This is a genomic window from Streptomyces sp. NPDC051207, assembly GCF_040682395.1.
Lineage (GTDB): Bacteria > Actinomycetota > Actinomycetes > Streptomycetales > Streptomycetaceae > Streptomyces.
Window position 1 is genome coordinate 114,466 of the sequence record NZ_JBFBAX010000006.1, and the last position, 114,586, is coordinate 229,051.

General features: G+C 73.1%; 94 protein-coding genes, 2 tRNA genes and 5 pseudogenes (2 of these 101 running past the window's edge). 43 read left to right on the top strand and 58 right to left on the bottom strand.

Translation table 11 applies throughout. The features are described 5' to 3' along the window. Positions 1-115: the beginning of a response regulator transcription factor gene (locus AB0M97_RS08690; protein ID WP_365960015.1), read on the bottom strand. 653 nt of this gene lie to the left of the window's left edge; only the first 115 of its 768 coding nucleotides appear in the window; it begins with the start codon at positions 113-115; the stop codon falls past the left edge of the window. A 291-nt stretch (positions 116-406) separates the two neighbouring features. On the opposite strand from AB0M97_RS08690, the gene AB0M97_RS08695 reads away from it, so the two are divergent. Next, entirely contained in the window at positions 407-862 is a 456-nt protein-coding gene (locus AB0M97_RS08695; protein WP_365960016.1) for a GNAT family N-acetyltransferase, read from the top strand. A 12-nt stretch (positions 863-874) separates the two neighbouring features. Here the strand turns inward: AB0M97_RS08695 and galK are convergent, their stop codons facing one another. The 3 genes from galK to galT are packed head-to-tail and all read right to left on the bottom strand — an operon-like array spanning position 875 to position 4,085. After that, positions 875-2,038, bottom strand: a complete 1,164-nt coding sequence (galK, locus tag AB0M97_RS08700; protein WP_365960017.1) for a galactokinase — start codon at positions 2,036-2,038, stop codon at positions 875-877. Next, on the bottom strand, positions 2,035-3,027 hold the full coding sequence (gene galE, locus AB0M97_RS08705; protein ID WP_365960018.1) for a UDP-glucose 4-epimerase GalE: 993 nt from the start codon (positions 3,025-3,027) through the stop codon (positions 2,035-2,037). The genes galK and galE overlap by 4 nt, the downstream gene beginning before the upstream one ends. Then, positions 3,024-4,085, bottom strand: a complete 1,062-nt coding sequence (gene galT, locus AB0M97_RS08710; protein ID WP_365960019.1) for a galactose-1-phosphate uridylyltransferase — start codon at positions 4,083-4,085, stop codon at positions 3,024-3,026. The genes galE and galT overlap by 4 nt, the downstream gene beginning before the upstream one ends. Before the next feature lie 191 nt (positions 4,086-4,276). Here galT and AB0M97_RS08715 point away from each other — a divergent pair, with 191 nt between their 5' ends. Together AB0M97_RS08715 and AB0M97_RS08720 are read left to right on the top strand one after the other, a co-directional pair. Further along, positions 4,277-5,956, top strand: coding sequence for a sodium:solute symporter family protein (locus AB0M97_RS08715; RefSeq protein WP_365960020.1), 1,680 nt, complete (start codon positions 4,277-4,279; stop codon positions 5,954-5,956). A gap of 21 nt (positions 5,957-5,977) precedes the next feature. After that, the gene (locus AB0M97_RS08720) at positions 5,978-6,319 is read left to right on the top strand and encodes a hypothetical protein (protein WP_365960021.1); all 342 of its coding nucleotides are present in this window, start codon (positions 5,978-5,980) and stop codon (positions 6,317-6,319) included. Between the two features lie 162 nt (positions 6,320-6,481). Here AB0M97_RS08720 and AB0M97_RS08725 read toward each other — a convergent pair whose 3' ends face one another. From AB0M97_RS08725 to rsmI, 9 genes are all read right to left on the bottom strand, one after another. Further along, positions 6,482-7,165 carry a response regulator transcription factor gene (locus AB0M97_RS08725; protein ID WP_365960022.1) on the bottom strand — a complete coding sequence of 228 codons (684 nt, stop codon included), beginning with the start codon at positions 7,163-7,165 and terminating at the stop codon, positions 6,482-6,484. A 210-nt stretch (positions 7,166-7,375) separates the two neighbouring features. Next, positions 7,376-9,160 (bottom strand): PQQ-binding-like beta-propeller repeat protein, encoded by a 1,785-nt coding sequence (locus tag AB0M97_RS08730; RefSeq protein WP_365960023.1) that lies wholly within the window; start codon positions 9,158-9,160, stop codon positions 7,376-7,378. Between the two features lie 54 nt (positions 9,161-9,214). Continuing rightward, positions 9,215-10,945: a PQQ-binding-like beta-propeller repeat protein gene (locus AB0M97_RS08735; protein ID WP_365960024.1), complete on the bottom strand. Its 1,731-nt coding sequence runs from the start codon at positions 10,943-10,945 to the stop codon at positions 9,215-9,217. A gap of 213 nt (positions 10,946-11,158) precedes the next feature. Beyond that, positions 11,159-12,973, bottom strand: a complete 1,815-nt coding sequence (locus AB0M97_RS08740; protein WP_365960025.1) for an ABC-F family ATP-binding cassette domain-containing protein — start codon at positions 12,971-12,973, stop codon at positions 11,159-11,161. 128 nt (positions 12,974-13,101) lie between these two features. Next, entirely contained in the window at positions 13,102-13,995 is an 894-nt protein-coding gene (locus AB0M97_RS08745; protein ID WP_365960026.1) for a 4-(cytidine 5'-diphospho)-2-C-methyl-D-erythritol kinase, read from the bottom strand. Next, positions 13,992-14,882, bottom strand: a complete 891-nt coding sequence (rsmA, locus tag AB0M97_RS08750; RefSeq protein ID WP_365960027.1) for a 16S rRNA (adenine(1518)-N(6)/adenine(1519)-N(6))-dimethyltransferase RsmA — start codon at positions 14,880-14,882, stop codon at positions 13,992-13,994. Before rsmA ends, AB0M97_RS08745 begins: the two co-directional genes overlap by 4 nt. Positions 14,883-14,937: 55 nt before the next feature. Further along, positions 14,938-16,224, bottom strand: coding sequence for a ubiquitin-like domain-containing protein (locus AB0M97_RS08755; RefSeq protein WP_365960144.1), 1,287 nt, complete (start codon positions 16,222-16,224; stop codon positions 14,938-14,940). Continuing rightward, positions 16,221-17,141 carry a TatD family hydrolase gene (locus tag AB0M97_RS08760; protein ID WP_365960028.1) on the bottom strand — a complete coding sequence of 307 codons (921 nt, stop codon included), beginning with the start codon at positions 17,139-17,141 and terminating at the stop codon, positions 16,221-16,223. The genes AB0M97_RS08755 and AB0M97_RS08760 overlap by 4 nt, the downstream gene beginning before the upstream one ends. 107 nt (positions 17,142-17,248) lie before the next feature. Beyond that, positions 17,249-18,097 (bottom strand): 16S rRNA (cytidine(1402)-2'-O)-methyltransferase, encoded by an 849-nt coding sequence (gene rsmI / locus AB0M97_RS08765; protein ID WP_365960029.1) that lies wholly within the window; start codon positions 18,095-18,097, stop codon positions 17,249-17,251. Between the two features lie 95 nt (positions 18,098-18,192). Between rsmI and AB0M97_RS08770 the strand changes: the two genes are divergently transcribed. From AB0M97_RS08770 to AB0M97_RS08780, 3 genes are all read left to right on the top strand, one after another. Then, a complete protein-coding gene (locus AB0M97_RS08770) occupies positions 18,193-19,935 on the top strand; it encodes a phospholipid carrier-dependent glycosyltransferase (protein ID WP_365960030.1) in 1,743 nt (580 codons plus the stop codon). A gap of 84 nt (positions 19,936-20,019) precedes the next feature. Then, positions 20,020-21,648, top strand: a complete 1,629-nt coding sequence (locus AB0M97_RS08775) for a penicillin-binding transpeptidase domain-containing protein (protein WP_365960031.1) — start codon at positions 20,020-20,022, stop codon at positions 21,646-21,648. Between the two features lie 94 nt (positions 21,649-21,742). Then, positions 21,743-23,395 (top strand): penicillin-binding transpeptidase domain-containing protein, encoded by a 1,653-nt coding sequence (locus AB0M97_RS08780; RefSeq protein WP_365960032.1) that lies wholly within the window; start codon positions 21,743-21,745, stop codon positions 23,393-23,395. Between the two features lie 75 nt (positions 23,396-23,470). On the opposite strand, the gene AB0M97_RS08785 is transcribed toward AB0M97_RS08780, so the two are convergent. After that, positions 23,471-23,848 (bottom strand): SsgA family sporulation/cell division regulator, encoded by a 378-nt coding sequence (locus AB0M97_RS08785; protein WP_365960033.1) that lies wholly within the window; start codon positions 23,846-23,848, stop codon positions 23,471-23,473. A gap of 178 nt (positions 23,849-24,026) precedes the next feature. On the opposite strand from AB0M97_RS08785, the gene AB0M97_RS08790 reads away from it, so the two are divergent. The 7 genes from AB0M97_RS08790 to AB0M97_RS08820 all read left to right on the top strand — a co-directional run bounded on the left by AB0M97_RS08790 (position 24,027) and on the right by AB0M97_RS08820 (position 30,498). Further along, entirely contained in the window at positions 24,027-25,073 is a 1,047-nt protein-coding gene (locus AB0M97_RS08790; protein ID WP_365960034.1) for an energy-coupling factor ABC transporter permease, read from the top strand. Between the two features lies 1 nt (position 25,074). Then, positions 25,075-25,875, top strand: coding sequence for a cobalt ECF transporter T component CbiQ (cbiQ, locus tag AB0M97_RS08795; protein WP_365960035.1), 801 nt, complete (start codon positions 25,075-25,077; stop codon positions 25,873-25,875). After that, positions 25,863-26,630 carry an ABC transporter ATP-binding protein gene (locus AB0M97_RS08800; protein ID WP_365960036.1) on the top strand — a complete coding sequence of 256 codons (768 nt, stop codon included), beginning with the start codon at positions 25,863-25,865 and terminating at the stop codon, positions 26,628-26,630. The genes cbiQ and AB0M97_RS08800 overlap by 13 nt, the downstream gene beginning before the upstream one ends. Beyond that, positions 26,627-27,097: a MarR family transcriptional regulator gene (locus tag AB0M97_RS08805; protein WP_365960037.1), complete on the top strand. Its 471-nt coding sequence runs from the start codon at positions 26,627-26,629 to the stop codon at positions 27,095-27,097. The genes AB0M97_RS08800 and AB0M97_RS08805 overlap by 4 nt, the downstream gene beginning before the upstream one ends. Before the next feature lie 158 nt (positions 27,098-27,255). Continuing rightward, positions 27,256-28,425 (top strand): serine hydrolase domain-containing protein, encoded by a 1,170-nt coding sequence (locus AB0M97_RS08810; protein WP_365960145.1) that lies wholly within the window; start codon positions 27,256-27,258, stop codon positions 28,423-28,425. A 187-nt stretch (positions 28,426-28,612) separates the two neighbouring features. Then, positions 28,613-29,443: a PP2C family protein-serine/threonine phosphatase gene (locus AB0M97_RS08815; RefSeq protein WP_365960038.1), complete on the top strand. Its 831-nt coding sequence runs from the start codon at positions 28,613-28,615 to the stop codon at positions 29,441-29,443. A 50-nt stretch (positions 29,444-29,493) separates the two neighbouring features. Then, positions 29,494-30,498, top strand: a complete 1,005-nt coding sequence (locus tag AB0M97_RS08820; protein WP_365960039.1) for an MASE1 domain-containing protein — start codon at positions 29,494-29,496, stop codon at positions 30,496-30,498. An 86-nt stretch (positions 30,499-30,584) separates the two neighbouring features. On the opposite strand, the gene AB0M97_RS08825 is transcribed toward AB0M97_RS08820, so the two are convergent. The 3 genes from AB0M97_RS08825 to AB0M97_RS08835 form a co-directional block, all read right to left on the bottom strand. Further along, on the bottom strand, positions 30,585-30,860 hold the full coding sequence (locus AB0M97_RS08825; RefSeq protein WP_365960040.1) for a DUF1876 domain-containing protein: 276 nt from the start codon (positions 30,858-30,860) through the stop codon (positions 30,585-30,587). 173 nt (positions 30,861-31,033) lie between these two features. Next, the gene (locus tag AB0M97_RS08830; RefSeq protein ID WP_365960146.1) at positions 31,034-33,286 is read right to left on the bottom strand and encodes an MMPL family transporter; all 2,253 of its coding nucleotides are present in this window, start codon (positions 33,284-33,286) and stop codon (positions 31,034-31,036) included. A 99-nt stretch (positions 33,287-33,385) separates the two neighbouring features. Then, on the bottom strand, positions 33,386-34,018 hold the full coding sequence (locus AB0M97_RS08835; RefSeq protein ID WP_365960041.1) for a TetR/AcrR family transcriptional regulator: 633 nt from the start codon (positions 34,016-34,018) through the stop codon (positions 33,386-33,388). A 193-nt stretch (positions 34,019-34,211) separates the two neighbouring features. Between AB0M97_RS08835 and AB0M97_RS08840 the strand changes: the two are divergent. After that, positions 34,212-37,454, top strand: a pseudogene (locus AB0M97_RS08840) (S41 family peptidase). An 82-nt stretch (positions 37,455-37,536) separates the two neighbouring features. On the opposite strand, the gene AB0M97_RS08845 reads toward AB0M97_RS08840, so the two are convergent. The 4 genes from AB0M97_RS08845 to AB0M97_RS08860 form a co-directional block, all read right to left on the bottom strand. Next, entirely contained in the window at positions 37,537-37,722 is a 186-nt protein-coding gene (locus AB0M97_RS08845) for a hypothetical protein (protein WP_365960042.1), read from the bottom strand. Between the two features lie 89 nt (positions 37,723-37,811). Then, positions 37,812-38,705: an SDR family oxidoreductase gene (locus AB0M97_RS08850; RefSeq protein ID WP_365960043.1), complete on the bottom strand. Its 894-nt coding sequence runs from the start codon at positions 38,703-38,705 to the stop codon at positions 37,812-37,814. Beyond that, positions 38,702-39,643, bottom strand: coding sequence for an alpha/beta hydrolase (locus AB0M97_RS08855; protein WP_365960044.1), 942 nt, complete (start codon positions 39,641-39,643; stop codon positions 38,702-38,704). The genes AB0M97_RS08850 and AB0M97_RS08855 overlap by 4 nt, the downstream gene beginning before the upstream one ends. After that, positions 39,640-41,154 carry an NAD(P)/FAD-dependent oxidoreductase gene (locus AB0M97_RS08860; RefSeq protein WP_365960045.1) on the bottom strand — a complete coding sequence of 505 codons (1,515 nt, stop codon included), beginning with the start codon at positions 41,152-41,154 and terminating at the stop codon, positions 39,640-39,642. Before AB0M97_RS08860 ends, AB0M97_RS08855 begins: the two co-directional genes overlap by 4 nt. A gap of 175 nt (positions 41,155-41,329) precedes the next feature. On the opposite strand from AB0M97_RS08860, the gene AB0M97_RS08865 reads away from it, so the two are divergent. Beyond that, positions 41,330-41,959 carry a MerR family transcriptional regulator gene (locus tag AB0M97_RS08865; protein WP_365960147.1) on the top strand — a complete coding sequence of 210 codons (630 nt, stop codon included), beginning with the start codon at positions 41,330-41,332 and terminating at the stop codon, positions 41,957-41,959. On the opposite strand, the gene AB0M97_RS08870 is transcribed toward AB0M97_RS08865, so the two are convergent. Continuing rightward, a complete protein-coding gene (locus tag AB0M97_RS08870) occupies positions 41,947-42,750 on the bottom strand; it encodes an exodeoxyribonuclease III (protein ID WP_365960046.1) in 804 nt (267 codons plus the stop codon). The two genes, AB0M97_RS08865 and AB0M97_RS08870, sit on opposite strands and share 13 nt — an antisense overlap. Before the next feature lie 75 nt (positions 42,751-42,825). On the opposite strand from AB0M97_RS08870, the gene AB0M97_RS08875 reads away from it, so the two are divergent. Continuing rightward, positions 42,826-43,302 carry a GNAT family N-acetyltransferase gene (locus tag AB0M97_RS08875; protein ID WP_365960047.1) on the top strand — a complete coding sequence of 159 codons (477 nt, stop codon included), beginning with the start codon at positions 42,826-42,828 and terminating at the stop codon, positions 43,300-43,302. A gap of 52 nt (positions 43,303-43,354) precedes the next feature. On the opposite strand, the gene AB0M97_RS08880 is transcribed toward AB0M97_RS08875, so the two are convergent. The 8 genes from AB0M97_RS08880 to galU all read right to left on the bottom strand — a co-directional run bounded on the left by AB0M97_RS08880 (position 43,355) and on the right by galU (position 49,958). After that, positions 43,355-44,155: an alpha/beta fold hydrolase gene (locus AB0M97_RS08880; RefSeq protein WP_365960048.1), complete on the bottom strand. Its 801-nt coding sequence runs from the start codon at positions 44,153-44,155 to the stop codon at positions 43,355-43,357. A gap of 121 nt (positions 44,156-44,276) precedes the next feature. Next, positions 44,277-44,350, bottom strand: a tRNA-Ala gene (locus AB0M97_RS08885). 108 nt (positions 44,351-44,458) lie between these two features. Beyond that, on the bottom strand, positions 44,459-45,739 hold the full coding sequence (gene glpR / locus AB0M97_RS08890; protein WP_365960049.1) for a gephyrin-like molybdotransferase receptor GlpR: 1,281 nt from the start codon (positions 45,737-45,739) through the stop codon (positions 44,459-44,461). A 173-nt stretch (positions 45,740-45,912) separates the two neighbouring features. Then, on the bottom strand, positions 45,913-46,548 hold the full coding sequence (locus AB0M97_RS08895; RefSeq protein ID WP_365960050.1) for a GNAT family protein: 636 nt from the start codon (positions 46,546-46,548) through the stop codon (positions 45,913-45,915). Between the two features lie 17 nt (positions 46,549-46,565). Then, the gene (locus AB0M97_RS08900) at positions 46,566-47,132 is read right to left on the bottom strand and encodes a MogA/MoaB family molybdenum cofactor biosynthesis protein (RefSeq protein ID WP_365960051.1); all 567 of its coding nucleotides are present in this window, start codon (positions 47,130-47,132) and stop codon (positions 46,566-46,568) included. Next, a complete protein-coding gene (gene moaC, locus AB0M97_RS08905) occupies positions 47,129-47,641 on the bottom strand; it encodes a cyclic pyranopterin monophosphate synthase MoaC (protein WP_365960052.1) in 513 nt (170 codons plus the stop codon). The genes AB0M97_RS08900 and moaC overlap by 4 nt, the downstream gene beginning before the upstream one ends. Positions 47,642-47,725: 84 nt before the next feature. Beyond that, positions 47,726-49,051, bottom strand: coding sequence for a gephyrin-like molybdotransferase Glp (gene glp, locus AB0M97_RS08910; RefSeq protein ID WP_365960053.1), 1,326 nt, complete (start codon positions 49,049-49,051; stop codon positions 47,726-47,728). A 4-nt stretch (positions 49,052-49,055) separates the two neighbouring features. Continuing rightward, a complete protein-coding gene (galU, locus tag AB0M97_RS08915; RefSeq protein WP_365960054.1) occupies positions 49,056-49,958 on the bottom strand; it encodes a UTP--glucose-1-phosphate uridylyltransferase GalU in 903 nt (300 codons plus the stop codon). A 94-nt stretch (positions 49,959-50,052) separates the two neighbouring features. On the opposite strand from galU, the gene AB0M97_RS08920 reads away from it, so the two are divergent. Next, complete coding sequence (locus AB0M97_RS08920; RefSeq protein ID WP_365960055.1) at positions 50,053-50,667, top strand: 5-formyltetrahydrofolate cyclo-ligase; 615 nt, start codon at positions 50,053-50,055, stop codon at positions 50,665-50,667. Between the two features lie 79 nt (positions 50,668-50,746). Here the strand turns inward: AB0M97_RS08920 and AB0M97_RS08925 are convergent, their stop codons facing one another. Further along, positions 50,747-53,578, bottom strand: coding sequence for a penicillin acylase family protein (locus AB0M97_RS08925; RefSeq protein WP_365960056.1), 2,832 nt, complete (start codon positions 53,576-53,578; stop codon positions 50,747-50,749). 277 nt (positions 53,579-53,855) lie between these two features. On the opposite strand from AB0M97_RS08925, the gene AB0M97_RS08930 reads away from it, so the two are divergent. The 5 genes from AB0M97_RS08930 (at position 53,856) to AB0M97_RS08950 (ending at position 59,446) form a co-directional block, all read left to right on the top strand. Then, the gene (locus AB0M97_RS08930) at positions 53,856-55,421 is read left to right on the top strand and encodes a potassium/proton antiporter (RefSeq protein ID WP_365960057.1); all 1,566 of its coding nucleotides are present in this window, start codon (positions 53,856-53,858) and stop codon (positions 55,419-55,421) included. Between the two features lie 294 nt (positions 55,422-55,715). Continuing rightward, positions 55,716-57,002 (top strand): MFS transporter, encoded by a 1,287-nt coding sequence (locus AB0M97_RS08935; protein ID WP_365960058.1) that lies wholly within the window; start codon positions 55,716-55,718, stop codon positions 57,000-57,002. Between the two features lie 67 nt (positions 57,003-57,069). Continuing rightward, positions 57,070-57,384, top strand: coding sequence for an FmdB family zinc ribbon protein (locus tag AB0M97_RS08940; RefSeq protein ID WP_365960059.1), 315 nt, complete (start codon positions 57,070-57,072; stop codon positions 57,382-57,384). A gap of 295 nt (positions 57,385-57,679) precedes the next feature. Beyond that, positions 57,680-58,522 carry an S-methyl-5'-thioadenosine phosphorylase gene (locus tag AB0M97_RS08945; protein ID WP_365960060.1) on the top strand — a complete coding sequence of 281 codons (843 nt, stop codon included), beginning with the start codon at positions 57,680-57,682 and terminating at the stop codon, positions 58,520-58,522. Between the two features lie 360 nt (positions 58,523-58,882). Beyond that, on the top strand, positions 58,883-59,446 hold the full coding sequence (locus AB0M97_RS08950; RefSeq protein ID WP_365960061.1) for a hypothetical protein: 564 nt from the start codon (positions 58,883-58,885) through the stop codon (positions 59,444-59,446). An 81-nt stretch (positions 59,447-59,527) separates the two neighbouring features. Here AB0M97_RS08950 and AB0M97_RS08955 read toward each other — a convergent pair whose 3' ends face one another. Then, positions 59,528-59,728: a hypothetical protein gene (locus AB0M97_RS08955; protein WP_365960062.1), complete on the bottom strand. Its 201-nt coding sequence runs from the start codon at positions 59,726-59,728 to the stop codon at positions 59,528-59,530. 48 nt (positions 59,729-59,776) lie between these two features. On the opposite strand from AB0M97_RS08955, the gene AB0M97_RS08960 reads away from it, so the two are divergent. Together AB0M97_RS08960 and AB0M97_RS08965 are read left to right on the top strand one after the other, a co-directional pair. Next, positions 59,777-60,817: a P1 family peptidase gene (locus AB0M97_RS08960; RefSeq protein ID WP_365960063.1), complete on the top strand. Its 1,041-nt coding sequence runs from the start codon at positions 59,777-59,779 to the stop codon at positions 60,815-60,817. Positions 60,818-61,082: 265 nt separating this feature from the next. After that, a complete protein-coding gene (locus AB0M97_RS08965) occupies positions 61,083-61,829 on the top strand; it encodes a DUF6227 family protein (protein WP_365960064.1) in 747 nt (248 codons plus the stop codon). 50 nt (positions 61,830-61,879) lie between these two features. Here AB0M97_RS08965 and AB0M97_RS08970 read toward each other — a convergent pair whose 3' ends face one another. The 4 genes from AB0M97_RS08970 to AB0M97_RS08985 form a co-directional block, all read right to left on the bottom strand. After that, positions 61,880-64,042 carry a fructose-specific PTS transporter subunit EIIC gene (locus AB0M97_RS08970; RefSeq protein ID WP_365960065.1) on the bottom strand — a complete coding sequence of 721 codons (2,163 nt, stop codon included), beginning with the start codon at positions 64,040-64,042 and terminating at the stop codon, positions 61,880-61,882. A 409-nt stretch (positions 64,043-64,451) separates the two neighbouring features. Beyond that, a complete protein-coding gene (gene pfkB, locus AB0M97_RS08975; RefSeq protein WP_365960066.1) occupies positions 64,452-65,399 on the bottom strand; it encodes a 1-phosphofructokinase in 948 nt (315 codons plus the stop codon). Beyond that, positions 65,396-66,157, bottom strand: a complete 762-nt coding sequence (locus AB0M97_RS08980; RefSeq protein ID WP_365960067.1) for a DeoR/GlpR family DNA-binding transcription regulator — start codon at positions 66,155-66,157, stop codon at positions 65,396-65,398. The genes pfkB and AB0M97_RS08980 overlap by 4 nt, the downstream gene beginning before the upstream one ends. 280 nt (positions 66,158-66,437) lie before the next feature. After that, on the bottom strand, positions 66,438-67,952 hold the full coding sequence (locus AB0M97_RS08985; RefSeq protein WP_365960068.1) for an MFS transporter: 1,515 nt from the start codon (positions 67,950-67,952) through the stop codon (positions 66,438-66,440). Positions 67,953-68,014: 62 nt separating this feature from the next. Between AB0M97_RS08985 and AB0M97_RS08990 the strand changes: the two genes are divergently transcribed. Next, a complete protein-coding gene (locus AB0M97_RS08990; protein ID WP_365960069.1) occupies positions 68,015-68,980 on the top strand; it encodes a YafY family protein in 966 nt (321 codons plus the stop codon). Between the two features lie 15 nt (positions 68,981-68,995). Here AB0M97_RS08990 and AB0M97_RS08995 read toward each other — a convergent pair whose 3' ends face one another. From AB0M97_RS08995 to AB0M97_RS09005, 3 genes are all read right to left on the bottom strand, one after another. Then, a complete protein-coding gene (locus AB0M97_RS08995; protein WP_365960070.1) occupies positions 68,996-69,697 on the bottom strand; it encodes a TetR family transcriptional regulator in 702 nt (233 codons plus the stop codon). 418 nt (positions 69,698-70,115) lie between these two features. After that, complete coding sequence (locus AB0M97_RS09000) at positions 70,116-71,114, bottom strand: sigma-70 family RNA polymerase sigma factor (RefSeq protein ID WP_365960071.1); 999 nt, start codon at positions 71,112-71,114, stop codon at positions 70,116-70,118. Positions 71,115-71,587: 473 nt separating this feature from the next. Continuing rightward, on the bottom strand, positions 71,588-72,373 hold the full coding sequence (locus AB0M97_RS09005; RefSeq protein WP_365960073.1) for a class III extradiol ring-cleavage dioxygenase: 786 nt from the start codon (positions 72,371-72,373) through the stop codon (positions 71,588-71,590). A gap of 152 nt (positions 72,374-72,525) precedes the next feature. Between AB0M97_RS09005 and AB0M97_RS09010 the strand changes: the two genes are divergently transcribed. Then, entirely contained in the window at positions 72,526-73,041 is a 516-nt protein-coding gene (locus AB0M97_RS09010; RefSeq protein WP_365960074.1) for a MarR family transcriptional regulator, read from the top strand. 210 nt (positions 73,042-73,251) lie between these two features. On the opposite strand, the gene AB0M97_RS09015 is transcribed toward AB0M97_RS09010, so the two are convergent. Together AB0M97_RS09015 and AB0M97_RS09020 are read right to left on the bottom strand one after the other, a co-directional pair. Continuing rightward, complete coding sequence (locus AB0M97_RS09015) at positions 73,252-74,781, bottom strand: MFS transporter (RefSeq protein ID WP_365960075.1); 1,530 nt, start codon at positions 74,779-74,781, stop codon at positions 73,252-73,254. 238 nt (positions 74,782-75,019) lie between these two features. After that, complete coding sequence (locus tag AB0M97_RS09020) at positions 75,020-75,664, bottom strand: helix-turn-helix domain-containing protein (RefSeq protein WP_365960076.1); 645 nt, start codon at positions 75,662-75,664, stop codon at positions 75,020-75,022. A gap of 306 nt (positions 75,665-75,970) precedes the next feature. Here AB0M97_RS09020 and AB0M97_RS09025 point away from each other — a divergent pair, with 306 nt between their 5' ends. The 3 genes and pseudogenes from AB0M97_RS09025 (at position 75,971) to AB0M97_RS09035 (ending at position 78,531) form a co-directional block, all read left to right on the top strand. Then, positions 75,971-77,281, top strand: coding sequence for a M6 family metalloprotease domain-containing protein (locus AB0M97_RS09025; RefSeq protein ID WP_365960077.1), 1,311 nt, complete (start codon positions 75,971-75,973; stop codon positions 77,279-77,281). A gap of 262 nt (positions 77,282-77,543) precedes the next feature. Then, positions 77,544-78,321, top strand: a pseudogene (locus AB0M97_RS09030) (helix-turn-helix domain-containing protein); the annotation flags it as partial. 134 nt (positions 78,322-78,455) lie between these two features. Beyond that, positions 78,456-78,531 (top strand) — tRNA-Arg (locus AB0M97_RS09035). Positions 78,532-78,671: 140 nt separating this feature from the next. Here the strand turns inward: AB0M97_RS09035 and AB0M97_RS09040 are convergent. After that, entirely contained in the window at positions 78,672-79,007 is a 336-nt protein-coding gene (locus AB0M97_RS09040) for a hypothetical protein (protein ID WP_365960078.1), read from the bottom strand. Positions 79,008-79,021: 14 nt separating this feature from the next. Here AB0M97_RS09040 and AB0M97_RS09045 point away from each other — a divergent pair. Next, positions 79,022-79,370 (top strand): annotated as a pseudogene (locus AB0M97_RS09045) (hypothetical protein); the annotation flags it as partial. After that, positions 79,367-79,897, top strand: a pseudogene (locus AB0M97_RS09050) (GNAT family N-acetyltransferase); the annotation flags it as partial. The pseudogenes AB0M97_RS09045 and AB0M97_RS09050, both read left to right, overlap by 4 nt. Positions 79,898-80,294: 397 nt before the next feature. On the opposite strand, the gene AB0M97_RS09055 reads toward AB0M97_RS09050, so the two are convergent. After that, a complete protein-coding gene (locus AB0M97_RS09055) occupies positions 80,295-81,533 on the bottom strand; it encodes an MFS transporter (protein ID WP_365960079.1) in 1,239 nt (412 codons plus the stop codon). Positions 81,534-81,602: 69 nt separating this feature from the next. Between AB0M97_RS09055 and AB0M97_RS09060 the strand changes: the two genes are divergently transcribed. Together AB0M97_RS09060 and AB0M97_RS09065 are read left to right on the top strand one after the other, a co-directional pair. Continuing rightward, on the top strand, positions 81,603-82,583 hold the full coding sequence (locus AB0M97_RS09060) for a winged helix-turn-helix domain-containing protein (protein ID WP_365960080.1): 981 nt from the start codon (positions 81,603-81,605) through the stop codon (positions 82,581-82,583). A 195-nt stretch (positions 82,584-82,778) separates the two neighbouring features. Then, on the top strand, positions 82,779-83,291 hold the full coding sequence (locus AB0M97_RS09065; RefSeq protein WP_365960081.1) for a glutathione peroxidase: 513 nt from the start codon (positions 82,779-82,781) through the stop codon (positions 83,289-83,291). Between the two features lie 227 nt (positions 83,292-83,518). On the opposite strand, the gene AB0M97_RS09070 is transcribed toward AB0M97_RS09065, so the two are convergent. The 3 genes from AB0M97_RS09070 to AB0M97_RS09080 all read right to left on the bottom strand — a co-directional run bounded on the left by AB0M97_RS09070 (position 83,519) and on the right by AB0M97_RS09080 (position 85,917). Continuing rightward, positions 83,519-83,710: a DUF397 domain-containing protein gene (locus AB0M97_RS09070; protein WP_365960082.1), complete on the bottom strand. Its 192-nt coding sequence runs from the start codon at positions 83,708-83,710 to the stop codon at positions 83,519-83,521. Between the two features lie 239 nt (positions 83,711-83,949). After that, a complete protein-coding gene (locus AB0M97_RS09075) occupies positions 83,950-84,807 on the bottom strand; it encodes a helix-turn-helix transcriptional regulator (protein WP_365960083.1) in 858 nt (285 codons plus the stop codon). 354 nt (positions 84,808-85,161) lie between these two features. Further along, on the bottom strand, positions 85,162-85,917 hold the full coding sequence (locus AB0M97_RS09080) for a GPP34 family phosphoprotein (RefSeq protein ID WP_365960084.1): 756 nt from the start codon (positions 85,915-85,917) through the stop codon (positions 85,162-85,164). Between the two features lie 238 nt (positions 85,918-86,155). On the opposite strand from AB0M97_RS09080, the gene AB0M97_RS09085 reads away from it, so the two are divergent. The 3 genes from AB0M97_RS09085 (at position 86,156) to AB0M97_RS09095 (ending at position 92,843) form a co-directional block, all read left to right on the top strand. Further along, a complete protein-coding gene (locus AB0M97_RS09085; protein ID WP_365960085.1) occupies positions 86,156-88,894 on the top strand; it encodes a D-alanyl-D-alanine carboxypeptidase in 2,739 nt (912 codons plus the stop codon). A 190-nt stretch (positions 88,895-89,084) separates the two neighbouring features. Next, positions 89,085-90,986: an MFS transporter gene (locus tag AB0M97_RS09090; RefSeq protein WP_365960086.1), complete on the top strand. Its 1,902-nt coding sequence runs from the start codon at positions 89,085-89,087 to the stop codon at positions 90,984-90,986. A gap of 291 nt (positions 90,987-91,277) precedes the next feature. Further along, entirely contained in the window at positions 91,278-92,843 is a 1,566-nt protein-coding gene (locus AB0M97_RS09095) for a sodium:solute symporter family protein (RefSeq protein WP_365960087.1), read from the top strand. A gap of 30 nt (positions 92,844-92,873) precedes the next feature. Here AB0M97_RS09095 and AB0M97_RS09100 read toward each other — a convergent pair whose 3' ends face one another. After that, positions 92,874-93,992 carry an ADP-ribosylglycohydrolase family protein gene (locus AB0M97_RS09100; protein ID WP_365960088.1) on the bottom strand — a complete coding sequence of 373 codons (1,119 nt, stop codon included), beginning with the start codon at positions 93,990-93,992 and terminating at the stop codon, positions 92,874-92,876. Between the two features lie 148 nt (positions 93,993-94,140). On the opposite strand from AB0M97_RS09100, the gene AB0M97_RS09105 reads away from it, so the two are divergent. After that, the gene (locus AB0M97_RS09105; protein WP_365960089.1) at positions 94,141-94,659 is read left to right on the top strand and encodes a DUF2165 domain-containing protein; all 519 of its coding nucleotides are present in this window, start codon (positions 94,141-94,143) and stop codon (positions 94,657-94,659) included. Positions 94,660-94,679: 20 nt separating this feature from the next. Here the strand turns inward: AB0M97_RS09105 and AB0M97_RS09110 are convergent, their stop codons facing one another. The 4 genes and pseudogenes from AB0M97_RS09110 to AB0M97_RS09125 form a co-directional block, all read right to left on the bottom strand. Next, positions 94,680-95,243: a hypothetical protein gene (locus AB0M97_RS09110; RefSeq protein ID WP_365960090.1), complete on the bottom strand. Its 564-nt coding sequence runs from the start codon at positions 95,241-95,243 to the stop codon at positions 94,680-94,682. Between the two features lie 86 nt (positions 95,244-95,329). Then, the gene (locus AB0M97_RS09115; RefSeq protein WP_365960091.1) at positions 95,330-97,915 is read right to left on the bottom strand and encodes a bifunctional FO biosynthesis protein CofGH; all 2,586 of its coding nucleotides are present in this window, start codon (positions 97,913-97,915) and stop codon (positions 95,330-95,332) included. A gap of 29 nt (positions 97,916-97,944) precedes the next feature. Further along, positions 97,945-98,598 (bottom strand): annotated as a pseudogene (locus AB0M97_RS09120) (TIGR03619 family F420-dependent LLM class oxidoreductase); the annotation flags it as partial. 27 nt (positions 98,599-98,625) lie between these two features. Next, on the bottom strand, positions 98,626-99,036 hold the full coding sequence (locus AB0M97_RS09125; protein WP_365960092.1) for a VOC family protein: 411 nt from the start codon (positions 99,034-99,036) through the stop codon (positions 98,626-98,628). A 294-nt stretch (positions 99,037-99,330) separates the two neighbouring features. On the opposite strand from AB0M97_RS09125, the gene AB0M97_RS09130 reads away from it, so the two are divergent. Next, positions 99,331-102,282, top strand: coding sequence for a BTAD domain-containing putative transcriptional regulator (locus tag AB0M97_RS09130; protein WP_365960093.1), 2,952 nt, complete (start codon positions 99,331-99,333; stop codon positions 102,280-102,282). Positions 102,283-102,562: 280 nt separating this feature from the next. Then, on the top strand, positions 102,563-102,730 hold the full coding sequence (locus AB0M97_RS09135) for a hypothetical protein (protein WP_365960094.1): 168 nt from the start codon (positions 102,563-102,565) through the stop codon (positions 102,728-102,730). Between the two features lie 87 nt (positions 102,731-102,817). Here the strand turns inward: AB0M97_RS09135 and AB0M97_RS09140 are convergent, their stop codons facing one another. From AB0M97_RS09140 to AB0M97_RS09150, 3 genes are all read right to left on the bottom strand, one after another. Continuing rightward, the gene (locus AB0M97_RS09140; RefSeq protein ID WP_365960095.1) at positions 102,818-103,351 is read right to left on the bottom strand and encodes a hypothetical protein; all 534 of its coding nucleotides are present in this window, start codon (positions 103,349-103,351) and stop codon (positions 102,818-102,820) included. A 156-nt stretch (positions 103,352-103,507) separates the two neighbouring features. Beyond that, positions 103,508-105,874 (bottom strand): serine/threonine-protein kinase, encoded by a 2,367-nt coding sequence (locus tag AB0M97_RS09145; RefSeq protein ID WP_365960096.1) that lies wholly within the window; start codon positions 105,872-105,874, stop codon positions 103,508-103,510. Positions 105,875-106,093: 219 nt separating this feature from the next. After that, on the bottom strand, positions 106,094-106,816 hold the full coding sequence (locus AB0M97_RS09150) for a VOC family protein (RefSeq protein ID WP_365960097.1): 723 nt from the start codon (positions 106,814-106,816) through the stop codon (positions 106,094-106,096). A 134-nt stretch (positions 106,817-106,950) separates the two neighbouring features. Here AB0M97_RS09150 and AB0M97_RS09155 point away from each other — a divergent pair, with 134 nt between their 5' ends. Beyond that, entirely contained in the window at positions 106,951-107,586 is a 636-nt protein-coding gene (locus tag AB0M97_RS09155; RefSeq protein WP_365960148.1) for a TetR family transcriptional regulator, read from the top strand. Between the two features lie 183 nt (positions 107,587-107,769). After that, on the top strand, positions 107,770-108,195 hold the full coding sequence (locus AB0M97_RS09160) for a pyridoxamine 5'-phosphate oxidase family protein (protein ID WP_365960098.1): 426 nt from the start codon (positions 107,770-107,772) through the stop codon (positions 108,193-108,195). Positions 108,196-108,334: 139 nt separating this feature from the next. Here AB0M97_RS09160 and AB0M97_RS09165 read toward each other — a convergent pair whose 3' ends face one another. After that, on the bottom strand, positions 108,335-108,922 hold the full coding sequence (locus AB0M97_RS09165; RefSeq protein WP_365960099.1) for a GNAT family N-acetyltransferase: 588 nt from the start codon (positions 108,920-108,922) through the stop codon (positions 108,335-108,337). A gap of 118 nt (positions 108,923-109,040) precedes the next feature. Between AB0M97_RS09165 and AB0M97_RS09170 the strand changes: the two genes are divergently transcribed. Then, the gene (locus tag AB0M97_RS09170) at positions 109,041-110,225 is read left to right on the top strand and encodes an NAD(P)/FAD-dependent oxidoreductase (protein ID WP_365960100.1); all 1,185 of its coding nucleotides are present in this window, start codon (positions 109,041-109,043) and stop codon (positions 110,223-110,225) included. Here the strand turns inward: AB0M97_RS09170 and AB0M97_RS09175 are convergent. Then, the gene (locus AB0M97_RS09175; protein ID WP_365960101.1) at positions 110,194-111,546 is read right to left on the bottom strand and encodes an MFS transporter; all 1,353 of its coding nucleotides are present in this window, start codon (positions 111,544-111,546) and stop codon (positions 110,194-110,196) included. The two genes, AB0M97_RS09170 and AB0M97_RS09175, sit on opposite strands and share 32 nt — an antisense overlap. Before the next feature lie 72 nt (positions 111,547-111,618). Between AB0M97_RS09175 and AB0M97_RS09180 the strand changes: the two genes are divergently transcribed. Beyond that, on the top strand, positions 111,619-112,626 hold the full coding sequence (locus tag AB0M97_RS09180) for a helix-turn-helix domain-containing protein (RefSeq protein WP_365960102.1): 1,008 nt from the start codon (positions 111,619-111,621) through the stop codon (positions 112,624-112,626). A gap of 404 nt (positions 112,627-113,030) precedes the next feature. Here AB0M97_RS09180 and AB0M97_RS09185 read toward each other — a convergent pair whose 3' ends face one another. Continuing rightward, a complete protein-coding gene (locus AB0M97_RS09185) occupies positions 113,031-113,510 on the bottom strand; it encodes an ATP-binding protein (RefSeq protein ID WP_365960149.1) in 480 nt (159 codons plus the stop codon). Positions 113,511-114,147: 637 nt separating this feature from the next. Continuing rightward, positions 114,148-114,586, bottom strand: partial view of an EF-hand domain-containing protein gene (locus AB0M97_RS09190; RefSeq protein ID WP_365960103.1) — the 3' portion only. 74 nt of this gene lie beyond the right edge of the window; only the last 439 of its 513 coding nucleotides appear in the window; the start codon falls outside the window, past its right edge; its stop codon occupies positions 114,148-114,150.

The window sequence follows — 114,586 nt, forward strand, 5'->3', positions numbered from 1 at the left end:
CGGGGCCGCTGCCCGCAGCGGACACGTCGACGTCGGGTTCGGCGGCCAGGGCCGCGGCGAGCGACTCGGCGAAGATGCGGTGGTCGTCGACGACCAGGACTCGGATGCGCACCACGAAACCCCCTTCCCCACGCTCCCGAGGAGCAGGGGTCACCCGTTGTGGGAGGACGACACCGGCACGGATACGGCGCCCGATGAGCCACGGTCCGACCGGACTGCCCGGGGACGGGCCGCAGCGCCCGCACGGCCGCCGCCGTGCAGACACTGCTACCCCCGCTTCGGGCGCCGTACCCGGCTGTCTCGCACCCTGATCGGCGCCGGCCCCCACCGGCGCACTGTTCCTCAGAGTACGGACGGGGCCGGGCAGCGGAAGGCTCTTTGCAGAACTGCCCCCGCGGGCGCGTTTATGGTGTGCCGCATGTTTCGTTTCGAGACAGAAGTCGACAGGGGCCGCCGTGATCTGCTCCGCGCCCGGCTGCGGGACGCGAACACGGCCGCGTCCCCGGTACTGCGCGCCCTGCGCGGCTCCCCGGCGGAACGCGAGGCGCCGCTGCACGTGTGGGCCCTGGACGCCGGCGGACAGCTCGCGGGCGGTCTGGTGGGCCACACCTGGGCGACCTGGCTGCACGTGACGTACCTGTGGGTCGACGGGCGCCACCGCGGCGCGGGCCTCGGCTCCGGGCTGCTCGCCCGCGCCGAGCGCACCGCCCGCGAGGACCGCGGCTGCCGGTCGGCCCGCCTGGAGACCTGGGACTTCCAGGCCCCCGGCTTCTACGGGAAACACGGCTACGAGGTGGTGTGCGTGATCCCCGACTATCCGCCGGGGATCACGGAGTACACGCTGACGAAGCGGCTGGGGTGAGGGCCGCCCGGGTCAGCGCACCCGGCGTGCGCCGGGCGCGGGTACCGCTTCGAAGACCCGGGGGGCCGTGCAGCCGGACGCCGCGAAGGCCTCCTCGACCGCCTTCGTGACCGCCTCGACGCCGGACTCCTCCACCAGCACGATCGCCGAGCCGCCGAAGCCGCCGCCCGTCATGCGGGCGCCGAGGGCGCCGGTGGCCAGGGCCGTGTCCACGACCAGGTCGAGTTCCGGGCAGGAGATGCGGAAGTCGTCGCGCAGCGAGGCGTGGCCCTCGACCAGGACCGGGCCGATCGCGCGCGTCTCGCCCGACTCCAGCAGGGCGACGACCCGCTCCACGCGCTCGTCCTCCGTGACCACGTGCCGCACCAGGCGGCGCACCTCCTCCTCGTCGCCCAGCCGGTCGAGCGCCGCGTCCAGTTCGGCGTACGGCACGTCCCGCAGGGCGTCGACGCCGAGCAGGGCGGCGCCCTTCTCGCAGCCGGCGCGGCGCTTGCCGTACTCGCCCTCGCTGTGGGAGTGCTTGACCTGCGTGTCGACCACGAGCAGCCGCAGGCCCTCGGCCGCGAGGTCGAAGGGGATCTGGCGCTGGGACAGGTCGCGGGTGTCGAGGAAGAGGGCGTGGCCGTCCTGGCAGCACGCCGACGCCGTCTGGTCCATGATGCCGACCGGGGCGCCGACGTAGACGTTCTCCGCGCGCTGGCACAGGCGGGCCAGCTGCCAGCCGCGCAGGTCCAGGCCGAACAGGTCGTTCAGGGCGAGGGCCACCACGACTTCGAGGGCCGCCGACGACGACAGGCCGGCGCCCGCCGGGACCGTCGAGGCGAGGTGGACGTCCGCGCCGGTCACCGCGTGGCCGGCCTCGCGCAGCGCCCACACCACGCCCGCCGGGTACGCCGTCCAGTTCTTGTCCGACTCGGGCGCCAGGCCGTCCAGGCGCAGCTCGGCGACACCGCCCTCGACGTCCGCCGAGTGCAGCCGCAGCACGCCGTCGTCGCGCCGGGAGACCGCGGCGACCGCGGTGTGCGGCAGCGCGAACGGCATGACGAAGCCGTCGTTGTAGTCGGTGTGCTCGCCGATGAGGTTGACGCGGCCCGGCGCCGCCCACACCCCGTGCGGCGCGGCCCCGTACAGCTCCTCGAACCGTTCGGCGACCGCGTCGGCAACAGCCTCGCTCATGCCCTGACCTGACCCTTCCGTGACGTCTGGTCGGCGCGCTTCTGCGCGAACTCCCACGCGTCCGCGACGATCTCCGCGAGGTCGGCGCGCGACGGGTTCCAGCCCAGCTTCTCGCGGGCCGTGTCCGCCGACGCGACCAGGACCGCCGGGTCGCCGCCGCGGCGGGGGGCGACCACTTCCGGGATCGGGTGGCCGGTGACCTGCCGGACGGTCTCGACGACCTCGCGGACCGAGAAGCCGTTGCCGTTGCCGAGGTTGCAGATCAGGTGCCGGCCGGGCTCGGCGGCCCGCAGCGCCAGCAGGTGCGCCTCGGCCAGGTCGGCGACGTGGATGTAGTCGCGCACGCAGGTGCCGTCCGGCGTCGGGTAGTCGTCGCCGAAGACGGAGATCGCCTCGCGGCGGCCCTGCGCGACCTGGAGGACCAGCGGGATGAGGTGCGACTCGGGGTCGTGCCGCTCGCCGTACGCGCCGTAGGCGCCCGCCACGTTGAAGTAGCGCAGCGAGACCGCGCCCAGGCCGTGCGCCGCCGCCTCGCCGGTGATCATGTGGTCGACGGCGAGCTTGGAGGCGCCGTAGGGGTTGGTCGGCCTGGTCGGCGCGGTCTCGGCGATCGGGATCTCGTCCGGCTCGCCGTAGGTGGCCGCGGTGGAGGAGAACACGAGTCTGCGCACGCCCGCCGTGCGCATGGCCTCCAGCAGGGCCATGGTGCCGCCGACGTTGTTGTCCCAGTACTTCTCGGGCTTCACGACCGACTCGCCGACCTGGGAGAACGCCGCGAAGTGCAGCACCGCGTCGAAGGAGGGGTCCAGCCACTTGGCGGCGTCGCGAATGTCGCCCTCCACGAAGGAGGCGCCGGCGGGCACGCCCTCGCGGAAGCCGGTGGAGAGGTTGTCGAGCACGACGACCTCGTGGCCCGCCTCCAGCAGGTGCTGGGCGACCACGCTGCCGACGTAACCCGCCCCGCCCGTCACCAGGTACTTCCCGCTCATGAACTCGCTACCTCTCGCAGTCGCTCGGCCGCACGCTCCGGCGGCACGTCGTTGATGAACACGTTCATGCCGGACTCGGAACCCGCGAGGAACTTCAGCTTGCCGGAAGTGCGGCGGATGGTGAAAAGCTCGAGGTGGAGCGCGAAGTCGTCGCGCGTGACGCCCTCGAAGTCGTCCAGGTGGCCGAACGGCGCCTGGTGCCAGGCCGCGATGTACGGCGTCGGGGGCTCGCTCTCGCCGAAGATCCGGTCGAAGCGCTTCAGCAGCTCCAGGTACACCGCGGGGAACTCCGCGCGTGCCGCCTCCGCGAGCCCCGGCAGGTCGGGCACGCGGCGCTTGGGGTACAGGTGCACCTCGTACGGCCAGTGCGCGGCGTACGGCACGAACGCCGCCCAGTGGTCACTCTCCAGGACGACCCGCTCGCCGGACAGTTCGCGCTCCAGCACGGCGTCGAACAGGTTCTCCCCGCCCGTCGCCTCCTTGTGGGACGCGAGTGAACGGAGCATCAGGGCAGTGCGCGGGGTGGTGAACGGGTAGGCGTAGATCTGCCCGTGCGGGTGACCGAGCGTCACACCGATCTCGGCGCCGCGGTTCTCGAAGCAGAACACCTGCTCCACGGAGGGGACATGGGACAGCTCGGCCGTGCGGTCGGTCCACGCGTCGAGGACCAGGCGTGCCTGCTCCTCGCTCAGGTCGGCGAAGGAGGCGTGGTGGTCGGAGGTGAAGCAGACGACCTCGCAGCGGCCGGAGTCGCCGGCCAGGGACGGGAAGCGGTTCTCGAAGACCACGACGTCGTACGACGGCTCCGGGATCTCGCTCAGCCGGTCGCCCCGCGAGGGGCACAGCGGGCACTCGTCGGCCGGCGGGTGGTAGGTGCGGCCCTGGCGGTGGGAGGCGATGGCGACGCTGTCGCCGAGCAGCACGTCGCGGCGGACCTCGGAGGTGGTGACGGTCCGCTCCAGCGGGCGGCGGTCGGCCGCCCCGCGCACGGTGTCGCCCCGCAGGTCGTAGTAGATCAGCTCGCGGCCGTCGGCCAGCCGGGTCGAGGTCTTCTTCACGCCGGACTCCTCGTTCGAGCCGCTTCGGGCTGCCCCATACTTCAAACAGAAGTCAACATAGCAAAACATAAGCCACCACGGAAGCGCTCAGATCACGATCCAACAAAGACGACCATCGGAAGTGTTCAAAAACTGAACATCGAGGCATGAGTCCCGGCACCGGATCAGTTCGCGCAACGAAGCGAGTGCTTATGGAAACTCCCACATACCTGGCAGCGGAGCTGCGGCTCCCGACGAACTGGCTCGACTACACGATCCTCGGCATCTACTTCGTCGTCGTGCTCGGCATCGGCTTCGCCGCCCGCCGGTCGGTGAAGACCAGCCTCGACTTCTTCCTCTCGGGCCGCTCCCTGCCCGCCTGGGTCACCGGCCTCGCCTTCATCGCCGCCAACCTCGGCGCCACCGAGATCCTCGGCATGGCCGCCAACAGCGCGCAGTACGGCGTCTACACCACCCACTGGTACTGGATCGGCGCCATCCCCGCGATGGTCTTCCTCGGCCTGGTGATGATGCCGTTCTACTACGGCTCCAAGGTCCGCTCGGTCCCCGAGTTCCTGCTGCTGCGCTTCGACAAGGCGGCGCACCTGCTCAGCTCGGTCCTGTTCGCCTTCGCCGCCATCCTGATCGCCGGCGTCAACCTGTACGCCCTCGCCATCGTCGTCGAGGCGCTGCTCGGCTGGCCGCAGTGGGTGGCGATCGTCGTCGCCGGCTTCTTCGTGCTCGCCTACATCACCCTCGGCGGGCTGTCCTCCGCGATCTACAACGAGGTCCTGCAGTTCTTCGTGATCCTCGCCGCGCTCATCCCCATCACGGTGCTGGGCCTCAAGAGCGTGGGCGGCTGGGACGGCCTGTCCGACTCGCTGACCAGGTCGCAGGGCGGTGACTTCATGACCGCCTGGGGCGGCACCGGCATCGGCAGCGACAACCCGCTCGGCGCGAACTGGCTGACCATCGTCCTCGGCCTCGGCTTCGTGCTGTCCTTCGGCTACTGGACGACGAACTTCGCCGAGGTGCAGCGCGCGCTGTCCGCGAAGAACCTCTCCGCCGCCCAGCGCACCCCGCTGATCGCCGCGTTCCCGAAGATCTTCATCGTCTTCCTCGTCATGATCCCGGGCCTGGTCGCCGCCGTGCTGGTGCCGAAGATCGGCACGCCGGGCTCCGACCTCCAGTACAACGACGCCATCCCCTACCTGATGGAGCAGTTGCTGCCCAACGGCGTGCTGGGCATCGCGGTGACCGGTCTGCTGGCCGCGTTCATGGCGGGCATGGCGGCGAACGTGTCGTCCTTCAACACCGTCTTCACCACCGACATCTGGGCGAAGTACGTGGTCAGGGGCCGCGACGACGACTACTACGTGCGGTTCGGGCGCCTCATCACCGCGATCGGCGTGCTGGCCTCGATCGGCACGGCGTTCCTCGCGTCGTCGTTCTCGAACATCATGAGCTACCTCCAGACGCTGTTCTCCTTCTTCAACGTCCCGATGTTCGTCGTCTTCATCATCGGCATGTTCTGGAAGCGCGCCTCCATGAAGTCCGGCTTCTGGGGCCTGATCGCGGGCACCACCGCCGCGATGGTGAACTACTTCTGGATCTACAAGCAGGGCATCGTCGACATCCCCTCCGACCAGGGCGCCAACTTCGTCTCCGCGATCGCCGGGTTCGTCGCGGGCGCGGTCGTCATGGTGGCCGTCTCGCTGTTCACCCGGCCCAAGCCCGCCGAGGAACTCCAGGGGCTGGTGTACGGCACCACCTCGCCCGGCATGTCCGAGCCGCCCGCCGCGGGCGACGACGCCTGGTACCGCAAGCCGGCCCTGCTGGGCTGGGGCGCGGTGATCCTCGCGGCCGCCTGCTACATCCCGTTCTCGTTCTGACCGCGGGAGGATGGAGAGACCATGAGCGAGTACTACTCCGAGAAGGACGTCCACCGCGAGGTCTCCGAGCTGGAGACCAAGTCGACGACCGCCGCCCGGCTGTTCGACATCCGGCGGATCATCGGCGGGCTGTTCGTGATCTACGGCGTGATCGTGACGATCGCGGGGTTCACGGCGTCCGACGCGGACATCGCCAAGGCCGAGGGCGTCAACATCAACCTGTGGACCGGCCTGGGGATGCTGCTGCTCGGGCTGTTCTTCCTGGCGTGGCTGAAGCTGCGGCCGGTGGCCCCGCCGCCGCCGGACCTGGCACCCGGGGACTCCGGGGACGCCGCGAACCCCGGGAGCAGGGCCGGGGAGTGACGGCGGGCACGTGACCTGCCGACGGTGTCCGGGCGGGCGCCGGGCGGGTGACCTGCCGCCGGTGCCGGGGTGGGCGCCGGGCGGTTCGCGCGGCCCGGCGTGCCCGGGGCCCCGCCCGCGTCCCACCGCGTCCGCCCGCGTCCGCCCGCGTCCGCCCTCCGGTCAGTCCTGCGGCCCGTGCACGCCCCCCGCTCTGTCCAGCAGCCCCGTTCTCGCCGCCAGGGCCGCCGCCTCCAGCCGGGAGCCCACCCCGAGCTTCATCAGGACCCGCTGGACGTGGGTGCGGGCGGTGGAGGGGGCGATGCCCATGCCGGCGGCGATCAGGCGGGTGTCCTCGCCGTCGGCGACGCGGACCAGGACCTCGACCTCCCTCGGGGTGAGCATCCGGAGCAGGCGCTGGCCCTCGTCGTCCGGCTGGGCGGCGGGGTTGAGCAGCTCGCCGAAGGCGCCCTGGAGCAGCTGCGGGGCGACCGCCGCCTCGCCGGAGCGTGCCTTCATGATCGCCCGCTCGACGCCCTCTATGCGCTCGTCGTGCCGCACGTACCCCGAGGCCCCCGCCGCGAAGGCCGCCGCGATGCCCCGCGGGCTGGGCACCGGGCCCAGCACCACCACCGCGACCTGCGGACGCTCCCGCTTGATCCTCGCCACCGGGTCGAAGATGCCGGGCTCGGCCGGTGTCGCCGTCCCCAGCAGGCACACCTCCGGCGCCCGGCTGATCACCAGCTCCGCCGCGCCCGCGGTCGGCGCCGTGGCGGCGAGCACCCGGTGCCCGCGCAGCTTCAGCGCCGAGGCCAGTGCCTCGGCGAGCAACCGGTGGTCGTCGACCACCGTGAGCCGCACTCCCATCGAGCAACCCCCCAGTCCCCCAACGGACCCTCGTGGACCCTCACGATGAACGCCCCACCGTGAATCCTCCAGTGTGGACGCGTCAGTGCCCCCGGAAGCTACACGCAAGTTCCGCCTCGCGCTGCCCCTACCGGCGACAAACGCCCGGATACGCGACGGCGGCCCCACACCCTGACGGGTGCGGGGCCGCGGCCGTGGAACGGGGAGCGGTCAGTTCGTACCGAACGCGACCGCCAGGTACTCCTTCTCGTCCGAGGTGGTCCGGGGCTTGCTGGCGTACACCGCCGACATGTAGAAGCGGCCCTGGGAGAACAGCAGCTCCGCGAAGTCCGGGAGCAGGCTGGTCTCCGCGTCGCGCACCGACTCCGTCGCCGGGTTCTCCAGCAGTGTCGTCTGCTGGAAGGAGCCGCCGTCGATGCTGACGACCTGGCCGCCCTTGTCGTAGGGCGGGCGCTTGTACGCCAGGAGGTTGCCGCCGTCCATGCGCAGCGGGGTGATCGAGTAGCCGTCGCCCGCGTCGGCGCGCTGGCCGGTCTGCCTGCCGGTGGCCAGGTCGAAGGCGACGATCTCGTTCGTCCGGCCGTAGTCGCCGCTGCTGTCCTTCTCCTCGGTGGGGAGGTACAGCCGGTCGTTGCCGACGGCGAGCATCAGGCAGTGCTCGATGCGGGAGATGCCGTCGCACTTGGCGGCGAACTGCTCGCCGGGCGCGGAGATGCGGGCGCGCAGCTTGCCGGTCTTGTTGTCGATGGAGAAGAAGTCGGAGATGCCGCTGCCGTCGCCCGCGGAGTCACCGACGTCGGCCGCCACGACCAGCGGTTCGGTGGAGACGATGCTGGCGTACTCGATGCCCGCGGACATCTTGTACTCCGAGATCACCTTCCCGGACTTCGGGTCGATGGTCTGGACGTGCAGCTGGCGGTTGTCGTACGGGCCGCACTTGCGCAGCGCGACCAGCCTCGCCCCGCCGCCGTACCCGGCGTCGTAGCAGGAGTCGGTCGGCTTGGGGCTCCACAGCGTCTTGCCGGAGGCGATGTCGAAGGCGCCGCCGCCGCTGGTGCCGCCCACGGCGACGGTGCTGCCGCTGAGGGTGACGTTGTCGAAGCTGACGTCCCGGTCACCGGTCTTGAGCGTCTTCGTCCACAGCTTCTTGCCGGCGTCCAGGTCGATCGCCGCGACCTGGCTGCACCCGTGCGAGGGGTCGGCCTTGGTCGGCATGGCGGGCTGGAAGGTGACCGCCGTCCTGTTGTCCTCGGTGACGTGCCGGCTGGCCTGGCAGACCGGTCCCGGCAGGTCGATCGTCCACAGCTCGGAGCCCTTGTCGGGGTCGTAGCCGACGATCTCGGCGACGCCGCTCTTGGCGTACACCTTGTCGGTGATCCACGAACCGGAGACGACGACGCTGCTGTCGCCCTTCACCTCGGGCGCCGGCACCTGGAAGAGCACCTTGCCCGCCGGGTCGGACGGCGCCTTCTCCTTGCCGCCCGTCGAGCCGCCGTCCGCGCCGGAGCCGCCCTTGGGGTCGGTGCCGCCCGTGCCGCCTCCGGTGGAGCTGGCGGTGTCGTCCTTCTTGCCGTCGTCCTTGCCGGACGCGTACCAGACACCGCCGCCGACGATCAGGGCGATCGCCACGACGGCGGCCACGATGATGGCGAGCTGCGCGTTGATCTTCCGTCCGCCGCCGCCCGGCTGGGGCTGCTGCGGCATGGTCGGCGGCTGCGGGTAGCCGTAGCCGGGCTGCTGGCCGTACGGGGCGGTGGGCTGGCCGTACGGGTTCGGCTGGCCGTATCCGCCCGGCCGGGCGTAGGGGCTGGGCTGGCCGTAGGGCGGCGGGGCGGCCGGGGGCGGGGTCTGCGGCGCCTGCGGGTAGCCGTAGCCCGGCTGCGGCTGGGGGGCCTTGCCGAGGTCCGGTCCGCCAGGTGGCTGCGGGGGCTGGGGCGGGCCGAAGCCTCCCCCCTGCGGGGGCTGGCCGGGCGGCGGGGGCGGCGGCTGGGTCATGGCGTCAGTACCTCGGAGACGGATCGGGCGGCGGACGGAACGGGGGAGGCCGGGTCACTTGCCGTAGGCGAGCATCAGCTTCTCCTTGGCGTCGTCGTTTCCGTTCAGCCGGGTGGTGGAGATGTAGAAGCGGCCGTCGACCCAGTCGATCGCCTTGGAGAAGAAGCCGTTCTCGATGTCGGCGGCGCCGGCCGGGTTCTGCAGCAGCTTGGTGGGCTGGTGGCCGCTGCCGGAGGTCGCGATCGACACGACCTGGCCGCCCGCGTCGTACGACGGCTGCACGTACGCGACGAGCCTGCCGCCCTCGGCCTTCATCGGCAGCATCGACTCGTCCGCCGGGGACTTGACGCGCCACTTCTCCTTGCCGGTGTCCAGGCTGATCGCCACGATCTCGTTGGCGGCGGCCGTCGCCTTGGTGGGCAGGTAGAGCGTGTCGTCGTCGGCGGCCACGCCCAGGCAGCCCTGGAGGTTGCGCTCCAGGATGGCCCAGCCGCACTCGGGGGCGAAGTCCTCGTCGACCTCGACCTGCGAGCGGAACCTGCCGTCGTCGCCGATGGTGGAGATGTTCCAGGCCTTCTTGTCCTCGTTGGTGCTGTAGACGACCAGCGGGTCCACCGAGTAGGTGCGCGCGACCCGCCAGCCCTTGTCGAACTTCTGGGTCCACTTGGCCCGGCCGGTCCTCGGGTCCAGCTCCTGCACCTCGTCGTGCTCGTTGGCGGTGCTCGCGCCGCAGGACGACACGGCGACGATCCTCTCGCCGCCCGCGAACGCGGTCGGGAAGCAGGCTTCGCCGTACTTCTTCTTGTCCCACAGCTTCTTGCCGGACGTGACGTCGTACGCCGTGCCGGACTGGGAGCGGCCCACCATCAGGGTGTCGCCCGTGATGGTCAGGCCCAGCGAGAGCGTGGAGTCGAACAGGCCGCCCTCGGCGACCTCCCCCTTCCAGCCCTGCTCACCGGTGTTGAGGTCGACCTGCTGGAGCTGGTTGCACTTGGCGCGGTCGCTGCTGCCGCTCATGTACGCGACGACGATCTTGTCGTCGGACGTCTTCTGCGGTGTCGTCGCGCAGATCTTCTGCGGGAAGGTGATCGCGTCCCAGGTGGGCCTGCCGTCGCCGACGTTGTACGCGAACAGCTGCTTGTACGCCGCCTTCACCGCGGTCTTGCCGGTGATCCACATGCCCTCGGCCTCGGCACCGGAACCGGGCGCGTCGGGCGCCTCCTTGTACCACAGCACCCTCGCCTCGCCGGCCTGGCGGCCCTCGTTGAGGTTCTCGGGGTCCTCGCCGCCGTCGCCGCTGCCGTCACCGGGGTTGACCGGCGCCTGCGACCCGGACGGCTTGGGGTCGTCGCTCTTGCCCGCGACCGGCTTGTCGCCCTTGTCGTCGCCGCCGTTCGTCACGGCGAACACCGTGCCGCCGATCACGACAAGCGCCGCGACCGCCGCGCCGACCACGAGCGCCGTCCGGTTCTTGAACGGGTTGCGGGAGCCGGACGGCGGGGTGCCGGGCGCACCCGGGTACTGCGGCTGCGTGGGATAGCCGTAACCGGGCTGCCCGTACGGCCCCGGCTGCTGCCCGTAGGGGCCGGGGGTGTACGGGCCCGGCTGGGCGTAGGGTCCCGGCTGCTGCGGGTATCCGTACCCGGGCTGCGGCGGGCCCTGGGGCGGCGGCGGGGTGCCCGGCGGGCCCTGCGGGGGCGGCGGGGCCCCGAAGCCCTGCTGCGGCGGCGGGTCCTGCGGTGCTCCGAAACCGCCGTGCGGCGGCTGGCTGGGCGGCTGAGTCATCAGCTCGTTCCCCTCTACTCACTGATTTTTCGCCACGCCCCGAGGTACGGAAGCGCCACTGGGAGTCGGCCTCGGACGGTTCTGGCCGGTTCTCGGTCGGCTCTTTCTATCACCCGGCGCCGACCTGCCAACGGGCCGCGTCCTGCCCTGTTCCCAAGGGAGGACCGGCCCGTGATGCCCCCGTTACGTGCCTCACGCCCCCTTCACGGGCGGCTACGCGTCCTCCGCCAGTTCCAGCCAGCGCATCTCCAGCTCCTCGCGCTGCCCGGCCAGCTCCCGCAGTTCGGCGTCGAGTTCGGCCACCTTGGCGAAGTCCGTGGCGTTCTCGGCGATCCGCGCGTGCAGCCGGGACTCCTTCTCGGAGATCTTGTCCAGCTGCCGCTCGATCTTCTGCAGTTCCTTCTTCGCGGCGCGCTGGTCGGCGGCGCTCCGCTCCGGGGCCGCGGCGGCGTCGGCCCGCGCGGCGGCCGGGACCGCGGCGGCGGCGGCCTCCTCCATGCGGCGGCGGCGCTCCAGGTACTCGTCGATGCCGCGCGGCAGCATCCGCAGGGTGCCGTCGCCGAGCAGCGCGAACACCCGGTCGGTGGTCCGCTCGACGAAGAACCGGTCGTGGGAGATGACGATCATCGAGCCCGGCCAGCCGTCGAGCACGTCCTCGAGCTGGGTGAGCGTCTCGATGTCGAGGTCGTTGGTGGGCTCGTCCAGGAACAGCACGTTGGGCTCGTCCATGAGGAGCCGCAGCAGCTGCAGGCGGCGCCGCTCACCGCCGGACAGGTCACCGACCGGCGTCCACTGCTTCTCCTTGCCGAACCCGAACGTCTCGCACAGCTGACCGGCGGTCATCTCGCGGCCCTTGCCCAGGTCGACGCGCTCGCGCACCTGCTGCACGGCCTCCAGGACCCGCCAGGACGGGTCGAGTTCGGAGACCTCCTGCGAGAGGTAGGCGAGCTTGACGGTCCTGCCGACGCGGATGCTGCCGCCGGCGGGCTGCGTCTCGCCCTGGGTGCGGGCGGCGTCGGCCATGGCGCGCAGCAGGCTGGTCTTGCCCGCGCCGTTCACGCCGACCAGGCCGATGCGGTCACCGGGGCCGAGCTGCCAGGTGATGTGCTTCAGCAGCACCTTGGGGCCGGCCTGGAGGGTGACGTCCTCCAGCTCGAAGACGGTCTTGCCGAGCCGTGAGGAGGCGAACTTCATCAGCTCGCTCGTGTCGCGGGGCGGCGGCACGTCCTTGATCAGCTCGTTGGCGGCCTCGACGCGGAAGCGCGGCTTGGACGTCCGCGCGGGCGCGCCGCGCCGCAGCCAGGCCAGCTCCTTGCGGACCAGGTTCTGCCGCTTGGTCTCCTCGGTGGCGGCGATGCGTTCCCGTTCGGCGCGGGCGAAGACGTAGTCGGAGTAGCCGCCCTCGTACTCGTGGACGACGCCACGCTGGACGTCCCACATGCGGGTGCAGACCTGGTCGAGGAACCAGCGGTCGTGGGTGACGCAGACCAGCGCCGAGCGGCGCTCGCGCAGGTGCTGGGCGAGCCAGGCGATGCCCTCGACGTCGAGGTGGTTCGTGGGCTCGTCCAGGACGATCAGGTCCTGCTCCTCGATGAGCAGCTTGGCGAGCGCGATCCGGCGCCGCTCGCCGCCGGACAGCGGGCCGATGACCGTGTCCAGGCCCTTGGGGAAGCCGGGCAGGTCGAGGCCGCCGAACAGGCCGGTGAGGACGTCCCTGACCTTGGCGTTGCCGGCCCACTCGTGGTCGGCCATGTCGCCGATGACCTCGTGCCGCACGGTCGCCGCGGGGTCGAGGGAGTCGTGCTGGGTGAGCACGCCGAGGCGCAGCCCGCCGGAGTGCGTGACCCGTCCGGAGTCGGCCTCCTCCACCTTGGCCAGCATCCGGATCAGGGTGGTCTTGCCGTCGCCGTTGCGGCCGACGACACCGATGCGGTCCCCTTCCGAGACGCCGAGCGAGATGCCGTCGAGGAGGGCACGGGTGCCGTAGACCTTGCTGACGTTCTCGACATTGACCAGGTTGACGGCCATTTTTCTCCTGCGCAGGGGGATCGGTCAGCCTCCCAGCGTAGTGTGCGCCGGTCGGGTGACGGCCCGGGCACCGGTGGGGCCCGGGCGCGGTGGCCGTGACGGCCGGGGGCCGGGATGGCCGGGGGTGGTTACAGGACGGTCGCTCCGGGTGCCGGTCCCGGTGCCGTGCGGACCGTGCGGCAGGTGCCGGAGGCGCGCAGCGAGTCCGCGATGTCCGCCGCCGACCCGGCGTCCCGGGCGAGGAACGCCGTGGTCGGGCCGGAGCCGGAGACCAGCGCGGCGAGCGCCCCGGCGGCGCGGCCCGCGGCGAGGGTGCCGGCGAGCTCCGGGAAGAGGGACAGCGCGGCGGGCTGGAGGTCGTTGCGGACGGCGGCGGCGAGCGCGTCGGTGTCGCCCTTGGCGAGGGCGTCGATCAGGTCCCGCGAGGCGACCGGCTCCGGGATGTCCGTGCCCTCGCCGAGCCGGTCGAACTCGCGGAAGACGGCCGGGGTGGACAGTCCGCGCGCCGCCATCGCGAACACCCAGTGGAAGGTGCCGCCGACGTCCAGGGGGGTCAGCCGCTCGCCGCGCCCGGTGCCGAGGGCGGCGCCGCCGACCAGGCTGAACGGCACGTCGCTGCCCAGTTCCGCGCAGAGGGCGAGCAGTTCCCCGCGGGAGGCGCCGGTCCCCCACAGCGCGTCGCAGGCGAGCAGCGCGCCTGCGCCGTCCGCGCTGCCGCCCGCCATGCCGCCGGCGACGGGGATGTCCTTGGCGATGTGGATGTGCACGGCGGGGCTGCGGCCGTACCGGGCGGCGAGCGCCTCGGCGGCGCGGGCGGCCAGGTTCGTGCGGTCCAGCGGCACCTGGCCGGCGTCGGGGCCCGTGCAGGTGACGCGGAGGTCGTCGGAGGGGGTGACGGTGACCTCGTCGTAGAGGCCGACCGCGAGGAAGACGTTGGCCAGGTCGTGGAAGCCGTCGGGGCGGGCGGCGCCGACCGCGAGCTGGACGTTGACCTTGGCGGGGACGCGGACGGTGACGCTCACGGGTGACCGGGCTCCTCGGGCTGGGCGGCGGCCTTGTGCTCGGCGATGCGGGCGAACTCCTCGACGGTGAGGGACTCGCCGCGCGCCTGCGGGGAGATCCCGGCGGCGACGAGGGCCGCCTCCGCGGCGGGCGCCGATCCGGCCCAGCCGGCGAGCGCCGCGCGCAGGGTCTTGCGGCGCTGCGCGAACGCGGCGTCCACGACCGCGAAGACGTCCTTGCGGGACGCCGTGGTCTTCGGCGGCTCGCTCCGGCGGACCAGGGACACCAGCCCGCTGTCGACGTTCGGTGCGGGCCAGAACACGTTGCGGCCGATCGCGCCGGCGCGCTTGACCTCGGCGTACCAGTTGGCCTTGACGGACGGGACGCCGTACACCTTCGAGCCGGGGGCGGCGGCGAGGCGGTCGGCGACCTCGGACTGGACCATCACCAGGGTCCGTTCGATGCTCGGGAAGGTCTCGAGCATGTGCAGCAGGACCGGGACGGCGACGTTGTAGGGCAGGTTGGCCACCAGCGCCGTCGGGGCCGGGCCGGGCAGCTCGGTGACCTGCATGGCGTCGCGGTGCACCAGCGCGAAGCGGTCGGCGCGCTGCGGCATGCGGGCCTCGACGGTGGCGGGCAGTGCGGCGGCGAGCACGTCGTCGATCTCGACGGCGACCACGCGGTCGGCGGCCTCCAGCAGCGCCAGGGTCAGGGAGCCGAGCCCCGGGCCGACCTCCACGACGACGTCGTCGGGGCGGACGTCCGCGGTACGGACGATACGGCGGACGGTGTTCGCGTCGATCACGAAGTTCTGGCCGCGCTGCTTGGTGGGACGCACGCCGAGAGCACCGGCGAGTTCACGCACGTCGGCGGGTCCGAGAAGGGCGTCGGGGGTGGGGCTGGTCACGGGACAAGGGTACGGGTCGCCCGCGCGGGCCGGTGCCGGCGGGCGGCCCGGCCGCTCAGCCGTGCAGACGGCTGCCGCAGTGCGGCCAGGGGCCGGCGCCCTGCTGCTGGTAGAGCAGTTTCGCCCGGTACGTCTGCTCCGACGCGGGGGCGTCCTGGGGGCGGCCGGTTCCGCCGAGCGCCTGCCAGGTCCGGCGGTCGAACTGGTAGAGGCCCCCGTACGTCCCCGACGGGTCCACCGCGTCGGCCCGGCCCCCCGACTCGCACTGCGCCAGGCCCCGCCAGTTCAGGCCGTCCGCCCCGCCGGCCGACCGCGGCCGCGTGCCGACCTTCACCAGCTGCGTCCGCGGCTCGCGCACCACCTCGGCCCCGGTCCGGCGCGGTCGGTGCCGGACCCCGTTGACGGTGCGCACGGCGTAGGTGACCCGCAGCACCCCCGGCCGCCCGGCGCGTTCGACGACCTCCGTGCCGCGGAACAGCGACGCGTCCGGCACCCGCCGCTCCCGGAACGGGATCACCTCCTCGCGGACCTCCTCGCCGGCCGTGATCCGCAGCACGGTCACCGTCTGCCCGTCGCGCGGGAAGGAGTCCGGCGGCACGGACGTGGTGTCCTGCCCGCGCAGCGTCACCCCGGCCGCCTCGACGGCCTCCCGCACGGTCGCGGCGTTCGTGCGGATGGTCCGGGCCCGGCCGTCGGCCAGGATGGTCACCGTGCGCTCGGTGCGCACGTCGAGGGCGAGCCCCGCCCGCCCGATGCGCCGGGAGCGCGACGTCGACAGGTACGCGCCCTCGGCGCGCACCCCGAGCTGTCTGAGCGCCCCCTCGACGGTCGGTTCCGTCGTCCACACCTGGCGCCGGTGGCCGTCGACGGTGAGCCGCACGGGACGCCCGTGGCGCACGGCGACCTCGTCGCCGTCCTCCAGCTCCGCGTCCGGCGCGGGCGCCACCACGTCGTGGGCGCCGACCCGCAGGCCCTCCTCGGCGAGGAGTTCACCGACGTCGTCGGCGAAGGTGTGCAGGGTGCGGGTCCTGCCGTCGACGCTCAGCTCGATCGCCTTGTCCTTGGCGACGAACGCGCTCGTGCCGCCCGCGAGGAACGCGACGACCAGCGCCTGCGGCAGCAGACGGCGCACGGAGCCCTCCGCGCGCTCGGCGGGGCGGGCCCTGCGCCGGTGTCCGCCCGGCCGCGACGCGCCCCGGCCGTATGTCCTGTCCGTCTCGTCCTGCGTCTTGCCCACGCCGACACGCTCCACAGCCCGAAGGACCGGACCGGAGGGGTCCGGATCGGGCCCAGAACCTAGTGGAGCGGCGGTCACCGTACAAAGCGACGCGCGTGCGGTCAGTAGCCGAACGCCCGTGCCGTGTTGGCCGCCAGCGCCGTCGCCAGGGCGTCCTCCCCGATGCCCCGCACCGCGGCCATCGCCCGGACCGTGACGGGGACGAGATAGGGCGCGTTGGGCCGTCCGCGGTAGGGCACCGGCGTCAGGAAGGGCGCGTCCGTCTCCACGAGGAGCAGGTCCAGCGGCGCCACGGCCAGGGCGTCGCGCAGGTTCTGGGCGTTCTTGAAGGTGACGTTGCCGGCGAAGGACATGAAGTACCCGGCGCGGGCGCAGATGTCGGCCATCTCGGCGTCGCCCGAGTAGCAGTGGAACACCGTCCGCTCGGGCGCGCCCTCCTCCTTCAGCACGCGCAGCACGTCCGCGTGGGCGTCGCGGTCGTGGATGACGAGGGCCTTGCCGTGCCGCTTGGCGATCTCGATGTGGGCGCGGAAGGACCGCTCCTGCGCCGCCTTGCCCTCCGGGCCGGTGCGGAAGTAGTCGAGGCCGGTCTCGCCGACCCCCTTGACCTGCGCGAGCCCGGCCAGCCGGTCGATCTCGGCGAGCGCCTCGTCCAGGGCGGCGTCCCCGCCGGGCTCGCGGGCGCCCTGCCGGGACCAGCCTCCCCCGGCCCTGGAGGGCCGGGAGGTGCCCCCAGGGTCGCCGTGCACGATGCGCGGGGCCTCGTTGGGGTGCAGGGCGACGGTCGCGTGCACGGCGTCGTACGCGGCGGCCGTCTCGGCGGCCCAGCGGGAGCCGGCGAGGTCGCAGCCGACCTGCACGACCGTCGTGACCCCGACGGACGCGGCCTTCGCCAGGGCCTGCGCCACCGTGCCGGACTGCATGTCGAGGTGGGTGTGCGAGTCGGCGACCGGCACCCGGAGCGGCTCGGGCAGGGGCGGCGCGTCGTTGTTGTCGTCCGTGCGGGCGGCGTTGGCAGGCATGCCCCGATCCTACGAAAGGGGCGGGCGGGGGTGGTGTGCGGAGGGCGGCCGGCTCGCCCGGTGGGCGCCGCCGTACGCCCTCACGCCCGGCGTTGCGCCGTACGCCCTCACGCCCCCGCGTTCTTCGCCGCCACCACCGCGTCGAACACCTCCCGCTTCGGCACGCCCGCCTCCGCGGCGACCGCGGCGATGGCCTCCTTGCGGCGCTCCCCCGCCTCCTCGCGGACCCGCACCCGGCGTACCAGTTCGGCGGCGTCGAGTTCCTCCGGGCCCTTCTCGGGGGCGCCCTCCACGACGACGGTGATCTCGCCGCGCACGCCGTCGCGCGCCCAGTCGGCCAGCTCGCCGAGCGGGCCGCGCCTGACCTCCTCGTACGTCTTGGTCAGTTCCCGGCAGACCGCGGCACGCCGGTCGGGGCCGAACGCCTCGGCCATGGCGGCGAGGGTGTCGTCCAGGCGGTGCGGCGCCTCGAAGTAGACGAGGGTGCGGCGCTCCCCGGCGACCTCGCGCAGCCGGGTCAGCCGCTCGCCGGCCTTGCGCGGCGGGAACCCCTCGAAGCAGAACCGGTCGACGGGCAGCCCGGACAGCGCGAGCGCGGTGAGCACCGCGGACGGGCCGGGCACGGCGGTGACCGTGATGTCCTGCTCGACGGCCGCGGCGACCAGCCGGTAGCCGGGGTCGGAGACGGACGGCATCCCGGCGTCGGTGACGAGCAGCACGCGCGCGCCGCCGACGAGTTCCGCGACGAGTTCGGGCGTGCGGGCGGACTCGTTGCCCTCGAAGTACGACACCACGCGTCCCTGGGGCGTGACGCCGAGGGCCTGGGTGAGGCGGCGCAGCCGGCGGGTGTCCTCGGCGGCGACGACGTCGGCGCCGGCCAGTTCCGCGGCGAGCCGGGGCGGGGCGTCCTGGACGTCGCCGATGGGGGTGCCCGCCAGTACAAGGGTTCCAGTCACGTTCCCATCCTCGCAGGGGCGGCTCACGGCGAACGCATCCGGACGGGTGGGCCCGTGCGCGGGACTCACACAGAAGGGTTCCCTACGATGGCGCGGTGACCAGTACCGCGTCCTCGACGGACACCCGGCAGGGCCCAGAACCGCGCGACGAGCAGCCGTCGTGGCAGCAGCGGCTGCGCCGTTTCGGATACACGGCGCGGCCCACGAGCGACGTCCGGGACCGGCTGGTGCCGCCGTACAACGAGCCGGGCCCGCGGATGTGGGAGGCGCTCGGCGTGCGCAGGCCGCTGGCCGCGCGGCTGGTGCGGCTGACCGGCTGGGGCGGCCCGCTGCTGGTGACGCTGCTGGCCGGGGTGCTCCGGTTCTGGAACCTGGGCAGCCCGAAGGCGGTGATATTCGACGAGACGTACTACGCCAAGGACGCGTGGGCGCTGGTCCACCGCGGTTTCGAGGTCAACTGGGACAAGAACGCCAACAAGCTGATCCTGGCGACCAACGGCGACGTGCCGATCCCGGCGGACGCGGCGTACGTCGTGCATCCGCCGGTGGGCAAGTACGTCATCGGGCTCGGCGAGCTGATGTTCGGCCTCGATCCGTTCGGCTGGCGCTTCATGACGGCGGTGCTCGGCACGCTGTCCGTCCTGATGCTGTGCCGCATCGGGCGCCGGCTGTTCCGCTCGACGTTCCTCGGCTGCCTGGCGGGCGCGCTGATGGCGGTGGACGGGCTGCACTTCGTGATGAGCCGCACCGCGCTGCTCGACGGGGTGCTGATGTTCTTCGTGCTGGCGGCGTTCGGCTGCCTGCTGATCGACCGGGACCGGGCGCGGGAGAAGCTCGCCGCGGCGCTGCCCGCCGACGCCGAGGGCCGGGTCCGGCCGGACGCGCACACGGCGGAGACGACATCGCTGCTGTGGCGGCCGTGGCGCTGGGCGGCGGGGCTGATGCTGGGCCTGGCGATCGGCACGAAGTGGAACGGCCTGTACGTCCTGGCCGCGTTCTGCGTGATGACGGTGCTGTGGGACGTCGCCTCCCGCCGGGTGGCCGGCGCCCGGCACCCGTACGCGGCGGTGATCAGGCACGACCTGGGCCTGGCGTTCCTGGCGACGGTGCCGGTGGCGATCGTCACGTACATCGCGTCCTGGACGGGCTGGATCCTGTCCCCGGCGAACGGCAAGGGCGGCTACTACCGCAACTGGGCCGCCACCGACGGCAAGGACAGCGACTGGTCGTGGCTGTTCCCCGACTGGTGGCGCAGCCTGTGGCACTACGAGCACCAGGTGTACGAGTTCCACGTCGGCCTGTCCTCGCCGCACACGTACGAGTCGAACCCGTGGAGCTGGATCGTCACCGGCCGCCCGGTGTCGTACTTCTACGAGTCGCCGGCGCCCGGCAAGGACGGCTGCCCGGTGGACGCGGGCGGCAAGTGCGCCCGCGAGGTGCTGGCGATCGGCACGCCGCTGCTGTGGTGGGTGGCCTGCGCGGCGCTGCTCTACGTGCTGTGGCGCTGGGCCTTTCGGCGCGACTGGCGGGCGGGCGCGATCGCCTGCGGTGTCGTGGCCGGATACCTGCCCTGGTTCCTGTACCAGGAGCGCACGATCTTCTACTTCTACGCGATCGTCTTCCTGCCGTTCCTGTGCCTGGCGGTGGCGATGCTCCTGGGGGCGCTCGTCGGCCCGCGGGACTCCTCGGACACCCGCCGCGTGGCGGGCGCGACGGCCGCGGGCGTCCTGGTCCTGCTGATCGCGTGGAACTTCATCTACTTCTGGCCGATCTACACCGGCCAGGCCATCCCGATCGACGACTGGCGGGCGCGAATGTGGCTGGACACGTGGGTGTGACAGGGCTTCACTGGAGCGTTCGCACAGGCGTCTTCCCGGGCGGGTCGAGGAAGGCGTGGGGGGAAACGGGGAGGGGAGCGCGTCATGCGCAGGGGGATCAAGATCGGCCTGGTCGGCGGGGTGTTCGCGGTGATGGTGGGCGGGGCCGGCTACGGCACGTACAACATCGTGAACGCGCTGAGCGGTGACGGGGGCGGCGGGATCGGTACGGCGGCGGCGAGGTCCGGGACGCCGAGCCGGGACGAGGTCGGGGAGACGACCGGGAAGTTCTTCACGGCCTGGGAGAACGGCGACGCGGTGACCGCCGCGTCGTACACGAACCACGACGGCGCCGCCGGGCCGCTGCTCACCGCGTTCGGCGAGGACGCGCACATCACCGGCGTGCGGATCACGCCGGGCAGGGTGAGCGGCACGACCGTGCCGTTCACGGTGCGGGCCACGGTGTCGTACGGCGGCACGTCGAAGCCGCTGTCGTACAAGAGCGAGCTGACCGTCGTGCGCGGTGTCAGCACCGGGCGGGCGCTGGTCGACTGGGAGCCGTCCGTCGTGCACCCCGGGCTGAAGGCGGGCGACACGCTCGTGACGGAGGAGTCGGCGGACCCGCCGATCCGGGCCGTCGGCCGCGACGGCACGGTGCTGACGAAGGAGGAGTACCCGTCCCTCGGGCCGATCCTCGACCAGCTGCGCGCCCGGTACGGCGACAAGGCGGGCGGCGAGCCCGGTGTCGAGCTGGCGATCCGGCACGCCGGCGACTCCGTGCCCGACACCCCGCTGCTGACCCTCGCCAAGGGTGAGCCCGGCACGCTGCGCACGACGATCAGCGCGGGCGTGCAGGCGGCGGCCGAGAAGGCGGTGCGCGACTACGACGAGTCGTCCGTGGTGGCCGTCCAGCCGAGCACCGGCGAGGTCCTCGCCGTCGCCAACCACCGCACGGACGGCTTCAACGCGGCGTTCCAGGGCCAGGTCGCGCCCGGTTCCGTCATGAAGATCATCACTGCGGCGATGCTCATCGACAACGGCGTGACCTCGATGAACGGCCCGGCGCCCTGCCCCGACCGGGCGACCTGGCAGAGCCAGACCTTCGAGAACCTCACGGGCATGCGGCCCGACGAGGACGCGACCCTCGCGGGCAGCTTCCTGCGGTCCTGCAACACCGCCTTCGTCAAGCTCGTCGACGAGCGGCCGCTCACCGACGCCTCCCTGACGGCCGAGGCCGAGGAGCGGTTCGGGCTCGGCCGCAACGACTGGAAGACCGGCATCGACTCCTTCGACGGCCGCGTCCCGGCGTCCGGCGGACCCGACCGGGCGGCCAACGCCATCGGCCAGGGCCAGGTCCAGATGAGCCCGCTGAACATGGCGTCCGTGACCGCGACCGCCATCACCGGCACCTTCCGCCAGCCCCGTCTGGTGTCGCCCGGCCTCGACGACCGCCGCATCGCCACCGCCAGGGGCCTGCCGGCCGGCACCGCGGCCCAGCTGAAGCAGATGATGCGGCTCACCGCCACGCGGGGCACGGCCGCCGCGGTCATGTCCGGGCTCGGCGGCGACATCGGCGCCAAGACCGGCTCCGCCGAGGTGGACGGTGACGCGCTCAACAGCTGGTTCACCGGCTTCCGGGGCGATGTCGCGGCGGCGGCCATGGCCGAGGGGGGCGGTCACGGCGGCGACGCGGCGGGCCCGATCGTCCGCGCGGTCCTGGCGGCCGGCGGCTGACCGTACAGCGCGCCGCACCCCCTAGGGTGGTCGCCGTCGTTGAACCGAGGGCAACGGGCAGCGGCACCAGGGGTCGTACGGAGGACAGACAGCAGTGGGCAACAGAAGACGCGTCGCCGAGCGGCGGTCCACGCGGTACGTGAGGCAGCCGGCCGTGCTCGGCGCGGCCGTCGCGGTGGTGGTGCTCGGCGCGGGGGCCGGCGGCTACGCGCTGTGGGGCGGGTCCGGCGACGGGCAGCCGGTGGTCAGGGCGTTCCGGCCGGGCCCCCTGTCGCAGGAGGAGGTCACCACCGCCGCCCGGCGTTTCCTCACCGCCTGGCAGGACGGCAGGGTGTCCGAGGCGGCCGGGGCGACCGACGACCCGAAGGCGGCCGGCGCGATGCTCACCGCGTTCACCAGGGACGCCCGCGTGGAGGGGGCCGCGTTCACGGTGGGCCGGCCCGCGGGCGACAGGGTCCCCTTCGAGGTCGAGGGCACGGTGTCGTACGAGGGCGTCCGCAAGCCGGTCGGGTACGGCAGCGCGCTCACCGTCGTCCGCGCCGGCGACGGCAGGCCGCTCGTCGACTGGCAGGCCTCCGTCGTCCACCCCGATCTCAGGGACGGCGACCGGCTGGTCACCGGCGAGGCGGGCACCCCGCCGGTCACGGCGCTCGGCCGGGACGGCGGCGAGCTGACCGCCAAGAAGTACCCCTCGCTCGGCACGGTCCTGGACGCGCTGCGCGAGAAGTACGGCAAGACCGCCGGCGGCACGGCGGGCGTCGAGCTGCGCGTGGAGCGCGGCAGGGCGTCGAAGGCCGCCGAACTGGCCGACAAGACGCTGCTGGAGCTGAGCGAGGGCACGCCGGGCACCGTGAAGACCACGCTCAGCCCGAGGCTCCAGGCCGCCGCGGAGAAGGAGGTCGCCGGGCGCAAGCGCGCCTCGGTGGTCGTACTGCGGCCGTCGACGGGCGAGATCCTGGCCGTGGCGAACTCCTCGCACGGCTTCAACGTCGCCTTCCAGGGCTCGCTGGCGCCCGGCTCGACGATGAAGGTCATCACCTCGTCGCTGCTGATCGAGAAGGGCCTGGCGGCGGCGGACAGGAAGCACCCGTGCCCGAAGTACTTCAGCTACGGCGGCTGGAAGTTCCAGAACGACGACAAGTTCGAGATCAAGGACGGCACGTTCACGGCGAGCTTCGCGCGCTCCTGCAACACCGCCTTCATCAGCCAGGCCCCGAAGCTGGAGAACGACGACCTGACGAAGCAGGCCCAGCAGGTCTTCGGCCTGGGGCGCAACGACTGGGCGATCGGGGTGCCGTCGTTCGACGGGTCGGTGCCGGTGCAGTCGGCGGCGCCGATGGCCGCGTCCCTGATCGGCCAGGGCGGGGTCCGGATGAACCCGCTGAACATGGCGTCGGTGTCGGCGACCGTGCAGTCCGGCACCTTCCGCCAGCCGTACCTGGTGTCACCCGACGTGGACGACCGGCGGCTCGCCGCGGCCTCGCGCACGCTGTCCGCGGACACGCTGAGGCAGCTGCGCGCGCTGATGTCGCACACGGCGTCGTACGGCACGGCCGCGAAGGCGATGGCGGGGATCGGCGGGGGCGCCAAGACGGGCTCGGCGGAGGTCGACGGCCAGAAGAAGCCGAACGGCTGGTTCACCGCGTACAAGGGGGACCTGGCCGCGGCGGGCGTCGTCCAGCAGGGCGGCCACGGCGGCGAGACGGCGGGCCCGCTCGTCGCGGCGCTGCTCAGGGCGGGCGGCTGACGCGCGCGGGCCGACCTGCCCGGCTGCCCCATCGAGGCTCGCCCCGGACGCTCCGTCCGGGGTGGTGCCGCCCGGTCAGCCGGACACGCTCTGCGCCGGCTCCGTCGCGGCCGTGTACGTCCGCCGCAGGAACCGCAGCAGCGTCTTCGTCTCGAACTGCACCACCGAGCACCCCTGCGCGGAGTGGAACTCGACCACGGCCTGCACGCGCCCGCACGGCCACACCCGTATCGAGCCGCTCTCCGCGGGGGCGCGCAGCCCTTTTTCGAGCAGCGAGCGGGAGAAGGTCCACTCGCGGGAGCCGGGTCCCGGCGGCAGCCCCACCCGCACGGCGCGGGGATCCTCGGCGGGGTCGTAGCGCAGTGCCACGCTGACGGCGCCACGCTCCTCCTCCACACGGTCGTCGGCGTCCGTGACGATGTGGGCTCGTGCGTACTGTTCGACTACCGGCATCGGACGGCCCCTTACGCTGTGGTGCCCCAGTGGCTGGCTCTGCACCCCCGCCCCACCCAATGTCCCATATTTCCCGGATCACGCCTCGCTGTGCCGGACGTCTCACCGCTCGACGGCGACTCGATGACGAGTACCTCGCTCTTGCAAGAGGTTCGCAACAAGCCACTATCATCGAACGGTGCATGTGCCTGACGGATTCATAGACGCCCCCACGTCCGCCGCGACCGGTGTCATCGCCGCCGGTGCCGTCGCCGTGAGCCTGCGAGGTGCCCGCCGCGAGCTGGACGAGCGGACGGCCCCGCTGGCCGGTCTCGTGGCGGCGTTCATCTTCGCGGTGCAGATGCTCAACTTCCCCGTCGCGGCGGGGACCAGCGGCCATCTGCTCGGCGGCGCGCTCGCGGCGATCCTCGTCGGCCCTTGCACGGGGGTGCTGTGTGTCTCCGTGGTGCTGCTCATGCAGGGCATCCTCTTCGCGGACGGCGGCCTGACGGCGCTCGGCGTGAACATCACCGACATGGCCATCGTGACGACCGTCGTCGCGTACGCCCTGTTCCGCGGCCTGGTCAAGGTGCTGCCCCGCACCCGCAGGTCGGTGACCGCCGCGGCCTTCGTCGCCGCCCTGGTCTCCGTGCCGGCCTCCGCCCTCGCCTTCACGCTGGTCTACGCGGTCGGCGGCACCACCGACGTGGCGATCGGCAAGGTCGCCACCGCCATGATCGGCGTGCACGTTCTCATCGGCCTCGGCGAGGCCGTGATCACCGCGCTGACCGTGGGCGCCGTCGTCGCGGTACGCCCGGACCTCGTGCACGGGGCGCGCGGGCTCCAGCCGCGGCTCCGGCTGCGGGTGAACGGCGAGCTGGTGGACGCGCCCGGGGCGGAGCCGGCGCCGGTCGCGGCCCGCACCTCGCGCCGCGCGTTCTGGATCACCGGCCTGGTGACCTCCCTGGTGCTCGCCGGGTTCGTCAGCTTCTACGCCTCCGCCGAACCGGACGGCCTGGAGAAGGTCGCCGCCGACCAGGGCTTCGACAAGGCGGCCGAGGAGCACCCGGCCGCGGACTCGCCGCTCGCCGACTACGGCGTCAAGGACGTCGAGGACGCCCGGCTGTCCGGCGGTCTCGCGGGCGTCATCGGCGTCGGCGTGACGGTCGTCGCCGGCACCGGTGTGTTCTGGGCGGTCCGCAGGCGCCGCACGGCCGACACCTCCCCCGCGCACACGAGCGTCTGACATGGGCGCCGATGGGGGTGCCTCCCTGGTCGAGCGGGGCCGGGAGCCGGGGGGAGCGCACCAGCTCTACCGGCACGGGCACTCGCCCGTGCACGCCCTGCCGCCGCACACCAAGCTGGCCGCGGTGTTCGCCTTCGTGGTGGTCGTCGTGTCGACGCCGCGCGAGGCGATGTGGGCGTTCGGGCTGTACGCCGTGCTCCTCGCGGGCGTCGCGTGCGCGGCGCGCGTGCCCGCCGCCTTCCTGCTGAAGCGGCTGCTGATCGAGGTGCCGTTCGTGGCGTTCGCGGTGCTCATGCCGTTCGTCGCGGAGGGCGAGCGGGTCGACGTCCTCGGCCTGTCCCTGAGCGTCAACGGCCTGTGGGGCGCCTGGAACGTGCTCGCCAAGGGCACCCTCGGCGTCGCCACCTCCGTCCTGCTGGCCGCCACCACCGAACTGCGCGAACTGCTGCTCGGCCTCCAGCGCCTCAGGCTGCCCCCGCTGCTCGTGCAGATCGCGTCCTTCATGATCCGCTACGGCGACGTCATCACCGGCGAGATGCGGCGCATGCGCATCGCCCGCGAGTCCCGCGGCTTCGAGGCGAGCGGGCTGCGCCACTGGGGCGTCCTGGCGAAGTCGGCGGGCGCGCTGTTCATCCGCTCCTACGAACGCGGCGAGCGCGTACACCTCGCCATGATCAGCCGGGGTTACGCCGGTTCCATGCCGGTGATCGACGAGGTGACCGCGTCCCGGGCGCAGTGGTCGTACGCCCTCGCCCTGCCCTGCGCCGCCCTCGTCGTCTGTGTGCTGGGATGGGTCCTGTGACTGATGTGACGCCTTCGCTGGACGTGGCCGGGCTGGCCTTCGCCTACCCGGACGGGCACCAGGCGCTGTTCGGCGTGGACTTCACCGTCGCGCGCGGCGAGCGGGTCGCGCTGCTCGGCCCGAACGGCGCCGGCAAGACGACCCTCGTGCTGCACCTCAACGGCATCCTGACCGGCGGCACGGGCACGGTGAAGGTCGCCGGGCTGCCGGTCGGCAAGGAGCACATGGCGGAGATCCGGCGGCGGGTCGGCATCGTCTTCCAGGACCCCGACGACCAGCTGTTCATGCCGACCGTGCGGGAGGACGTGGCGTTCGGTCCGGCGGCGGCCGGGGTGCGGGGCCCGGAGCTGGAGGAACGCGTGGACCGGGCGCTGGCCCGGGTCGGCATGGCGGACTTCAAGGACCGGCCCCCGCACCACCTGTCGTTCGGGCAGCGGCGCCGGGTGGCGGTGGCGACCGTGCTGGCGATGGAGCCGGAGATCCTCGTGCTGGACGAGCCGTCGTCCAACCTCGACCCGGCCTCCCGCCGCGAACTGGCCGACATCCTGCGCTCGCTCGACGTGACGGTGCTCATGGTCACGCACGACCTGCCGTACGCCCTGGAACTGTGCCCGCGCTCCCTGGTCCTCAGCGACGGCGTGATCGCCGCCGACGGCCGGACGGCCGATCTGCTCGCCGACGAGGAGCTGATGCGCGCCCACCGGCTGGAGCTGCCGTTCGGATTCGACCCGCGGTCCGTGACAATGGGCGCGTGACCGACGAGAAGCCCCCGGCGGAGGGCGCCTCGCTCCTGCTGGACGACCAGCTGTGCTTCGCGCTGTACGCAGCGCAGCGCGCGGTGACGGCCGCGTACCGCCCGCTCCTGGAGGAGCTGGGGCTGACCTACCCGCAGTATCTGGTGCTGCTGGTGCTGTGGGAGCGCGGCGAGAGCACGGTGAAGGACCTGGCCGCCGCGCTGCGCCTGGACTACGGCACGGTGTCGCCGCTGCTGAAGCGGCTGGAGGGCGCGGGGCTGGTGCGGCGGGAACGCGCCGCGCACGACGAGCGCTCGGTGCTGGTCGCCTGCACGGGGCGCGGCGAGGAGCTGCGGGAGCGTGCGGCGCGGGTGCCGGGCGAGCTGCTCGCGGCGACCGGCCTCGACGGCGGCGAGGTGGCGCGGCTGCGCGAGGAGCTGTGGCGGCTGGCCGAGCGGGCCGGGGCGGCGGCCGACCGCGCCTTCTGAACGCGGGTGCCCCGCGGTCCGCCCCACCTGCCGTGGACCAGGACCGCGCGGCCGACGATCATGCTGAGGCAGCGGAACACAGGAATCGCAGGCGTCCGGGCGGTGTTTCACGCACTGTCGCAGGCGGCCGACCATCGGAAGGGGCAGAAGACGTGGGCGTGGACGTGCACGGCACAGTGGCCGAGGGCTTCGAGCCGGTCAGGGAAGCGTTCGCGCGGAACTTCGAGGTGCTCGGGGAGCGGGGCGCCGCCGTCGCCGTCTACCGCCACGGGCGCAGGGTCGTCGACCTGTGGGGCGGCACCAAGGACGTCGACGGCACCGAGCCGTGGCGGCGGGGCACCGCGCAGGTCGTGCGCTCCGCGACGAAGGGCGTCGCCGCCGCCGTGCTCCTGCTGCTGCACCAGCGCGGGGAGCTGGACCTGGACGCGCCGGTCGGCGCGTACTGGCCGCGGTTCAAGGCGCACGGCAAGGACCGGGTGCTGGTCCGGCACGTGCTGAACCACCGGGCCGGGCTGCCCGTGCTCGACCGGCCGCTCACGCCCGCCGAGGCGCTGGACCCGCTGCGCGGCCCCGAGGCGGTCGCCGCGCAGGCACCCGCCTGGCAGCCGGGCACCGACCACGGCTACCACGCGCTGACGTACGGCTGGTTGCTGGACGAACTGGTGCGGCGCGTGACCGGACGCGGCACCGGTGAGTGGATCGCCGCCGAGATCGCCGCGCCGCTGGGCCTGGACCTGTGGCTGGGGCTGCCCGCCGCGGAGGAGGCGGCGGGCCGCGCGGGCCGTGTCGGACGCGTGGACGGGCCCGAGCCGGCGTCCGGGGTGCTGCGGGCCCGCCCCAAGCGCTCGGTCACCGAGGCCTACCAGGACCCGGAGTCCCTGACCCGCCGCGCCTTCGCCGCGATCACGCCGTTCCCGGACCAGAACGACCCGGCGTACCGCGCCGCCGCCCTGCCCGCGACCAACGGCATCGCCACGGCCGACGGACTCGCCCGCTTCTACGCCGCGCTGATCGGCGAGGTCGGCGGGGTGCGGCTGTTCGACCCGGCGACGGTGGAGCTGGCCCGCGCCGAGGAGTCGGCGGGACCCGACCGGGTCCTCGTCGTCGGCACCCGCTTCGGCCTCGGCTACATGCTGCACGGCAGCGCCTCCCCGTTCCTCGGCCCCGGCTCCTTCGGCCACCCGGGCCGCGGCGGCGCCCTCGGCTTCGCCGACCCGGAGACGGGCATCGCGCTGGGCTACGTCACCAACGGCTTGCGCAAGACGGTGACGGCGGACCCGCGCGCACAGGCGCTGGTACGGGGGGTGCGGGCGGCTCTCGGGAACTAGGCCGGGCCCGGGGGGCAACGCGTGGGCCGGCCGCGCCGGGAGGCAGCGCACGCGCCCCCGGCCCGCGGAGCCGCACGTGCCCCGGTCGCGCCCGGGAGCCGACCCGGGATGCCGCTACGATCGGAACAGTCGGACAAAAGCCTCATACCGCCCCACCTCGGTCGGTCACCCCACTCCGGAGCATTCGATGTCCCGCAAGCGCCAGGCGGACGGCGGCGACGAGTTGCTGACCAGACTCGGTTCGCTGACGGCCCAGGCGCGCGAGCAGGCGGAGCAGCAGCGCTCCCGCGTGGAACTGGCCATCGCCCTGCAGCGCGGCATGCTCCCCGGCGAGATGCCCACCGTGCCCGGCATCCACCTGGCCATGCGGTACTCCCCCGCCTTCTCCGGGCTCAACGTGGGCGGCGACTGGTACGACGCCTTCCTGCTGCCCGACGGCCGCATCGGGCTCTCCGTCGGCGACGTCCAGGGCCACACCATCGACGCGGCGGCCTTCATGGGACAGGTCCGCGTCGGCCTGCGGGCGCTCGCCTCCGTCACGAGCGAACCGGGCGAGCTGCTCACCCGTACCAACGACCTGCTGATATCCCTCGGCGGCGACCTCTTCGCCACCTGCACCTTCATGCGGCTCGACCCGGTCACGGGGATGCTGGAGAGCGCGCGGGCCGGGCACATCCCCTGCGTGTGGGCCACCGCCGACGGCAGGGCCGGCGTCTCCGACGACGAGGGCGGACCGCCGCTGGGCGTCCTCGCGTACACCAAGTACCCGGTCACCCGGTACCAGCTGACCACGGGCGGGGTCTTCGTCCTGTTGACGGACGGGGTGGTCGAGGGCCCCGCCCTGAGCATCGACGAGGGCCTCGACCAGGTGCAGCGCCTCGCCGGGATAGCCGCCGTGGCCGGGATGACGGCGGACTCGCTGGCCGCCGCCGTCATCAAGAACGCCGAACGCGTCGGGCACGAGGACGACGCGGCCGTGCTGGTGGTGGCGCACGACGGGCGAAAGGTTCAGCCGTAGGGCGGGACGCGGACCCTCCCGCCTCGCCGTCCCGGCCCCACCGGTGTCTGATGGCTGCTGTGGCGGGCATTCGAGCTTGGCCGCGGCCGGTCGTCCTCGCCCTGGAGACCCTGGCCGTCGCGGCCTCCTACTACGCGACGGGGCGGCTCGGCCTGCTGCGGCAGCTGGCGGTCGAGGACGCCGTCGTCACACCCGTGTGGCCGCCCACCGGCCTGGCCGTCGCCTGCCTGCTGATCCTCGGGCTGCGCGCGGTGCCCGGCATCGTGCTCGGCGCCCTGTTCGTGATCATGTCCATCACATCGCTGTCGCCCGGCGTGGTCGTCACCCTGTTCGGCAACGCCGCCGGTCCGGTCTGCGCGCTGTTCCTGCTGCGCCGGGTGGACTTCCGCACCGACCTCAGCCGGCTCCGGGACGGCCTCGCGCTGGTCTTCCTCGGGGCGCTGGCCAGCATGCTGATCAGCTCGTCCGTCGGCGTCGGCGCCCTCGTGCACAGCGGCAAGCTCGACACGGAGAGCTTCTGGCCGGTCTGGCTGGCCTGGTGGGTGGGCGACGCGATGGGCGTCGTCATCGTCACCCCCCTGCTCCTGCTGCTCCGGCGGCTGCGGTGGCCCCCCGGACGGCCGCGGCGCTGGGTGCAGGCCACCGCGCTGACCCTCTTCACCGGCCTCCTGGTGTGGCTGGCCACGCACAGCTCCATCAGCCTGCTGTACGTGGTGTTCCCGCTGCTGGTCTGGGGAGCGCTGACCTTCGAGCACGCGGGCAGCATGCTGGCCGCGCTGTACGCCTCCGTCATGGCGTCGGTCGCGGCCACCGACCGGGCCGGGCCCTTCAAGGGGCTGACCGACGTCGAGGTGATGCTGAAGCTCCAGGCCTTCAACGGGTCGATGGCGCTGACCGCGCTGCTGCTGTCCGCCGTGATCACCGAGCAGCGCAACACCCGGCGGTCCGTGGAACAGGCCTGCCAGGAGCTGGTCGAGGTGCTGGAGCACCTGACCGGCACGGCGCAGCGCACCGCCCGCGAACGGCTGCCCGACCAGGGCGGACGGCGGCGCTGAGCGTGCCGGGCGGGCCGGCTGGAACAGCGCCGGGTGGCGCGGCCGGCTCACACAGGGCCGGCCGGTTCACACGGGGGCCGGCCGGTTCACACGTGGATCGGGTGGGACGTCCGCCCGGACGCCGTGTCGATCTCGTCGTGCGCCTTGGACAACAACCGCATGGCCAGCTCGTTGAGCGCCCTCGCCCCGGCGATCTCCTCCCCGACCCGCGGCTGGTTCGCGTCGGAATCGTGCCGGCTGGCGTGCCCGTGCGCCCGGACCTCGGTGCCGTCGGGCAGCCGGACCAGGGCCGCGGCGCGCGTGTGCTGGTCGTCCTCCTGGAACTCCAGCTCGACATGCCATCCCACTGTGGTGTGCGTCATGGGGACCACCTCCGGATTGCCTGGTTCCAGGGTGCTCCTCGGCCCGGGCGGACGCACGGCTGCCGACGGCCCGGGGCGCCCGTGCCGGGGTCCGGCTCCGCAAAAGGGGAAAGCCGGTGAGGGCCTGCCCGTCCCCACGGGGCCCTCACCGGCCGCTCTCGGCGGGTCTGCCGTCAGAGGCGGACCATGTCGCGGTCCTCGTCGGCCTCACCCGCGCGCCCGCGCTCCCCGGCCCTGCGCAGTCCCTCGCCCTCGACGTCCACGTTGGGCAGGGCGCGGTCCAGCCACCTCGGCAGCCACCAGGCCGTCCTGCCGAGCAGCGCCAGCACCGCCGGGACGATCGCCATGCGGACGACGAACGCGTCGAAGAACACCGCGATGGCCAGGCCGAAGCCGATCATCTTGACCATGGACTCGCTGGAGCCGATGAAGCCCGCGAACACCGCGATCATGATGACGGCCGCCGCCGTGACGACCCGCGCCCCGTACCGGAAGCCGGTCACCACCGCCTGGTCCGGCTTCTCGCCGTGGACGTACGCCTCCCGCATCCGGGTCACGAGGAACACCTCGTAGTCCATCGCCAGGCCGAAGACCACGCCGACCATGAAGATCGGCATCATCGACATCACCGGGCCGGTCTCCTCGACGCCCATCAGCCCGGCGAGCCAGCCCCACTGGAACACCGCGACGACGGCGCCGAGCGCGGCGAGCACGCTGAGCAGGAAGCCGAGGGCCGCCTTGAGCGGGACCAGGATCGAGCGGAACACCACGATCAGGAGGAGGAAGGCGAGGCCCACGACCAGCACGAGGTACGGCAGCAGCGCGTCGTTCAGCTTCTGGCTCACGTCGATGTTCATCGCCGTCGAGCCGGTCACCAGCACCTCGGCGCCGGTGGCGGCCTTGATGCCCGTACCGGCGTCACGGATGGCGTGCACCAGGTCCTCGGTCGCGGCGGACGAGGGCTCGGCGTCGGGGACGACGGTGATCGTCGCCGTGTCGCCCGCCTTGTTCGGGGCGGGCGGGGTCACCGTGACGACGTCCTCCAGGCCCTTGATCTCGTCGGAGACGTGCCGGAAGGCCGCCTGCGCGTCGTCGCTCGACCCGGCGTCCACCACGACCACGAGCGGGCCGTTGAACCCGGCGCCGAACCCCTGCGACAGCAGGTCGTACGCCCGGCGCTGGGTCGTGGACGTCGGCTGCGAGCCGTCGTCGGGCAGGCCCAGCTCCAGCGAGGCCGCCGGCACGGCCGCCGCACCGAGGCCGAGCACGCCCAGCAGCAGGACGGCGACGGGACGCCGTACGACGAAGCCCGCCCAGCGGGTGCCCATGTTCGGCTTGGCGGCCCCGCCCCCGGAGCCCGGCTCGCCGGACGCGGTCTTCGCCGCCCGGCCGCCGCCCAGCCACCTGCTCTTGCGGCCGGCCGGCATGACCCTGCGGCCTGCGTAGCCCAGCAGCGCCGGGATCATCGTGAGCGCGATCAGGACGGCGATGGCGACCGTGCCGGCCGCGGCGACGCCCATCTTGGTCAGCATCGGGATGTTGACGACGGCGAGGCCCACCAGCGCGATGACGACGGTCAGGCCCGCGAAGACCACCGCGGAGCCCGCGGTGCCGACGGCCCGTCCGGCGGCCTCCTCGCGCTCGCGGCCCTCGGCCAGCTCGGCCCGGTAGCGGGAGACGATGAACAGCGCGTAGTCGATGCCGACGGCGAGGCCGATCATCATGGCCAGCGTGGAGGTGGTGGAGCCCAGCTCCAGCGCGCTCGCCAGCGCGGCGATCGTCGAGACGCCGATGCCGACGCCGATCAGCGCGGTGAGCAGCGGCAGCCCGGCCGCGACCAGCGAGCCGAAGGTGATGACGAGGACGACCGCGGCGACCGCGATGCCGATGATCTCCGTGGTGCCGGTCTCGGGCACGGCCTGGAGGGCGTCACCGCCGATCTCGACGGTCAGCCCGGCGTCGCGCGCGTCCTGCGCGGCCTCCTTCAGGGCGTCCTTGGACGTCTCCTGAAGCTCCATGCCGGAGACCTTGTAGCTGACGGAGGCGTAGGCGATGGTGCCGTCCTTGCTGACGGCCCTCGCCTGGTAGGGGTCGGTGACGGAGGCGACCTCCGGTCCGGCGCCCAGCTCCTTGACGGTCTCGCGCACGGCCGCCTTGTGGCCGGCGTCGGTCATCTTCTCGCCGCCGGGCGCCTTGAAGACGACGCGGGCGGTCGCTCCGTCGGCGCTCATGCCGGGGAAGCGTTCCTCCAGCAGGTCGAAGGCCTTCTGGGCCTCGGTGCCGGGGATCGAGAAGGAGGAGGAGCCCGCTGCGGGGGCGCTCGCCGCGCCCGCGCCCGCGAGCGTCAGCAGCGCCACCCATATGAGGGCGACGAAGTGCCGTCGCCGGAAGGCGAGTCGGCCGAGTTTGTAGAGGAACGTGGCCACGAGGGCGTTCTCCCGGTCAGTCGTGGGGTTCATCTGGGCAGGGGTGTTCGGCCCGACGACGTGAGCGGTGACGTCAGGTGGTGGCTGACGTGGGGGGCGTCAGTGAGTGCCGGCGGATGGACCGGCGGTGGTGCCGGTGGACGGCACGCCGAGGGCGGGGAGGACCACGGCGTCGATGTACGAGGTGAGGAAGTCCTGGGTGGGCGGCCGGTCCTCGATCAGCGCCCGCGTGGCGAACGCGCCGAGCATCATGTGCACCACGAAGTCCAGCGCCGGGTTGTCCGCGCGGATCTCGCCCCGGTCGACGGCTCGCCGCAGCACACCGCGCAGCTCCTCCAGCTCCGGCTCGATGAGCAGTTCCTTGAACGCCCGGAGCAGGTCCGGGTTGTTGTGCACCGCCATGACCAGGCCCCGCATCAGCGCGGAGTTGCGCTCCATGGAGCAGTCGTCCTCGCGGGTCACCAGGGCGCGCAGGTCTCCCCGCAGGGACCCGGTGTCGACGTCGGCGACGCGTCCCGGCTTGCTGTGCCGGATCGCCCGGGCGACCAGCTCGGGCTTGCCGCCCCACTGGCGGTAGAGCGTCGCCTTGCTGGAGCGGGTGCGCGCTGCCACGGCGTCCATGGTCAGGGCGTCGTAGCCGACCTCACGGAGCAGGTCGAGGACGGCCTCGTACAGCTCGGCCTCGCGCTCGGGGGTGATCCGGCTGCGGCGCGGCGCCGCGACAGAAGCCATGACTGCTCACCCTTTCCCGTCGGAACGACACAGTTTCGTACACCGTCTTGCCCTCCCACGGTAGCGCGCGCCGATATCGAAACGAAACCGTTTCGTACGTGGTTTGGGTCACGTCTGTGAGGACCGCGTAAGGAGGGCCGGGCGGCGGCCCCACGAGTTGCTGCGCCCCCGGCCCCGGCAAAGCATGGGGAAGGTGAGCTATCTGCGTCTGCCGCACCTCCATGGCGACCGGTTGTGCTTCGTGGCCGAGGACGACCTCTGGCTCGCCCCCCTCGACGGACCGGGCCGCGCCTGGCGGCTCACCGTCGACCGCACGAAACTCGGCCACCCGCGCCTCTCCCCCGACGGCCGGAGCATCGCGTACACGAGCTGGCGCAGCCTGGTGCCCGAGGTCCACCTCGTGCCCGTGGACGGCGGCGCCGGCCGGCAGCTCACCCACTGGGGCAGCACGGACACCCGGGTCTGCGGCTGGACCCCGGACGGCGACGTCCTCGCCGTCGCCTCGCACGGCGAGCCGTTCTCCCACTTCACCTGGGCCCACAAGCTGACCCCCGGCGGCGACCCGGGCCGCAAGCTGCCGTGGGGCCCGGTCACCGACCTCCAGGTCGCCGACCTCGCCGGAGAGCGCAGGACCCTGCTGCTCACCGGCACCCCGCCGCACGAACCGGCCGCCTGGAAACGCTACCGGGGCGGCGCCACGGGCCGTCTGTGGCTGCACGGGCAGCGGCTGCTGGCCGGCCTCGAAGGCCATCTGGACGCCCCCATGTTCGTCGGCGGGCGCATCGCGTTCCTCTCCGACCACGAGGGCGTCGGCAACCTGTACTCGTGCGCGTACGACGGCACCGGCCTGCGCCGCCACACCGACCACGACGCCTTCTAGGCCCGCAACGCCTCCAGCGACGGCACGCGCGTGGTGTACCAGTGCGCCGGTGAGCTGTGGATCGTCGACGACCTCGCCCCGGACGCCACGCCCCGGCGGCTCGGCGTACGGCTCGGCGGGGCCCGGGCCGGGCGGCGGCCGTACCAGGTGCCGGCCGCGCACCACGTGGACGGCGTCTCCGTGGACGAGACGGGACGCGCGAGCGCCGTCGTCGTACGCGGCAGCCTGTACTGGCTCACCCACCGGGACGGCCCGGCACGCACCCTCACCGACGTCCCGGGCGTACGGGTGCGGCTGCCGGAGATGCTCGGCGCGAGCGGGCAGGTGGCGTACGTGACGGACGCCGAGGGCGAGGACGCCGTGGAGATCGCCCAGTTGCCGCGCGCCACCGGCGACCGGCCGCCGCGGCGGCTCGCGTCCGGGGAGCTGGGCCGGGTGCTGGAGCTGGTCGCGGACCCGGAGGGCGAGCGGCTCGCGGTCGCCTCGCACGACGGACGGCTGTTGCTGATCGACGCGGCGTCCGACGTGACGGAGGAGCCGGGCGGCCGGGTGACGGAGCTGGTCCGGTCGGACAACGGGCCGGTGCGGGACCTCGCCTTCTCCCCCGACGGCGGCTGGCTGGCCTGGTCGCACCCCGGCATCGGGCGGTCGCTGCGGCAGATCAAGCTGGCCCGCATCAAGGACCGGTTCGTCGTGGACGTCACGGGCGGCCGGTTCGAGGACGAGAACCCGGTGTTCACGCGGGACGGCCGCTATCTGGCGTTCCTGTCCTGGCGCGGCTTCGATCCCGTGTACGACGTGCACACCGGCGACCTGTCCTTCCCGCTGGGCTGCCGCCCCTACCTGGTGCCGCTGTCCTCGGCGACGCCCTCGCCGTTCGCGCTCAGCCCCGAGGGCCGGCCGGCCGCGGGCGGGCTGGACCCGGCCCAGGACGAGCCCGGCGAGGGCGCCGCGGTCACCGTCGAGGCCGAGGGCCTGGAGAGCCGGGTCACGCCGTTCCCGGTGGCCGCCTCCACGTACTCGGCGCTGCACCCGGTCGCGGGCGGCGGCCTGGTCTGGCTGCGCTGGCCGATCTCGGGGGCGCTGGGCGAGACGTTCGCCAACCCGGACGACACCAGCGGGCGGCCCACCCTGGAGCACTTCACCATCGGCAAGGCGAAGAAGTCCGAACTGGCCGGCCACCTGGACTGGTTCGCGGTCAGCGGCGACGGCAGCCGGCTGGTCGTGGTCGACGAGGGCGACCTGCGGGCGGCGCCGGCCACCGAGCCGGGCGACAGCGACTCGACGGTGTGGATCGACACGCGCCGCATCCTGCACACCGCGGACCCGGCCGCCGAGTGGCGCCAGTCCTACGCGGAGGCGGGCCGGCTGATCCGCGCCCATTTCTGGGACCCGGGGATGTGCGGCATCGACTGGGACGCGGTGCTGGAGCAGTACCGGCCGCTGGTCGAACAGGTCGCCTCCCCGGACGACTTCGCCGACCTGCTGCGCGAGGTGCTCGGCGAACTGGGCACCTCGCACGCCTACGTCGCCCCGGCCCGCCGCAACGAGGGCCCGCCGCACCACCAGCGCCGCCAGGGCCTGCTGGGCGCCAACCTGGTGTGCCGGGACGGCGACTGGACGGTACGGCGGATCCTGCCGGGCGAGTCCTCCGACTCCAAGGCCCGCTCCCCGCTGGCCGGTACCGGCATCCGGCAGGGCGCGGTCCTCACCCACGTCGACGGCCGCCCGGTGGACCCGGTGGCGGGCCCGTACCCGCTGCTGGCGGGCGCGGGCGGGACGACAGTGGAGCTGACGTTCACCCCGGCCGGGACGGGGGCCGGGCGGGCGCGCCGCGTCGCCGTCGTCCCGCTCACCGACGAACGGCCGCTGCGCTACCACGACTGGGTGGCCAAACGCCGCGAGGTGGTACGGGAGTTGAGCGGCGGCCGGTGCGGCTATCTGCACATCCCGGACATGGGCGGCTCCGGCTGGGCCCAGTTCAACCGGGACCTGCGCATGGAGGTGTCCCGGCCCGCGCTGCTCGTGGACGTGCGCGGCAACGCGGGCGGCCACATCAGCGAGCTGGTCATCGAGAAGCTGACCCGCACGATCCTGGGCTGGGACCTGACGCGCCACGCCCAGCCGGTGTCGTACACCTCGAACGCGCCGCGCGGCCCGGTGGTGGCGCTCGCGGACGAGGCGACGTCCTCGGACGGCGACATGATCACGGCGGCGTTCAAGCTGCTGCGGCTCGGCCCGGTCGTCGGGCAGCGCACCTGGGGCGGGGTGGTCGGCATGACCGGGCGGCACCGGCTCGGGGACGGCACGGTCATCACGGTGCCGATGAACGCGGCCTGGTTCGACGCCTACGGCTGGTCGGTGGAGAACCGGGGCGTCGACCCCGACCTGGAGGCGCTGCGTACCCCGCTGGACTGGGCGGAGGGACGCCACGCCCAGCTGGACGACGCGGTGCGGCTGGCGCTGGAGCTGCTGGAGACGACGCCGCCCGCGACCGCGCCGGACCTCGGTGACGTACCGGACCGCTCCCGGCCGGGGCTGCCGCCGCGGCCGTGACGCCGGGGTGGCGGCGCGGGCGGCCGGGGGCCGCGCACGAGGAAGGGGCGCCCTCCGTCACCGGAGGGCGCCCCTCGCCGCGTCAGGCGTCGCGGTCCGCGTCGAAGCGGTCCTCGGGCTCCTGGCGGTCCCGGCGCAGCGGCTGGTCCATGTCGTCGTCGTCACGACGGCGGCGGCTCTGCAGCTGCTCCTTGGCCTGGTCGGCCTTCTGCCGGCCCTGCTCCTGCATCCGCTGCGACTTCTCCTGGAACTGGTCCTTCATACCCATGTGGTTTCACTCCTGGGTGAGATCGGGTCCGGCCGGGGGATGGCCGGGCCCGATCAGATTCACACGGGTGGTGACCGTCCGCATGTCGATCATTTACGCTCCGTAGCCACCCCGGCCCGGGCCTGCTCGTCGGCCGCGCCGCCCGCCCCGACCAGCCCCGTGCGCATGCCCACGAGCCGGTCCGCGAACCGCCGCATCTCGCGCTGCCCCACGACGCCGATCACGCCGGGCAGGGAGCCCCGCACGCCCTGCATGCCGCGCAGCCACCACTGCCCGTACACGTGCGCGGCGCGCCGCTCGATGCCCGCCACGAGCCGGTCCACGGCCGGGCCCAGCGGATACGTCTTGTTCGCCGGCCAGGGCAGCCGCTGCCGCAACTCCCGCATCACGTCGTCCTGGTCGGCGCCGCGCACCATGTCGGTGTCGGTCCACGACAGGTAGCCGACGCCGACCTTCACGCCCCGGTGGCCGACCTCCGCCCGCAGGCTGTGCGCGTACGCCTCGACGCCCGCCTTGGACGCGCAGTACGCCGTCATCATCGGCGCCGGCGTGATCGCGGCGAGGGAGGCCACCTGGAGCAGGTAGCCGCGGCTGTCCAGCAGCGCGGGCAGGAAGGCGCGGGCGGTCACCGCTGAGCCGATCAGGTTGACCTCTATGACGCGCCGCCAGGACTCCGGGTCGGAGTCGGCGAACGGGCCGCCGGTCGCCACGCCCGCGTTGGCGACCACGATGTCCACCGTGCCGAAGCGTTCCCGGACTTCGCGGGCCACCCGCGCCATCGCCTCGGGGTCGGTGACGTCGGCGTGCCAGTGCGCGTTCTCGCTGTGCAGCCGCGCCGAGACCTTCTTCAGCTGGTCCGGTTCGAGCCCGACGAGGGCCACCTTCACGCCCCGCGCGGACAGCTTGCGGGCGAGCAGCTCGCCGACGCCGCGCGCGGCCCCGGTGACGACCGCGACCCTGCCCTCCAGGCTCACCCTGGTCATGCGTCCTCCTTGACGGGGTTGTTCACGGGGTTGTCCACCCGGACGTACGTGTCGACGAGTTCGCGTATCTTCGCGTTGACCGGTTCCGGTGCCTCCACCGGCGACATGTGGCCGATGCCCGCAAGCTCCGTCAGCCCCAGGCAGTCGGGCAGCGCGTCGGCCACGGCGCGGGCCTTCACGGGCGGGGTGAGCCGGTCGGCGGTGCCGACGACGACCGCTGTCGGCACCCGCAGCTCCCGCACCCCGTGGTCGAGGTCGAGCAGGTCCAGCACCTGCGACCAGGCGTACCGCACCCGGCGCGGGCAGGCGTGCACGATACGGGCGCACACCTCGACCATGTCCGGTGCCGAACCGGCGCCCATCGTGCCGTACTTGAGGATGCGGCGGGCCAGCGGCGTGACCGGGCCGAGCGGGGCGCGCGAGCCGAGTATCTTCCGGGTCAGCCAGGTGCGTATGCGGCCCGCCCGCAGCGGTACGACCGTGGAGGCGGCGACCAGGTCGGAGCTGCCGGTGCTGCACAGCAGGACGGCCGCCGCGTGCTCCCGGAAGCCCTCCCGTTCCGCGGCGGCCATGACGGTCATGCCGCCCATGGAGTGCCCGGCGATCACGGCCCGTTCGCCCGGGGCGAGGGTCGCGGCGAGGACGGCTTCGAGGTCGTCGGCGAGCGTGTCGGTGCTGCACGTGGGGCTGGCGGGGCTGCGGCCGTGGCCGCGCTGGTCGTAGGCGATGACCCGGTGGTCGGCCGACAGGGCGTTGATCTGCGCCGCCCAGAAGGCGGTCGAGCAGGCCCAGCCGTGCGCGAGGACGACGGCGGGCGCCGACTCGGGCCCGTGCACCTCGGCGTGCAGCCGGGCGCCGTCGGCGGAGACGACGGTCAGTTCGCGGGCGGCGGCGGGCGGCGCGTAGGGGCCGGCCGGGACGCGGATGAGGCGGCTCACGCGCCCACCTCCAGCTGCGGCTCGCCGGCGGGCCTGGCGGCGGGCGCCCGCAGCACCTCGTACTCGGCGAGGTCCACGCGCCGGGTCGCCCTGCGGAACTCGCTGGTCGTGCCGGGCCAGATGGTGGTGTTGCGGCCCGCGGCGTCCAGGTACCAGCTGGTGCAGCCGCCGGTGTTCCACACGGTGCGCTTCATGCGCGCCTGCACCCGGTTGTTCCACAGGGACACGGCGGCGGGGCGGGCGTCGAGGGCGGCACGGCCACCGAGGACGTCCAGCTGGCGCAGGTAGTCCGCCATGTAGTTCAGCTGGGACTCGATCATGAGGATCATGGACGAGTTCCCGAGGCCGGTGTTGGGGCCGATGATCGTCATCCAGTTCGGGAACCCGGCGGCGGACGCGCCGCGCAGGGCCTGCATGCCGCCCTTCCAGGTCTCGGCGAGCGTGCGGCCCTCGGCGCCGACGACCCGCTCGGCGATCGGCATGTCGGTGACGTGGAAGCCGGTGCCGAAGATGATCGCGTCGGCCTCGGCCTCGGTGCCGTCGGAGGCGACGAGGGTGGAGCCGCGCACCTCGCTCAGGCCGCTCGCCACGACGTCGACGTTGGGGCGGGTGAGCGCCGGGTAGTACTCGCTGGACAGCAGGATGCGCTTGCAGCCGATGCGATAGTCGGGGGTCAGCTTGGCGCGCAGCGCCGGGTCCTTGACGGCCCGGTACATGTTGCGCTTGGCCAGCTTCTCGACGAAGCCCAGCTCGTTGGGGCGCTTGGTGAACGCCTGGACCTGGAGTTCGCGGATGCCCCACAGCAGGCCGCGGCGCAGCTGCGTGGTGAAGGGCAGCGCGCGGTGCAGCGAGCGCTCCAGCTCGCTGATGGCCCGGTCCATGCGGGGCATCACCCAGGCCGGGGTGCGCTGGAAGAGGGTGAGGCGGCCGACCTCGGGCTGGATGGACGGCACGATCTGGATGGCGGAGGCGCCGGTGCCGATCATGGCGACGCGCTTGCCGCGCAGGTCGTAGTCGTGGTCCCAGCGGGCCGAGTGGAAGACCTTGCCGGGGAAGGAGCCGAGGCCCTTGATGTCCGGGATCTTCGGGTCGGACAGCGGCCCGGTGGCGGAGACGACGACGTCGGCGGAGAGGTTGCCGTTGCTGGTCTCGATGTTCCAGCGCAGCTGCTCGCCGTCCCAGCGCATCATCCTCACTTCGGAGTCGAGCCGGATGTGCGGCCGCAGCCCGAAGGTGTCGGCGACGTGCTCCAGGTAGGCGCGGATGTGCTCCTGCCCGGAGAAGGTGCGCGGCCAGTCGGGGTTGGGCGCGAAGGAGAACGAGTACAGGTGCGACGGCACGTCGCACGCGCACCCCGGATAGCTGTTGTCCCGCCAGGTCCCGCCGACGCTGTCGGCCCGTTCCAGGACGACGAAGTCGGTGATTCCCTCGCGGCGCAGCCGCACGGCGGCCCCCAGCCCGCCGAATCCGGACCCGATCACCGCCACCCTGACATGCTCGTGCTCGGCCATCCCGACGCCTCCACGCATCATTCACGACTCTGCCAGTGAACACTGGCGCAATGGGGAGAGTAGAACAGGCGCGTACTGACCGGTAGGGGTCCGCGCAAAGAAAGTTACCGGCGGTACGCCATAGGCTTTCCACGTGGCAGAAGACGGCGAGCGCCCCGGACGACGCGAATACCGCATGGCGGAACTGGCCAGGCTGGCCGGCATCACCGTGCGCACCCTGCGCTTCTACCGCGAACGCAAACTGATCCCGCCACCCCGCCGCGAGGGCCGCATCGCCTGGTACGACGACCACCACCTGGCCCGCCTGCGCACCATCTCCGCGCTGCTGGAACGCGGCCACACCCTGAACGGCATCGCCGAACTCGCCGACGCCTTCGACCACGGCCGCGACGTCGGCGACCTCCTCGGCCTCGGCGAACCCACCGAGGAGGAACCGGTCCGCCTCACCCCCGAGGAACTCGCCGCCCGCTTCGAGGGCGAGGTCACCCCCGACAACCTCGCCGCCGCGATGGACCTCGGCTACCTCGGCACCGACGGCGACGAGTTCGTCCACATCAGCCGCAGCCTGCTGGAGGTGTCGTCCGCCCTGGTCCGCGAGGGCATCCCGCTCGCCGAGGTCCTCGCGGCGGGCCGGCGCGTCCGCGACCACGCCGACGCCCTCGCCGAACTCTTCGCCGACATGGTGCTGCGCCACGCCCCGGAGGAGGACCTCCACCGCCTGCGCCCCCTGGCCCGCAGCGTGGTCGAGGCGGAACTGTCCCTGGCCCTGGACCGCCGGCTGCGCAAGCAGGGTCAGCGCTCGTAGACGACGGTCACCGGGGCATGGTCCGACCACCGCTCGGCGTGCGTGGCCGCGCGCTCGACGTACCCCTTGACGGCCCGCCCGGCGAGCCCCGGCGTCGCCACGTGCAGGTCGATGCGCCACCCCGCGTCGTTGTCGAACGCCCGCCCCCGGTACGACCACCACGAGTACGGCCCCTCCTGGTCCGGGTGCAGACCGCGCACCACGTCGACGTAGCCGCCGTCCGACGGGTCGAAGACCCGGTCGAGCCAGGCGCGTTCCTCGGGCAGGAAGCCGGAGTTCTTGGTGTTTCCGCGCCAGTTTTTGAGGTCGGCCGGCCGGTGGGCGATGTTCCAGTCGCCGCACACCAGGACCTCACGGCCCTCGGCGGCGGCCCGCTCGCGCAGTTCCTTGAGGTACGCCAGGAACTCGCCCATGAAGCGGGCCTTCTCGTCCTGCCGCTCGGTGCCGACCTCGCCGGAGGGCAGGTACAGGGAGGCGACGGTGACCCCGGGCAGGTCGGCCTCGACGTACCGCCCGCTGCCGTCGAACTCCGCCGAGCCGAAGCCGACCCGCACGTCGTCGGGCTCGCGGCGGGCGTAGAGGGAGACGCCGGCGCGGCCCTTGGCGGCGGCGGGCGCGTGGACGACGTGCCAGCCCCCGGGCGCCCGGACCGGCTCGGGCAGCTGCTGCGGCTCGGCGCGCACCTCCTGCAGACACAGCACGTCGGCGGAGGTACCGGCCAGCCACTCCACGAAGCCCTTCTTCGCGGCGGCCCGCAGCCCGTTCACGTTCACAGAGGTCACAGTCAGCACCCCGGCACGATACCGGCACACTGGACGGGATCCTGCCCTGGAACGACTCGAATGAATTGATATACGGTGCCCAGCATGAACATTCGCAGCGTCGCCTTCGACCACCCCGACGCCGTCAAGCTGAACGACATGGTCCAGGCCGAGTACGACGTCCGCTACGGAGACGGCGGCGACGCCACCCCGCTCGACCCGGCCGACTTCCGGCCGCCGAACGGTTTGTACCTGATCGCGTACGACGCGTACGACTCCCCCGTCGCCACGGGCGGCTGGCGTGCCCAGGAGGCGAGCGAGGAGGGCTACCGGGACGGCGACGCCGAGCTGAAGCGGATGTTCGTCATCGAGGAGATGCGCGGGCGGGGCCTGGCCCGCCGCATCCTGGCCGCCCTGGAGGAGGACGCCCGCGCGGCGGGCCGCACCCGCATGATCCTCGAGACCGGCACCAAGCAGCCGGAGGCGGTGGCGCTCTACACCTCCAGCGGCTACGAGCCGTGCGAGAAGTTCGGCTACTACCGCTTCCACCAGGACAGCCGCTGCTACGCCAAGCGCCTGTGACCCCGCGCCACGGCCAGGCGAGCAAGCCGGTCACGGCCGGGCGGGCGCCCGCTCAGACCTTCCGCAGGAACTCCAGCAGCGCGGCGTTGAACCGCTCGGGCTGCTCGGCGCCCGGCAGGTGACCGGCGTCCTCGATGACGCACCGGCCGGCGTGCGGCACGAGCCGGCAGATCTCCTCGGCCTGCGCGACCGGCGTGTAGACGTCGTCGGCGCCGACCACGACCAGCGTCGGCACGTCGACGGCGGGCAGGCTGTCCCGGTAGTCGGGGCGTTCGGACCGCCCGCGCAGAGCGGCGGCGGCGCCCCGCGGGTCGGTGGCCCGCATCATCGCCAGGACCCGCGCGGCCACCTCGGGCAGGGCCGTGACGTTGTAGTCGGCGAGCATCTTGCCGATGACCTCGTGCGCGTAACCGTCCATGCCCTCGGCGAGCAGCCGGTCGGCGAGGCGGTTGCGGACGTCCCGGCCCTCCTCGGTCTCGGCGGGGGCGGAGGTGTCGGACAGGACGAGGGCCCGCACCCGCCCGGGATACCCGCGGTGGAACTCCATGGCGATCTGCCCGCCCATGGAGACGCCGCCCACGACGGCGCGTTCGATGCCGAGGTGGTCGAGGAGGGCGGCGAGGTCGTCGGCGAAACCGGACAGCAGCACCGTGCCGGGTGTGACGTCGCTGTCCCCGTAACCCCGCAGGTCCGGCAGGACCACCCGGTACCCGGCCGCGACGAGCGCCCGGGCCTGCGGCTCCCACAGGGTGCGGTTGAAGGGGTGGCCGTGGATCAGGGCGACCGGCGTCCCGTCCGAGGGGCCGAGGTCGTCGTAGTGGAGCGTGGCGCCGTTCAGGGTCGTGCTGCTCATCTCGGCTGTCCCTCGTGTCGTGGGCGGGCGGGGGCCTCGCGGGTCCCCGGGAACGACAAAGATCCCGCCCGATCTTTCGATCGGACGGGATCTTCTCAACTGCCTTCGGCAGTTGTTGCGGTGGACCTGAGGGGATTTGAACCCCTGGCCCCCTCGATGCGAACGAGGTGCGCTACCGGACTGCGCCACAGGCCCTTGCAACGAGTGGAACTTTAGCACCCCGGTCGGCCTGCTTGGAAATCCGTTCCGGGCCGGCGGAGGAAGGGGCGCTGGTGGGGCGCCCCTGCGGGCGCCGGCCCGCGCCTACTCGTTGGCGGCGCGCGGCCGGCCCCCGTCCTCGTACTGGTCGAACAGCGGTGTCCGGCCCCGCTCGCGCGCCCGGCGGGCGGACGCGGCGCGGCGGGCGTCGCCGCGGTCGTCGCCCTCGCCCCGGTCCTCGGCGTGGGGCTCGGCGCCGGACGCGGCGGCTCCGGCGGGGGGTTCCGCCTGCTCGGCGGCGGCGTCCGCCGCTGCCGTCTCGTCCTCCCGGCCCCGGGCGGCGGCGCTCGAACGGGCCGAGCTCCACGCGTCCGGTCCCGCGAGGTCCACGTCGGCGGTGGCGCGCGGCGCGACCGGCGCGGTCACGTACGTCGGCAGCGGCACCGGCACCGGGTCCCAGCTCTCGCCCTGCCCGGGCAGCGGCTGCCGCTCGCGCTGCTGGTCGACCCACTCGGCGTGGTCGGTCTGCTCGACGAGCGCCCGGCGGTCGGCGGCGAGCGCCGACAGGCCCGGGTCCGCCTCCGGGGCGGGTCCTTCCTCCGGTTCGTCGGCCACGGTCTCGGCGGCCGGCCGGCGGCGCGGCTGGCGCTGCCGCTCGCGCAGCCGCTGTGCGGCGGCCTCGGCCCGGCGGCGGTCCATCTCGTACGTGAAGCGGCGGCGTTCCTGCGAGCGCAGGTAGGCGATGTAGCCGCTGAGCAGCACGGCGGGCACGCCGGGCGCCCACAGGAACGTGAGCCCTCCGACGGCGGCGACGATCGCGCCGACGGTGAAGGCGAGGAACAGCACGACCGTGGTGCGCCGGCGGCGCGCGAGCACCTTCGAGCGCCGGGCGCGCGCGGCTGCCGCCTGCGCGGCCTGTACCGCCTGCGGCGACGGCTCGCGTCGGGCGGCCGGAACGCGCCCGCGCTCCGGGGCGGTGGTGACCGGTTCGGGTGCCGGGGCGGACGCGTGTGCGTGCGCCGGTCCGGCCGTCCGGTCCCGCTGGTCCCGGGTGGCCGGTTCCGGCCGTTCGGAGGCGGGCGGGAAGACGGGCACCTGGGTGTGGAGGCGGGTTTTGGCCACGGCGAAGGCCCGGACGTCGACCGATTCGGTGACGGCGTCCGGGTCCTGGACGTCGTACTCCACCTCCTCGGCGGAGCGCGCCCGCAGGTCCTTGGCGTACCGGCGCTCCATGGCCGCCCGTCCGGACAACAGCCGGATGGCGGTGCTGAAGCGTTCCGTGGGACGGGCCTCGTTCAGCTCGTCCTGCCTACGGAGCCACATGGGCACCAAGTAGGCGGCCCAGGCCCCGACGATGACTGCGTAGATGAGGCCGCTGCTGCTCACGCCTCACACGGTAGAGGGGTTTGCGTGAGGCCATCCGCCAATTGCGCCGGTGTGTCGCACGATCTGGCTGATACTTCGAACATTTTTTGTGACCAGCGTGATCAGCAGACTGCCCGAGACGCGAATTCGAGGCACCGAGCCGGTCACCCCGCCGAGCAATTTCGAACGTTTATTCAATTACCGGGTCCGTGCGCGATTCCCGGGTTGCGCGGCTCGTTCCGCGAGCGTGTGCGGTGCCAGCGCCTGAGCAGTCCTTCGGGGACCTCTTCCGCCGTCAGGGCGAAGACCAGATGGTCGCGCCAGGCTCCGTCGATGTGGAGATAACGCGGGCGCAGGCCCTCCTCGCGGAATCCGAGTTTCTCCACGACCCGGCGGCTGGGCCCGTTCTCGGGGCGAATGCAGACCTCGACGCGGTGCAGGCCGACCGTGCGGAAACAGTGGTCCACGACCAGCGCGACGGCCGTCGGCATCACCCCGCGGCCGGCCACCGCCTCGTCCACCCAGTACCCGACGTGCCCCGAGCACATCGAGCCCCAGGTGATTCCGGCCACCGTCAGCTGGCCCGCCAGCCGCCCCTCGTACTCGATGACGAACGGCAGCATCCGGCCGGCGTTCGCCTCCGCGCGCAGGTGCCGGACCATCTGGCGGTAGGTCGGCCGGTGCGTGAACGGACCGCCCGGCGTGGGCGGCGGAATCGTCGCCTCCCACGGCCGCAGCCAGTCCCGATTGCGCCGGTTGACTTCGCGCCACGCCCGCTGGTCGCGCATCTTTATCGGCCGGAGGAGGACATCGCCGTCCACCAGCTCCACGGGCCAGGACGGGCTGTTCAGCTGGCACCCCCCGGAGGTGCCTCCCAGGCCCTTGGGGCACTGGGGGAGGGTCTGGGGTGGTCGCCGCCGCGGATCTGGTCCACGGCGTGGATCAGCAGCGGCTCCAGGACGGCCAGGCCGTCCTTCACGCCGCCGGTGGAGCCCGGCAGGTTGACGATCAGCGTGCCGCCCGCCACCCCGGCCAGGCCCCGGGACAGCGCCGCGGCCGGCACCTTGTCCCGGCCGTACGCGCGGACGGCCTCGGCGATTCCCGGCACCTCGCGGTCGATCACCCGGCGGGTCGCCTCCGGCGTGCGGTCGGTGGGCGAGATGCCCGTGCCGCCGGTGGTGACGACCACGTCGTAACCGGCCTCGACGGCCGCGCGCAGGGCGGCCTCCACGGGGTCGCCGTCGGGCACCACCTGCGGGCCGTCGACCGCGAACCCGAAGCGCCCGAGGCCCTCGGCGACCAGCGGGCCGCCCCTGTCCTCGTAGACACCGGCGGCGGCCCGGTTGGAGGCCGTGACCACCAGTGCGCTGTACGGCGCCGACAGCGCCCCGCCGGCCGGCGCGCCGAGCGTCATGACCGGCTCCAGTCGCCCGACTTGCCGCCCGTCTTCTCCTCCACCCGCACGTCCGTGATGACCGCTCCCTTGTCGACCGCCTTCACCATGTCGATCACGGTGAGCGCGGCGACCGAGACCGCGGTGAGCGCCTCCATCTCGACGCCCGTGCGGTCCGTGGTCCGCACCGTGGCCAGGATCTCCACGGCGTCGTCCGCGACCGACAGGTCCAGTGTCACACCGGACAGCGCGAGAGGGTGGCACAGCGGGATCAGGTCGGGGGTGCGCTTGGCGCCCATGATGCCCGCGATGCGCGCCGTGGCCAGCGCGTCGCCCTTGGGCACGCCCTCACCGCGCAGCAGTTCCACCACGCGGGGCGAGACCAGGACGCGGCCGGAGGCACGGGCGGTGCGCGCGGTGACGTCCTTGCCGGACACGTCGACCATGCGGGCGGCGCCCGCCTCGTCGATGTGCGTCAGCCGGTCCTGCTCAGGGGGTCCGGGGGTCGCCCCCCGGGAAGGCACAGTCATGATCGTGGCGCTCCCGGTCCGGGCCCGGCGCGGTGCGGCGCGCGGGCCTGTTGTGCGCGACACGGTACCGCCACCCCGGGGCGCTCAGCCGAGCAGGACCACCTCGACGTCGGCGCCGGGCTCGACGGTCTCGGTGTCCTCGGGGACGACGATCAGCGCGTCGGCGTGCGCGAGGGCGGCCACCAGGTGGGAGCCGGCGCCGCCGACCGGGGTGACGCCGCCGTGCGCGTACCTGCCGCGCAGGAACTGGCGGCGGCCCCTCGGGGAGGTGAGCGCGGTGTCGGCGGTCAGCTTCGCGCGGGTGCGCGGCCGGTGCACGTCGGTGAGGCCCATGAGGGTGCGGATCGCGGGGCGGACGAACAGCTCGAAGGAGACGTACGACGACACCGGGTTGCCGGGCAGCGCCAGCAGCGGGGTGTGGTCGGGGCCGATGGAGCCGAAGCCCTGGGGCTTGCCGGGCTGCATGGCGAGCCTGCGGAACTCCACGCCGCTGCCGGGCTCGTCCGCGTCGCCGACGGACGACAGCGCCTCCTTGACGACGTCGTACGCCCCGACGCTGACGCCGCCCGTGGTGACCAGCAGGTCGGCGCGGACCAGTTGGTCCTCGATGGTGGAGCGCAGGGTCTCGGCGTCGTCGGCGACCGCGCCCACCCGGTAGGCGATGGCGCCGGCGTCGCGGGCTGCGGCGGTGAGGGCGAAGCTGTTGGAGTCGTAGATCTGACCGCTGCGCAGTTCCTCGCCGGGCTGGACGAGTTCGCTGCCGGTGGACAGCACGACCACGCGGGGGCGCGGGCGCACCCGGACCGTGCCGCGGCCGATCGCGGCGAGCAGCGCGATCTGCGGCGGGCCGAGGACGGTGCCCGCCGTCAGGGCGCGGTCGCCCGCCCGGACGTCGCTGCCCTTCGCGCGCACGTGCGCGCGTGCCCGCGCCGGGCGGTAGACGTGCACCTGCCCGGTGGCGCCCTCGGGGGCGAGGCTGCCCGCGCGCATGCCGGACACGCCGGGGCCCTCGCCGAGGCCGCCGTCGGTCCACTCGACGGGGACGACGCTCTCCGCGCCGGGCGGCAGCGGGGCGCCGGTCATGATGCGGGCGGCCTGGCCGGGCCCGACGTGCAGCAGGTCGGCCTGGCCGGCCGCGACGTCCCCGACGACCTCCAGGACGGCGGGGAACTCCTCGCTCGCGCCCGCGACATCCGCGACCCGTACCGCGTACCCGTCCATGGAGCTGTTGTCGAACGGCGGCAGGGAGACCGGCACCGTGACGTCCTCGACGAGGACGCAGCCGAGGGCGTCGAGGAGGTTCAGCTCGATGGGTTCCAGGGGGCGGACGGTCGTGAGGACGTCCTCCAGGTGCTCGTCCACCGACCACAGCTGGTCCTGGCCGGTGACGCGGGGCGCGGCGCTGCTCAACGGGCTACATCTCCTCGGCTACGAAACTGCGGAGCCAGGCCTGGAAGTCCGGGCCCAGGTCTTCACGTTCGCACGCGAGTCTGACAATGGCACGCAGATAGTCGCCGCGGTCTCCGGTGTCGTAGCGGCGGCCCTCGAAGACGACGCCGTGCACCGGGCCGCCGACCTTCTCGTCCTCGGCGAGCTGCTGGAGGGCGTCGGTGAGCTGGATCTCGCCGCCGCGGCCGGGCTCGGTCTTGCGCAGTATGCCGAAGATGTGCGGGTCGAGGACGTAGCGGCCGATGATGGCGTAGTTGGAGGGGGCGTCGGCCGGGTCGGGCTTCTCGACCAGGCCGCTGACCTTGACGACGTCGCCGTCCTCGGTGGCCTCGACGGCGGCGCAGCCGTAGAGGTGGATCTGCTCGGGGGCGACCTTCATGAGCGCGACGACGCTGCCGCCGCGCTGCTCCTGGACCTCCACCATGCGCCGCAGCAGCGGGTCGCGCGGGTCGATGAGGTCGTCGCCGAGCAGGACCGCGAAGGGCTCGTTGCCGACGTGCGGCGCGGCGCACAGCACGGCGTGGCCGAGGCCCCTGGGGTCGCCCTGGCGGACGTAGTGCATCGTGGCGAGGTCGCTGGACTCCTGGACCTTGGCGAGGCGTTCGGCGTCGCCCTTCTTCTCCAGGGCCGACTCGAGTTCGTAGTTGCGGTCGAAGTGGTCCTCCAGGGGGCGCTTGTTGCGGCCCGTCACCATGAGGACGTCGTCGAGACCCGCGGCGACGGCCTCCTCGACCACGTACTGGATCGCCGGCTTGTCCACGACCGGCAGCATCTCCTTGGGAGTGGCCTTGGTGGCCGGCAGGAACCGGGTGCCGAGGCCTGCTGCGGGGATGACAGCCTTGCTGATCCTGGGGTGCGACTGAGTCATGCCCGCCACCTTAACCGGTGCCTTTGTGTGGAATTCGCAGGTCCGGTTGTTTGGCTCTCATATGAACACAATTGCAACGGTACGGGGAGCGACCATGAGTCACGGCACACGCGGGTCCGAGCCTGACAAGCGAACGTTGCGGCGCGAGATCCTCGCGGTGAGGAGCAGGTTGACGGCCGATGACGTGCGGGAATCGGAGGCGGCGCTGGCCGGGCAGGCGCTCGCGCTGCCCGAGTTGGCCACCGCGTGCACGGTGGCCGCGTACGTCTCCGTGGGAAGTGAACCCGGCACGCGCGCACTGCTGGACGCGCTCCGCGCGCGGGGCGTACGCGTCCTGCTGCCGGTGCTGCTGCCCGACAACGACCTGGACTGGGGCGAGTACGGGACGCGGGACGCCCTCGCGCGCGTGCGGCACGGCGGGAGGATGGCGCTGTACGAGCCCGCCGGGGAGCGTCTGGGTCCCGAGGCGGTGACCGGCGCCGACGCCGTGCTGCTGCCGGGCCTCGCCGTCGACGCGCGCGGGATGCGGCTGGGGCGCGGCGGCGGCTCCTACGACCGTGTGCTGGCCCGGCTGGAACGCGCGCGGGCGCGTCCGGCGCTGGTGGTGCTGCTGTACGACACGGAGGTCGTCGAGCGCGTCCCCGCCGAGCCGCACGACCGGCCGGTGCACGCGGTGGTGACGCCGTCGGGGATCCGGCGCTTCCGCTGACCCGGGAGGGCCAAAGGGCTTGCGCCGTGAACGCGGAAACGGCCTCCACGCGCGCGTGGAGGCCGTTTCCGTCAGGTGCTCACGGCTTCAGCAGCAGCGTGTCGCTCGTGCTGTCCGCGACCGCCTTGTCCGAGAAGCGCCACGGCAGCAGGTCGCCCTTGGCCCACTTGCCGGTCTGGTCGGTGTAGTGGGAGCTGTAGGCGTGCCCGGAGGCGCCGCCGAGGTTGATCCAGCGCGACTTGTCGAGGTCGCCGAGGTTGACCACCATCCGCATCGACGGCACCCACACGACGCCGTAGCCGCCGGCCGCGTTCCAGCCGGTCGCGTTGACCGCCGCCTCGCCGCCGCTGAGCTTCCACGGACCGCGGTTGAGGACGTACTGCAGGAAGCCGGGGCCCTCGGTGCCCAGCGTCTGGTTCTTCAGGAACAGGCGGTGCAGCCGGCCCCAGCTCCAGGATTCGATGTCCTTGCCGAGCTTGGCGGTCAGCTCCCAGCGGGCGTCGATCATCGCCCGCTTGAACAGCTCGTCGCGGTTCTCGGCGCCGGGGCGGGTGCCCGCCCGGGACGTCTTCCACCAGTCGCTGTCCTCGTCGTCCATGAGGGCGCGCACGACCTCGAACCAGCGGTCGCCGCCGTCGGGCTGCGCCTGGTCGGCGTCGCGCAGGCCGCACTCGCGGACCTTCTCCGCCTCGTCGGCGGGACCGGTCGTGTTGACCGGCTCCACCCACAGGCACTGGCCCTTGACCCGCAGCTCCTTGGGCAGCTTGTTGCCGAAGGCGAGCTTGAGGACGTTGCGCCACACCGAGTTGAAGTACGCCGCCGCCGCCGAGTCGGCCTCCTGGGTGTAGTCCCAGCCCTCCAGCAGCTTCTGCGCCTGGCGGACGTCCGGGTCACCGACGTCGATCTTCAGCATCTGGGGCACCAGCAGCTTGGCGATCTCACTGCTGTTGTCCATCTGCATCTGCCGCATGTCGTCGGTGGAGATCTTGCCGCCGTCCTTGGTCTTCGCCTGGATCAGGTCGGTGATCCGCTGGCTGCGGGTGCCGTAGCCCCAGTCCGTGGTCAGCGTGTACGGGTAGTCGTCCGCGCCGACCACGGCCTGGTTGGCGGTGACGATGTAGCCGCGCTCCGGGTCGTACTCGTGGGGCAGTTCGTCCTGCTCGATGTACGTGCCGGTCCAGCGGTAGCGGGGGTCCCAGCCCGGCGCCGGGATCGACCCGTCGTGGCCCTCGGCGCGCACCGGGATGCGGCCCGGCAGGGTGTAGCCGATGTGGTTCTCGGTGTCGGCGTAGACGAGGTTCTGCGACGGCACGTCGAACAGGGCGGCGGCCTTGCGGAAGTCGCTCCAGCCGCGTGCCCGGTTCATCGCGAACACGGCGTCCATGGTGGTGCCGGGCTCCAGCGCGGTCCAGCGCAGCGCGACGCCGTAACCGTCGCCGCGGTCGGGCGCGGCGGTGTCGACGGTGGCCCGCTTGCCGACCCGCACCAGGTCGTTGTTGCGGTCGGACAGCAGGGGCCCATTGTTGGTCTCGCGGACGACGATCTTCTCGGCGGCGCCGCCCGCGACCTTGATGGTCTCCTCGCGCGTGGTGAAGGGGCGGACCTTGCCGTCGTACAGGTAGCCGTCGCCGGTGATCTTCTCCAGGTAGAGGTCGGTGACGTCGACGCCGGAGTTGGTCATGCCCCAGGCGATGTCGCGGTTGTGGCCGATGACCACGCCGGGCATGCCCGCGAAGGTGTACCCGGAGACGTCGTACTGGCACTTGGCGGAGACGCTGCGGCAGTGCAGGCCCATCTGGTACCAGACGGACGGCAGCGAGGCCGACAGGTGCGGGTCGTTGGCGAGCAGCGGCTTGCCGGTGATGGTGTGCTCGCCGGAGACGACCCAGGCGTTGGAGCCGATGCCGTTGCCGTTGACGCCGACGGCGGTGGGCAGGTCGTCCAGGACGTCGTACAGGCCGCCGAGCTGGCTCTGCAGGCCGGTCGCCGCCGGGTCGCCGGCCGCCGCGCCGGCCGTGGAGGCGTCACCGGCCGCGGTGCCGCCCGTCGCGGTGCCGCTGCCGCCCGCGCCGCCCACCGTGCCCGTGCCCGAGCCAGTGCCCGCGCCCGTACCCGTGCCGCCGCCCTGCTGGAAGGTCTGCGTCAGCTCGTCGTACTGGCCCTCCTGCACGATCGCCTTGTTGCGGCCGTACGGGTAGCCCGGGTACAGGTCGGCGATCTGCTTCGGGCCGAGGCGGCTGGTCATCAGGGCGCGGTCGATCTCGTCCTGCATGTTGCCGCGCAGGTCCCAGGCCATCGCCTTCAGCCAGGCGATCGAATCGACCGGGGTCCACTTCTGCGGCTTGTAGTCGTTGCTGAGGCCGAGCGCCGCGTACTCCAGGGAGAGGTCCGCGCCGTCCTTGCCCGCCAGGTACGCGTTGACTCCCGCGGCGTAGGCCCGGAGGTACTTCTTGGCGGCGGCCGACAGCTTGGTGTCGTACTCCCGCTGCGCGACCCGGTGCCAGCCGAGGGTGCGCAGGAACTCGTCCTTCCGGACCTGGTCCTTGCCGAACATCTCCGACAGGCGTCCGGCCGTCATGTGGCGGCGCACGTCCATCTCGTAGAACCGGTCCTGCGCCTGGACGTAGCCCTGCGCCATGAACAGGTCGGTGTCGGAGGAGGCGTAGATCTGTGGGATGCCGTGGCCGTCGCGTCTGACGTCCACGGGCCCTGACAGGCCGTCCAGGCTGATCGAGCCCTTGGTCTGAGGGAAGGAGGCGCGGACGGTGCTGATGGACCAGTACGCGCCGTAGGCGACGCCGCCCACGAGCGCCAGCACCAGAACGAGCACGATCAGGCGGGCTCTGCGCCCCTTCTTCCTGCCGGACTTGCCGGGCTGCTGACCCGTGGAGGCGGTGGTGTTCGGGGGCATCGCTGTCCTTGCTGTCCTAACGCGAGCGGCAGGTCGGGCTGTGCTTTTAACTGAGCGCTGGAGCAACGATAGGCGCAGGGGCCGTCGGCACTTGACGCGGAGTCGGGAACGGGCACGGACGGACGTTCGATCTTCCCCTCCGGGAGTGTCAAGAAATCGTCAAGAGTTAGGTAAGGTAACGAAGTAGTTGGCTGCGGTTCGCCGCAGTTTCGTGTGCGATGTACGTGCTCACGCGTGCGTGCGCGGGTCCGTGCCCACGCGTGTGTGCGCCACGACCGTGGTGCTCACGCGTGCGTGCGCGCAGCCAGGAAGGAAACGGCCGCTGACTGTCCACGACCTCAACCAGCTCCTGCTCGTCTGCTCGCTCGTCCTGCTCGTCGCCGTCGCAGCGGTCCGGATCTCCTCGCGCAGCGGGCTCCCCAGCCTGCTCGTCTACCTGGCCATCGGCGTCGCCATGGGCCAGGACGGCATCGCCGGCATCCACTTCGACAACGCCGAACTCACCCAGGTCATGGGATACGCGGCCCTCGTGGTGATCCTGGCGGAGGGCGGCCTCGGCACGAAGTGGTCGGAGATCAGACCGGTGCTGCCCGCGGCCTCCGCGCTGGCGCTGGTGGGCGTCGCGGTGAGCGTCGGGGTCACGGCGGCCGGGGCGCACTACCTGACCGGCCTCGAATGGCGTCAGGCCCTCATCATCGGGGCGGTGGTGTCCTCCACGGACGCCGCGGCCGTCTTCTCGGTGCTGCGCAGGGTGCCCCTGCCCGCGCGCGTGACGGGCACGCTGGAGGCCGAGTCCGGCTTCAACGACGCCCCGGTGCTCATCCTGGTCGTCGCCTTCTCCACGGCCGGCCCGATCGAGCACTGGTACGTCCTGATCGGCGAGATCCTCCTGGAGCTGGCCATCGGCGCCGCGATCGGCCTCGCGGTGGGCTGGCTCGGCTCCTTTGGACTGCGGCACGTGGCGCTGCCCGCCTCCGGCCTCTACCCGATCGCCGTCCTGGCCATCGCCGTCACCGCGTACGCGGCGGGCGCCATGGCGCACGGCAGCGGCTTCCTCGCCGTCTACCTCGCCGCCATGATGATGGGCAACGCGCGACTGCCGCACTGGCCCGCCACCCGCGGCTTCGCCGAAGGGCTGGGCTGGATCGCGCAGATCGGCATGTTCGTCCTGCTCGGCCTGCTGGTCACGCCGCACGAACTGGGCGACGACATCGTGCCCGCCCTCCTCATCGGCCTGGTGCTGACCATGGTGGCGCGCCCGCTGGGCGTCGTCCTCGGCCTGCTGCCGTTCCGGGTGCCCTGGCAGGAGCAGGCCCTCATGTCCTGGGCCGGGCTGCGCGGCGCCGTCCCCATCATCCTGGCGACCATCCCCATGGTCGAGGGCGTCGCCGGCAGCCGCCGGATCTTCAACATCGTGTTCGTGCTGGTCGTCGTCTACACCCTGGTCCAGGGGCCGACGCTGCCGTGGCTGGCCCGCAAGCTGCACCTGGGCGACGACGCCGAGGCCGCCGACCTCGGCATCGAGTCGGCGCCGCTGGAGCGTCTGCGCGGGCACCTGCTGTCGCTCTCGATCCCGAAGGACTCGCGCATGCACGGCGTCGAGGTGGGCGAGCTGCGGCTGCCGCCGGGCGCCGCCGTCACCCTCGTGGTGCGCGACGGGCAGTCCTTCGTGCCGATGCCGACGACCGTGCTGCAACGCGGCGACGAGCTGCTGGTGGTCGCCACCGACCCGGTCCGCGACGCCGCGGAACGCCGCCTGCGCGCGGTGGGCCACGGCGGCAAGCTGGCGGGCTGGCTCGGTGCGAACGGGGCGGCGCGCCGGGCCCGGGGCGACCGCAGATAGGTCACCGAGCCGTCGGTGCTATCGGTGACATCCGTGGGATCGAGGCAGTAATCGCAGGCAGGGACTCTGGTGGTGCTCCTTTTCACAAGGGCCGGCCCGCTCGATACCTGTAAGATGAAAGCGTCACCCAGATCGAACCAACTCTGCCTGACGCAGAGCTGGCGCGACCGTATGGCGGCCGGCACACCCCTGAAGCGGGCCCGGTATCCACCGCAGTTCCGCGCAAGAGGACAGCTCTCGGCGCCGCCCCCGTACGAAGGGGCCGCGCTACCAGGCGGCAGAAAGGCACGGGCCGTGGCGACCACGGTCACCTCGTCGAAGAACTCGGCGGCGGCCTCCCGCCCGGGCTACCTCCAGCTGCTGCGCACCCGCGGCGCCTGGACGTTCCTGCTCCCCGGCTTCGCGGCACGCCAGCCGTTCGCGATGCTCACCATCTCCATCGTGCTGCTGGTGCAGCACACCACCGGCTCGTACGGCGCGGCCGGCGCCGTCGCGGCCGTCACCGGCGTCTCCATGGCGCTGTTCGCCCCGTACACCGGCCGGCTCGCCGACCGCTACGGGCAGCGCTCCGTGCTGCTCCCCGGCGTGCTCCTGCACACCCTGTCGGGCCTGACCCTCACCGCGCTCGCCCTCGCGGACGCTCCCCTGTGGGCGCTGTTCGTGGCGGCCGTCCCGACCGGAGCCTCCGTGCCGCAGGTCGGCCCCATGGTCCGCGCCCGCTGGGGCGTCACCCTGAAGGACTCGCCCCTGATGACGACGGCGGCGGCCTTCGAGTCCGTCACGGACGAGCTGACCTTCGTCGTCGGGCCGCTGCTGGCCACGGCCCTGTGCACGGCCGTCCACCCGGCCGCCGGGCTGGTCACCGAGGCCGCGCTGACCCTGATCGGCGGTCTGCTGTTCGCCGCCCAGAGGGCCACCCAGCCGTCCGTCGCCCCGCGCGGGCACGCACGCGTGCAGCACGCGTCCGCACTGAGCGTCCCCGGCGTGCGCGTGCTGATCGTGACGTTCCTCGGCATCGGGTCCGTGTTCGGCGGCATGCAGGTCTCGCTCGCCGCGTTCAGCGAGTCGATCGGCGAGCCTGGCCTGAACGGCGTCCTGTACGGCGTCTTCGCCGCGGGCAACATGGTCTCCGGCATCGCCTGCGGAGCCGTCGTCTGGAAGACCGCCCCGCACCGGCGCCTCGTCGCCGGGTACACCGCGCTCGCGCTGGCCGCGTCCGGCCTGTGGGCCGCCCACTCGGTGCTCGTCCTCGCCGGGCTCGGCCTGCTGGTCGGCATGTGCATCGCGCCCGCGCTGATCACCGGCTACACCCTGGTCGAGCGCCTGGTTCCGGCCGGGGCCCGCACCGAGGCGTTCACCTGGCTGACGGGCGCCGTGGCGCTCGGTCAGGCGGCTGCCGTCACGGTCGCCGGGCAGCTCGAGGACCACTACGGGAACGGTGCCGGTTTCCTGGTGCCGGCCGGCGGCACCCTGCTCGCCCTGATCACCCTGGTGGCGCTGCGCTCCCGGCTGGTGTCGCGCTCCCCCCGGCGCACGGTCGCACGTGGCGTCGGTCACCGCGTGCCGGTGGCAGTGGACTGAACGGCCGGAATACGTCAGTATGGAGCGTCGTTAGCACTCATCGAGTGAGAGTGCCAGGAGGAAGACAGTGCCGACCTACCAGTACCAGTGCACCGAGTGCGGCGAGGGCCTCGAGGCGGTGCAGAAGTTCACCGACGACGCCCTGACCGAGTGCCCCGGCTGCCAGGGCCGCCTGAAGAAGGTGTTCTCGGCGGTCGGCATCGTCTTCAAGGGCTCCGGCTTCTACCGCAACGACAGCCGCGGCTCCTCGTCGAGCAGCTCGCCGGCGTCCTCGACGTCGTCGTCTTCGACGTCTTCCTCGTCGTCTTCGACGTCTTCCTCGGACTCGGGCTCGTCGTCGTCGGGCTCGGGCAGCTCTACGAGCAGCAGCACCGCCGCGTAGCGGTTCACGCGGACGCCGACTTCTTCATCGGGATCCTGCCGGCTCCCTACCGGACCCTGTCGCCCTTGGGCGGTGGGGTCTTCGGCGTTTCTGGGGCGGCTTGGGGCGGCTGGGGTAGGGAGGGCTGGTGCTGCCGGGCGGCGGCGGCCTTGGTGGTCGCGGCGCGGCTGTGGACGGGAGGATCTGTCGCTGCCGGGCGGCGGCCTTGGTGGTCGCGGCGCGGCTGCGGTCGGGAGGGCCTGTCGCTGCCGGGCGGCGACGGTTCGGCACTCTTGGGACGGCTAGGGTCGGGGGCATGGCGAACAAGGCGAACGCCGAGATCGGCGTGATCGGCGGCTCCGGTTTCTACTCGTTCCTGGACGACGTGACCGAGATACAGGTCGACACCCCCTACGGGCAGCCCAGCGACTCCCTCTTCCTCGGCGACGTCGCCGGCCGGCGGGTCGCCTTCCTCCCCCGGCACGGGCGCGGCCACCATCTGCCGCCGCACCGCATCAACTACCGGGCCAACCTCTGGGCACTGCGGTCCGTCGGCGTGCGGCAGGTCCTCGGCCCGTGCGCGGTGGGCGGGCTGCGCCCCGAGTACGGACCGGGCACGCTGCTCGTGCCGGACCAGCTCGTCGACCGCACCAAGTCCCGCGCCAACTCCTACTTCGACGGACTGCCGCTGCCGGACGGCACGGTGCCGAACGTGGTGCACGTGTCGCTGGCCGACCCCTACTGCCCCACCGGGCGCGCCGCCGCGCTGAAGGCGGCCCGCGGCCGGGACTGGGAGGCGGTGGACGGCGGCACGCTCGTCGTGGTCGAGGGGCCGCGTTTCTCCACCCGCGCCGAGTCGCTGTGGCACCAGGCGCAGGGCTGGTCCGTGGTGGGCATGACCGGCCATCCCGAGGCCGCGCTCGCCCGTGAGCTGGAGCTCTGCTACACCTCGCTGACCCTGGTCACCGACCTCGACGCGGGTGCCGAGACCGGCGAGGGCGTCTCGCACGACGAGGTGCTGCGGGTCTTCGCGGCGAACGTGGACCGGCTGCGGGGCGTGCTCTTCGACGCGGTGGCCGCGCTCCCGGCGACGGAGGACCGGGACTGTCTGTGCAGGTCGGCGCTGGGTGGGATGGATCCGGGGTTGGCGCTGCCGTAGGGGTGGGCAGGGCGGGGTCCGAGGGCCGAGGGTCGAGGGCCGGGGCCGAGGGTCGGGGCCGAGGGTCGGGGAGGCGGAACGGCTCGTTCGGGTGGCGGAGTTTTCCACAACCGGTGAGTAGCGCACGGGGCCCGGCGGGCGGCGGCGCGCAGCCGCATCGTGGACCCGAAAGCCGAACGCCTCGTCGCTGGTGGTGGTCCCGTGCCCTTCGCTCAGTCCCCGTACCCGTCCTCGTCCTCGTCCTCGTCCTCGTCGTCGTCTTCGTCTTCGTCGCCTTGGTCTCCGTCTCCATCTGCGTCTGCGTCTGCGCAGTGGAGTTACCGCCCGGCCCTGTACTCACCGTCTCCCTCCTCGGGCTCGGTGGCTCCGTCGGCCGCCTGCTCTCCGCACGCACCGGGTGCCGACGCCCCGCCCACCTGCGAGGTGCCGCACTTCCCTCCGGTGCGCGTGCGCGGCGGCCGGTACGGGCTGAGCCGGCTCGTACGGCATCGGCGGCGGGCGGTGGCGGCAGGCCTCGCCGTCACGGCGGCGGCCCTGGTGGCGGCGGGCCCCGGAGACACCGAGCGGGCCCGCGGTCGTCCAGGCGACCCGGCGCCACCCGGCTCGGCCGCACCGGCGGCGGATCGTCCGGTACGTACGCAGCGCGCGGCCGGACTCGTGACGGCGCCGGTGCGGATCGCCGACGCGGCGACGGTACGGCTGCTGCGGCCGGGTGACCGTGTCGACGTCATCGCCGCCGGGGAGACGGCGACGGGCGGCGCCGCGCGGGTGGTCGCGCGCGGGGCGCGGGTGACGAAGGTGCCGGAAGCTCTGGACGACCCGGCCGGGAGCGGGGCGCTGGTCGTGCTGTCGGTGCCCCGCTCGACAGCGGCCCGCCTCGCGGGAGCGAGTGCCACGGCCCGGCTGGCGGTGACGCTGTGGTGAGCCCAGCAGACCGGGCCGACATCCCGGCCCCAAGTGGTGGAACGGTGTCTGGGCCTGCGGGTGGTGGGGCGGCGCCGTGTCCTACAGGTGGTGGGGCGGCTTCTCGTCGAGGAAGCGCTTCAGGTCGGCCGCGCTGTCCCGGTCGCGGTCGCCCCGGTCGCCCCAGCCGCGGTCGGTGTCGTCCGACGACTGCTGGTCCAGCGGGTCGTCGAAGATCAGCGCGGGTTTCGGCTCACGCGGCTCGGGGTCGGGGGCGGTGCCTCCGCCGGGGGTGTTGCTCATGCCTCCAGAGTACGGGGCTGCCCCGGCGGCTGGACGACACTGGGCGCCATGACAGTTGACGCAGTGACGGACGTGGCCGGCGTGCGGGTGGGGCACGCGACGCGCATCGGGGACGGCTGGCTCACCGGCACCACGGTCGTGCTGGCCCCGGACGGCGGGGCGGTCGCCGCGGTGGACGTGCGCGGCGGCGGCCCCGGCACCAAGGAGACCGACGCCCTGGACCCGCGCAACCTGGTGCGGAAGGTCGACGCGATCGTGCTCACGGGCGGCAGCGCCTACGGGCTGGACGCGGCGTCCGGCGTGATGGCCTGGCTGGAGGAACAGGGACGCGGGGTGCGGGTCGGGCCGGACCCGTCCCATGTCGTGCCCGTGGTGCCGGCGGCCTGCGTCTTCGACCTGGGGCGCGGCGGCGACTTCCGGGCCCGCCCGGACGCGGCCACCGGCCGGGCCGCGGTGGAGGCGGCAGCGGCGAGCGCGCCCGGCGCGGCCGTGCCGGAGGGGTGCGTGGGCGCCGGTACCGGCGCGGCGGTCGGACAGCTGAAGGGCGGGGTCGGCACCGCGAGCACGGTTCTCGCCCCGGGCATCACGGTGGCGGCGCTGGTGGTGGCCAACGCGGCGGGGTCGGCGACGGACCCGGAGACGGGGGTGCTGTACGGGGAGATGTTCCAGGGCCGGGTGACGTATCCGGAGGGGCCGGTCCACGAGGCGGCGTGCCGGCGCCTCGTGGAGATCGCCGCGAGCAGCGGCCCGCCCCCGCTGAACACGACGCTGGCCGTGGTCGCCACGGACGCGGACCTGTCCAAGTCACAGGCGCAGAAGCTGGCGGGCACGGCCCACGACGGCATCGCCCGTGCCGTGCGCCCGGTGCACCTGCTCAACGACGGGGACACGGTCTTCGCGCTGGCGACCGGGCAGCGCCCGCTCGACGCCGGCAACCCGCTCGCCCTGAACGCGGTCCTCGCCGCGGGCGCGGACGTGGTGACCCGGGCGATCGTGAGGGCGGTGCGGGCGGCGGAGCCGGTGTCGGGGCCGGGCGGGACGTGGCCGTCGTACGGGCAGTTGTACGGGCAGCTCCACGGGGGGCGGTGACGTGCGCTTTCGCGCCGCGGCCGGGCGGTGACGAGTGCGGGGCGGGCCGCGCTCCGGGCGGGGACGCCGCCCGGGCGCGACCCCGGCATCGTGCCAAGTCCCTTGCCGACACGGGGTTTTGACGGTATGCCGGACACTGCGGGAAATTCACGCACGGTTCGAGTGTTTTTCAAGCCTACGTTTTCTCGGTTACTGGACACGATGTCCGATCGAGGGGCTACGGTATGCACCCACAAGGTGACATGCAGCAACGCCGGGAGAGACCTTGAGCGTTCCGTACGAGATGGCAGCGTACGAACCACCCGAGACGCCCGAGTCTCCGGAGGAGCATCTGGCGCGGCTCCTCGGACGTGCCCTGAACTCGTTCGAGTTGCCCGACGACGTGGTGCGGCAGCTCGACTGCGCACTGGCCCACGACAGCTCGCTGCACTCCGCGCACCACAGCGCGGGCCTGCACCGGGAGACGTACCGGCACACCTGGCTGCTCGTGGACGGTTCGGCGCTCACGCTGTGGGAGCTGGTCCACAACACCGTGCCGGGCGGCGAGGCGCAGCACGAGGTCTACGCGGACGAGGAGGAGCTGCGGTCCGCCACGGCGCGGCTGTCCCTGCCGCCCGACGCACCGGACTTCGAGCTGCCGGTGGTGGTGCAGTGGTCCGCGCTGCCGGCGCCCCGCCACGCGTACGTCCCGGACGATTCGGCGGACCATGCCCGCCGGCTGCTGCGCCGCGCGGAGAACGCGGACCGGCCCGGTGGGGAGACGGCCGAGTTACTGACTGCGGCGTTCGCGCATCAGATCACGCAGGCCTTCGGCAACCCCGGCCGAGCGGCGCGTGCCGGGCTGTGCTTCGCGCTGTACGAGCACGCCTTCCTGCTGCGTGACGGCAGGGAGGTCTCCCTGTGGGAGGTCGAGCACACGGCGACGCCGGACGGCCGGCACATGTGCGAGGTGTACGACTCGGAGGACGCGGCGCGGGACGCGATGGAGCGGCGGGCGGCGCAGGTCTCCTGACTGGCACGGGCGCGCAATGAGCCTGCGCCACCACGGTTTGCCCGGGGTGCCTACGCCGCGACTGTCTGCTTGGTGTGCGGCTCGGGGGACGATGACGTGCCGTCGCCGGTGCCCGGGGTCGTGACGTCCGGCGTGGGCCTGCGCAGGCCCTTGAGGAGGACGACCAGCGCGGTGGTGACGCAGACGCCGGCCGCGATGGCGATCAGGTACAGGAACGGGTTGCCGATCAGCGGGACCACGAAGATGCCGCCGTGCGGGGCGCGCAGCGTGGCGTCGAAGGTCATCGACAGCGCGCCGGTGACCGCGCCGCCCGCCATGGAGGCGGGGATGACGCGCAGCGGGTCGGCCGCGGCGAACGGGATGGCGCCCTCGGAGATGAAGGAGGCGCCGAGGACCCAGGCGGCCTTGCCGTTCTCGCGTTCGGTGCGGTTGAACAGCCTGCCGCGGACGGTCGTCGCCAGGGCCATGGCCAGCGGCGGGACCATGCCGGCCGCCATCACCGCGGCCATGATCCGCATCGCGGAGTCGCTCGGGTCGGCGACGGCGATGCCGGCGGTGGCGAAGGTGTAGGCGACCTTGTTGACGGGGCCGCCGAGGTCGAAGCACATCATCAGGCCGAGCAGGGCGCCGAGCAGGACGGCGTTGGTGCCGGTGAGGCCGTTCAGCCAGTCGGTCATGCCCTGTTGGGCGGAGGCGATGGGCTTGCCGATCACGACGAACATCAGGAAGCCGACGATCGCCGAGGAGATCAGCGGGATCACCACCACCGGCATGATGCCGCGCAGCGCCGCCGGGATGCGCACCTTCTGGATGCCGATCACCACGGCACCGGCGATCAGGCCGGCCGCGAGGCCGCCGAGGAAGCCCGCGCTGATGGTGAGGGAGATCGAGCCGCCGACGAAGCCGGGGACCAGACCCGGGCGGTCGGCCATGCCGTAGGCGATGTAACCGGCCAGCACGGGCACCAGGAAAGCGAAGGCGACGCCGCCGATCTGGAACAGCAGCGCGCCCCAGCTGTCGGCCTGCGACCACGCGAAGTGGTCTGTCACCGACGGCGCCTTGTTGATCTCGTAGCCGCCGATCGCGAAGCCGAGGGCGATGAGCAGGCCGCCCGCCGCGACGAACGGGACCATGTAACTCACGCCGGACATCAGCCACTTGCGCAGCTTGGTGCCGTAGCCCTCGCCCGCGTCGCCGCCGCGTTCGACCGGCGTGGGCGCCGAGCCGGAGGTGACCTCGCCGCGCGCGGCCTTCTGCCGTACGTGGGCGATGAGTTCGCCGGGACGGTTGATGCCGGCCTGTACGCCGACGTCGACGGTGGGCTTCCCGGCGAAGCGTTCCTTCTCCCGTACGGGGACGTCGTGGGCGAAGATCACGCCGTCCGCCGCCGCGATCACGGCCGGGTCGAGCGGGGTGAAGCCGGCCGAGCCCTGTGTCTCGACGACAACCTCGACGCCGGCCTCGCGGCCCGCGTTCTCCAGCGATTCGGCCGCCATGTAGGTGTGGGCGATACCGGTGGGGCAGGAGGTGACGGCGACGACACGGAATGGGCGCCCGTCCTGGCCCGACGTCGGGCTGGTGGTTTCCGTGCCTGCCGGGGCGCGGGTGTCCGTGGCAGTCGGGTGGGTGGTGTCCGTGGGGGTCGAGGTGGTGGTGTCCGTGGCGGCACCGGCGGAGGCCGCCACCGGTGCCGCCACGGAGTCTTCGGTGGAGCCGGATGTGCTGGGGGCATCCCCGGCCCGCTCAGCCGCCCCGGCCGCGCCCCCCTCAGGTTCGTCACCGCGGATCAGTGCTGCGGCGGACGACGCGTCGCGTGCCGAGCGCAGGGCCGTCGTGAACTCGGGGTTCGTCAGCTTCCGGGCCAGGGACGACAGGATCGTCAGGTGGGCGTCGTCGGCGCCGGCCGGTGCCGCGATCAGGAAGATCAGGTCGGCGGGGCCGTCCGCCGCACCGAAGTCGACCCCGGCCGGGCTGCGCCCGAACGCGAGCGTCGGTTCGGTCACGTGGGTGCTGCGGCAGTGCGGGATGCCGATGCCGCCGTCGAGCCCGGTCGGCATCTGCGCCTCGCGGGCGGCGACGTCGGCGAGGAAGCCGTCGAGGTCGGTCACGCGGCCCAGGGCCACCATGCGTTCGGCGAGCGCGCGCGCCGCGGCTTCCTTGGTGTCGGCGGACAGGTCGAGGTCGACCAGTTCCGCGGTGATCATGTCGCTCATCGCGGGCTCCTTCGCTCGCGTATCGCCCGGGGAGAGTCGTGGGCGGGGAGGGGGACGGGGGTGCGGTGGGGGCTTGCGGGGTCACCGGGGCAGGCGGTGGCAGCGGGGCTGGGCAGGCAGCACCTCACGGTGACGGCAGCGGGGCCGGGCAGCCGGCGCCCCGCAGTGGCTGCGGCGCCTAACAGGAAGGCCCCCCGTCGCACGCCGGACGCGGTGGCCAGGGATGCCGGGGCTGCGGGGTTGGCCGGGGCTCCAGGGCCGGACCGAGCTGCCAGGGCTGCCCGAGTCGCCAGGGCTACCAGGGCTACCGGAGCTACCAGGGAGGCCGTAGCCGCCAGGGTTGCCGATGCGGCCGTAGCGGCCCGAGCCACCGGGACGGCCGGAGCTGCCGGGACTGCCCGCCAAGACGTCACGTCACCGCCTCCTTCAGCGGACGGTCCACCGGAACGTCCGCCGTGACCGTGACCCCCGACGGATCGAGGTCCGCCGGGCCCGGCATCACGCTGCCGGGCAGCTGCACGGCCGCCGCGCCGTGGGCGAGCGCGGAGGCGAGCGCATCCGGGCCGGTGCCGCCGGCGATCAGGAAACCGGCGAGGGAGGCGTCGCCCGCGCCGACGTTGCTGCGTACGGCGCTCACGCGGGCGGTGCCGAACCAGGCGCCGGCGTCGTCCACGAGCAGCTGGCCGTCGGCGCCGAGGCTGGCGAGGACGGTGCGCGCGCCCCGCTCCCGCAGTTCCCCGGCCGCCTTCACCGCGTCGCCGACGGTGGCCAGGGGGCGCCCGACGGCCCCGGCGAGTTCCTCGGCGTTCGGCTTCACCACGTCGGGACGCTCGCGCAGTGCCCGGAGCAGCGCGGGCCCGGAGGTGTCGAGCGCGATCCGGACGCCGACGGCGTGCGCGCGGGCGACCAGCTCGGCGTACCAGGAGAGTGCGAGGCCGCGCGGGAGGCTGCCGCAGCAGGCGATCCAGGCGGCGTCGCGGGACTGCTGCCGGACGGTCTCCAGCAGCAGTTCCTGCTCGGCGGCCGTCAGTTCGGGGCCGGGCGCGTTGATCTTCGTGAGGACGCCGTCCGCCTCCGCCAGGGCGATGTTGGAGCGGGTGGCCCCGGCGACCGGCACGGGCGCGACCTCGATGCCCTGCGCGTCGAGCAGGTCGGCGACGAGCGCGCCCGGCGCGCCGCCCAGGGGCAGGACCGCGACCGTGCGCCGGCCGGCGGCGGCGACGGCCCGCGAGACGTTGACGCCCTTGCCGCCCGGGTCGACGCGCTCGCCGGTGGCGCGGACGACGGCGCCGCGGTCGAGCGAGGGCACCTCGTAGGTGCGGTCGAGGGACGGGTTCGGGGTGACGGTGAGGATCATGCGCGTACTACTTCCGTGCCGCCGTGTTCGATGGCGGCGGCGTCCTGCGGGCTCAGGCCGCTGTCGGTGATCAGCAGGTCCACGTCGTTCAGGCCGCCGAAGCGGGCGAAGTGCTCCTGGCCGTGCTTGGAGGAGTCGGCGAGCAGCACCACCCGGCGGGCCGCGGCGACGGCCGCGCGTTTGACGGCGGCCTCGGCGAGGTCGGGGGTGGTCAGGCCGTGCTCGGCGGAGAAGCCGTTGGCCGCGACGAAGAGGACGTCCGCGCGGATCTCGCCGTACGCGCGCAGCGCCCAGGCGTCGACGGCGGCGCGGGTGCGGTGCCGGACGCGTCCGCCGACCAGGTGGAGCTGGATGCCGGGGTGGTCGGCGAGACGGGCCGCGATGGGCAGGCTGTGGGTGACGACGGTGAGGGCGGACTCCAGCGGGAGGGCCGCGGCCAGGCGGGCGACCGTGGTGCCGGCGTCGAGGATCACCGTGCCGTCGGCGGGCAGTTCGGCCAGGGCGGCCTTGGCGATGCGGTCCTTCTCGCCGGCCGCGGTGGACTCGCGCTCGGCGAGGTCGGGCTCGAAGTCGAGGCGCCCGACCGGGATGGCGCCGCCGTGCACCCGGCGGACGAGCCCGGCGCGGTCGAGGGCCTTCAGGTCGCGGCGGATGGTCTCCGCCGTCACCTGGAACTCCTCGGCCAGCGACAGCACGTCGACCCGGCCGCCGTCCCGGGCGAGCCGGAGGATCTCCTGCTGCCGCTCCGGTGCGTACATGTCCGTTCGCCTCCGACTGGTGCCCGAACCTGTGGTTTCCCCGGGAGACTAAGCCCGGATTTCCGGAAAGTAAACAAGCTCGGGCTCAATCGGGCATGAGCGGGCTCCGCTTAGTGTCCGTTCCAGCCGTTCCCTGCCGTAAGGCCCGGCCTCGCCCTGCCGAAGGGTCCGGCTCGCCCTGCCGACCGATTCAGCTCGCCCTGGCGCAGGGCCCGGCCCTCATGCCGAAGAGCCCGGCACCCGCGGTGCCGGGCCCCTCCGGAAACGGTTCCGTGGCGGGTCAGACCAGCTCGGGCGCCTTGTCCTGCGCCGCGCTGCCGTCCGCCTGCGCGCCCTCCACATGCAGCGCCGGGCGCCTCGGCAGGGCGAACATCAGCAGGAAGATCACGCCCATCACGGCGGCCACCCAGCCCAGCGCGTACTCGAAGGCGTCCGCGAAGGCGGGGCCCACCTGCGCGGGCCGCAGCCGGTCGCTCATCGTGCCGAAGAAGACCACGGAGACGAGCCCGAGGCCGAGCGCGTGGCCCATCTGCTGCACGGTGTTGATGAGCCCCGACGCCGAACCGGCGTGCTCGCGCGGCACCTCGGAGAGCACCGCGTCCGTCAGCGGCGCGACGATCAGGCCCATGCCGACGCCCATCACGACCAGCGGCAGCGCCATCTGCCAGGGGGTGATGCCGAGGCCGTAGTGCTCGGACTCCCAGATGTAGAGCAGGACACCGGCGGCCATCACCAGCGCGCCCGTCTGGAGGACACCGCGGCCGAAGCGCGGGACCAGCTTCTGCACCGACAGTCCGGCCGCCACGGACACGGCGATCGAGAACGGCACGCCGGTCAGGCCGGCCTTCAGCGGGCTCCAGCCGAGGCCGGTCTGCATGTACAGCGTCCACACCAGGAAGAAGATGCCGAGCGCGATGCCGAAGACGGTCTGCACGGCGATGCCCGCGGCGAAGCTCTTGACCCGGAACAGCGACAGCTCCACCAGCGGGGAGCCGTCCCGCGCGGCCTTGCGCCGCTCGTACGCCACCAGCCCCGCGAGGACGGCGAACGCGCCGGCCATCGACACGTATCCCCACAGCGGCCAGCCCAGCTCACGGCCGCGGGTCAGCGGGTAGAGCAGCATCAGCAGGCCCAGCGTGACGAGCGCGACGCCCACCAGGTCCAGCTTGAGGGCCCGCGGGGCCTTGGACTCGGTGATGAAGCGGGCGCCCAGGATCAGGCCCGCTATGCCGACCGGCAGGTTGATCAGGAAGATGGGCCGCCATTCGAGCCCGAACAGGTTCCACTCGGTCAGCAGCGCGCCCAGCAGCGGACCGGACACCGCGCCGAGCCCGACGATCGCGCCGAACAGGCCGAACACCTTGCCGCGTTCGTGCGCCGGGAAGGTCGCGTGCACGATCGACAGCACCTGCGGCACCATCAGCGCCGCCATGCCGCCCTGCAGGATGCGGGAGGCGACGAGCATCTCCGGGTTCACGGCGAAGCCGCACAGCGCGGAGGCGAGCGTGAAGCCTCCGATGCCGAGCAGGAACACCCGCTTGCGCCCGTGGATGTCGCCGAGCCGTCCGCCGGTGATCAGGCCGGCGGCGAAGGCGAGGGCGTATCCGGCGGTGATCCACTGGATCTGGCTGAAGGTCGCGCCCGCGTCCTGCTGGATGGACGGGATCGCTATGTTGACGATGGTGACGTCGACAAGGTCCATGAACGCCGCGGTCATCACGATCGCCAGGGCGAACCAGCGGCGCCGGTCGCTCGCGGCGCCCTGAGCGCCGGAAGGGGTCTCGGTGAAGGTCATACCGAGAAGCTAGGACCCCACTAGGACGGATCATGTCCTAAACATGCGCGATCCTCGGACACATGACGACCGACACCCCGGCGCGCATCCTCCAGCTCCTCTCCCTCCTCCAGACCCCCCGCGAATGGCCCGGCGGCGAGCTCGCCGACCGGCTCGGGGTCTCTCGGCGCACGGTCCGGCGCGACATCGACCGGCTGCGCGAGCTGGGCTATCCCGTGCAGGCGACCAAGGGCTCCGACGGCGGCTACCGGCTCGTCGCGGGCAAGGCGATGCCGCCCCTCGTGCTCGACGACGAGGAGGCGGTGGCGATCGCGGTCGGGCTGCGCGCCGGGGCCGGGCACGCGGTCGCGGGCGTGGACGAGGCGTCGGTACGGGCGCTCGCCAAGCTGGAGCAGGTGCTGCCGAGCAGGCTGCGGCACCGGGTGTCCACGCTTCAGTCCGCGACCATGCCGCTGACCAGCGGGGACGGCCCGACCATCGCGCCGGAGACGCTCACCGTGCTGGCGTCCGCGGTCGCCGGGCAGGAGCGGCTGCGGTTCGGCTACCGGGCCGGGGACGGCACGCAGTCGCGGCGCCTGACCGAGCCGTACCGGCTGGTGTCGACCGGCCGCCGCTGGTACCTCGTGGCGTACGACCTCGACCGCGCCGACTGGCGCACGTTCCGCGTGGACCGGATCGCCGAACCGTTCGCCACGGGGGCGCGCTTCACCCCGCGGGAGCTGCCCACGGGGGACGCGGCGGAGTATCTGCGCCGGTCGATGCACCGGCGCCAGGAGACCTACGGGTTCACGGTCACGTTCGCGGCACCGGCCGAGGTCGTCGCCACCCGCGTGCCGGGCTGGCTCGGCGCGCCCGAACCCCTCGGCCCGGACACCTGCCGGCTGCGCGCCACGACCGCCGACGCGATGGAGTGGGTGGCCGTGCGCCTGGCGATGCTGGGCCTGGACTTCACGGTGCAGGAGCCGGTGGAACTCGTGGACGCCGTACGGGGGTTGGGGGAGCGGTTGGTGCGGGCGGGGGGTGGGTGACAGTCCCCGGCCCGGTCACCCCCGCGCCCCCGTCACCGCCTCCCACGGGAAGTCCCTCAGCGCGCCCAGGTTGCGCAGCGCCAGCTCGGCCGGTCCGTCCGGGCCCTCGGCCGGGCCGTCCCCGCTCGCCCAGGTCTCCATGGCCACGCGTACGGCGGCGCCGGCGACGGCCGCCGCGAAGTGCAGCTCGGGGGACGCGGCGGCAGCGCTGCCCGGGTCGCCCGGGGCCCGGTCCTCCCCCAGCCCCAGCCGTTCCGCGAGGGCCTCCCGCAGGGTGTGCTCGGACGCGAGGCACACCTCCGCCCACACCCTCCGCAGGGCCGGGTTCGACCGGGCCAGCCGGACCAGGGCGCGGACGAACGTCCAGGACGCCGACGAGATCCCGGCGCCGGGTGTCAGCGTGTGCCGTACCGCCTGTTCCAGGGCCTCGGGCACGGACAGGTCCTCGGGGGCGGCGCGTACCGCCGCCGCCCAGCGCTCGGCGCCCGCCGCGTAGAGCGGGGCGACGGCCTCCTCCTTGCTGGCGAAGTAGCGGTAGAAGGTGCGCGGTGCGACGCCGGCGGCCTCGGCGATGTCCTCGGCGCGGGTGGCACGCAGGCCCTGCCGCACGAAGAGGCCGGCCGCGGCGCGGGCGATCTCCATGCGGGTCTCGGCCTTGCGGCGCTCGGTCAGGGAGAGGGCGGCCGGCACGGCGGGTACGGGGGTGGTGCTGCTCACCTGCGGCAGGCTATGCCCCTGTGGCACAATCTGCCATCTGCGGGCCACCCCGGGGTTCAGGTCCGGGGTGGCCCGCTCTCAGTCCGGGGGTGGCCCGCTCTGCGACGGGCGTGGGCGGCGCCGCCGTTCGCAGGGATCCGGTCCGGTGTCCGCACCGGCACGCGTACACACCAAGGCCGGGCCCCGACGCCCGGGGGGAAGGCGCCGAAGCCCGGCTGGGAAAGTCCCGGCACCGGGGGGATTGTGTCGGGACGTGGTCCGACTCCGACCTGGTCTGACTCTGACTCCTGGGCCCTGAAGGGTTGTTCCCGCTGCTCGGGCGGTTGAAGCGGCGTTACATCGCCATGTTTGCGCGGTCTTTCGCCACCCGGCGCACGCGGTCCCGTACGGCGTGCGCCACTTGGCACTCGGCGCGGTCTCACGCCGCCGCGTCGAACCCGGTGTCGCGGGCGAGCTTCTTCAGTTCCAGCAGCGCGTGCTTCTCGATCTGGCGGATGCGCTCGCGCGTCAGGCCGTGCTCCTTGCCGACCTCGGTCAGCGTGCGCTCCCGGCCGTCCTCGATGCCGTAGCGCATCTTGATGATGGAGGCCGTGCGCTGGTCGAGGCGGCCGATCAGGTCGTCCAGTTCCTCGCTGCGCAGCAGTGTCAGCACGGACTGCTCGGGCGACACTGCGGAGGTGTCCTCCAGGAGGTCGCCGAACTGCGTCTCGCCCTCGTCGTCCACCGACATGTTCAGCGAGACCGGGTCGCGCGCCCAGTCGAGCACGTCGGTCACCCGCTCCGGCGTGGAACCGAGTTCGGCGGCGATCTCCGCGGGCTCCGGGTCCCGGCCGTGCTCGCGGTTGAACTCGCGCTGCACACGGCGGATCCGGCCCAGCTCCTCCACGAGGTGCACGGGCAGCCTGATCGTGCGCGACTGGTCGGCTATCGAGCGGGTGATCGCCTGGCGGATCCACCACGTCGCGTACGTCGAGAACTTGAAGCCCTTGCGGTAGTCGAACTTCTCGACGGCGCGCACCAGGCCCGCGTTGCCCTCCTGGATCAGGTCGAGCAGGGGCAGGCCGCTGCGCGGGTAGCGGCGGGCGACGGCGACGACCAGACGGAGGTTGGAGCGGATGAAGACGTCCTTGGCCCGCTCGCCCTCGGCGACCAGGGCCTGAAGCTCCTCGCGGCTGGCGTCGGCCTTGGTGTCCTCGTAGCCGTCGAGGACCTGCTGCGCGAAGACACCCGCCTCGATGATCTGGGACAGCTCGACTTCCTTGGCGGCGTCGAGCAGTGGCGTGCGCGCGATCTCGTCGAGATACATGCCGACCAGGTCGCGGTCGGCGATCTCGCCGCCGTGGGCGCGAACACTGCCTGCCGCATCGGCCGTACCCCCAAGGGCGGACTGACGACGGGCGACGGCGCGGGTTGCCATGCGTGCTCCCTTTGCGGTGGTGGGCTGGCGGGTGGTTCTCAGGTGCTCGGCACTCTCGCCGAGTGCCCGGCATCCGTAGGAAACAACGACTGGAATCAGGACAGAATTCCCAAGCCGACCCTGCATTTTTCTGATCATGCAGTACCCTGTCCGGCCGCGCGGGGTGGCGCCTTGCACCGGACCGTGCGGAGGCCCAGGTCAGGCCGGGAAAGTGCGGGTTCCCCCGATTCCCCCGGGGACGTCCGCCGACCTCCGTGTTCCTCCGTGAAACGTGACGGCGTTCACCTACGGCCCAGCCGTCCTCCTCCAGGAGGACGGGCACCTTGCCCCCTCCACGTGCAGACGAACCGCGCCGCCCGAAGGTTGCCGCAGGAGTACCCGAGCCACCGCCGAACGCACCCCCCGGACGCCGCGACCTCCCCGTGGGCCGCACCCGCCGGCGGCGCCGCGACACCGCTCGGCCGCCGGCCCCGTCAGCCGAACTGCACCGACCGCTTCGCCAGCCCCATCCAGAAGCCGTCGATCACGGACCGCTGGGTGTCCAGCTCACCGGCCGCGTCCGCCGCGCCCATGGTCACGAACAGCGGGGCGAAGTGCTCGGTTCGCGGATGGGCCAGCAGCCCCGCGGGCGACGCGTGCGTGAAGTCCAGCAGCGCGTCCACGTCACCGCTCTCCAGCGCGCGCCGGCCCCAGTCGTCGAACTCCGCCGACCACGCGGGAACGCCGCCCTGCCGCAGCGCGGCCAGGTTGTGCGTGAAGAATCCGGAGCCGACGATCAGCACGCCCTCGTCGCGCAGCGGCGCCAGCTTCCTGCCGATCTCCATGAGCCGCACCGGGTCCAGGGTGGGCATGGAGACCTGGAGGACGGGAATGTCGGCGTCCGGGTACATCTCGACCAGCGGGACGTACGCGCCGTGGTCGAGGCCCCGGTCGGGGATGTCCTGCACGGGCGTGCCGGGGGCGCGCAGCAGCTTGCGTACGGATGCGGCGAGGCCGGGGGCGCCGGGGGCGTCGTAGCGCACGCGGTAGTAGTGCTCGGGGAAGCCCCAGAAGTCGTGGACGAGGGGGACCGGGCGGGTGGCGCCGAGGGCGAGCGGGGCCTCCTCCCAGTGGGCGGAGACCATGAGGACCGCCCTGGGGCGCGGCAGCCGGGCGGACCAGGCGGCGAGTTCACCGGGCCAGACGGGGTCGTCCGCCAGCGGCGGGGCACCGTGACTGAGGTACAGGGCGGGCATGCGCTCCTGGGTGGCGGCGGACATGACGGCGACTCCGGGGTCACGAGACTTACTCGATGTCGAGATGTGCGAGACACCAGACGTACGGGATCTGGGAGCTTGAAGATTCAAGCTCCGAGCCACCAGGCTAGACCCCCTTTGTTTAATCTTCAAGAAGCGGGTCGTAAAGTGGATGCATGAACAGGGCACCCGAATCCGCTCCGGCCGGCGACACCCGCTGGCTCACCGGCGAAGAACAGCGCGTCTGGCGCGCGTACATCGAGGCCAGCACGTTGCTCGAGGACCATCTCGACCGCCAGCTGCAGCGGGACGCGGGGATGCCGCACATCTACTACGGCCTGCTCGTCAAGCTCGCCGAGTCCCCGCGCCGGCAGCTGCGCATGACGGAACTGGCCAAGCTTGCCAAGATCACCCGCTCCCGTCTCTCGCACGCCGTCGCGCGCCTGGAGAAGCGGGGCTGGGTGCGCCGCGAGGACTGCCCCTCCGACAAGCGGGGCCAGTTCGCGGTGCTGACGGACGACGGGTTCGACGTGCTCAAGCGGACCGCGCCGGGCCACGTGGACGCCGTACGGCAGGCGGTCTTCGACCGGCTCTCCGCCGAACAGCTGGAGTCCCTCGGCGAGATCATGCGGATCATCGCCGAGGGACTCCAGCCGAGCGAAGCGGGCGCGGACCTGCCCTGGCTCCGCTGACCCCCGGCAGAGCCGGGCGGGTCGCGCGGGACCGGGGCAGGTCCGGGGGTTCGTACGGACGGGGCGTCCCCTTCCTCGTCCGTACGGGGTCTCGTGCGAGGCTTCCGTACGCAGTTCTCCCGCGAGAGTTCCGTACGGGGGTCGCGCACGAGGGTGGTGCGACCCGAAGGGGCGTGGGCGGCGGCCGGTGGGCCGGTCACCCGGGCGGTCTCAGTGGGCGACCACCGGCACCGGCATCTCGTCCTCGACGGTCCCGCCGGAGGCCACCGTCATGCCACCGGGGCGACCGGCGTTGACGAAGGTCAGCGCGATGCCCGCGGCCACCACGAGGATGCCGACGGCGAACCAGATGGCGCTGGTGTAGCCCTCGACCATGCCCTCCAGCTGCACCAGCTGCTGCTGCGAGCGGGAGCCCGCCGAGCCGATGCGGTCGGCGATGTACGAGGTGGTCGCCGAGGCGGCGATCGTGTTCAGCAGGGCCGTGCCGATCGCGCCGCCCACCTGCTGCGAGGTGTTGACCATCGCGGAGGCGACACCGGAGTCACGCGGCTCGACGCCCTGCGTGGCCAGCGACATGGCCGGCATGAACGCCGTACCCATGCCGAGACCGAGCAGCAGCATCGCCGGCAGCAGCAGGGCCGCGTACGACGAGCCGATCTCCATCCGGGTCAGCAGCAGCATGCCGAGCGCGGCGACCAGGAAGCCGGGGCCCATCAGCAGCCGCGGCGCGACCCGGGTCATCAGGCGGGTGCCGATCTGGGTGGAGCCCGTGATCATGCCGACGATCATCGGCAGGAAGGCGAAGCCCGTCTTGACCGGCGAGTAGCCCTTCACGATCTGGAGGTAGTAGGTCAGGAAGAGGAACAGGCCGAACATCGAGATGATCGCCAGGCCCAGCGAGAGGTAGACGCCGCCGCGGTTGCGGTCGGTGATGACCCGCAACGGCAGCAGCGGGGCCTTGACTCTCGCCTCGACCGCGATGAACGCCGTCAGCAGCACGACCGACGCGACGAACATGCCGATCGTCACGGAGTCGCTCCAGCCGTCGGACTCGGCGCGGGTGAAGCCGTAGACGAGCGCGACCAGACCGAGGGTGGACAGGATCACGCCGGGGACGTCGAGCGGGGAGCGGTTGCGGCTGCCCTCGGGCTCACGGATGACGAACCAGGCACCGGCCGCCGCGACGATGGCGAACGGGATGTTGACGAAGAACGTCCAGCGCCAGTTCAGGTACTCGGTGAGGAAGCCGCCGAGGATCAGGCCGACGGCACCGCCACCACCGGCGATGGCGCCGTAGATGCCGAACGCCTTGGCGCGCTCCCTGGCGTCCGTGAACATCACGGCCAGCAGGGACAGCGCGGCGGGCGCGAGCAGCGCGCCGAACACCCCCTGGAGGGCGCGGGAGCCGAACATCATGGCCTCGTTGGTGGCCGCGCCGCCCAGCGCGGAGGCGGCGGCGAAACCGCCCAGGCCGAGGACGAAGGTGCGCTTGCGGCCCCACAGGTCGGCGATCCGGCCGCCGAACAGCAGCAGACCGCCGAAGGCGAGGGCGTAGGCCGTGACGACCCACTGCCGGTTGCCGTCCGAGATGCCCAGGTCCTGCTGGGCGGAGGGCAGCGCGATGTTCACGATGGTGGCGTCCAGGACGACCATCAGCTGGGCGAGCGCGATGAAGACGAGCGCCTTCCAGCGGCCCGCGTCGGGGGCGGCGTCGGGAAGGCGTGGAACTGTCTGAGACATGGAGGTACCCACTTCGGGACTGCGGAACGTCGGGTCTTCGGAACTGCGGAACGTCTTCGAAACTGCGGAACTGCGGAACGGAAAATCACGGAAAAACAGGTGAAAAAGGGTGTCGAGGGCCGTCGGCGCGTCGCCGTCGACGGCCGGTGGGACCAGTAGGGCTCAGGCTTACGGGGCTGAGGCAGGGATGACCGGAGTCGGCCCCGGAACTAATCGGCCCCCTCGATACGGATGGACGTCAGCACTGGCGCAGTTCCTCCAGGGTCGCGGCCGTGCCGGGCAGGAAGGAACGGGCCGGGGCCCGCAGTCCGTCCAGGAACAGTTGCAGATGGCGGTGGACGAAGCGGTCGACGCCCAGGCACTCCGTACCGGCCGGCGGCCGGCTGAGCTGCGCCACGGCGACCATCAGGTCACCGACGCCGACGTCGGAGCGGAGCTGCCCGGCCACCCGGGCCCGCTCCATGATCCCGGCGATCAGCTCCTCGACCCGTACGCGGGCCGCCTGCAGGTCGGGGTGGTGCTGGTCGAAGGTGGTGGAGATCATCGGGCACAGCGCGCTGATGCGTTCGTCGGCGGCGGTGTGCACGAAGCGTTCCAGCGCCTCGAAGGCGTCACCGCTCTCCGTCAGGGCGGACTCGGCGGCGCGTGCCGTGCGGTCCATGACGGAGCAGACGACCTCGCGGACCAGTGCGTCGCGGTCCGGGAAGTTGCGGTACACCGTGGCGTTGCCGACGCCGGCCCGGCGGGCGATCTCGTCGAGCGGCACGTCGGGGCCGTGCTCGACGAACATCTCCCGGGCGGCGGTGACGATCCGCTCCCGGTTGCGCAGGGCGTCGGCACGCGGCCGGGTCACCTTGCGCTGCGCGGGGGATGCGGTGTGCACGGCGTACTCCCTGGGGCTGGTGGGGCTGGACTGACGACTGGGGCTGATTGACGGCCGGGGCGGGGATGCGATCCGGGGAACTGGTCCCCGTTTCGTTCGGACACAGGTCTAAACGGGGAGGCGGTCCCCGGTTATTTCCACCTCACCCAGAAAGTTCCCTGTGACCCGCGTCACTCACCTGTGGGCCGCGCGGACGCGATACCCACGATCGGTCTCCTCCAGCGCGCGCCCGCGCGTCCTCCGACACAGGGTGATCGCAAGGGCGCAGCCGGTGATCGGGCGGCTGTCTTGGAGCGAGGGGCCCGTATGCAGCCGAAGCCGACCGCACGCCGGAGCCGGATACGTACCCGCCGCATGGCCGCCCTCGCGTGCGTCGGCGCCCTGACGCTCGCCGTCGGCAGCTCGTCCGGCAACGGCCACCTCTCCCCCGGCTCCTCCACGGCCGGCGCGGGCCCGATCGCCCCCGGCCGGTCCTCGGCGCTCGACCCCTGCATGATCAGCGGCACGCGCGACGTCCAGATGTCGGAGGGCGTGCCCACCCCCCGCGGCTACACCCGCTCCACCGGCACGGTCCGCGCCCTCACCCTGATGATCGACTTCCCGGACGTGCCGGGCCGGGGCCGCGCCCTCGACCGGTTCCGCGAGTTCTTCCCGCAGACCCAGGACTGGTTCCGCACCAGCTCCTACGGCCGCCTGACGTACCGCCCCGAGGTCCCGATCCGGCAGTGGCTGCGCATGCCGCAGCCCTTTCGCGCGTACGGCATAGAGCGCGGCGCGCCCTTCGACCCCGGCTACCGCGAACTCGTCCGGGACATCGTGGCGGCGGCCGACCCGAAGGTGGACTTCCGGGCGTACGACCTGGTGAACGTGCTGGTGACGCCGAACGCGGGCCCGTCGGCGCTGGACACCGTCCTGTCCGTCACCTTCGCCGGCAACACCGAGGCGCCCACCGCGGACGGCGTCCCGGTCGCCAACGCGTCCTTCATCTACTCCCGCCAGGACGACGGCTCCGGCTCCTTCCACCGCACCGGCTACCGCGTCCTGCCCCACGAGAACGGCCACGTCTTCGGCCTGCCCGACCTCTACACCCACGAGGGCGGGGCCGCGGTCGGCCACTGGGACATCATGAGCGAGGACTGGGGGGCCAACAACGACACGCTCGGCTGGCACAAGTGGAAGCTGGGCTGGCTCGACGCGTCCCAGGTGCACTGCGCCGCGGCTTCCGGCACGGCCGAGTACACGCTGACGCCGCTCGCCGAGAAGAACGGCCCGAAGCTGATCGTCGTCCCGCTCGACGAGCGCTCCGGCTACGCCGTCGAACTGCGCACCCGCGCCGGCAACGACGAGGTGGTGTGCCGCCCGGGCATCCTGATCTACCGGGTCGACGCGGACGTCGACACCGGCATGGGCCCGATAACGGTGTACGACTCGCGCCGCGACAGCGGGGGCTGCACGCGCAGCCCGAACGTCCACGCGGAACTGTCGGACGCGCCGTTCGCCCCCGGCGAGACGTTCACCGACCGCCGCCGAGGAGTCCGCATCACGGTGTCGGCGGCCGACCTGGAGGGCGATTACCGGGTACGGGTCACTCGGGGGGAGGGGGTCGGGGAGGGGTGACGGGCGACTTGGGGGAACGTGGGCGGGCGGTGTGCCGGGGGGACGCGGGGAATCCGGGCGGGCGGCGTATCCGGGGGCGCGGGGGACGTGGGCGGGCGGCGTACCCGGGGGACGGGGGGAATCCGGGCGGACGGTGTACCTGGGAGCCCGGGGAACGCCGGCGGCGGCGTACCCGGGGAACCCGGAGAACCGGGGCCGGTGTCGCACCGGGGATTACGGTAGGGCTGCCGCGACCGCCCCCCCCCCCGGAGAACCGATGCCGCGCCGCGCGGCGGACCCGCAGGACCGCGCGTTCCCAGCAGTACCGCCCCGCGAACGCACGACCACCGACGACACCGATACGGATTTCGAGGCGCGGGCCGCACGGGCGGGCCAGGGCGGTTGGGCGCTGGACGACCGGCTGATCGAGCCCGGCCTGGTGGCGGTCGCCGTACCAGTACGGGACCCGCGTACCGGCCGTGTCACCTGCGTGGCCGGCGTGGTGAGCCACACCAGCCGGCACACGGCGGACGGCCTGCGCGACACGCTGCTGCCGCGGCTGCGCTCGGCGGTGGCGGACATGGAACGCGAGCTGCGCCAGGCCCCGGCACCGCGACCCGCGCCGACACCGGCGGGCCTGGCGACCTGGACGGGGCCGTCGAAGCAGGAGCTGGGCCGGGAGTTCGTGGAGTCGCTGGCGCGGGGCCTGACGGTACTGACGGCGTTCGGCGAGGGCCGGGCGGCGCTGACGCTGACGGAGGTGGCGAAGGCGACGGGCCTGGCACGGGCCACGGCACGCCGGGCGCTGATCACGTACGAGCACCTGGGCCTGGTGAGGCCGGGCCCGGACCGGACGTTCGCCCTGACACCCGGGCCCTGGACCTGGGCTTCCCGCCGTTGTCCCGTACGTTCTGCCCCAGATCGCGACGCCGCATCTGCCGGCACTGGCGGACCGCGTGCACGAGTCGGCGTCCCTGGCGGTGCTGACGGAGGCGGGCGACGAGGTCCAGTACACGGCGCGGGTGGCGACGTCCCGGGTGATGAGCGTGAACGTCACGGTGGCGGGGGCCGGTAGGCCGGGCGGGGCTGGACACGTGGGCCGCACCGGCAGGCCCACTGACCAGCCGAAACAGGAACCTTGCCACCGCCGTTCCCATATCCGCTACGCTAGTCGCCGGATCACCTGGTGATCCTCGCCTTCGTAGCTCAGGGGATAGAGCACCGCTCTCCTAAAGCGGGTGTCGCAGGTTCGAATCCTGCCGGGGGCACCAGGCGTCACCGCTCCGACCTGGATTTTCACCCTCAGGGAGGGCTCCTACTCGGCCTCGGACTCCCCGTCCGGGGCCGTTGCGTGCGCGATGCGTGAGCGGACGGAGAGTTGATCTCCGGAATTTCTCCCAACGGATCAGCATCATCCCGGCACGGACTCCGGGCCGGGATGCTCCGCGTCGTCGGGCTCGGGCTCCGCTTCGGGGGCGGTGTTCTCGGAGGTGGCGCGGGCGCGCGGGACGAGCCTGGCAGCGGCCTCGGCGATCGCAAGGTCCGCTTCGGGGAGCAGGCTCGTGTGTGTGTCGGCTGTGATGGTGATCGAGGAGTGGCCGAGCATCTCCTGGATGTCCTTCAGGTCGGCCCCGGCCGTGTGGGCGAGGGTTGCGGCACCGTGGCGGTCGTAGGGCCGGACCGGCGGGAGACCGATCTCCTCGCACCGCTCGATGAACCGCCGCGTGACGTTGGCGGGGTGCAGCATCTCGCCGTTCTCTTTACGACCAGGCCGAACTGGACTCCCTGGCCCTGTCCGCACATTTGGCGCTGAGCGACTACTCGACCGCCGAGTACCACGCCCACCGCTGCTTGTCCGCCCTCCGGCCCCACATGATCCGGTCCCGGCCCGTCACCACCACCCGGCTCGCACACGCCCAGCTCGGCACAGGGCGCCCCCGACGCCGCCACGGCCACCGCGATGCAGGTCCCCGCCGAAGCAGCCACCCAGCACTCCTGGGTCACACGCATGCTGCAGGAGTTCGGGGCCGCACTGCGCGCGACCGCGCCGGGCAGCTCCACCGCGCAGACCTGGACCGAGCACACCGCCGCCTGGAGGATGGCCGCATGACCACGGCACCCGCCATCGAACTGCGCACCTTCACCACCCTCGACACAGCCCGCGGCGACCTCCTCGACGTGTACGCCGACGTACGCGCCCCACTCCTCCACCTACCGAACTACGTGGTCATCGCGTTCGGTGAACGCCTGGACCGGCACGGCACCGAGCCGGAATTCGTCGCCGTCCTCGCGTACGCGGACGAGCACCCGGTCGGGTACGCCTACGGCAACACCATCGAGCACGGCGACCACTACTGGCAGCGCACGAGTCCGGCGCCCGCGGAGAAGTACACCGAGCGTCCTGCTGTGGCCCTGAAGGAGATCAAGGTCCGGCCGACCTGGCGGAAGACCGGCACCGCCCGACGCGTCCATGACGCCCTTCTGGCCACACGTGACGAGCCCTTCGTCACCCGCATAGCCAATCCGGCCGCTGGGGACGGAAAGGTCCACGCGCTCTACAAGTCGTGGTGGTACGAGGACACCGGGCAAATCCAGCCGTCACCGGCCTCACCGGTCCTCACCGTGATGATCCGCTCGTCAACAACCTGGGCGATGCAGGGAGCGAGCCCCTTGCGATCAACTCCTGGGACCACCGGCGGGTGTGGAAGTACAACCAGGGCGTCAGCACGATCTGAGGCGTTGGCACGCCTCGCTCCGTCCACCAGCCCGAGGCGGGCAGCTCATGAACGGACTGAGGATCGACTACGCGGCGTATGCGTAACTCCAGGAGGCACTGGCAGGACGATCCGGGCGGACGTCGCTGCCTGGCACCGCTGCCCGTCGCGCTGATCGGAGGTCGCCGCTCGTGCACTGGCCTCACGACGGAACGCGAGCGTTGCACGGGCACGCGAAAATCCTCCGCGGGCCCGAAGGGACTACCTTTGCGGACCCGGAGTGGGGTGCGGGCCTTCAGGGACCAGCCGGCCCCAAGGAGCTAAGGGAGGCGGCCGGCTGCGTCCGGCCCCGTCGGTCTCTCCCTCCTCATCGCCACCGCCAGCCCTCCCGTCACCCCCGCCGAAGCCGCCGCCAGTGCTGTCATCGTCCAGGCCGGGGACGTCAGTTGGGCCAGGGTGCCCGCCAGTGTCGCGCTCACGCCCTGCATCGTGAGCATGCCCGACGAGTGGAGGCCGAGGGCGTGGCCCGTCAGGGTGGGTGGCGTCAGGGTGAGGAGGCGTTCCTGCTGGATCAGGCTCGCGCCGAAGCCGACCGACGCCACGGTGACCAGGACGGCCGACAGGAGGATCGGCGGGCGGAGGGCGAACAGGAGGTAGGGGGTGGCCAGGAGCAGGAGGAGGGGGATGCCGAGGCGGGACCGGGTCTTCGGGGGCAGGACGCGGGCCACCAGGACGTCACCGATCAGCATGCCCAGCGCCCCGCACGCGAACAGGGCTCCTGCGGATTGCGGGGCGTAGGGGACGTAGAGGGATTCGCAGCCGACCACCAGGCCGTTGGGGATCCACAGGGCCAGGTAGATGTGGCGGCGCGGGGCCGAGGACCAGAGCCACGCGTTGGTGCGCCAGGTCGTCTGCGGGGAGGGGCGGCCCGTTGCCCTCGGGGGGCGGGTGCGCAGCCCCAGCCAGAGGGTCGCGGCGGCTGTCGCGTACAGGGTCACCGACAGCAGCAGGATCGCCCGCGGGGACAGCACGGCCAGCAGGGCGCCGCCCGCCGCGAAGCCGGCGATCTGCGTGACGCCGCTCATCATGTTGAAGACCGAACGGCCGATCAGGTAACCGTCCTTGGTGAGGATCTCGTTCAGCAGGCCCCAGCGCACTCCCCCGCCCACCGACGCCACCAGGCCCATCACCAGCAGCACCGCGAAGATGCCCCAGATCGGCAGGGACGGTACGGCCATGAGGGCCGTGGCCGCCGCGAAGGCCAGGGAGAGGGACGTCATCGCCGCCCGCGGGGGCAGCCGGTCCGCCGCCGACAGCAGCAGCGTCGCGCCCAGCACCTGCGCCAGGGACGCGCCGAACATGCTCACCGCCGACAGCAGCGGCGAGTCCGTCGCCCGGTACACCAGCGTGCCCAGGGCCAGGCCGCCCATCGTCCGGGCCACCCCCTGCGCCGAGGCCGCGAGGAAGAACGGGGTGAACTCCCGCGTGCGGAAGAGGTCCGAGTAGCTCACGTGGCCCGGGGCCGCCGAAGTGGCCGTGTCGGCCGAGTCGCTGCGCATCCGTGGAGTCTGGGAGGGCCGCCCCGGCCGCTGTTACTGTTTCGCTCCTGAGCGAAACATGGAGGCGCCGTGGGCTGGTGGCAGGTCAGTGCCGACACCCTCGCCCGGAGCCGGTTCGTCATCTCCCCCCTCGCCGAGACCTTCGCCGGGCTCAAGCTGCTGCACCACGGCGTCGCCGCCCACCCCGGCGAACGCGCCTGGCTCGACACCCACCGGCCCGGCTATCTGCGACTGCTGGCCGACGATCCGGTGACCGCGCTGCTGGTGCGTTCCGGGCTCGGGCGGGACTGGATCGCCGACTTCCTCACCCCCACCCCGCGCGACGGGGAGAGCTTCGAGGAGGGCCTCGCCCGCGTGCGGGCCGCCCCGCCCGGCGAGGCCCGCGCCCATCTGCGCCTCTCGCTCGGCGGTCCGCTGCCCGGCGCGCTCGACCGCGACGACCTGCCCGAGCGCGCGGCGGCGCTCCTGGAGTACGTCTGGGACCGGTGCGTACTGCCGTACTGGGACCGCAGGCGCCGCGTCCTGGAGGCCGACATCGTGGCGCGGACCGCGCAGGTCAGCCGGGGCGGCTGGGCCGCCGTGCTGGACGCGCTGCGACCGGGGACGCGGTGGCTGGGCGACAACCGGTTCCAGGTGAACCTGCACGAGTATCCGCCGCGTGAGATCTCCGGCGCCGAACTCGTCTTCGTCCCCGTCACCCCGAACGCCGGCTGGGCCTCCTGGGAGGAGCCCGAACGGTACGCCGTCGTCTACGCCTGCTCCGGCGCCCTCGCCGACGGCGGCGGCAGCAGGCCCGCGCCCGCGAGCCTCGACGCGCTGCTCGGGGCCGGCCGGGCCAGGGTGCTCGTGCTGCTCGGTTGCCCGATGAGTACGAGCCACCTGGTCGCCGTGACCGGGCAGGGGCTCGGTTCGGTGGGGCGGCATCTGCGGGTGCTGCTGGAGGCCGGGCTGGTGGAGCGGCGGCGGGCGGGGCGGTCCGTGCTGTATTCGCGGACGGCCGCCGGTGAGGTCCTCGTCGAGGCGGCCCGCGGTGACGCCGCGAGGCCGTGAACCACGGACGGCGCGGGTCCGACCCGGGGCCATGAAGCACGGGCACCGACCGGGCTCAGGGCCGTAAGCACAGACGCCGACCCGGCCCGAAGCACGGACGCGGGCCCCGCCCCAAGCACAGACGCACACCCGCCCCCCCGCCCTCCGGCCCAGCCCCCTCACCGCCCCGGGATCTCCCGCCGTTAGCATCCGCCCATGACCCCTACACAGAACAACGGCTCCTCCCCCCTCGATGTCGAGGTAGGCGCCCTGCGGGGCGGTTCCGCCGGGCTCGGGCAGTACGCGGGCAAGGTCGTGCTGGTCGTGAACGTGGCGTCCAAGTGCGGGCTCACCCCGCAGTACGCCGGGCTCGAGCGGCTGCACGAGCGGTTCGCCGGGCAGGGCTTCACGGTGCTCGGCGTGCCGTGCAACCAGTTCCTCGGGCAGGAGCCCGGCAGCGCCGAGGAGATCGCCGAGTTCTGCTCGGCCACGTACGGCGTGACCTTCCCGATGACCGAGAAGGTCGACGTGAACGGCGAGGGGCGCCACCCCCTGTACGAGCGCCTGGTCGGTTTCGCCGACGCCGAGGGGCACAGCGGCGATGTGCGCTGGAACTTCGAGAAGTTCCTCATCGGCCGGGACGGCAAGGTCGTCGCCCGTTTCTCCCCGCAGACCGAGCCGGAGTCCGCCGAGGTCGTCACCGCGATCGAGGCGCAGCTCGCCGGCTGACGGCGCTCGGGAGCGGTAGCCGCACGGCAGGTGCCCGCGGCCTCGCCGTCCGGGCATGGGCCGAGCCCTCTCGGCAAGGACGGCGGCTCGTCGAGAGGGCTCTTTCAGTGCTGCGCATGCAGTGGTACAGGCACACGCAGTGGTGCTTGTGCAGTTGTGCGTCGCGGGGATCGTGTGTGAACCACGCGGATCACACGGTGGTCCGGACAGGGTCGGGGACGTCCTCCCTAGGCCTTGACCGACGCCACGAAGACGTTCCACGCGGTGCTCGGGAAGGCCAGCGTCGGGCCCTCGGGGACCTTGGAGTCCCGGACCGCGAGCGCCGCGCTCGTGGGGGACTTCACTTCGACGCAGGCGCCGTTGTTGTTGGAGTACGAGGACTTCGTCCACGTGTGTGTGGCGCCCTGCTGGATTGCCATGTTCGCTCCGTAGCCAGTCGCTGAGTCGCTGTCGCCGGCCGCGGTTTCCCGGCCGGGAACCCGCGGTTCGGATTGCGCCAACGGTTGCTGGTCGTTGGCGTGATCGACGCTACTCGCCAAGCGTCCCGTTCGGAGCAGCCATTCACTCGACCGGATGGCATATTCCAGATGCGACTTCCAGCCGGGCCTGTCAGGGGTGTAGCATCCCCGCCCCTGTCAGGTCCGGGCCGGCCGCGAAGTCAGCGCGCGTACTCCTTCGCCACGTTCTCGATGCGCCGCAGGGACTCCTCGACGTTCAGCGCCTGGGCGCGCAGATGCTCGTACATCACGGTGTACTTCTGCACGTCGGAGGCCTTCTCCAGGTACAGGTCGCTGGTGACGCCCTCGATGTAGACCACGCTGGAGTCGGCCGCGTCCGCGAACTCCAGGATGGAGTACTGGCCGTTCAGCCCCGGGTGCGCGCCGACCTCGAAGGGCAGCACCTGCACCGTGATGTGCGGCAGCTGCGACATCTCCGCCACGCGCTCCAGCTGCTCCCGCATCACCTGCCTGCTGCCGACGACGCGGTGCAGCGCCGCCTCGTCCAGCACCACCCACAGGCGCAGCGGGTCCTTCTGGGCGGTGATGCGGTCCTGCCTGCGCAGCCGGACCTGCACCCGCTTGTCGATCTCGGCGTCCGACGTCTCCGGCGAGCCGCCCCGGATGATGGCCTCCGCGTACGAACGGGTCTGCAGCAGGCCGGTGATGATTTGCGGTTCGTACACCCGCAGCGACTCGGCGTCGGTCTCCAGGCCGATGTAGACGCTGTACGGGATGTCGCCGAAGGCGTGCCACCAGCCCTGCTGGCGCGAGTCCTTCGCCATCTGCATCAGCGAGTCGACGATCCGCTGGTCCTCGACCTCGTACACCCCGCACAGGTCGCGGACGTCGCGCTGGCTGATGCTGCGCCGGCCGTTCTCCAGGCGGCTGATCTTCGACTGCGACACCAGCAGCCGTTCCGCCACTTCCTCGGCGGTCATGCCCTTGGCCTCGCGGAGCCGGCGCAGCTCCTGGCCCAGGCGGCGCCGCCTGACGGTGGGGTTGACATTGGACGCCACGGGACGTGCACCTCCGGCTGCGTGCCTCGATATTGCCACTTTGCGTATCTGCTGTTGAGCAGACTGCCACCAAGGTGCTCACTACCGCTGGGAAACGGTGGATATGCTCTGGGTAACGGCGGCTTGACGGCCCGGCGGCCTCCCGCACACAGCCGCGCGGGGCGGCGGGACCGCGTCGTCGTCCGGACGTACGGTCCCACCGCCCCGCGCGGTCCGGCGGCTCCCGAACCGGTCCTGGGCGACGGTGCGGTGCTCGGTGCGGCGGTGCTGTGTGTGAGCGGTGCTGTGGTGCGGGGTGTTACCGGTATGCGGTTGTTCCGCTGCGTCGCTGTTCCGCCGCGCCCGGCGTACGGCTCAGTGGGCCACGACGCGTGCCGCGCTTTCGCGGTGCGGCTGCATCGGCACCCCGCGGGCGGGGGCCGGGGCGGCCCTGCCCCCGGCGGTGGCCTGCCGGCCGGCCGGTGGGGCGGTGCGGCGCGGCTGGGCCGCCACGCCGTTCTGGACGTCCATCACGGCGTGCGCCACGAGGCCGCCCATCGGGTCGTGCCTGATCAGGTCCCGCAGCCGGGAGCGGGACGAGCGTCCCTCGTTCCCCGGATACAGGTGCTTGCCGAGACCGACCGCGTGCGCGAGCGCGGCGAGTGCCGCGGTCCGCGGGTCCGGCGGTACGCCGGTGCGGATCGCGGAATCCAGCCGGGACCTGATCTCCCGGCTGATCGCGTTGTCCGTCGCCTGATAGCGAGTCGTCGGCAGCACTCCGCACATCTGACCGGCGACGGCATGCACCATGCCGCACCGCTCCAGATGCGAGAGGTAGGTCTGGCGGAGCCCCAGGCGGGGCCCGCCGATCCAGTGGACGGCACGCACGGGAGCGCCACGCCTTCGCAGCAACTCCAACGCGCAGTCCAGTGTTGGATCTCCTGTCGGCCGTGGCTGCACCACGGCGATACGATCCCCGTCTGGGGCTATCCGTCCGGCCAGCGCCAGCTCCACTAGCTGTGCTCCGGCCAGACCGAGGTCGAGCGACTGCGGCTGTGCAGTGGTACCCGTGGCCGGGTCCAGTGCCAGCAGCAGAAGCTCCTCCGGAAGTGTTCTGCGGCTCCTGCCCATCCATGCCTCCCCGCGTGGATGAATGACAGGGTGACCCCTCTCACATTGGTCTGTCGAGGGTGCGTGACCTGTTTGTGAGGGAACCGGCAGGTATGTCGTTCTCGTCTACCGCTCCGGGCAGGCCCGCAGACAGGACACTGGTACATGGTTCGGACAGCGGCGCGGCGGCCTGAAGGCGCGGTGCCGGTGGTGTCCGGGCGGCGGCTCACGGTTCGGTAACGCACGGAGTGCGTGCGGCATGGAGGAGGCATCGGTGGCGGGCGAGTCCCCCGACAGGTCGAGGCAGCGCGAGTCGTCGGAACAACCGACGCCGGGCAGCACGGGTCCGGTTCCCGAGGCCAGGAGCGAATCGGTACGAGATCCCCGCCTGGGGGTGGCCAAGGGGGCGGCAGCGACCCCGGCCCCGGCGGAACCGCGTGGCGCCGCGGACGCGGACAGGGCGACGAAGGTTTTCTCGGTGCGGGGGGCTGCCGGGAGCGCTGAGGGCACGGGCGGGGGTGACGCCGGGGGCGCCGAGGGTGCCGCCGCCGCGGCTGAAACCGGTGCGGCCGCTGAAGCCGGCCGGGCCGGTGAGGCCGGCGGCGGGCCGGGCGTGGGCGTCGACACGCGTGACGGGCGGCTGCGTGAGGCCGTGGCGGCGTGGGTGGCGACCGCGGACACGGGCAAGGGCGGCAAGGGCGCGGAGGAGGCCGGGGAAGGGCCTCAGGAGGGGCCCGAGGGTTCCCGGGGTGAGGGTCCGGCTTCTCGGGGCGGCATGGACCGCACGGCCGAGATGGACGCGCCCTCGGCAGCCGGCCTCGACGCCGACGCCGACGACGCCTCGGCAGCGGGGGCCGGCGAGCCTCGCGCCGACGGCACCTCCGCGACCGACGCGGACCGGACCGGCGAGCCCGGCGAGCCCGGCGAGGACGACGCCGACGTGTCTGTCGCGGACGAGGCGCCCGAAGCCGACGCCGGCGAAGCCGCTGCCGCCGACGCCGCGGACCAGGCTCCCGAGGACGAGCCCCGGGCCGCCGTGCCCGGCGCCGACGCCCGGGACGAGGCCTCCGAGGTCTCCCAGGCCCCCGAGGCCTCCACGGCAGACGCCGACGGCGACGCGCCCCGGTCCGACGCCACGGCCGAGCCCACGGATGCCGAGCCGAAGGACGCCGCACCCGCAACCGGGCCCGCGGACGCCGAGCCGACGGACGAAGCCGGGCCCGAGGACGCCCCACCCGCAACCGGTGACGCCGAGCCCAAGGACGGCGACGGCACCGACGGCAAGCCCGGCGCGCGTCGCGTCGATCAGCCCACCGCCGTCTTCACGGCCGTACGGCCTCCCGTGGACCAGCCCACCACGATGCTGAAGCTCGGCGACGCGGCCAAGCCCGGGTCGCCCCCCGAGAGCGACAGCGCGCCCAGGCCCGAGCCCAAGGCGGACGCCCGGCCCAAGCCCCAGGCCGCCCCCGGCGACGCGCCCAAGGCGCAGCCCACGCCCGGCGCCCAGCCGAAGCCCGGAGACCAGGCCAGGCCCGGAGACCAGCCGAAGTCCGGAGCGCAGCCCCAGCCCACCCCGCCCGCCAGCCCCGGCGCCGAAGCCGAGCGGACCAGTCGCTTCGTCGCCCTCAAGCCCCTCGACGAGGCGCGCCCCGTCGCGGATGCCACCCGGCCCGTGCCGCAGCTCGGGCCCGAGCGGACGACTCAGCAGCCGTTGCCGCCGAAGCCGCCGCTGGACCTGCTGGCGGAGCTGACGAACACCCCGCCGCCGCCGGACACGCCGCTGCGGACGCTGGTGCGCCGGGTCAAGATCTGGACGCCGCTGGTGCTGCTGCTGGTGATCGTCTTTGCGGTCGTGCAGTCCGTGCGCCCGCTGCCGCAGCCCACGCTCGACCTGACCGCGCAGGACAGCTACACCTTCGACGGCGGCAGGGCCGAGATCCCGTGGCCGGCGGCCGGACAGGCCGCCCTCGACGTGCAGGGCATCGGTTCGTTCGGCTCGTCCGGCGCGCAGAAGCCGGTGCCGATCGCCAGCGTCGCCAAGGTGATGACGGCGTATCTGGTCCTGCGCGACCACCCGATCAAGAGCGGCGCCGAGGGGCCGAAGATCAAGATCGACCAGGCCGCCGAGGACCAGTCGGAGGCCGGGCAGGAGTCGACCGTCAAGGTGACGGCCGGTGACTCGATCACCGAGCGGGAGGCGCTGGAGAGCATCCTCATCGCGTCGGCGAACAACGTGGCGCGGCTGCTCGCCCGCTGGGACGCCGGTTCGGAGAAGGCGTTCGTGGACAAGATGAACGCCGCGGCCGAGGACCTCGGCATGACGAACACGACGTACACCGACCCGTCGGGCCTGAACAACACCACGGTGAGCACGGCCGTGGACCAGGTGAAGCTGGCGAAGGCGGCGATGAAGCAGCCGGTCTTCCGGGAGGTCGCCGCGATGATGTCGTACGTCGACTACAAGGGCGTCCGGCACAACAACTGGAACCAGCTGGTCGGCTTCAACGACGTCGTCGGCATCAAGACCGGCACGACGACCTCCGCGCTCGGCAACCTGGTGTTCGCGGCGAAGAAGAAGATCGGCGGCGAGACGCGGACCGTCGTCGGTGCCGTGGTGCGCCAGCCGGCGGGCGGCTCGGACAACACCATCCTGCAGGGCGCCCTGTCGGCGGGAGACCGGCTGATCCGGGCGGCGCAGGACGCGCTGGAGTCGGCGACGATCCTGAGGAAGGGCACGGTCGTGGGGTATGCCGACGACGGTCTCGGCGGGCGTACGCCCGTCGCCGTCACCGAGGACGTCAAGGCCGTCGGCTGGGCGGGGCTGAAGGTGAAGCTGACGTTCGCCGGCGCCGACCTGCCGCACACCGGGAAGGCGGGCGCCGAGGTCGGCACGCTCACGGTCGGCGACGGCACCAGCAGTGCCGTCAAGGTCCCGGTGGCGCTCCAGGAGGACCTGGCCGAGCCCGGCTTCACGGACCGGCTGACCCGCATCACCTGACCCGCGTCGTCCGGCCCGCGTCGCCCGGTCCGGGCGCGCGGCCGGACCGCCGCACCCCGCCGAGCAGACCCCCGGCGGGGTGCGTGCTAGCGTCACGAATCGGGGCAGGTCGCGGGTCAGCACAGCGGTGAACACGACGAGGGCGTGACGCGGCCGAGGGAAGAAGACGGGACACGGGGAGTGCCTTCAGGTGGCCACTGCGGAGCCGACACGCGCCGACGACGCCGATCCGGACCCGGGATCCGGCTCGCGCCCCCACGTGCCCGCGCCCCGCGCGCACGACGGCCGCGCAGCGTCCGACGCCGGCCGGGACCGTGCCGCCCGTGCCGGGAGCCGGGGTCCCGCCGGGGAGCCGGAATCCCCGGTGACGACCGCCTTCCTGGCCCTGCGCGAACGGCTGCTGCGGCATCCCGTGCTGTCGGTCACCGCGCTGGCGGGCGTGCTGCACATCCTCTGGTTCTTCACCTTCGCGAACAGTGGCGGTGATCTCGCGGCGCAGGACGCCTGGGCCGAGTTCGTCGGCCGGCACCCGGACTCCGCGTACAACCTGGCCTGGTACGGCGGGATGCACCCGGTGTCGTACAGCGTGGTGTCGCCGTATCTGATGTCGGTGCTCGGCGTCCGTACGACGATGATGATCGCCGGGACGGTGTCGGCGGGGCTGCTGACGCTGGTCCTGATCCGCAGCCGGTCGGTGCGCAATCCGCTGTGGGCCGCGCTGGCGGGCGTGTTCGCGCTGTTCTGCAACGCGGCGTCGGGGCGCGTGACGTTCGGCCTCGGCACGATGTTCGCGCTCGGGGCGGTCGCCGTCGTGTTCTGCTGGCCGTACCGCTGGCGCCACCGGCGCTGGGCGAAGGCGCTGTGCGCGGCGCCGCTGGCCGCGCTGGCCACCATGGCGTCGCCGGTCGCGGGCCTGTTCGTGGGGCTGGTCGCGGTCGCGCTGTTCCTGCAGCGGCGCCGGCCGGGCGCGTGGGCGCTGGGGCTCGCGCCGGCCGCGGTGGTGGCGGTGTCGGCGTGGCTGTTCCCGTTCTCGGGCACGCAGCCGATGTCGTTCCTGTCGGTGATCCTGCCGCTGGCGTTCTCGGTGCTGGTGTGCGTGCTGGTGCCCCGGGACTGGAAGACGGTCCGGCTGACGTCCGGGGTGTACGCGCTGTCGGTGGTGCTGGTGTGGCTGATCAGCTCGCAGATCGGGTCCAACATCACGCGGCTGGCGATGCTGTTCGCGGGGGTGGCGCTGCTGGCGGCGCTGCCGTTCACGGTGCCGCGCAGCCGCACGTGGTACGCGCTGGTGGTGTCGTTCGTCGGGTTCAACGTGTGGATCGGCGTGAAGTCGGTCAACGACGTCGTGCACACGGCGCCCGCGGCGTCCTGGTCGCGCGAGCTGGCGCCGCTCGTCAACGAACTGCAGGAGGTGCGCGCCGAGCGGGGCCGCGTCGAGGTGGTCCCGGCCCGCTCGCACCGCGAGGCGTCCGCGCTCGCGCCGTACGTGAACCTGGCCCGCGGCTGGAACCGCCAGGCCGACATGGAGCGCAACCCCCTCTTCTACGACGACACCCTCAACTCGGCGAACTACCACGAGTGGCTGAAGCGCTGGGCCGTGCACTTCGTGGTGGTGCCGAAGGACGAGCCGGACGGTGACGGCGGCGAGCGGGAGCGGGAGCTGGTGCAGCGGGGCCTGCCGTACCTGAAGCAGATCTGGGGCGACGCCAACTGGCAGCTGTTCGAGGTCCTCGACCCGACGCCGCTCGCGGAGCCGCACGCGACCGTGGTGCGCGCCGAGCAGGGCGAGGTGGTGGTGGACGTGCGCAGGCCCGGCCGGGTCCTGATCCGCATTCCGTACTCGCCGTGGCTGAGCATCGTCGACGACGAGGGCAGGAGCCTGAAGCCGCCGCGGGAGACGGAGGCCTCCCGCAACCGTCCCGAGGGCATGCCGAAGACGTACGAGAACGTGAACGGCTGCCTGTCGGAGACGGAGGAGGACGCCGAGGGCGACCGCTGGACGGAGCTGCTCGCGCCGAAGGCGGGCACCTACCGGCTGGCGGCCCCCTACCAGCTGCCGCGCGGAACACCGTGCCCCGAGGAGCTGCGGTAAGGGATTCTCCCGCCGTCCCACGCCCGCCCCACGCCCGCCCCACGCTGGTCGCACGCCGGTCCCAGCCGGTCCACGGGGGCTGCGACACCCCTCACGGTGTTCACATAGATGAACAACAATCAGTGCGCCGAACATTTTTACCTGCTCTTGACCCACCGCGCCATTGTCCCGACCACGCCATCCCACCCACGATGAGCGGGCACTTCGCGGCCTTCCACGCCCTTACCCCGCTCAGGCGAAGTGCCAACCAGCTGAGCGGAGTTCACAAGGCGGACCCTGGAAGGGGGGCACGTGAACAGTCTCGACTGGGCCGTACTCATCGGCTACTTCGCCGTGATGGTCGCGATCGGCGTCTGGTCCCACAAACGCGTGGACAACGTCAGCGACTTCTTCACGGCCGGCGGCAGGATGCCCTGGTGGCTGTCCGGCATCTCGCACCACATGTCGGGCTACAGCGCGGTGATGTTCACCGGGTACGCGGGCATCGCCTACACCTACGGCGTCACGTCCTTCGTCACCTGGTCGTTCCCCATCGCCCTGGGCATCGCGATCGGCTCGAAGCTGTTCGCGCCGCGCATCAACCGGCTCCGCTCGCGGCTGCACGTGGCCTCGCCGCTGGAGTACCTGAAGAACCGCTACGACCTGAAGACCCAGCAGGCGCTGGCCTGGTCCGGCATGCTGCTGAAGATCGTCGACGTGGGCGCCAAGTGGGCCGCCATCGCGACGCTGCTGTCGGTGTTCACCGGCATCTCCCTGAACCAGGGCATCCTCATCACCGGCGTCGTCACCGGCATCTACTGCACGATCGGCGGCCTGTGGGCGGACGCGCTGACCGAACTCGGGCAGTTCGTCATCCAGCTCCTCGCCGGACTCGCCATGTTCTTCGCGGTCCTCGTCGAACTCGGTGACTTCGGCGGCTTCTTCGGCGTCTGGGACGAACCCGAGCTGCAGGGCCACGGCGAACCGCTGGCCGGCCCGTACGGCACGGTGTTCCTGCTGGCGTTCCTGTTCATCAAGCTGTTCGAGTACAACGGCGGCATGCTCAACCAGGCCCAGCGCTACATGGCCACCCCCAACGCCAAGGAGGCCGAGCGGTCGGCGCGGCTGTCGGCCGTCCTGTGGCTGGTCTGGCCGCTGGTGCTGTTCTTCCCGATGTGGATGTCGCCGCTGCTGGTCGAGTCCAACAAGACCGACGGGTCCGACTCCTACGCCCTGATGACCGAGCAGCTCCTGCCGCACGGCCTGCTGGGCCTGGTCATCGTCGGCTTCTTCTCGCACACCATGGCCATGTGCTCCTCCGACGCCAACGCCATCGCGGCCGTCTTCACACGGGACGTGGCGCCGGTGCTGTCGGCGAAGGCGCGGGCCTGGAACGAGCGGTCGGGGCTGATCGCGGCGCGCGTGACGACGGTGGCGTTCCTCGCCCTGTCGATGGCGGTGGCGACGCAGGTCAACTCGCCGACGTTCAAGGACATCATCACCGTCGTCATCAAGTGGGTCGCCGGTCTGATGGGCCCGATCGCGATCCCGATGATGCTGGGCCTGCTCCGCCAGTTCCGCAGGTGCGGGCCGACGGCCGCGATCACCAGCTGGGCAGCCGGTCTGCTGGCCTTCTGGCTGGTCAACTACCCGATCCACTGGAACATCGACGGCGGTGTGCCGCTGCAGTACCAGGTGTCGATCCCGCTGGCCGTGTCGCTCGTGCTCTACGTCCTGATCGGCCGGCTGAAGCCGGAGGACACCCCCGAGCGGGACCTCATCATCGAGCGGATCAACACCGACAGCGACGGCGCCGCCGCGGTCCCGGCCCCGGCGGCCGGACCGGACGACGCGGTGCCGACCACCGTGAGGGACTAGCGGGGAGGGCCGGGGACGGCCGGGGCCCGGTCAGGCACCCCGCGGGTAGCGCGCCAGCCACGCGGGCGACGAACCCGCCGGGCCGTGCAGGGCCGGACCCTGCGTCATCTCCATGGCGAAGTCGTCGGCCAGCTCCAGGATCGTGGGACGGCCCTCCAGCTCGGCCAGCCAGGCCGGCGGCAGGGCCGTCTCGCCGTGCAGGGCCCCGAGCAGGCCGCCGGTCAGCGCGCCCGCCGCGGCCGACGGGCCGTCCTGGTTCACCGCCAGGCACAGCCCGTGCCGTACGTCCTCCGCGACCAGCGCGCAGTACACGGCCGCGGCCACCAGGCCCTGCGCCGCGCCCTCGCCGGTCAGCTCCGCGACCCGGACCGGGGTGGGCATGCCCTGCCGCACCGCGCCCAGCGCGCGCTGCAACGCGTCCGACACCGGCTGGTGGCCGGGCCGCGCGGCGAGCAGCGCGAGCGCCCGCTGCACCGCGCCGTCCAGGCTCTCGCCCCGGGCCAGACCGTGCACGATCACCGCGTACGCGCCCGCCGCGAGGTATCCGGTGGGGTGGCCGTGGGTCTGCGCCGCGCACTCCACGGCGAGCTGCACCACCAGCTCGGGCTCCCAGCCGACGAGCAGCCCGAACGGCGCGGAGCGCGCGGCGGCCTCCGGGCCGGCCTCGCCGGGGTTCTTCGGCGCGTCCAGCGTGCCCATGGTGTCGTCGCCGAGGCCCAGCAGCAGGGCGCGGGAGGGGGCCCGGCGGGCGTACAGCCACTCCTCGCGGGCCAGCCAGCCGTCGTCCTTGCGGCGCTCGTCGGGGCCCCAGTCGCGCTGCGTGGCCGCCCAGCGCCGATACGCGCGGTGCAGGTCGGTCGGCGGATGCCAGGCGCCGGTGTCGCGGCGCACCTGGGCGCGGATCAGGCCGTCCGTGGAGAACAAGGTCAGCTGCGTGAGGTGCGTGACGGCGCCGCGCCTGCCGTAGGCGGGGAGCGGGCCGAGGACGCCCTCGGGGCCGTGCGCCGCCCGGATCGCCTCCAGGTCCAGGGCGTCGACGGGGGCGCCCAGCGCGTCGCCGACGGCCACGCCGAGCAGGGTTCCGCGCACCCTGCTGCGGAAGTCCTGCTGTTCGGTACGGCCCCAGACGGCGCCGGCTGTCGCACCCACCCAGACCTCCCGGTGCACCGTCGGACGTACGACCGTCCAGCACTGTAATCGAACGGGAACGGTCGGTTCAGGGGCCGGATCGGTATGCCGGATGTGGCTCGGTGGTCCCGATGGATCGTTGACGCGCACGGGTGGGAAGAAACCTCCCATGGCCACCACCCAACGCGCTCTCGCGCTCGCCGCCACGCTCCTGACCGCCACCGTCGCCCTCTACATGACGCTCGTCGCCGTCGGGAACATCACCGACTTCGGCACCAACCAGCAGTTCGTCCGGCATGTCCTGGCGATGGACACGACGTTCGGGGACGAGGACCTGATGTGGCGGGCGATCACCACGACGTGGCTCCAGGACGCCGCGTACGTGGCGGTCATCGTGTGGGAGTCGGCCGCCGCGCTCGTGCTGCTCGCCGGGACCTGGCTGTGGCTGCGGCGCGACCATCCGCGCGCCCGGCGCGTCACCACGTACGGGCTGCTCATGGTCATGCTGCTGTTCGGGGCCGGGTTCATGGCGATCGGCGGGGAGTGGTTCGCGATGTGGCAGTCGGAGGACTGGAACGGGCTGGACGCGGCGACGCGGGTGTTCCTGCTCAGCGGGATCGTGCTGGTCGCCGTCCACCTGCCGCTGACGGACCCGGCGGGGCGCTCCGGGCGGGGCGGCGGCTCCTGACGAGACCCTGCAGAGACTGCCTACTTGACGACGGTGACCGTCGTCCCGGTCGTGCCGAAACTCCACAGCGCCGAGCCGTCCGCCGTGCGCAGCCGGATGCCGCCCGTGTCGGTGCCCTCGGCGGGCGGCGGCGAGGAGCCGTCGACCGCGTTGGAGAAGGCGATCGACAGGCCGGACTTGGCGGCGAAGTACACGATGTTCTCGATGTTGACGCCGTCGGAGCCGGTCGTGGCCTCCCGCCGGGTGGTCACCGTGTACGTGCCCGGGTCGGGGCTGACCGTGCCCGGCCACACCCGGAAGGTGCGCCGGGTCGCCTCGCTCGCGTCGACCAGCCACACCCGCTGCTGCCCGAGCGAGTAGACGATGCGCCGCCCGGTGCCGGAGCCGTCCGGCACCCGCACCGACTGGGTCTGTTCGGGTCCCGGCCGGGGGCTCGCCGACGCCGACGCGCTCGGGCGTGCGGCCGACGCGGCGGGCTGCGGGCCCTGGTCGGCCTGCACGGCCAGCACGGCCACCGCCGCGATCGCCCCCACGGTCAGACCGCTGACCCAGGCCCATGAGGGAAGTCGGGCAGGCACGGGCACGCATCTCCTCAGTCACGGAACCCCGTAAGTCAGGGGCCCGATCATCGTACTGCGAGGGCCCTGCCCGCCGGCCCGCGCCCGCGGCCTCAGTCCAGTACCGGCAACAGCTCGGGGAGGTGCCCGTCCGAGGCCGCCGCCGCCCGCTGCCGTTCCTCGGGGACCTGCCCGTACAGCGTGGTCCGCGGCCTGGCCGGGCGGCCGGCCGCCTCCGCTACGGCGACGAGATCACGGACCGACTTGTACGAGCCGTACGACGAGCCCGCCATGCGGGAGATCGTCTCCTCCATCAGGGTGCCGCCGAGGTCGTTGGCGCCCGAGCGGAGCATCTCCGCCGCGCCCTCGGTGCCCAGCTTCACCCAGCTGGTCTGGACGTTGGGGATGTACGGGTGCAGCAGCAGGCGGGCCGCCGCGGTCACCGCGCGGTTGTCGCGGGCCGTCGGGCCGGGGCGCGCGATGCCCGCCAGGTACACGGGCGCGTTGGTGTGGACGAACGGCAGCGTCACGAACTCCGTGAACCCGCCGGTCTGCTGCTGGATGCGGGCCAGCGTGCGCAGGTGGCCGAGCCAGTGCCGGGGCTGGTCGACGTGGCCGTACATCATGGTGGAGCTGGAGCGGATGCCCAGCTCGTGCGCGGTCGTGATCACCTCGATCCAGGTGGCCGCGGGCAGCTTGCCCTTGGTGAGGACCCAGCGCACCTCGTCGTCGAGGATCTCCGCCGCCGTGCCCGGGATCGAGTCGAGCCCGGCCTCCTTGGCGGCCGTCAGCCACTCGCGGACCGAAAGACCGGTGCGGGCCGCGCCGTTGACGACCTCCATCGGCGAGAAGGCGTGCACGTGCATCCCCGGCACGCGCTCCTTCACCGCCCGCGCGATGTCGAAGTACGCGGTGCCCGGCAGGTCCGGGTGGATGCCGCCCTGCATGCACACCTCGACCGCGCCGACCTCCCACGCCTGCTGGGCCCGGTCGGCGACCTGGGTGAGGGACAGCGTGTAGGCGTCGGCGTCGGTGCGGCGCTGGGCGAAGGCGCAGAAGCGGCAGCCGGTGTAGCAGACGTTGGTGAAGTTGATGTTCCGGGTGACGATGTACGTCACGTCGTCGCCGACGGCCGACGCGCGCACGTCGTCCGCGATCCGGCACAGGGCGTCCAGCGCGGGCCCGTCGGCGTGCAGCAGCGCGAGGGCCTCGGCGTCCGTCAGCTTCGTCGGGTCGTCGGCCGCGGTCGCCAGGGCCCGGCGTACGTCCGTGTCGATGCGCTCGGGTGCCATGCCGGGGGCGGCGGCCTCGCGCAGCGCGTCCCAGTCGCCGTACACCTCGTCGAAGTCCTCGCGCCGGTCGGAGGTGCGGCCCTCGGTGTCGATGGCGGTGTGCAGGTCGGTGCGGCCGGACGGCCGGAACGCCTCGTCGGGCTCCTGCCACGGCAGCCCCCGGGGCAGCGCGCCGGGGCGGGCCAGGCCGGTGTCCGGGTCGGCGAGCGCCGCGACGTGCGGGCGCAGCCGCGGGTCCAGCCAGGGCTCGCCGCGCCGCACGAACTCCGGGTAGACGCACAGCCGTTCCCGCAGCGCGAAGCCGGCGGCGGCGGAGTGTGCGGCCAGTTCCTCGATCCGGGGCCAGGGACGCTCGGGGTTGACGTGGTCGATGGTGAGCGGCGAGATCCCGCCCCAGTCGTCGATGCCGGCGCCGATCAGCCGCTCGTACTCGGCGTCGACCAGGTTCGGCGGGGCCTGGAGGCAGGCGGACGGGCCCATGACGAGCCGGGCGACGGCGACCGTGGCGACCAGGTCGTCCAGTTCCGCGTCGGGCATGCCGCGCATCGCGGTGTCCGGCTTGGCGCGGAAGTTCTGGATGATCAGTTCCTGGATGCCGTGGTGGGCGCGGGCGACCTTGCGCAGCGCGAACAGCGACTCGGCGCGCTCCTCGTACGTCTCGCCGATGCCGATGAGCAGGCCGCTGGTGAACGGCACCGACGAGCGGCCGGCGTCCTCCAGGACCCGCAGCCGCACGGCGGGTTCCTTGTCCGGGGAGCCGAAGTGCGGGCCGCCCGGCTCCGACCACAGGCGGGTCGCGGTGGTCTCCAGCATCATCCCCATCGAGGGCGCGACGGGCTTCAGACGCTGGAAGTCGGTCCAGGTCAGCACGCCCGGGTTGAGGTGCGGCAGGAGGCCCGTCTCCTCCAGGACGCGGATGGAGATCGCGCGGACGTAGGCGAGGGTGTCGTCGTAGCCGTGCGCGTCGAGCCACTCGCGCGCCTCGGGCCAGCGGTCCTCGGGCTTGTCGCCGAGGGTGATGAGGGCTTCCTTGCAGCCGAGGGCGGCGCCCTTGCGGGCGATGTCCAGCACCTCGTCCGGCGACATGAACATCCCGTGCCCGGCGCGCCGCAGCCTGCCGGGGACGGTGACGAACGTGCAGTAGTGGCACGTGTCGCGGCACAGCCGGGTCAGCGGGATGAAGACGCTCTTCGAGTACGTGATGACGCCGGGCCGGCCGGCCGCCTCCAGGCCCGCGTCCCGCACCCGGGCGGCGGAGGCGGCGAGGTCGACGAGGTGCTCGCCGCGGGCCTGGAGCAGCACCGCCGCCTCGGAGACGTCGAGGGCGACGCCGTCCCGGGCACGTTTGAGGGCGCGACGCAGGGAGTTCTCGGTGGGACCCGTTCCGGAGGTCGCGGAAGTCGTCATCCTCTGAGCATACGGTCGGGCTGATCAGGTCAGAGATGGGCGGCGAGTCCGTCCAGCGCCTTGAGCGTCCCGGCCTCCCCTGCCGGCGGCAGCCGCACCACGACCTCCTCGATGCCGAGGCCCGCGAAGTGCTCCAGTTTGCCCGGGCCGGGACGCACGGCGTACGGGACGACCCGGAGGGCGTCCGGGTCGCGGCCCGCGGCGGCCCACGCGTCGCGCAGCCGGGGCAGCGACGCGGACAGGCCGCGCCCGCCGATGGGCAGCCACCCGTCGGCGTACTCACAGATGTGCGCGAACAGCTTCGGCCCGGCCGCCCCGCCGATCAGCGTGCGCGGCCCGGTGACGGGCCCGCGCGGCTGCTGCACCGGCTTGGGGTGCGCGAGGCTGGCGCGCACACCGCCGAACTCGCCGTCGTACGCGGTGGGCCGCGGCGCCCACAGGGCCCGCATCAGCGCCATGCGGTCCCGGACCAGCTCGCGCCGGGTCCGCCACGCGACGCCGTGGTCGTCGGCCTCCTCCACGTTCCAGCCGAAGCCGACGCCGAGCGTGAGGCGCCCGCCGGACAGGTGGTCCACGGTCGCGATCTGCTTGGCGAGGTCGATCGGGTCGTGCTGGGCGACGAGCGTGATGCCGGTGCCGAGCCCGAGCCGCTCGGTGACGGAACCGGGCGCGCCACCCCCTGTCCATACCGACCGGTCGGCACCGGCTCGTCAGGGCCTGGCGCAGGGCCGGGTCATGATCTCCATGTTGTGCCCGTCGGGGTCGTCGAAGTAGGCCCCGCGACCGCCGAACAGCCGGTTGATCCGGCCCGGTTCGGTGTGGCCGGGGTCCGCGTAGTGGGTGGTCCCGAGCGCGCCGAGCCGGGCGATCATGCCGTCGAACCGGTCGTCGGGGACGAGGAAGGCGTAGTGCTGGCTCTGGATCGGCTCGTCGCGCTTCTCGTAGTAGTCGAGGGTGACGCCGTTGCCGAGGTCGACCGGCAGGAACGGCCCGAAGGGCGCGCCGACCTCCAGCCCGAGGACGGCGGCGAGGAACTCGGCGGACAGCTGCCGGTCGCGGGCGTGGACCACGGTGTGGTTCAACTGGACGGCAGTGGACTGCTGTGGTGCGTGCTGCGGCATGGGTGGGCGGTTCTCCCTTTCCTTTTGCTTCGCCCGTCGGTGGACAGTGGAAGGGAAAGGGGGGCGGCGCTCTGGCGCGCCCCGGGCTCACGCCGGGGCCGGGCGCCTCACTCGTGCGTGGCCCATGGCCGACCCGGCAGTCACGCCGCCGAGACTACCGGGTCTGCGGAGAGAGTGTGAGGGCCTTGTGTCACCCGGCACCACAGGCGGTGATCGGTATCGCGCGAAGCTGACGTGGTCGGCATGAACAAGGCAAACTGACTGCGTTGCTCAGCATGGCATAGGGGGACGGCGATGGGTGTACCGCGAGTGCCGGAGCAGAGGCGTAGCGGCTCGGGGGGGCCGGCGGCGCTGCGCTTCGGGGTGCTCGGCCCGGTGCGCGCCTGGCGCGGCGACGAGCCGCTGAGCACCGGCTCCCCGCAGCAGCGCGCCCTGCTGGCCGCGCTGCTGCTGCGCGAGGGCCGCACGGCGACCGCCGGTGAACTCATCGACGCCCTCTGGGGCGAGGACCCCCCGTCGCAGGCGCTGGCGGCGGTCCGCACGTACGCGTCCCGGCTGCGCAAGGTGCTGGGCGCCGGGCTGCTGGTCAGCGAGTCGGGCGGGTACGCGGTGCGGGGCCTGCGGGACGGCGCGCTGGACCTGACGCTGGCTCAGGACCTCACGTCCGAGGCGGAGAAGGCGCGCAGCGCCGGGGACCTGGCCCACGCCCGCGAGGCGCTCGGGCGGGCCCTGGCCCTGTGGGACGGGGAGACCCTGGCGGGCGTGCCCGGCCCGTACGCGGAGGCACAGCGCGTGCGCCTGGAGGAGTGGCGGCTGCAACTGCTGGAATGCCGCCTGGACATGGACCTGGAGCAGGGCTGCCACGCCGAGGCCGTCTCGGAGCTGACGGCCCTCACGGCGGCCCACCCCCTGCGCGAGCGTCTGCGCGAGCTGCTGATGCTGGCCCTGTACCGCAGCGGCCGGCAGGCGGAGGCGCTCGCCGTGTACGCCGACACCCGCCGCCTGCTGGCCGACGAGCTGGGCGTGGACCCGCGCCCGGGACTCCAGGACCTCCAGCAGCGCATCCTCCGGGCGGACCCCGGCCTGGCCGAGCCCTCCGCCCCGGCGGCGGAACCGGCGACGGCACCGGTCCGGCCCGCGCAACTCCCGGCGACCGTCCCGGACTTCACGGGCCGCACGTCCTTCGTGGCGGAACTCGGCGACGTCCTGGCCTCGGCGGAGGGCCGCGTGATGGCGGTCTCCGCGCTCGCCGGCATCGGCGGCGTCGGCAAGACGACCCTGGCCGTGCACGTCGCCCACCAGGCCCGCGCGGCCTTCCCCGACGGTCAGCTCTACGTCGATCTGCAGGGCGCGGGCGCGCGGTCGGCCGAACCGGAGACCGTCCTCGGCTCCTTCCTGCGCGCCCTCGGGACGGCCGACTCCGCCATCCCGGACTCCCTGGAGGAACGCGCCGCGCTGTACCGCTCCGTCCTCGACGGCCGCCGCGTCCTGGTCCTGCTGGACAACGCCCGCGACGCGGCCCAGGTACGGCCCCTGCTGCCCGGCACCGAGGGCTGCGCCGCCCTCATCACGTCCCGGGTCCGCATGGTCGACCTCGCGGGCGCCCACCTCGTCGACCTGGACGTGATGTCCCCGGAAGAGGCGCTGGCCCTGTTCACGAAGATCGTGGGCGAGGAGCGGGTGGCGACGGAGCGGGACTCCGCCCTGGACGTCGTGGCGGCCTGCGGCTTCCTGCCGCTCGCCATCCGCATCGCCGCGTCCCGCCTCGCGGCCCGCCGCAGCTGGACGGTGAAGGTGCTGGCCGCCAAGCTCGCCGACGAACGCCGCCGCCTCGACGAACTCCAGGCCGGCGACCTGGCCGTCAAGGCCACCTTCGAACTCGGCTACGGCCAGCTGGAGCCCGCCCAGGCCCGCGCCTTCCGCCTGCTCGGCCTGGCCGACGGCCCGGACATCTCCGTGGCGGCGGCAGCGGCGGTCCTCGACCTGCCGGCCGAGGACACCGAGGACCTCCTGGAGTCCCTGGTCGACACGTCCCTGCTGGAATCGGCGGCCCCCGGCCGCTACCGCTTCCACGACCTCGTACGGCTCTACGCGCGTGCCTGCGCGGAACGCGACGAGGACCCCCCGAGCGAGCGGGACGCGGCGATGGCGCGGCTGCTGGACTTCTACCTGGCGACGGCGGCGGCGGTCTACGCCATCGAGCGGCCCGGGGAGCGCGTCCTCGCCCACTTCGCCGCCACACAGCGGCCGGGCCTGGCCTTCCCCGACCGGGACCGCGCGCTGGAGTGGCTGTTCAGCGAGTCGGAGTGCCTGCTGGCCTGTGCGCGGCAGGCGGCGGCGGCCGGCCTGCAGCGCAAGGCGGCGGACCTGCTCATGGCGGCGGTCGACCTCGGTGAGTCGGGCGCCAACTCGCTGCAGTTCACGCAGGCCGCCGCGGCCGTCAGCGACGCCGCCCGGGCCGTCGGCGACTCCTGGGCCGAGGGCAGGGCCCGCACGATGCTCACCCACGTGCACAGCGTGTCCGGGCGGTTCGCCGAGGCGGAGGAGGAGGGCAGCAGGGCCCTCGCGCTCGGCCTGTCCTCCGGTGACCCGGTCGCCTGCGGCCAGGCACCCAACCAGCGCGGCATCATCGCCCTGTACGAGGGGCGGCACGGCGACGCGGAGGCCCACTTCGGTCAGGCCCTGGAGGCGTTCCGCGCCGACGGCAACCAGCCCGGGGAAGCCGCGGCCCTGTGCAACCTGTCCCGGGTGCACCTGGCGACCGGCCGCACGGACAGCGCCGTGGAGCTGGCGCGGACCGGCGTCGGGATCTACGAGCGGGACGCCACCGGGCAGGCCCTGCGGCTGGCGAACGGCAAGTACGCCCTCGGCATGGCCCTGACCAGCGCGGGCCGGACCGCGGAGGCGCGCTCCGCGCTGCTCGACGCGCTGGAGGTGTTCCGCAACAGCAGGCAGGTGCTCTGGCACGGCATGACGCTGTTCCGGCTGGCCGAGCTGCACCTGACCGACCGGCAGCCCGCGGTGGCCGCCTCGCAGGCCGAGCAGGCCCTGGTCACGCTGCGCGGCATCGGCGGGGACTGGCGGCGCGCCAACGTCCTCACGGTGCTGGGCCGCGCGCTGAGCGCCATCGGGCACACCGACCGGGCGCACGTCTGCTGGCAGGAGGCGCTGTCGGTGTTCGAGACGCTGGGGTCCCCGGAGGCGGCCGGGGTGCGCTCGCTGCTCAATCCCGCGGCGGTGGCCTGAGCGGGTGTCGGCGGGCTGAGGGGCGGCGGCCGTCCGAGCCGGAGTTGGAGGCGCGAGCGGGCGGCGGCGGGCTGGGCGAAGGCGGCGGTCGTGGCGTTCATCATTCGTTTATCGCCGACCGGCACTCTCATGAGTACCGACCCGCCGCGTCGGGGGGCAGGCGGCTCGGTACCGGCCTCACCGTTATGGTGAACGGCCTTGCGCACCCGTCCGGCGGCCCTCGGGGGAGTCGCCGGACGGGTGCGCTCAGACCCCCACTGACTTCAGGGAGTTGACCGCCATGGCCGACAACGAGCTCAAGCCGACCGACGCGCACGCGACGGGCGCGGACCTCAAGCCGACCGACGCGCACGCCACGGGCGCGGACCTCAAACCGACCGACGCGCACGCGACGGACGAGGAACTCACCACGCTCGACGCCCACGCGACGACCGAGCGCCCCAGCTGACCCACACCACGGGGGAACCGGCCGCGGCAGTCCAGGGGGAACTGCCGCGGCCGACGTGCGTCCACAGCCCCGTCGGCGGAGAGGGGGCTAGACCGCCGTCTTGGTCGCGTTCGTCACCTCACAGGTGCCGTTCGTCGCGCCCGCGCCGCTCGGGACGTACGGGGTCGCCACGTCCCGCGTCCTCGACTGCGCCGCCGGGACGTACGCGATCGAGTCGGGCGTCGACTTGATCGTCGCGCCGCCCGGGTCCTTGAAGGTGACCGTGAAGTCGTACGTGTACGTCGTCGTGGCGCTGGAGTTGGTCGCGGTCACCCGGGCGACCAGGCCCCGCGCCTCCTCGTACGCGCACGAGTCGATGTCCAGCTCGCTCGCGGCCTCGGCGGAGGAGCCGCTGCCCGGGGACGCCTCTCCGGCGGCGCCGCCCGAGGAGACGCCGGCGTCGGGGACGTCCACGTCGTCGTCGTTGTCGTAGTGACCGCCGGACGTGCCGCCCGAGCCGGAGGAGGACGAGCTGCCGGAGTCCGAGCTGCTGCACCCTCCCCCGCCCGAGCCGCGGGCGCCGGTCAGGGCGACGACGACCCCGACGGCGACGGCGACGGCGCGGACATGGCGAAGCTTCATCTGTTCAACCCCCGTGTGGTGACGTCCTCTTGGAGCGGCCGGGGGCGCGCGTCAGCTGCTCCCCCGGCATGGCCACGTCACGCTAGCAAGGGGAACGGGCAGTTCAGGCCGTGCGGGGCGGTCGGTGACAAAGCCGTGAAACAACACGCGGAATCCTCACGCCGTGCGCGCCGTTCCCGTGCCCTTCTCCGCGTCCAGCGCGTACACGCAGCGGTCCTTGCTGCACGCGTACACCACGCCGTCCCGCACCACCGGGGAGCCGGTGATCTCGCCGCCGGTCGCCAGCTTCCAGCGCAGGCGGCCGTCGTCGGCCTTCAGGGTGTACAGCAGGTGGTCGGTGGAGCCGAAGTGGATGCGGCCCTCGGCGACCGCGGGCGCGCCCACGATGTCGCCGCCCGCCTGGAAGCGCCACTTGGGGGTGCCGGTGACCGCGTCGAGCGTGTAGAGGCCCTTGCCGCTGCCGACGTGGACGTGGCCCGCGGCCACCAGGACCGGTTCCACCGAGGAACGGGACTCCGTGGCGATCCGCCAGCGGTCCCGGCCGTCGGTGGCGTCGAGGGCGTACACGGTGCCGAGGTAGTCGGCGAGGTAGATGCCGCCGCCGGTCACCGCGGGGCCGGGCACGAAGGCCGGCGGGGACAGGAACACCGCGGGCGCCTCGAAGTGCCAGCGCACGTGGCCGCTCGCCACGTCCAGCGCCAGGACCCGCGTACCGGCGCAGACGTAGACACAGCCGTCCGGGGCCTGGGTCAGGCGGACCGGGACGCCGCCGCAGGAGGCGGCGTCGCCGATCGGGTACGACCAGCGCTCGTCGCCGCTGCGGGCGTCCAGGGCGCGCAGCCGGGCGTCCTGCCAGACGTAGACCGTGCCGTCGTGGACGGCCGGGCCGGCCTCCGGGGACTCGAAGTCGGTCTGGGCGCCGGTGATCTCCCACAGCTTCTGGCCGCCCGAGGCCTCCCAGGCCTGGACCCCGCCGCCCCGGGTGCCGGTGACGACGGTGCCGCGGTCGGCCTTGAGCGCGTACACCCAGGCGTCCGTCTGCAGCCGCCACAGGTCGGCGCCGTCACGGGCGTCGAGGGCGAAGAGGGTCGGTCCGTCCGAGGCGTGCACCCGGCCGTCCGCGACCGCCATCGACCAGGCGACGTCCCGCGTCTTGAAGCGGCGGCGGCCGGTGGCCACGTCCAGGGCGTGCACCTCGAAGGAGGTGACGTAGACCAGGTCGTCGGCGACGGACGGGGTGCCCCACACGTCGTTGGACATCCGGAACCGCCACGGGCGCCAGCCGCCCGGCTGGTCCGGGCCGGTCGCCGGGGCCGGGGGCGCGGCGGTGGCGGCCACCGCCGGGTCGGCGCCGTTGACGCCGTGCTGCGCCTTCGACCAGGAGGCGGCGAGCGCGGCCTGGGGCGGCGGCGCCTTGACGGCGGCGGCGCGGACGTCGGCGACGCGCGGACCGGGACCGATGGGCACCTGCGCGCCGGCCAGCCGGACGGGCCCGGTGCCGGGGGCGCCGACGGGCGCGGGCACGGACGGCTGCGGCGGGACGACGGGGTCGTGCGGGGGCGGCGGCGGCACGGGCGGGCGGCCTCCGGTGCTGCGGCCGGGGCCCTGGTGCGGCTTGGCCGGGGGGCGGCCGTTGCGGCGCGCCTCGATGAGGCTGACGGCGACCTCGGGCAGCCAGGCCGACGCCGTGCCGCTGTCGTCGGAGCCGGAGCCGAACAGATGCGGGGCGAGCTGGGCCTGGAGGTCGGCGGGGGTGGGGCGGGCCGAGGCCTCCATCTGCATGCACGACTCGATGAGCGGGCGCAGCTCGGCGGGCAGCCCTTCGAGGTCGGGACCCTCCCTGAGCAGCATGAACACTGTCTCGACCGGGTTGGCGCCGTGGAAGGGCGCGTGTCCGGTCGCGGCGAAGACGAGCGTGGAGCCCAGCGAGAAGACATCGCTCGCGCCGGTCACGCTGCGGGAGTCCTTGGCCTGCTCGGGCGACATGTAGGCGGGCGTGCCGACGGCGACGTTCGTCATGGTCAGGCGGGTGTTGGAGACGCCGGACGCGATACCGAAGTCGATCACCCGGGGGCCGTCCTCGACGACGAGGACGTTCGACGGCTTCAGGTCGCGGTGCACCAGGCCCGCGCCGTGGATGGACTGCAGCGCCTCGGCGACGCCGGCCGCGAGCCAGCGCACCGCCTGGGCCGGGAGCGGCCCGCACTGATTCACTATCTCCTCGAGGGAGGGCGCGGGGACGTACGCGGTGGCCAGCCACGGCACGGCGGCGCGCGGGTCGGCGTCCACCACGGCCGCCGTGTAGAAGCCGGAGACCGCGCGGGCGGCCTCCACCTCGCGCGTGAAGCGGACGCGGAACAGCTGGTCCTCGGCGAGCTCCGTGCGGACCGTCTTGATCGCCACGCGCCGGCCCGACGCCGACCGCGCGAGATAGACCAGCCCCATACCGCCGGCACCGAGCCGTCCCAGCACCTCGAACGGCCCGATCCGCCGTGGGTCGTGCTGCGTCAGCTGCTCCACCACTTGCCTGCCACCTCCCCGTACGAGCCGCGTCACCGCCATATGTACGCCATAGGTCGCGGCCCCGTGCAGCGTCTCACCACCGCACCGCCGTGGCGGCACGCACCCCGATTCTTCCTGGCCGGAGCGCTGGTGGCGAACCCGGGGGCGGATCGGGGTGTCCTGGGGCAAACCCTACGGTGGCATCGAAAGTCTCTTCGAGTATCCCCGCGGGTACCCGCTTCAGCGTTGCAGTAGTGCGAACGAGGCACCCTGGTCGTCGGTGACGACCGCGACCCTGCCGTACGAGGTGCCGAACGGCTCCGCCTGCACCCGCCCGCCGAGCCTCCGCACGGTGTCGAGCGCCTCGTCGCAGTCCTCGACCCGGAAGTGGACGAGGAAGTGCGGCGGCATCTCGGCGGGGAAGACGTCGGAGACGGGGGCGCGGCCGAAGTCGGGCTCGGCGCCCGGCCCGAACAGCGCCTCGTGGAAGAGGTCGCCGTAGAAGGCGTTGGCGGCGCCGGTGTCCCGGGTGTAGAGCTCGGCCCAGGCGAAGCCGCCCGGCTCGCGGCGCCGCCCGAACCCCTCGTGGCCGTCGGCCTGCCACAGGCCGAAGACGGCGCCCTCGGCGTCCGTGACCAGCGCGTAGACGCCCAGGTCGGCGATCCGGGTCGGCGCGGTCACGAGCTGCCCGCCGGCCGCCCGGACCCGCCGGACGACCGCCTCGGCGTCCGGCGTCGCGAAGTACACCGTCCAGACGGTGGGCATCCGGCCGTCCGTCTTGGGGACGAGCGCGGCGACGGGCTCGTCCTCCCTCAGTGCCCACACGGAGGAGCCGTGCGCCGCCCGGAACGCCCACCCGAAGAGCCCACCGTAGAACCGCTTGCCCGCCTCGATGTCGGGAAGCTGCGCGTCGACCCAGCAGGGGACGCCCTCCCCGTATGCGGATGCCCTGTTTTCGGCCATGTCGCCAACGTAACGGCCGCTCACGCAACGCGCAGACCAGGCACAGCAGCCTCCGGGCCCCCGTGCACCCCATTTGCAGTCGGCCAAATCGCGCTCCCACCCCCCCTCGGTAAGCTGACGACATGACAGGACAAGTGCGTACCGTCGACGGCCGCGTGGCCGGCCGGCGTGGGCAGGCGACCCGGCAGAAGCTGCTCGACTGCCTCAGCGAGATGCTCAGCTCCTCCCCGTACCGCGACGTCAAAGTCATCGATGTCGCCCGCAAGGCGGGCACGTCGCCCGCCACCTTCTACCAGTACTTCCCGGACGTCGAAGGCGCGGTCCTGGAGATCGCCGAGCAAATGGCGGCCGAGAGCGCCGACTTGGCCGGGCTCGTCGCGGGCCGCTCCTGGGTCGGCAAGGCCGGCTGGCAGACCGCCCAGGAACTCGTGGACGGCTTCCTCGATTTCTGGCGCAGAAACGATGCGATCCTGCGGGTTGTCGATCTGGCGGCGGCCGAGGGGGACAAGCGTTTCTACAAACTCCGGATGAGGATCCTGAACGCGGTGAACGGTTCGCTGGCGGACTCCGTCGCCGAGTTGCAGGCCAAGGGCAAGGTCGACAAGGACGTGAACCCGGCGGCCGTCGCCGGTTCGCTGGTCACGATGCTCGCGGCGGTGGCCTCGCACCAGAAGGGCTTCCAGACGTGGGGCGTCAAGGCGGCCGAACTCAAGCCGAACCTGGCGCTGTTGGTGCATCTGGGCATCACCGGGAAGAAGCCGGCGAAGTAGCGCCGCGACGCTCCGGCGCAAGTCCTGTCACGCAGGCGGTGGTTCACCCGAGTGGACCGCCGCCTGTTGCGCGTTCCGGGGAACGAGGGAACGGGGAAACCGGGAAACCGGGAAACGAGGAACAGTCTTCGGCGGTACGTGGTTGGACCGGAGAAGGCACCCGAACCGCCGGAGGAGTCCCGCATGGCACTGACCCGCGAAGAGCGTGAGCTGTTCCTGGCCGAGCCGCACGTCGCCGCCCTCGCCGTGGACGCCGGGCCGGACCGCGGCCCGCTCACCGTGCCGATCTGGTACCAGTACGCGCCCGGCGGCGACGTGTGGATCATGACCGGGCTCGCGTCCCGCAAGTACGAGCTGATCAAGGCGGCGGGCCGGTTCACGCTCCTGGTCGACCGGCTCGAACCCACCATCCGGTACGTGTCGGTGGAGGGCCCCGTCATCGACACGGCACCCGCCACCGTCGAGCAACTGCGGGAGATCTCGGCCCGCTACCTCCCGGCCGAGAAGGTCGACGGCTATGTCGACTTCGCCTGGCAGAACCACGGCGAGCAGGTGGTGGTACGGATGCGACCGCAACGCTGGGTGTCGTCGGACCTCGGGTCGGTGTGACGGGTCCGCGCGGCGGCCGTCGGGGCAAGGGCCGGAGTGGGCGCGGGCGGCAACCCGACAGCGCCGGGCTGCGCGACACCCCGGCGGTCACCCCGGCGCCCCGCGTAAATCAACCGGCGTCCATCCACCCGCGCCCCGCTCACGCATCCGTACACAACCGCGCATGCAAGTGCGCGTCCCGAAACGCATCGTGCCGCCCCGCCTCGAACACCGCCCCCCGCAACGTCCCCTCGTACCGGAACCCGCACCGCTCGGCCACCCGGCAGGACACCTCGTGCCCCACCGCGTGGTCCAACTCAAGGCGGTGCAGCCCCAGTTCGCTGAACGACCACTCCGCGGCCACCCGCAGCGCCCACGTCGCGACGCCCCTCCCCCGCGCCTCGGGCAGCACCCAGTAGCCGACCCGCGCCACCCTGAGCGCATGGTTGACGGCGCCGATGCCGATGTGCCCGAGGGTCGTGTCGCTGCCGGCGGCCGTGATCCGGAACGCCACGCCCCGCCCCTCGTACGCCTCCCCCGCCCGCGCCCGCAGGGCCTCCCGCGCGCTCTCGGCGTCGGTCACGGGCCTGACGGGCGTGTTCCAGCGCCGGAACTCGGGGTCGAGCGCACCCCGCAGCCACGTCTCCACGTCGGTGTCGGAGTCGGCGTCCCAGGGGCGCAGCCGCAGGCCGTGGCCGCGGACCTCGGAGACGGGGGACGTCAGGTACGGGTCGTGGACAGGGGCCATCGAGCCATTCAACAACGCGTCCCGCGCCACGGGCCACCGAGCCGCCGCCCCCGCGCCGGGCACCCGCAACCCCGGCCCCTCGTACAAACGTTCCGCCCCGTGGTGGATACTCCCGCCCATGGCCGACTCCACACCGTCTCCGAACCCCGCGCGCCCCGTCTACGTCGTCGGCGGCGGCCCCGGCGGGTTGTCCGTCGCGTACGCGCTGCGCGCCCGGGGCATCCGCGCCGTCGTCCTGGAGAAGTCGGACCGCGTCGGGGCGTCCTGGCGGGGTCACTACGACCGGCTGCGCCTGCACACCACCCGCCGGCTGTCGGGTCTGCCCGGGCTGCCCATCCCGCGCCGGTCCGGGCGCTGGGTGTCCCGGGACGACCTGGTGCGCTACCTGGAGGAGTACGCCGAGCACCACTGCCTGGAGATCGTCACCGGCGTCGAGGTGTCCCGCGTCGAGCGCACCCCCGACGGCACCGGCTGGCTGCTGCACGCCACCGGCGGCCGGGAGCTGACCGGCGCGGCGGTCGTGATGGCCACCGGGCACAACCACACGCCGCGCGTTCCGGCCTGGCCGGGCCGGGACACGTACACCGGCGAGTTCCTGCACGCGCGCGAGTACCGCAACGCCGGGCCGTACGCCGGGCGGGACGTGCTGGTCGTCGGGGCCGGCAACACCGGCACCGAGATAGCCGTGGACCTCGCGGAGGGCGGGGCCGCGCGGGTGCGGGTGGCGGTCCGTACCGTGCCGCACATCGTGCGCCGCTCGACGGCGGGCTGGGCGGCGCAGTACACGGGCGTGCTGTGCCGCCGGCTGCCGGTGGCGCTCGTGGACCGGCTGGCCCGGCCGCTGGCCCGGCTGAGCGTGCCCGACCTGTCGGCGCGGGGGCTGCCCCGCCCGGACACCGGCCTGTACTCCCGGGTCCGCGAGGGCGCCATCCCGGTCCAGGACGTCGGCTTCGTCGACGCGGTGCGCCGCGGGACAGTGCGGGTCGTGGCCGCCGTCGAGCGCTTCGAGGGCGGCGAGGTGGTGCTGGCGGACGGCAGCCGGGTCGCGCCGGACGCGGTGATAGCGGCGACCGGCTACGTCCGCGGCCTGGAGGGCCTGGTGGGCCATCTGGGTGTGCTCGACGGGCGCGGCCGGCCCGTCGTCCGGGGCGCCCGCTGCCCGGACGGTGCGCCCGGCCTGTACTTCACCGGCTTCACCAACCCCATCAGCGGGATGCTCCGCGAGCTGGCCCGGGACGCGGGGCGCATCGCGGGTGCCGTCGCCAAGGACGTCAGCGGCTGCGTGGCCCGGCTGCCGGGGTGATCCGCCCGGCTCCTCGGGCGAGGGCCGCGGGCGCGGATGCCGGGCGGCGCCGGATCACCAGCGCCATCAGGGCCGCCGCCGCGCACAGGGCGCCGGACGCGTACCAGACGACGTCGTAGGAGCCGAAGGTGTCGCGGGCGGCGCCGCCGAGGAAGGCGACGAGGGCGGCGCCGACCTGGTGGGAGGCGAGGACCCAGCCGAACACGATCGCGCTGTCGTCGCCGTACTGCTCTCGGCACAGCGCCAGGGTGGGCGGGACGGTGGCGACCCAGTCGAGGCCGTAGAAGACGATGAAGAAGACCATCGGCGGGTGGACGCTCGGCGCCAGCAGCATCGGCAGGAACAGCAGGGAGACGCCGCGCAGGGCGTAGTAGACGGCGAGCAGGCGGCGCGGTTCGAAGCGGTCGGTGAGCCAGCCGGAGGCGACGGTGCCCACCACGTCGAACACGCCGATCACGGCGAGCAGGGAGGCGGCGGCCGTGATGGGCATGCCGTGGTCGTGGGCGGCGGGCACGAAGTGGGTCTGGATCAGGCCGTTGGTCGACGCTCCGCAGATCGCGAACGTGCCGGCGAGCAACCAGAACGGGCCGGTGCGCACGGCGGACAGCAGCACGGTCACGGCGCGGCGGGCGGCGCCGGGCACGGGCGCGGGCTTCGGCACGAACTCCTTCGCGCCGTACGGCCTGAGGCCCGCGTCGGCCGGGTGGTCGCGCATCAGGAGCCAGACGAACGGCACGACCGCGAGGGCGGCGAGCGCGACGGTGACGGCGGCCGGGCGCCAGTCGTGCCGGTCGACGATCCAGGACAGCAGGGGGAGGAAGATCAGCTGCCCGGAGGCGGAGGCGGCGGTGAGGATGCCGGTGACCAGGCCGCGCCGCTCGGTGAACCAGCGGTTGGTGACGGTGGCCGCGAAGGCCGGCGCCATCGAGCCGGAGCCGAGGCCGACCAGCAGGCCCCAGCACAGCATCAGCTGCCAGGCCGCGGTCATCCACACGGTCAGGCCCGAGCCGAGGGCGATCATGGTGAGGGCGGCGGCGACCACCCGCCGGATGCCGAAGCGGTCCATCAGCGCCGCGGCGAACGGCGCGGTCAGGCCGTAGAGGGCGAGGTTGACGGAGACCGCCGCGCCGATCGTGCCGCGCGACCAGTCGAACTCGCGGTGCAGCGGGCCGATCAGCAGTCCCGGCACGGAGCGGAAGGCGGCGGCGCCGATGATCGTCACGAAGGCGACGGCGGCGACGAACCAGGCGCGGTGGATACGGGGGCGCCCGCGCGGCGGGGCGTTCTCGGCGGCGGAGGCGGCGGCGGTTGTCTGGGTCACGACATAAAGCTTTCCGGTCCCCGGCCGCCGCGAACGAGTGGCCCGAAGGACAGCATTCGCTAGGATCGGGCCATGGCTCCGGACAGCACACCCGAGCGGCCCTTCCGGCCGCACCGCGTCGCGGTCCTCGCCCTCGACGGGCTGCTCCCCTTCGAACTGGGCATCCCGCACCGCATCTTCGGCCGCCCCCGGGACGCCCTCCGGCGCCGCCTGTACGAGGTCGTCACCTGCTCGATCCGGCCGCCGGGGCCGGTCGAGACGGACGCCGACTTCTCGATCCACGCGCCGCACGGCCCCGAGGCGCTGGCCACCGCCGACACGGTGATCGTCCCGGCGTCGTACGAGCTGGGCCCGGTGTACGACGAGGGGGTGCTGCCCGGCGACCTGGCCGCCGCGCTGGCCCGCGTCCGGCCCGGCACCCGCCTCGCCTCCATCTGCACCGGCGTGTACGTCCTGGCCGCGGCGGGCCTGCTGGACGGCCGCCCGGCGACCACGCACTGGGCGGACGCCGAGCGCCTCCAGCGGCTCTTCCCCCGCGTCAAGGTCGACCCGGACGTGCTGTTCGTCGACGACGGCGACGTCCTGACCTCGGCCGGGGTCGCCGCCGGCATCGACCTGTGCCTGCACATGGTGCGCCGCGACCACGGCGCGGCGGTCGCCAACGAGATCGCCCGCCGTACGGTCGTGCCGCCGCACCGGGACGGCGGGCAGGCGCAGTACATCGAGCGGCCGGTGCCCGATCCGCAGCAGGCGACGACGACGGGGGCACGGGTCTGGGCGCTGGGACGGCTGCACGAGCCGATCCGGCTGCGGGACATGGCCGCCCAGGAAAGCATGTCGGTCCGCACCTTCACGCGCCGGTTCCGCGAGGAGACCGGGGTGAGCCCCGGGCAGTGGCTCGCGCAGCAGCGGGTGGAGCGGGCCCGGCAGTTGCTGGAGTCCACCGATCTGTCGGTGGACCAGGTGGCCCGCGAGGCGGGCTTCGGCACGGCCCAGTCGATGCGGCAGCACCTGCAGGCGGCGGTGGGGGTCACGCCGACCGCGTACCGCAGGACGTTCCGGGTGGGCAGCGGGGCGTAGGCGGGGCGCTCTTTCCGAAAAGTTGTCCACAGGCTGTGGACAGGGATTCCCGGTGGGCCGCGCCCGCGCCTCACGGCTCGGCCGGCGGCGTGGCGCTCGCCCCGCGTACGGCTCCGCCCCCGCCGCCGCCCGACTCCGGCGCCCCCGCCCGGTCTCCCGTGGCCCCGAGGAAACCGACACCGCGTCACGACCCGCGCTCGCCGAGGACTCCGTCGTCAGGGCCCTCGCCGTCCCCTCACGGCAAGTCGCTGCCACAAGCGTGATCAGACGGTCACGGGGCGTCAACTCCCGCCCGGGAATCGGTCACTTACGTACCTTTTGCGGCGGGCGCGCACGGAAGCACGACCCCGGCGCACCACCTGGCGCCCCGCACACGCCTCACGTCCGGCGTGCGCTCCTGCTCCCTACACCGCCTCGTAGGCGAGCCCTTCGTACGCCGCGGCGCCGCCGACGTACGTCACGACCGTTCCGGAGCAGGTCGCCGCGGTGGGGGGCCGTTCGCAGCGGTCGAGTTCGCACCAGATGCTCTTGCCGGCCCCCTCGGCGTTCCAGCCCCACCGGTCGGCGAGCCCGTCGACGAGGGCGAGGCCCCGGCCGCCGGTCGCGCCGCTGTCCGGGCAGCGGGGCACCGGGGCGCGGTCGCTGCGGTCGGCGACCTCCAGGCGGACGGTGGCGCCGTCGGCCGCGGCGCCCGGCAGGGACAGCCGCAGCACCGCCGGACAGCCGGTGTGCACCACGGCGTTGGTGACCAGTTCGGACACGAGCAGGATGAGGGTCTCGGCGATCGGCTCATCGGCCTGTATCCCCGATCCGGCGAGGCGTGAGCGGGCCCACTTGCGGGCTCGCGCCACCTCGGCGGGGTCGGGCCGGATCTCCAGCTGCACTTGAAGCACCTGCACCGCTCACACCATCCGAACCGGCGGACACTGAGGCTCGCGCCTCACGAGGGCCACGATCGTAGCCATTTTCTGCATGGCCAGAACAACGGCCGGGGCAGGGGTCACGGAACGTGAATCCCCTGGGGGACAGCATGGTTGACGTTCAGTCACGCCAACAAGCGCTTCGGGCATATTCCAGCGCGAAGGAGTACCCGTGCGGCATACTGTGCGACGCCCGCCGCCACGACTCGAACGCGCCATGCCGCCGGGCCCTCCCGGCCTGTGAACAGCGGCGCGCACCGCCGAGTCCGGGGCCGCCTCGCAGGCGACTCCGGCCGGGTGCACGCCCAGGACCACTCGCATCCACCACAAGGTACCGGAGCGGGCAGCCGACTCCGGGCCGTGACGAGTCACGGCCCGGACACAACCCGGTATCAACGCTGCGTGACCGCTCCGCACCCGCGCCGCGGCTCCCCGCCGCCACAATCCGCGACATCCACGGGCGCGTTGCGGCAACGTCCCAGCCCGTGCCGTTGTGACAGCCGGACCGGTGCGCGCCGGGGCGTGCCGGGATGATCACTCAGCGTCGCGGCGTACGGCCGCAACGCCCGCCGCCGGTACGGAGCTTGCGGCGGGCGGCGCGCTATTCGGGGACGGTGAAGTAGCGGGCGAAGGCCGACATGATCTCCGTCTCGCCGATCTTGCCGTCGGCGTCCGTGTCGAGGGCGGCGGCGGCCCGGGCGGCGACGTCCTCGTCGGCCCCGAGGCAGCCGAGCACGCGCGCGGTGGCCTCGACGGTCGCGCGGCCGTCGCCGTCGGTGTCCGCGACGTCGAGGGCGGCGTGCAGGAACGGGCGGGCGATCTCGGCGAACCGGTCGGGATTGTCACGCAGCCGCTTGACCGCGCCGGTCACGAATTCCTCGCGGGTGATGCGCTGGTCGCCGTCCCGGTCGGCGATCCCGGCCATGCCCTGCCAGAACGCCTCGGCGCCGATGTACAGCGCCTGGCCTCTGTCGGAGCGCGCCGCGACGGCGAACTCGGCGAGCAGCGCCTTGGCCGCCGCGTTGAAGTCCGCACGGTCG

Excerpts from the sequence above, each read along its gene's own strand:
- AB0M97_RS08695 (WP_365960016.1), top strand. The coding sequence starts at position 407 with ATGGTGTGCCGCATGTTTCGTTTCGAGACAGAAGTCGACAGGGGCCGC.
- galK (WP_365960017.1), bottom strand. The coding sequence starts at position 2,038 with ATGAGCGAGGCTGTTGCCGACGCGGTCGCCGAACGGTTCGAGGAGCTG.
- galE (WP_365960018.1), bottom strand. The coding sequence starts at position 3,027 with ATGAGCGGGAAGTACCTGGTGACGGGCGGGGCGGGTTACGTCGGCAGC.
- AB0M97_RS08715 (WP_365960020.1), top strand. The coding sequence starts at position 4,277 with ATGGAAACTCCCACATACCTGGCAGCGGAGCTGCGGCTCCCGACGAAC.
- AB0M97_RS08720 (WP_365960021.1), top strand. The coding sequence starts at position 5,978 with ATGAGCGAGTACTACTCCGAGAAGGACGTCCACCGCGAGGTCTCCGAG.
- AB0M97_RS08725 (WP_365960022.1), bottom strand. The coding sequence starts at position 7,165 with ATGGGAGTGCGGCTCACGGTGGTCGACGACCACCGGTTGCTCGCCGAG.
- AB0M97_RS08730 (WP_365960023.1), bottom strand. The coding sequence starts at position 9,160 with ATGACCCAGCCGCCGCCCCCGCCGCCCGGCCAGCCCCCGCAGGGGGGA.
- AB0M97_RS08735 (WP_365960024.1), bottom strand. The coding sequence starts at position 10,945 with ATGACTCAGCCGCCCAGCCAGCCGCCGCACGGCGGTTTCGGAGCACCG.
- AB0M97_RS08740 (WP_365960025.1), bottom strand. The coding sequence starts at position 12,973 with ATGGCCGTCAACCTGGTCAATGTCGAGAACGTCAGCAAGGTCTACGGC.
- AB0M97_RS08760 (WP_365960028.1), bottom strand. The coding sequence starts at position 17,141 with ATGCCTGCCAACGCCGCCCGCACGGACGACAACAACGACGCGCCGCCC.
- AB0M97_RS08775 (WP_365960031.1), top strand. The coding sequence starts at position 20,020 with ATGCGCAGGGGGATCAAGATCGGCCTGGTCGGCGGGGTGTTCGCGGTG.
- AB0M97_RS08785 (WP_365960033.1), bottom strand. The coding sequence starts at position 23,848 with ATGCCGGTAGTCGAACAGTACGCACGAGCCCACATCGTCACGGACGCC.
- cbiQ (WP_365960035.1), top strand. The coding sequence starts at position 25,075 with ATGGGCGCCGATGGGGGTGCCTCCCTGGTCGAGCGGGGCCGGGAGCCG.
- AB0M97_RS08800 (WP_365960036.1), top strand. The coding sequence starts at position 25,863 with ATGGGTCCTGTGACTGATGTGACGCCTTCGCTGGACGTGGCCGGGCTG.
- AB0M97_RS08815 (WP_365960038.1), top strand. The coding sequence starts at position 28,613 with ATGTCCCGCAAGCGCCAGGCGGACGGCGGCGACGAGTTGCTGACCAGA.
- AB0M97_RS08820 (WP_365960039.1), top strand. The coding sequence starts at position 29,494 with ATGGCTGCTGTGGCGGGCATTCGAGCTTGGCCGCGGCCGGTCGTCCTC.
- AB0M97_RS08825 (WP_365960040.1), bottom strand. The coding sequence starts at position 30,860 with ATGACGCACACCACAGTGGGATGGCATGTCGAGCTGGAGTTCCAGGAG.
- AB0M97_RS08835 (WP_365960041.1), bottom strand. The coding sequence starts at position 34,018 with ATGGCTTCTGTCGCGGCGCCGCGCCGCAGCCGGATCACCCCCGAGCGC.
- AB0M97_RS08845 (WP_365960042.1), bottom strand. The coding sequence starts at position 37,722 with ATGGGTATGAAGGACCAGTTCCAGGAGAAGTCGCAGCGGATGCAGGAG.
- AB0M97_RS08850 (WP_365960043.1), bottom strand. The coding sequence starts at position 38,705 with ATGACCAGGGTGAGCCTGGAGGGCAGGGTCGCGGTCGTCACCGGGGCC.
- AB0M97_RS08860 (WP_365960045.1), bottom strand. The coding sequence starts at position 41,154 with ATGGCCGAGCACGAGCATGTCAGGGTGGCGGTGATCGGGTCCGGATTC.
- AB0M97_RS08865 (WP_365960147.1), top strand. The coding sequence starts at position 41,330 with ATGGCGGAACTGGCCAGGCTGGCCGGCATCACCGTGCGCACCCTGCGC.
- AB0M97_RS08875 (WP_365960047.1), top strand. The coding sequence starts at position 42,826 with ATGAACATTCGCAGCGTCGCCTTCGACCACCCCGACGCCGTCAAGCTG.
- AB0M97_RS08880 (WP_365960048.1), bottom strand. The coding sequence starts at position 44,155 with ATGAGCAGCACGACCCTGAACGGCGCCACGCTCCACTACGACGACCTC.
- AB0M97_RS08900 (WP_365960051.1), bottom strand. The coding sequence starts at position 47,132 with ATGACGCTCGGCGCGCCGGCCGGCGGGGCGCTGTCGGCGCCGTACAGC.
- moaC (WP_365960052.1), bottom strand. The coding sequence starts at position 47,641 with ATGACTGTGCCTTCCCGGGGGGCGACCCCCGGACCCCCTGAGCAGGAC.
- galU (WP_365960054.1), bottom strand. The coding sequence starts at position 49,958 with ATGACTCAGTCGCACCCCAGGATCAGCAAGGCTGTCATCCCCGCAGCA.
- AB0M97_RS08920 (WP_365960055.1), top strand. The coding sequence starts at position 50,053 with ATGAGTCACGGCACACGCGGGTCCGAGCCTGACAAGCGAACGTTGCGG.
- AB0M97_RS08925 (WP_365960056.1), bottom strand. The coding sequence starts at position 53,578 with ATGCCCCCGAACACCACCGCCTCCACGGGTCAGCAGCCCGGCAAGTCC.
- AB0M97_RS08945 (WP_365960060.1), top strand. The coding sequence starts at position 57,680 with ATGGCGAACAAGGCGAACGCCGAGATCGGCGTGATCGGCGGCTCCGGT.
- AB0M97_RS08955 (WP_365960062.1), bottom strand. The coding sequence starts at position 59,728 with ATGAGCAACACCCCCGGCGGAGGCACCGCCCCCGACCCCGAGCCGCGT.
- AB0M97_RS08960 (WP_365960063.1), top strand. The coding sequence starts at position 59,777 with ATGACAGTTGACGCAGTGACGGACGTGGCCGGCGTGCGGGTGGGGCAC.
- AB0M97_RS08970 (WP_365960065.1), bottom strand. The coding sequence starts at position 64,042 with ATGAGCGACATGATCACCGCGGAACTGGTCGACCTCGACCTGTCCGCC.
- pfkB (WP_365960066.1), bottom strand. The coding sequence starts at position 65,399 with ATGATCCTCACCGTCACCCCGAACCCGTCCCTCGACCGCACCTACGAG.
- AB0M97_RS08980 (WP_365960067.1), bottom strand. The coding sequence starts at position 66,157 with ATGTACGCACCGGAGCGGCAGCAGGAGATCCTCCGGCTCGCCCGGGAC.
- AB0M97_RS08985 (WP_365960068.1), bottom strand. The coding sequence starts at position 67,952 with ATGACCTTCACCGAGACCCCTTCCGGCGCTCAGGGCGCCGCGAGCGAC.
- AB0M97_RS08990 (WP_365960069.1), top strand. The coding sequence starts at position 68,015 with ATGACGACCGACACCCCGGCGCGCATCCTCCAGCTCCTCTCCCTCCTC.
- AB0M97_RS09000 (WP_365960071.1), bottom strand. The coding sequence starts at position 71,114 with ATGGCAACCCGCGCCGTCGCCCGTCGTCAGTCCGCCCTTGGGGGTACG.
- AB0M97_RS09005 (WP_365960073.1), bottom strand. The coding sequence starts at position 72,373 with ATGTCCGCCGCCACCCAGGAGCGCATGCCCGCCCTGTACCTCAGTCAC.
- AB0M97_RS09010 (WP_365960074.1), top strand. The coding sequence starts at position 72,526 with ATGAACAGGGCACCCGAATCCGCTCCGGCCGGCGACACCCGCTGGCTC.
- AB0M97_RS09015 (WP_365960075.1), bottom strand. The coding sequence starts at position 74,781 with ATGTCTCAGACAGTTCCACGCCTTCCCGACGCCGCCCCCGACGCGGGC.
- AB0M97_RS09025 (WP_365960077.1), top strand. The coding sequence starts at position 75,971 with ATGCAGCCGAAGCCGACCGCACGCCGGAGCCGGATACGTACCCGCCGC.
- AB0M97_RS09040 (WP_365960078.1), bottom strand. The coding sequence starts at position 79,007 with ATGCTGCACCCCGCCAACGTCACGCGGCGGTTCATCGAGCGGTGCGAG.
- AB0M97_RS09055 (WP_365960079.1), bottom strand. The coding sequence starts at position 81,533 with ATGCGCAGCGACTCGGCCGACACGGCCACTTCGGCGGCCCCGGGCCAC.
- AB0M97_RS09065 (WP_365960081.1), top strand. The coding sequence starts at position 82,779 with ATGACCCCTACACAGAACAACGGCTCCTCCCCCCTCGATGTCGAGGTA.
- AB0M97_RS09070 (WP_365960082.1), bottom strand. The coding sequence starts at position 83,710 with ATGGCAATCCAGCAGGGCGCCACACACACGTGGACGAAGTCCTCGTAC.
- AB0M97_RS09080 (WP_365960084.1), bottom strand. The coding sequence starts at position 85,917 with ATGGGCAGGAGCCGCAGAACACTTCCGGAGGAGCTTCTGCTGCTGGCA.
- AB0M97_RS09085 (WP_365960085.1), top strand. The coding sequence starts at position 86,156 with ATGGAGGAGGCATCGGTGGCGGGCGAGTCCCCCGACAGGTCGAGGCAG.
- AB0M97_RS09105 (WP_365960089.1), top strand. The coding sequence starts at position 94,141 with ATGGCCACCACCCAACGCGCTCTCGCGCTCGCCGCCACGCTCCTGACC.
- AB0M97_RS09115 (WP_365960091.1), bottom strand. The coding sequence starts at position 97,915 with ATGACGACTTCCGCGACCTCCGGAACGGGTCCCACCGAGAACTCCCTG.
- AB0M97_RS09125 (WP_365960092.1), bottom strand. The coding sequence starts at position 99,036 with ATGCCGCAGCACGCACCACAGCAGTCCACTGCCGTCCAGTTGAACCAC.
- AB0M97_RS09130 (WP_365960093.1), top strand. The coding sequence starts at position 99,331 with ATGGGTGTACCGCGAGTGCCGGAGCAGAGGCGTAGCGGCTCGGGGGGG.
- AB0M97_RS09135 (WP_365960094.1), top strand. The coding sequence starts at position 102,563 with ATGGCCGACAACGAGCTCAAGCCGACCGACGCGCACGCGACGGGCGCG.
- AB0M97_RS09140 (WP_365960095.1), bottom strand. The coding sequence starts at position 103,351 with ATGAAGCTTCGCCATGTCCGCGCCGTCGCCGTCGCCGTCGGGGTCGTC.
- AB0M97_RS09150 (WP_365960097.1), bottom strand. The coding sequence starts at position 106,816 with ATGGCCGAAAACAGGGCATCCGCATACGGGGAGGGCGTCCCCTGCTGG.
- AB0M97_RS09160 (WP_365960098.1), top strand. The coding sequence starts at position 107,770 with ATGGCACTGACCCGCGAAGAGCGTGAGCTGTTCCTGGCCGAGCCGCAC.
- AB0M97_RS09165 (WP_365960099.1), bottom strand. The coding sequence starts at position 108,922 with ATGGCCCCTGTCCACGACCCGTACCTGACGTCCCCCGTCTCCGAGGTC.
- AB0M97_RS09170 (WP_365960100.1), top strand. The coding sequence starts at position 109,041 with ATGGCCGACTCCACACCGTCTCCGAACCCCGCGCGCCCCGTCTACGTC.
- AB0M97_RS09180 (WP_365960102.1), top strand. The coding sequence starts at position 111,619 with ATGGCTCCGGACAGCACACCCGAGCGGCCCTTCCGGCCGCACCGCGTC.